Here is a 113,347-nt window from a genome sequence, read left to right on the forward strand (position 1 = left end):
CGCCGGCAGCACGACCTGCTCGCCGCGGCACTGGCCCAGGGCAGCGTCGGCTTCATCGACGTCCAGGGCCAGGTGCATCGGGTCGAGGCGCGCCCGCGCGGCGCCGCCGGCCTGGGCTGGATGTTCTGGCTGCTGTCGACGCTGGCCCTGCTGCTGTACCAGGTGACGATGGTGGTGGTGCTGGCCCGGCCCGAGCCCCGCAATCTGCTGTATGCGGTGATGGCGCTGGGACAGGTCGGCAACCTGCTGTTCATCGCCGCCCTGTCCACGCCGACCCTGGGTTGGCCGGCGGGCTTCATGGGATGGGAGCATGGCCTGCGCACGGCATTCGACCTGTCCACCGCGGCAGCGCTGGTCCACGTGGCCAACCTGCATCCGCGACGCGTGCCGGGAGCGCGCTGGCGCAACCCGCTCGCGTGGACCGTGGCTGCCGTCATCACCTATGGGGTCTGGACCGGCACGGCGCTGTCAGGATGGTGGTGCACGCAGGGTGCCGCCATCGTGGCGGCCGCGGTGGCGATCGGGCAGCTGGCCTGGATGCAGCGCCATGCGCCGCACCCCGTGGCGCTGCAGCTGCTGCGCTTCTGCTCGATCGCCGCGGCCACCCTGGTCCTGTTGACCGCCACCGTGGCCGCCCTGGGGCCGGCGCTCGATGCGCGCGGCCAGGCCGCGTCGATCGGATCGACCGTGTGGGTGGTGTTCTTCGCCACGATGCTGCTGCTGCTGCCCTTCCTGGCGCGCACGCAGCAGCTGATGCGCGAGTTCTCGCTCGTGGCGGGCGTGAGCACCGTGGCCACCGCGCTCGACCTGCTCTTCGTGGCGGTCTTCTCCTTCGGCAACTTCGCGTCGCTGACGCTGGCGCTGTTCATCTCGCTGGCCGTGTATGCCGGTGCGCGGCAGTGGCTGCTGTCGCAGGTGATGTCGCGCCAGCGCCTGACCACGGAGAGGATGTTCGAGCACCTCTACCGCATGGCCCGCGAAGTGCAGGCCCAGCCCGGCAGTGCCGCGGATCCGCTGGCCCGCCTGCTGCGCGAGCTGTTCGCGCCGCTCGACCTGCAGCGCACCGACCGACCGACCCGCAAGTCGCGCGTGGTCAGCGACGGCGCCAACCTCGTGGTGCCGGTGCCCCAGCTCGTCGCGCCGGCGGACGGCACGGTGCCGCCGCCCGCGTCGCTGGTGCTCGGCTTCGCCGAGCGGGGACGCCGGCTCTTCACCGAGGACGATGCGCGGCTCGCGGATCGCATCGTCGACCTGGTGTCCCGTGCGGTGGCCTTCGACCAGGCGGTCGAGCGCGGCCGCAGCGAGGAGCGCGTGCGCATCGCCCAGGACCTTCACGACGACATCGGCGCGCGCCTGCTCACGCTCATGTACCAGGCACCCACCGTCGAGATGGAGGACTACCTCCGCCACACGCTGAAGGACCTGAAGACGCTGACGCGCGGCCTCGCGGCGCCGGGGCACCGCTTCTCCCACGCCGTGGCCGAATGGAAGGCGGACATCGCGCAGCGCGCCGAGGCCGCCGACTGCGACCTGGGCTGGAACTTCACGTTCGACGCGGACTTCGAACTCAGCGTCGTGCAGTGGTCGGCCGTGACACGCGTGCTGCGCGAGCTGGTCAGCAACGCGCTCAGCCACGCGCAGGCCACCCGCATCGACATCGCGGGCCGCATCGAGGGCGACACGTTGACGCTGACCGTGGCCGACAACGGCATCGGCCGGGCTCCACAGGATTGGTCGCACGGCCTCGGCCTGGGCGGCGTGCGCAAGCGCGTCAAGCAGCTGGGCGGCCGTGTCCGCTGGTTCGAGAACGACGGCAGCGGCATCGTCTGCGAAGTGGTCGCCCCGACCTTTGCGCCGGCCGGCCCCGACGCCTAGGGCGCCCGAAGGGGCCGCGCGCTGCTTCGGCGACCCGTCAGCGCGCCGGCGCGTTCGCGGCAGGGCCGAAACCCAGCACCCGCGCCTCGTCCTCGCTGAGCACGCATTCGAAGAGGCGTTCGCCCTCGTAGCCGCCCAGCGGCCCGCGCGCATTGATGCGCATGGCGTAGACCCGCGAAGCGATCAGCTCCTGGTGCACGCGAAGCGCGCGCGCTCCCTGGTATCGCACGGAACCGATGGTGACGCTGGCGGGGTCGGCAAACGTGCTGGGCGCCCTGGCGTGGGCCTCGCACAGGGCCGCGCCCTTGGGCGATCCGGCCGTCGCAGGCGCCGTTGCGGGCGCCGATGCTGCAGCTCGGGCCGCAGCCGCGGCGGTACCGTCGACGCGACGCCCTTCGGGGCAGGGAGCCTGCTGGAACACGACGCGACCGCCGACGTCGCACCGATAGGCCTGCGCGTGGGCGGCCGGGCTTAGAACCAGCGCCGCAGCGCCTGCAGTCAGCCAGCGCAGAACGGTTCCGCCGGCCACCGCGAAGCGTCGCCTATTCGACGCTCTGGCAGCTGGGGGCGCACACCATCTCGGTGCGGCCCAGAAGGCGCTTGGAACGCAGTTGCGCGGCCTGCCTATGCTTGCCGCAGAGGAAGCACGAACGCGTGGTTCCCGTGCCCACGAAGGGCGAGCCTGGCGGCTTGGCCCCGTAGCGAAGACCATCCGCGGACAACTTGGTCGTGACGACTTTTGATGACATGGGTCCCGTTCTTCGCAGAGTCCGTACCGTGCAGGACACCGGGCTCGGTGACCTTCGGGTACGCGGGTGAGCTCCGAGATGGAGCTCACCCGTTGACTGAATTGGTCGGGGTGGCGGGATTCGAACTCGCGACCCCTTGCACCCCATGCAAGTGCGCTACCAGGCTGCGCTACACCCCGACGAAGCTCGGAATTATACCGGGTGAGTGCGACCTGCTCGCTCAGGGCTCGAGAAGCTCGCGCAACGCGAGCAGCTCGGCGCGCAGTTGCAGCGTGGACAGCTCGGCCACCTCGGGCAGCGGCATCGGTTCGTCGATCGGTGGGTCGAAGTCGGCGTCCGCTGTGTCGACGCCGTTGCCCTGCGCGGCCACGGCATCGCCGAGCCGGTTGCGCGCGCCGCTGATGGTGAAGCCCTGCTCGTAGAGCAGGTCGCGGATGCGGCGGATCAGCAGCACCTCGTGGTGCTGGTAGTAGCGGCGGTTGCCGCGCCGCTTCATCGGTTTGAGCTGGGTGAACTCCTGCTCCCAGTAGCGCAGCACATAAGGCTTGACGCCACACAGCTCGCTCACCTCACCGATGGTGAAGTAGCGTTTGGCTGGAATCGGCGGGAGCGCTTTCTCCATTGAAATCAAAGGCTTTCAGCGGGAAAGCTCAGAATCTACTCGAACTCGTCTCCCGTGGAGATGTCGCCTTGCACGAGGCCCTTCAATTTGTGGCTGGCGTGAAATGTGACCACGTTGCGCGCCTTGATCGGGATGGCCTCGCCGGTGCGCGGATTTCGGCCCGGCCGCGGCGCCTTGCGGCGGATGTTGAAGTTGCCGAAGCCCGACAGCTTCACGTCCTCGCCCTTGACCAGGGCGCCGTGCAGGATGTCGAAGAAGGCCTCGACCATGTCCTTGGACTCACGCTTGTTCAAGCCCAGGTGGTCGAACAGCATCTCGGCCAGTTCCGCCTTGGTGAGCGTGGGGGTCTCCAGCGACGGGATCATCACGCTGGACTTGGGTGCCGACGGCTCGGACGCGCTCATCGATCGGGTTCCTTCCGGTCAGGTACGAAGACGGGCACCCACGGCACGGCGGGCCCGCTCCAGGGCGGCGTCCAGTGCGGCGCCGATGCGCTCCTCGGTGAGCGTGGTCGCGTCGTCGCGCAGTTCGATGCGCACCGCGAGGCTGCGCTCGCCCTCGGCCCAGCCCTCGGTGCCGGCCTTGGGGCGATAAACGTCGAACAGGGTCGCGCCGCGGACCAACCCGGCGGCGTCGTCGGTCAGGGCGGTCATCAGTGCGTCGTGCGTCACGCCCTCGCCCACCACCAGCGCGAGGTCGCGCAGGGCCGACTGCTGGCGCGGCGGCGTCGTCGCCACCGGCACGGGCCGGGCCAGCACGGCCGCCAGGTCGAGTTCGAACAGCACGGGGGGCTGGGCGATCTCGTACGCCTGGCACCACTGCGGATGCAGTTCGCCGAGCCAGCCGATGACCTGGCCTGCGACGGAGACGGTCGCGCATCGACCCGGGTGCAGGGCCGGATGCACGCCGGCCGCGAACACCGGCTGCAGCGGTTGAAGCAGCGCCTGCACGTCGCCCTTGACGTCGAAGAAGTCGACGCCGCGCTCGGCCACGCCCCACTGCGTGCCCTGGGCCGGGCCCCAGGCGAGACCGCCCACGCGCAGCGGCTGGTCGATGCCGGCGACCGTGGTGTCGCCGTCGGTGACCGCGGCGTCACGGCGATAGGTACGGCCGATCTCGAACACGCGCACGCGCGGCGCGCGGCGCGACAGGTTGTGGCGCAGCGTGGCCACCAGGCTGCCCATCAGGCTCGATCGCATCACCGCCAGCGGCGCGGCGATCGGGTTGAGCACGCGGATCGGGTCCGGGTTGCCGGCCAGTTCGTGTTCCCAGCGCGGCTCGACGAAGCTGAAGGAGATGGTCTCCTGATAGTCCAGCGACGCCAGCAGGTGGCGCGCCGCGTTCGCGCTGCGCTGCGACTCGGGTCGCACGCGCGCTACCACCGGCGCCCGCGGCGGATCCCCCGGGAGCTTGTCGTAGCCGATCACGCGGATGACCTCCTCGATCAGGTCCTCCTCGATCGTCAGGTCGAAGCGCCAGCTCGGCGGCGTCACGGTGATCGTGCCGTCGCCCTGGCGGCAGGGCAGCCCCAGGCGGCCCATCACGTCCGCGCACTGCGCCTGGGTCAGCGGCAGGCCGATCACCTTGGCCGCGCGGGCCACGCGCAGCGTCACATCGCGACGCTCGGGCATGGCCGGCTGCAGATCGGTCACCGGGCCGGCCTGGCCGCCGCACACCGACTGGATCAGCGCCGTGATGCGCTCGATGTGCTCGACGGTGTGGGCGGGGTCCACACCGCGCTCGAAGCGATGCCCCGCGTCGGTGGAGAAGGCGTAGCGGCGCGACCGGCCCTGGATCGCCTCAGGCCACCAGAAGGCCGCCTCGACATACACGTTGCGCGTGTCGTCACCCACCGCCGTGGCGTCGCCGCCCATGATGCCGGCCAGCGATTCCACCGCCGATGCATCGGCAATCACGCCGACGCTGCCGTCGAGTTCGACCGTGTTGCCGTTGAGCAGCTTGAGCTGCTCGCCGGGCTTCGCCCATCGCACCACCAGTTCGCGGTCGATCTTGTCGAGGTCGAAGATGTGCGACGGCCGGCCGAACTCGAACATCACGTAGTTGGAGATGTCCACCAGCGCGGACACGCTGCGCTGCCCGCAGCGCGCCAGCCGGTCCACCATCCAGGCGGGCGTCGGCGCCTTGGGGTCCACGCCGCGGACGATGCGGCCGCTGAAGCGCCCGCACAGGTCCGCAGCCTCCACGCGCACCGGCAGCGTGTCCGCGTGGGCCGTGGTCACCGGCACGAAGGCGGGTACCTTCAGGGGCGCACCGGTGAGCGCGGACACCTCGCGTGCGATGCCGAACACCGACAGGCAGTGACCGAGATTGGGCGTCAGCTTGAGCGTGAAGACATGGTCGTCCAGCGCCAGCACGGACCGGATGTCCTCGCCCAATGGCGCTTTGGCGTCCAGTTCCAGCAGGCCGCCATGGTCCTCGCTGAGATGCAGCTCGCGGGCCGAGCACAGCATGCCCCGGCTTTCCACGCCGCGCAGCTTGCCCACGCCGATGCGAAAGGGCTTGCCATCGGGCCCGGGCGGCAGTTCGGCGCCGACCAGCGCCAGCGGCACGCGGATGCCGGCACGCGCATTGGGGGCGCCGCAGACGATCTGCAGCGGGCCGTCCTTGGAGTGCACCCCCGCGTCGACGCGGCACACCCGCAGCTTGTCGGCATTGGGATGCGGCTCGGCCTCGACGATCTCGGCCACCACCACCTGCGAGAACGGGGGTGCGACGGGCCGGCACTCCTCGACCTCCATGCCGGACATGGTGAGCAGGTCGGCGAGTTGCTGCGTCGACAGCGCGGGATCGCAGAACTCGCGCAGCCAGCTTTCGGGGAATTGCATCTTGCGTCTACTTGAACTGGGACAGGAAGCGCAGGTCGTTCTCGAAGAACAGGCGCAGGTCATTGACGCCGTAGCGCAGCATGGTCAGGCGGTCGGGCCCCATGCCGAAGGCGAAGCCGATGTAGCGCTCCGGGTCGAGACCGAAGTTGCGCACCACGTTCGGATGCACCTGGCCGGAACCGGCCACCTCGAGCCACCGGCCTTCCAGCGGACCTGAGGAGAAGGCGATGTCGATCTCGGCGCTGGGCTCGGTGAAGGGGAAGAAGCTGGGCCGGAAGCGCAGCGTCAGCGCGTCGGTCTCGAAGAACCGGCGGCAGAAGTCGGTGAAGACCGCCTTGAGGTCCTTAAAGCTCACGTTCTCGCCGATCCACAGACCTTCGCACTGGTGGAACATCGGCGAATGCGTCGCATCGCTGTCCACGCGGTAGGTGCGGCCCGGCGCGATCACGCGGATCTCCGGCATCGGATCCGTGCCCGCATGCCGCCGTGCATGGGCCCGCGCATAGCGCACCTGCATCGGGCTGGTGTGCGGGCGCAGGTTGAGCCAGCGGCCCTGCGCGTCCTTCATGTCGACGTAGAACGTGTCCTGCATCGACCGCGCGGGATGGTTCTCGGGGTTGTTCAGCGCGGTGAAGCTCATCCAGTCGGTCTCGATCTCGGGACCGTCGGCGACGTCGAAGCCCATCGACCCGAAGATCGCCTCGATGCGCTCGATGGTGCGGCTGACCGGATGCAGGCCGCCGCTGCCGCGCTGACGCCCGGGCAGCGTCACGTCGAGCGACTCCGCGCGCAGCTGGGCTTCCAGTTCGCGGCGGGCCAGCGCGTCACGCGCGGCCTCGAGGTCGGCTTCGATCTGCTGCTTGACGGCATTGATCTGCGCGCCGCGGGCGCGCTTGTCCTCGACCGACAGGCTGCCCATCGCCTTGAGCAGTTCGGTCACGCGGCCTGAACGGCCCAGGTAACGCGCCTTGGCGTTCTCGAGCTCGGCGGGCGTGGACGCGGCCGCGAACTCGCCGCGAGCCTGTTGCGCCAGGGAATCCAGATCGCTCATCGTTCGGTGCAATGGAGACAAAAAAAGGCCGCCACCAGGGTGACGGCCTTCGACGCTTCGTTGGGCGCCGCTCGCGCGGCGCTTCGACTCAAGCCAGCTGGGCCTTCACCTTGGCGACGATGCTGCCAAAGGCGGCAGGGTCGTTCACGGCCATGTCGGCCAGCACCTTGCGGTCGATGCCGATCTGTGCCTTCTTCAGGCCTGCCATGAACTTGCTGTAGCTGACCCCCAGCTCACGGCTCGCCGCGTTGATGCGGGCGATCCAGAGTTGGCGGAACACGCGCTTCTTGGTCCGGCGGTCACGGTAGGCGTACTGACCCGCCTTCATCACCGCCTCCTTGGCGATGCGGAAGACGTTCTTGCGGCGGCCGCGGAAACCCTTGGCTAGCGCGAGGACCTTCTTGTGACGAGCACGGGCGGTGACACCACGTTTGACGCGAGGCATTTCTTTTCTCCTTCAGAAGCGGTTCAGAGGCCGGCAAAGGGCATCATCTGCGCGATGTGCCCCATGTTGGTCTCATGCACGTTGACGGCACCACGCAGGTGGCGCTTGTTCTTCGTGGACTTCTTGGTGAGGATGTGGCGCTTGTACGCCTGACCGCGCTTGACGGTGCCACCCGGGCGAACGCGAAAACGCTTCTTCGCGCTGCTCTTGGTCTTCATCTTGGGCATTGAATGCTCCTTGCTTTGACACCCCTGCAGGCGACCGCCGTTCGACGGTGCTTGATGGCCTGCAGCGGCTTCTCTTCAGGCAGCCCGGCGACCAGACCCGGCTGCTGAACCCTTGGATTCCTACGACTTCCGTTTCGGCGCCAGCACCATGATCATCTGGCGGCCTTCGAGCTTGGGCATGTGCTCGACGACCGACACGTCCGCGAGTTCGTCGCGAATCCGTTCCAGCAGCCGCATGCCGATTTCCTGGTGCGTGATCTCGCGACCCCGGAAGCGAAGCGTCACCTTGCCCTTGTCGCCGTCCTCGGCGATGAAGCGGCGCAGGTTGCGCATCTTGATGTTGTAGTCCCCCTCGTCGGTGCCGGGGCGGAACTTCACTTCCTTGATCTCGACGACCTTCTGCTTCGCCTTCGCCTCCGCCGCCTTCTTCTGCTCCTGGTACTTGAACTTGCCGTAGTCCATCAGGCGGCACACCGGAGGCACCGCGGTCGACGCGATTTCCACCAGGTCCACGTCGGCTTCGCCGGACAACCGCAGCGCTTCGTGAATGCTCACGATGCCCAGTTGCTCGCCCTCGGGCCCGATCAACCTCACCTCGGGGACCGCGATCTCTCGATTCAGGCGGTGCTTGCGTTCGACGTTGGGAGTACGACGGTCAAGGAAAGTAGCGATGGCGGCAACCTCTACACGAGCACCAAGGCCGGGTGCCCGAACAAAAAACGAAACGCGCCTGGGCTGGTTCAGGCCTTGGTGCGGATGGCTTGCTCGACCTTCTCGACGAAGGCTTCGAGGGGCATCGCACCGAGATCCAGATTGCCCCGGGCGCGCACTGCGACAGTGCCGTTGGCCTTTTCCTTGTCGCCGACGACAAGAATGAACGGCACCTTCTGCAACGAATGCTCGCGGATTTTATACGTGATTTTGTCGTTCCGCAAATCCGCCTGCACTCTAACTCCTTGTTTTTGCAGCGATTTCACCACCTCGCCCACGTATTCGGCCTGGGCGTCGGTGATCGAGGTCACGACCACCTGCAAGGGCGCCAGCCAGACGGGCAAGGCGCCCGCGTGCTGCTCGATCAGGATGCCGATGAAGCGCTCCAGGCTGCCGACGATGGCCCGGTGCAGCATCACCGGCGGGCGGCGCTCGCCGGTTTCGGTTACATATTCGGCGCCCAGGCGCTCGGCCATGGAGAAGTCCACCTGCATCGTGCCGCACTGCCACTGGCGCCCGAGCGCGTCCTTCAGCGTGTACTCGATCTTGGGGCCGTAAAAGGCGCCGTCCCCCGGCGCGATCTCGTAGTCGCAGCCCGACTGGCGCAGGCTGTCCACCAGCGCGTGCTCGGCCTTGTCCCAGACGGCGTCCGAGCCGATGCGCTGCGCCGGGCGCGTGGCCACCTTGTAGATGATGTCGGTGAAGCCGAAGTCGGCGTAGACCTTCTGCAGCAGGGCCGTGTAGGCCAGGCACTCCGGCAGGATCATGTCCTCGGTGCAGAAGATGTGGCCGTCGTCCTGGGTGAAGGCCCTCACCCGCATGATCCCGTGCAACCCGCCGGTCGGCTCGTTGCGATGGCAGTTGCCGAACTCGCCGTAGCGCAGCGGCAGGTCGCGGTAGCTCTTGATGCCCTGCTTGAAGATCAGGATGTGGCCGGGGCAGTTCATCGGCTTGAGCGCGTAGTCGCGCTTCTCCGACTCGGTGGTGAACATGTTCTCCCGGTACTTGTCCCAGTGCCCGGTCAGCTCCCACAGCGACCGGTCCAGGATCTGAGGGCCCTTGACCTCCTGGTAGCCGTTGTCCCGGTACACCTGGCGCATGTACTGCTCGACCACCTGCCACACCGTCCACCCCTTCGGGTGCCAGAACACCGTGCCGGGGCTGTGCTCGTCCAGGTGGAACAGGTCGAGCTCGCGCCCGAGCTTGCGATGGTCGCGCTTCTCGGCTTCCTCCAGCATGTGCAGGTACTGCTGGAGGTCCTCCTTCGAGGCCCAGGCCGTGCCGTAGATGCGCTGCAGCATCTCGTTGCGATGGTCGCCGCGCCAGTAGGCGCCGGCCACCTTCATCAGCTTGAAGTGCTTCAGGCGCCCGGTGCTGGGCACGTGCGGCCCGCGGCACAGGTCCTCGAAGCCGCCTTCGCGATACAGGGAGACGTCCTCCCCGGCGGGGATGCTGGCGATGATCTCCGCCTTGTAGTGCTCGCCGATGCCCTTGAAGTGCGCCACGGCCTCGTCGCGCGGCAGCACCCGGCGCACCACCGGCTCGTCCTTGCGCGCGAGCTCAGCCATGCGCTGCTCGATGGCCGCCAGATCGTCCGGCGTGAAGGGCCGCTTGTACGAGAAGTCGTAGTAGAAGCCGTTCTCGATCACCGGGCCGATGGTGACCTGGGCTTCGGGGAACAGCTCCTTCACCGCGTAGGCCAGCAGGTGCGCCGTGGAATGGCGGATCAGCTCCAGCCCGTCGGCGGACTTGTCGGTCACGATGGCCAGTTGCACGTCGCGGTCGATGCGATGGGACAGATCGACCAGGCGACCGTCGACCTTGCCGCCCAGGGCCGCCTTGGCCAGGCCGGCACCGATCGACGCGGCGACCTCGGCCACGGTCACCGGGCCGGGGAATTCACGGCGGGACCCGTCGGGAAGTTGCACAGAGATCATGGAAGCGCTCCGGAAAAGAAAAAAGCGCGGACAGTGCCGCGCTTCGAGGGGAGAAGGAGATGAGCGGTGGACGCGCGCGAGCGACTACACCGCCTCGGCGGTGCAAAAAGTTCGCGGTGTCATAACCGTCATGCCTTTCTCGCCCTTGTGATCCTGGGAGCGGCGATTCTAGTTCACAGCCGGTAGAGCTGCGAACCTTCGATGCGCACGCGGTCGCCCACGCGCAGCCCGCCGGCGTCACGGAAGTCGAACTTGCGCAGGCCGGCGCCCTCGACCTGGACCGACACCCGCACGCCGCCGCCGTCGCGGCGGGCGTTCTTCTCCATCTCGTTGCCGATGATCGCGCCGCCGACGGCGCCGACCACGGTGCCGGCGTTCTTGCCGCTGCTGCTGTCGCCGAACTGGCGACCGAAGATGGCGCCGACGATGCCGCCGACGATCGCACCGGCACCCTGGGGCTGGTCCGACGGGATGCCGATCGGGTCGATGCTCGTCACGCGACCGTACTGCACGGACGCCGTGGCATCCGGTCGGCCGTTTCCGCCATAGACCGGCGCACCCTTGGGCGCGGGGCTGGCGCAGGCGGCCAGCAGGCTGACGAGCGCCGCAGTGGCGGCGAGACGGGCGGCATGGTGCATCGGGGGGTCTCCTGATCGTGGGGCGGACTCCGTCCGCGGTGCCCCTGCAACGCTCGCACCGCCTTTCCGGTTGATTGCTGGATTGCAAAGCTGGCGGCGGCCGGCAGCCCCCGCCCTGCCGGGCCGACCGCCCGCGGGGCCTCCGTACCTGACGCCGGGCTTGCCGGGACGGCCCGACGGGCGCGGCACAATCCGGGGCTCGCATCGCCACAACGACCCCGGACGCGCCATGCCCACCACGATCCGCCGCGAAGACCTCGTCGAGTCCATCGCCGCCGCCCTGCAGTACATCAGCTTCTACCACCCGGCCGACTTCATCGCCCACCTCGCGCGGGCCTACGAGCGCGAGCAGGGGCCGGCCGCCCGCGACGCCATCGCGCAGATCCTGACCAATTCGAAGATGTGCGCCGAGGGCCGGCGCCCGATCTGCCAGGACACCGGCATCGTCAACGTGTTCCTCGACGTGGGCATGGACGTGCGCTGGGAAGGCTTCGCCGCCGGCAGCTCGCTTCAGGAGGCGGCCGACGAGGGCGTGCGTCGCGCCTACCTGAACCCGGACAACCCGCTGCGCGGCTCGGTGCTGGCCGACCCGCTGTTCAGCCGCAAGAACACCAAGGACAACACGCCGGCCGTGGTCCACATGCGCGTCGTGCCGGGCGACAAGGTCGACGTGACCGTGGCCGCCAAGGGCGGCGGCAGCGAGAACAAGAGCAAGTTCGTCATGCTCAACCCGAGCGACAGCGTGGTCGACTGGGTGCTCAAGACCGTGCCCACGATGGGCGCCGGCTGGTGCCCGCCCGGCATGCTGGGCCTCGGCGTGGGCGGCACCGCCGAAAAGGCCATGCTGATGGCCAAGGAAGTGCTCATGGAGCCGATCGACATGTTCGAGCTGCTCGCGCGCGGGCCGCAGAACAAGACCGAGGAACTGCGCATCGAGCTGTACGAGAAGATCAACGCGCTGGGCATCGGCGCCCAGGGCCTGGGCGGCCTGACCACGGTGCTCGACGTGAAGATCGCCACCTTCCCCACCCATGCCGCCAGCCTGCCGGTGGCGATGATCCCGAACTGCGCCGCCACGCGCCATGCGCATGTCACGCTGGACGGCTCCGGCCCCGCCTACATGGACCCGCCCAGCCTCGACCTCTGGCCCGACGTGAACTGGCAGCCCGACTACAACCGCAGCAAGCGCGTCAACCTCGACACGCTGACCAAGGCGGAAGTCGCCAGCTGGAAGCCCGGCGACACGCTGCTGCTGTCGGGCAAGATGCTCACCGGCCGCGACGCGGCGCACAAGCGCATCCAGGACATGCTGGCCAAGGGCGAGCCGCTGCCAGTGGACTTCACCAACCGCGTCATCTACTACGTCGGCCCGGTCGACCCGGTGCGCGACGAGGTCGTCGGCCCGGCCGGCCCCACCACCGCCACGCGGATGGACAAGTTCACCGAGATGATGCTGGCGCGCACCGGTCTCATCGCCATGATCGGCAAGGCCGAGCGCGGCCCGGTGGCCGTCGAGGCCATCCGCAAGCACCAGAGCGCCTACCTGATGGCCGTCGGCGGTGCCGCCTACCTGGTGTCCAAGGCGATCAAGGGGGCCCGCGTGGTGGGCTTCGGCGACCTCGGCATGGAGGCGATCTACGAGTTCGAGATCCAGGACATGCCGGTGACGGTGGCCGTCAGCGCCGACGGCACCAGCGTCCACGAGACCGGCCCCAAGACCTGGCAGGCCAAGATCGGCAAGATTCCCGTCACGGTGGCCTGAGCGGCCGCGCACAAGAGTTCCCATGCCCGCCCACATCCTTCAGAACCTTCCCGCCGGCGAACGCGTCGGCATCGCCTTCTCGGGCGGCCTGGACACCAGCGCTGCCGTGCTCTGGATGCGCAAGAAGGGCGCCGTGCCCTGCACCTACACCGCGCACCTGGGCCAGCCCGACGAGAGCGACTACGACGACATCCCGCGCCGCGCCAAGGCCTACGGCGCCGAGATCGCGCGCCTGGTGGACTGCCGCCCGCAGCTGGTGGCCGAGGGCATCGCCGCCATCCAGAGCGGCGCCTTCCACATCAGCACCGGCGGGGCAACCTACTTCAACACCACGCCGCTGGGCCGCGCGGTCACCGGCACCGCGCTGGTGATCGCCATGCGCGAGGACGGCGTCAACATCTGGGGCGACGGCAGCACCTACAAGGGCAACGACATCGAGCGCTTCTACCGCTACGGGCTGCTGGCCAACCCGAAGCTGCGCATCTACAAGCCCTGGCTCGACCAGACCTTCATCGACGAGCTGGGCGGCCGCAAGGAAATGAGCGAGTTCCTCATCGCCAACGGCTTCGACTACAAGATGAGCGTCGAGAAGGCCTACAGCACCGACAGCAACATGCTCGGCGCCACCCACGAGGCCAAGGACCTGGAGTTCCTCGACAAGGGCATCCGCATCGTCAACCCGATCATGGGCGTGGCCTTCTGGCGCGAGGACGTCGCGGTCAAGGCCGAGGAGGTGTCGGTGCGCTTCGAGGAAGGCGTGCCGGTGGCGATCAACGGCCGCAGCTTCGCCAGCGCGGTGGAGCTGTTCGAGGAGGCCAACCGCATCGGCGGCCGCCACGGCCTGGGCATGTGCGACCAGATCGAGAACCGCATCATCGAGGCGAAGAGCCGCGGCATCTATGAGGCGCCGGGGATGGCGCTGCTGCACATCGCCTACGAGCGCCTGGTCACCGGCATCCACAACGAGGACACGATCGAGCAGTACCGCGCCAACGGCCGCCGCCTGGGCAAGCTGCTCTATCACGGGCGCTGGTTCGACCCGCAGGCGCTGATGCTGCGCGAGACCGCGCAGCGCTGGGTGGCGCGCGCCGTCACCGGCGAGGTGGCGCTCGAGCTGCGCCGGGGCAACGACTACTCGCTGCTCGACACCAGGAGCCCCAACCTGACCTACCACCCCGAGCGGCTGACGATGGAAAAGGGCGAAGGCGCGTTCAGTGCCGCCGACCGCATCGGCCAGCTGTCGATGCGCAACCTGGACATCGACGACACGCGCGACAAGCTCGGCGTCTACAGCCGCGCCGGCCTGCTGGGCCAGGACAGCGGCAACGACATCCCGCTGCTGTCGAAGGACTGAGCCCCGGGGCGCGGGCCCGTCGCGGTTGCGGGGCGGAGCGTAGAACAGGCGCTTCGTCGCAGGAATGCGCAATTCGTCGCTGCGCGCTGGGCACCGCGTGCGCGGGTTCACAGAATCCGCCCCCATGCCGTCGCCTGCCAGCGTCTCCGTCGCCGTCCACCGGGGCCCCACCCTGCGCGCCGGTGGCGTCCGCCACGGCCTCCTGCAGGCGGTGCCGCCCCGGGCTGCCCCTGCTGCGCCGGACCAGGCCGGGCGGCACAATCGGGCGCCCGAACTGCCCCGGCAGCGACCCGTGTTCTCGTTCGCGCGCACCAAGATCCAGCCGCCGCGCGCCCGTGCCGGCGCGCTGCTGGTGCGTGCCTCGCTGCAGCGGCGTCTCGTCGATGCGATGCTCTCGCGCACGCTTGTGCTGCTGCAGGCCGCCGCCGGCTTCGGCAAGACCACCGCGCTGACGCAGGCCATCGACGCCCTTCCCTCGGGCACTGCCGTGGCCTGGGTGGCCTGTGACGAGGGCGACACGCCGCTGCAGCTGTTCAGCTGCCTCGTGGCGGCGCTCGAGCCCTACGACCTGCCGTGGCGCACGGCACCCGACGCCCTGCTGGCTTCCGCTCTGGCGGGCGGCGACGACCCCGCTCGTCAGCAGAAGGCGCTGCGGCACATGGCCACCGAGCTGATCAATGCGCTCGACGCCGCGGACGTGCCGCACGGCGTGATCGCGGTCGACGACCTGCACCGGATCGACAACCCGGCCGTGTTCCGCTTCCTCGACCTGCTGTGCGAGCGCTTCACGCCGCGCTGGACCCTGGCCATCGCCACCCGCATCGAGCCACCAATTGCGTTGCACCGCCTTCGCGCCCGCGGCGAACTCGCGGACTTCCAGTTCCACGACCTGCGCTTCGACGAACTGCAGGCTCGCGAGATCGTCAGCCTGGCGGGCCTGGACGCCGAAGCCGCCGACGCCCTGTTCGCTCGCACCGAAGGCTGGCCCGCCGGACTGCAGCTGGCGGTCAGCGTGCTCGGCGGCGCTCCCAGTGCCACGCTGTCGGGCACGGCCACGGTGATCGACCGGCAGATGTTCGACTTCCTGGCCACCGAGGTGCTGGACCGGCTCGACGCGGGCCTGCGCGAGTTCCTGCTGTCCACGTCGGTGCTGCCGGAACTCACGGCTGCGCGCTGCGCGGCGCTCACGGGCGATCGCCACGCTGCGACCCACCTGGAGACGATCGAGCGCGCGGGCCTGTTCGTGACCTCGCTGCCCGAGCCCGAACCCACCCTGCGCCTGCACGACCTGTTCCGTGACGCGCTCGAGCACCGTCTCGCGCGCGAGCGCCCGCAGGACCTGCCGGGCCTGCTCGAACGCGCGGCACGCAGCGAGCCCGACGACACGCGCCGCCTGGGCTACTGGATCCGGGGTCGGCACTGGGACGAAGCGGCCAGGGAACTGCTGCGCCAGACCTACGAGCTGCTGACGGCGAGCCAGTCGGCGGCCGTCGAGCGCTGGCTGGCTCAGTTTCCGGAGGCCCTGCAGGGCAGCCAGCCCGACCTGCTGACCGTCCGCGCGCTGCTGGGCTGGATGCACTGGCGCTGGGCCGACATGGTCAACGCTGCACTGGCAGCCGAGTCGGCCTACGAAAGCGCCGGGCGTCACCTGGAAGCGATCACCGCCCGTGCGTATGCGGTGCTCGCCCTGCGGGGCGGCGGCCAGCGCGACCACAGCGAGTCCCGCGCGCAGCGTCTGGAGGCCGAGGTGGACGCCCTGCTGGCCAGCCGCGCCGGCGACATGCGGGCCGGCCGCCGTTGGGACGGCCATGAGCCCGGCATCACGGCGGCCCTGCTGGGCCGCGAGTGCGTGGTGTGGGCTGCGTTCGACGACGCCCGGCTGGACGACCTGGCCGCGCCCACCCAGCGCTCGATCGAACTGCTGGACCATGCCGACGGCCTCGGCCCGCTGTTCCAGATGCTGCCACTGCCGGCCTATGTCGGCCTGGTCGGCATGAAGCCGGCCTTGCTGCGCTACGTGGCCAAGGCGCGCGCGCGGCTGCCGGACGACGATGCCCACCTGGGCACCCTGGTGCGGGCGCTCGAAGGCAGCGTGCACCTGTGGGCCGGCGACGTGGCGCGCGGCGAAGCGCTGCTGCGCGAAGCCGCGGCCGAGGTCCGCTGGCACGACTTCCCGCTGCGCAGCACGGACCACGTCTACCCGTTCCTCTGCGTGGCCGACGTGCTCATGGGTGACACCGAGGCCCTGCGCCGCGACGCCGCGGCCCTGGAACACGTGCTGTTGCGCGCGTCGGAACTGCCCGACATCGGCCAGCGGGTGCAGGCCGAACTGATGTTCACCGGTCGATGGCTCCTGGCTGGCGGTTGCGGCGACGCCGCGCTGCGCCTGTGGCGCCACATCGAGCGCTGGCACGACCCGCGCACCCGTCCGTTGTGGAACGTGCAGTGCAGCACCCTGCCGGCCTACGTGGCGCTGGCCGAGGGCAGGCTGGGGGACGCCGAGGCCGGCTTCAGCCAGGCCATCGCCCAGCATGGGCGCCAGCTCGACCTGCAGGGCCACCTGAGCGAGCTGCGCCTCCGGACCGCCGCCCTGCGCCTGGGCGCCGGGCGGACGGGGGAGGCGGCTGACGTCCTGCGGCCGCTGTTCGACCGCCACGCGGACGACCAGGACATCGCCCCGGTGTGGCTGGCCGGACCGACCCTGCTGCGAGACCTCGCGGGCGCCCCTTGGCAGGGCGCACTGACGCCGGCCCAGGCATCGACCCTGGAGCGCTGGGCGCGTGACGCCGCGGCGCTGCGTGTCCGATCCGCGGCGCAGCCGCCTGCCGCACCGCGGCCAGCCGGCGCCTTGGCGGACGCGCCCCCGGCCAGCCCGGCCGCCGCCGCGCTGCTGTCCCAACGTGAACTCGAAGTGCTGGAACGCATCGCCGCGGGCGACAGCAACAAGCTCATCGCCCGGGCCTTCGACCTGTCGCCACACACGGTCAAGCGGCATGTCGCCAACATCCTGGACAAGCTCGACCTGAGGTCGCGTGGCCAGGCGGCCGCCTGGTTCCACGAGCACGGCGCGGCGCACTGACGCGTCCCGTACTGAGCCCTTCGGGCCATAGCCCGAACCCCGGCCGATGGCCCGTCCGGTCGATGCGGCGCCTCGGAGACGTCGCGAGACTGCCGGCATGCCTCGGAGCATCCCGCTCCGCAGCCCGCCCCAGGAGACCGACATGCAGACCACCGCCCCCGAACGCGCCGCCGGCGCCGCCACGACCCGCCCTGGCGCCGCCACGCCGCGCCGGGACCTGTACAGCCACATCCACAAGGCGCTGCGCCTGTTCATGACGGACACGCTGACGCGCGTGGGCCGCCTGGACACGGGCGACGCCGGCGAAGTCGCCGCCGTGCTGGCCCAGACCCGCGAGTTGCTCGGCCTGTGCCGGTCGCACCTCTCGCACGAGAACGAGTTCGTCCACAGCGCGCTGGAAGCGCGCCGCCCGGGCGCGAGCAACCGGATCGCCGGCGAGCATGTCGAGCATCTGGGGGCCATCGCCGCGCTGGAGGCCGATGTCGCCGCCCTGGCCGCGTGGCCCGGCGACGCCGCGGCCCAGCGCCTGTACCGGCATCTGGCCCGCTTTCTGGCCCACAACCTCGAGCACATGCACGTGGAGGAGACGGCGCACAACGCCGCACTGTGGTCGCTCTACACGGACGCCGAGCTGGCCGACGTGGAGCAGCGCCTGGTGTCCTGCATCGGCGCGGCCGAGATGTCGCTGACGCTGCGCTGGATGGTGCCAGCCCTGTCGCCTGCCGAACGTGCCGCGTTCCTCGGCGAGATGCAGCGACAGATGCCGCCGGAAGCCCTGCGCGGCGTGCTCGACATCGTCCGCCCCGTGCTCGACGACACGGCCTGGGGCAAGCTGGCGCGCGCGCTGAACGTGCCCATCGCGCCCGGCCTCGTGCAACGCTGAGCCGGCGCATGAAGACCGCCCTGATGCCGGTGCTCGCCACGATGACCGTGCTGTTCGGCGGCGTCGCGCTGCGCGCCGGCGACGACCCCGCCGCGGGCCGCGCGGGCGCGGCCCCCTCGACTTGCCGTCCTGCCGACGGCCCCGTCTCCGCACGCCCGCAGGAGACCGCTGAAGACCCGTGCCGGCACGGGCCGGAGAACCCATGAACCCCTGGTTGAAACGGGGCGCCCTCGCGCTCGTCATCGTGATCCTGATCGCCGCCACCCTCGTGGCGACGGGCCTGTGGCGCGCCGGCCAACGCGGCGAGCGCCGCTTCGACATCGCCGTCAAGGAGGTCGCCGTGCCGGCGGCGCCGGCCGCATTGGAGCGGGGCCGCTACCTCTTCGGCTCGCGCGGATGCGCCGACTGCCATGGCGCGAACGGCGGCGGCCGCGTGTTCGTGCAGCAGGGCGACAGCCTTCGCCTGGCCGGCCCCAACATCACCCGCGGCCCCGGCAGCGCCGTCCTCGCCTACGGCACGGCCGACTGGGTGCGGACGATCCGGCACGGCGTCGCGCCCGGCGGCCGGCCGCTGCGGGTGATGCCCAGCGAGGACTACAACCGGCTGACCGATGCCGACCTGGGCGCCCTGATCGCCCACGTGCAGTCGCTGCCGCCCGTGTCCGGCGGTGCGGCGCAGATCGTCCTGCCCCTGCCCGCACGCGTGATGTACGGCTTCGGCGCGATCCCCGATGCGGCGGACAAGATCGACCATGCCCTGCCGCCGGCGCCGCCGGTGCCCGAGGCCCTGACCGTCGAACATGGCCGCTACGTGGCCAACATGTGTCTGGGCTGCCACGGCCCGCGCCTCGAGGGCGGTCGCATCGCAGGCGGTCCGCCGGACTGGCCCGCCGCGGCCCGCCTCGTGCCGGGCGAAGGCAACGTGATGCGCTCGCACTACGCTTCGGCCGACGCCTTCGTCGCCATGCTGCGCAGCGGGCGCAGCCCCGACGGCCGCGAGTTGAAGGTGATGCCGTTCGAAGCGCTCAGGCAGCTGAGCGATGTCGACGCGCGGGCGCTGCACCTCTACCTGGTCAGCCTGGGCACGCGCTGATCAGGCCCCGAGTTGCCGCACCACGCGCTGCGGGTAGGGTATCTCCACGCCGGCGTCGGCCAGCGTGCGCAGGATCGCCAGGTTGACGTCGCTGCGCACGTTGCCCTGGCCGTTCTCCGGGTCGGCGATCCAGAACGCCACGTGCAGGTCGAGCCCGTCGGCGCCGAAGGCCGCCAGCTGGACCGCCGGCGCCGGGTCGGCGATCACGCGCGGCACGGCGCCGACGGCCTGCACCAGGCGCGGCATCAGGGCGTCGAGGTCAGTGCCGTAGGCCACCTGGACGTTGCTGCCCAGGCTCACCTTCGAGTCGGCCAGCGACGAGTTCTCCACGCGCTGCGTGATCAGCATCTCGTTGGGCACGATCGACTCGCGCCCGTTGGCGGCCCGCACCACGGTGTAGCGCGTGGTGATGTCGGAGACCCGGCCCTCGAAGCCGTCCACCTTGACCATGTCGCCGATGCGCAGGCTGCGCTCGGCCAGGATCACGAAGCCGCTGACGTAGTTGGCGGCCAGCTTCTGCAGGCCCAGGCCGATGCCCACGCCGAGCGCGCCGCTCATCACGCCCAGCGCGCCGATCGGGATGCCGGCCGCCGACAGGGCCAGCAGCACGCCCACCAGCAGCAGCAGCGCGCGAACCGTGTTGGCCGCGATCTTGCGCACCGACAGGTTGTCCGTCGCGCCGGCCAGCAGGCGCGACTCGATGGCGGCCGACACCCACAGCGCCGCCACCATCACCACCAGCGCCGACAGCGCGCCTTCGAGCAGGCTGCGCAGCGTGACGTCGGCGCCGCCGACCTTCCAGCGCACGGACTCCAGCTCCTGCAGCACCAGCGGCAGCAGCCCCGTGACCCACAGCACGAGGCCCAGCCACACCAGCCACGACAGGGTGCGCTCGATCACGCGCACCACTTGCGACGCGGGAAAGGCCACCCGCAGCACCCGCACGGCCACGCGGATCATCAGCAGCGACGCCAGGATCGGCACCGCGATGCGCATCACCGCGAGCCCCTCGACCCAGCCCGTGCGGGCGAGCATCCAGCGCGCCGCCACGGCCAGCGCGAGCGCCACCACCGGGAACAGCACGCCGTCGAAGATGCGCCGGCCGAACCAGATGCTGGCGGGGTTCTCGACGCTGCCGCGGGCCAGCCGCACCAGCGCCCAGGCCAGCAGCACGCAGGCCGCCAGCACGCCACCCTCGATCGCCGCGCTGGGGCCGTGCAGGCCGGCCAGCATGGCCGCGAAATCCTTCTCCACGACGCCCGCGGCGTCGGCGGCCACCGAAGTGCTCATCCGTCCAGGTCTCCCAGCACGCGCAGGTGCGCCGCCACGCTGCGGGCCAGCGCGCCGAGGTGGTAGCCGCCCTCCAGGCACGACACGATGCGGCCGCCCGCGTGGCGCCGCGCCACGGCCACCAGCTGGCGCGTGATCCAGGCGTAGTCGGCCTCGACCAGGCCGAGCTGCCCGAGGTCGTCCTCGCGGTGGGCGTCAAAGCCGGCGGAGATGAAAATCATCTCGGGCCGGAACTCGTCCAGCCGCGGCAGCCACATCTGCTCGATCGCCTCGCGCACCTGCTGGCCTCGCCCATACGGCGGGATCGGCACGTTGACCATGTTCGTGCCCTTGGGCACCGCGCCGCTGTACGGGTACAGCGGATGCTGGAAGAAGCTCGCCATCAGGATGCGCTCGTCGCCGGCCACGATGTCCTCGGTGCCGTTGCCGTGGTGCACGTCGAAGTCGATCACCGCCACCCGCGACAGGCCGCGCACGTCCAGCGCATGGCGCGCCGCCACCGCCACGTTGTTGAAGAAGCAGAAGCCCATGGCCTGGTCGCGCGTGGCGTGGTGGCCCGGCGGCCGCACGGCGCAGAACGCCGCCGAGGCGCTGCCGTCGATCACCGCGTCGGTGGCGGCCACGGCGGCCCCCGCCGCGCGCAGCGCGGCGCGCCAGCTGCCCGGGCCGGCGCTGGTGTCGGGGTCGATCTGGCAGTGCTCGCCCGACTGCTGCAGCGGCTCCATCGCGCTGCGCATCTCGCTCACGTGGGCCTGGGCATGGGCGCGGGCGAGCTGCTGCTCGTCCGCCAGGGGGGCTTCGCGCAGGTCCAGGGCGTCGAGCAGACCGGTGGCCAGAAGGTGGTCGTTGATCGCGTCCAGGCGCTCCGGACATTCCGGGTGGCCGCGACCCATGAAATGCGCACGGCAATCGGCGTGGCTGTAGAGGGCGAGGGTCATGGGTTTTCGGTTAACTTCAGGTGCATGGACATGAAGCACGGGGCCGAGGCCGCGCTGGCGGCGCAGCTGGCACGCCTGACGGATCAGATTAGCACGGTCATCGTGGGCAAGCGCCCGCAGATCGAGGACTGCATCGCCTGCCTGCTGGCCGGCGGGCACCTGCTGATCGAGGACGTGCCCGGGGTCGGCAAGACCACCCTGGCCCACGCCCTGGCGGTCAGCCTGGGGCTGCAGTTCCGGCGCGTCCAGTTCACGGCCGACATGATGCCCAGCGACCTGGTCGGTGTGTCGGTGTTCGAGCGCAGCCGAGAGCAGTTCGTGTTCCACCCCGGCCCGGTGTTCGCACAGGTGCTGCTGGCCGACGAGATCAACCGCGCCGGGCCCAAGACCCAGGGCGCGCTGCTGGAGGCGATGGAGGAGCACCAGGTCACGGTCGAGAACGAGACCCGTGCCCTGCCCTCGCCCTTCTTTGTCATCGCCACGCAGAACCCGACCGACCAGCTCGGCACCTACCCGCTGCCGGAAAGCCAGCTCGACCGCTTCCTGATGTGCATCACGCTCGGCTATCCGGACCGCGCCAGCGAGCGCGCCCTGCTGGCCGGCGCCGACCGGCGCAGCGTGGTCGAGCGGCTGGCCCCGGTGATGACCCCGGCCGAGCTGCAGGTGGCGCAGCAGGCGGTGCTCGCCGTGCATGCCGGCGACCCGCTGCTGGACTACCTGCAGTCGCTCATCGCCGCCACCCGCAGCGGCCAGTGGTTCACCGAAGGCCTGAGCCCACGCGCCGGGATCGCGATCCTGCGCGCGGCCAAGGCCCATGCCCTGATGGATCGGCGCGACTACGTGGCGCCGGACGACGTGCAGGCGGTGCTGGTGCAGACCGCGGCGCACCGCCTGGTGCCGGTGCCCGGCGCCGGTCGCGGGGCCGCCGAGCAGGTGACGGCGATGGTGCAGTCCGTCGCTGCGCCCTGACGCGGGCCGCGCCATGCTCCGCGTGCTCGGCCGCGCGTCGTCGATCAACGTGCGCAAGGTGCTGTGGACCTGCGCCGAGATCGGCCTGCCGCACCGGCGCGAGGACTGGGCCACGGACGAGCACCCGACCAGCGACCCGGCCTTCGCCGCGCTCAATCCGCACCGCCTGGTGCCGGTGGTCGTGGCCGCGGGGGCGTCGGGCGGGCCCGACTTCGTGCTGTGGGAGTCCAACACCATCTGCCGCTGGCTGGCGGCCGAGCACGGGCGCGACGACCTGCTGCCGGCCGCCCCCCGCGATCGCGCGCTGGTCGAGCGCTGGATGGACTGGCAGGCCACCGAGCTGAACGCGTCGTGGCGCCACGCCTTCATGGCCCTGGTGCGGCGCCACCCGGACTTCCGGGCCGACGCCGCAGCCACCACGGCCGGCGTCGCCGCCTGGAACCGGCAGATGGGCGTGCTCGACGCCTGGCTGGCCCGTGGCGGGCCCTGGGTGGCCGGGGACCGATTCACCCTCGCCGACGTGGTGCTGGGGCTGTCGGTGCAGCGCTGGCGCCGCACGCCGATGGCGCACGCCGAGCTGCCGGCGGTGCAGGCCTACTTCGACCGCGTCGCCGCGCGGCCCGCCTTCGCGGCGGCCGGCGGCGCCGACCACCCGTGACCGGCCGCCTGCGTCGCCGGCTGCGCGCCTGGTTCGAGGCGCGCCTGCCGCGCAGCGACACCTGGACGCTGACCCAGCGCAACATCTACATCGTGCCCACGCGGGCCGGGCTGATGTTCGCGATGGTGCTGATGGTGATGCTGGTCGCGTCGATCAACTACCAGCTCAGCCTGGGCTACGTGCTCACCTTCCTGCTGGCGGGCGCGGGTTTCGTGTCCATGCACCTGACCCACAACACGCTGCGCGGCGTGACGCTGCACCTGCGTCCGCCGGCATCGGGCTTTGCCGGCCTGCCGATGGCGCTCGAGGTGCAGCTGTCGAGCCCCGCCCGCACGCAGTACGGGCTGGGCCTGGGCTTCGAACAGGTGGACGACCGCTCGCAGGACGTCTTCGTCGACGTGCCCGCCGGCGGCATGGCCGTGGCGCACCTGGCCTTCGTGCCGCCGCAGCGCGGCCTGCACGCTCTGCCGACGCTGCATGTCGAGACCCGCTATCCGCTGGGCCTGTTCCGGGCCTGGACGGTGTGGCGGCCGGCGTCGAAGGCGCTGGCCTGGCCGCGGCCCGAGGTGCCGCTGGCGCCCTGGCCCGCCAGCCCCTCGTCGGCTGGCGAGTCGGCGGCCCTGTCGTCCATCGCGGGCGGCGAGTTCGACGGCGTGCGCACCTACCGGCGCGGCGACCCGCTCAAGTCCGTCGTGTGGAAGAAGGCCGCCAAGGGCGGTGACCTGGTCAGCCGCGACAGCGCCAGCGCCCAGCAGCGCGAGCTGTGGCTCGACTGGCAGCAGGCCCAGCTGGCTGGCGTCGAGCCGCGGCTGTCGCGGCTGGCGGCCTGGGTGGTGGCCGCCGACGCGGCGGGGCTGCCTCACGGGCTTCGCCTGCCCGGCGTGGAGATCGCCCCGTCCCAGGGCGCGGCGCACCGCCGCGCCAGCCTCGACGCCCTGGGGTCTTGGCAGGGATGAGCCTGCTGCCGCGCTGGCCCGGCTGGTCGCACCTGCCCCGCGACGCCCGCGACGGCCTGTTCCTGCTCGGCGTGATCGCCTGGACCATCGCCCCGCATGCGGCCCACCTGCCGGCGTGGTGCCTTGGCGTCACGGCCGCCGTGGTGCTGTGGCGGGCGCGCCTGGCGGTGGCCAACGCCCCGCTGCCCGGGCGCTGGCCGCTGATCGCGGTGCTGCTGCTGGCGCTCGGCCTCACCTGGTGGAGCCATCGCACCCTGCTCGGCAAGGACGCCGGCGTCACGCTGCTGGTGGTGCTGATGGCGCTGAAGACGCTGGAACTGCGCGCCCGGCGCGACGCGCTGGTGGTGTTCTTTCTCGGCTTCTTCATCGTGCTGACCAACTTCCTCTACGCGCAGACGCTGCTCGTGGCGGCGGCCATGGTGGTGTCGGTGTGGGGGCTGCTGACGGCCCTGGTGCTGGCCCACATGCCGGTGGGCCGGCCGCCGATCGCGCGTGCCGGCGCCGTGGCGGCCAAGGCCGCCGTGCTCGGTGCGCCGATCATGCTGGTGCTGTTCCTGCTGTTTCCGCGCATGGCGCCGCTGTGGGCCGTGCCGCAGGACACGCAGGCGCGCACCGGCCTGTCGGGCAGCCTGCGACTGGGCGGCGTGGCCGAGCTGGCGGGCGACGACACCATCGCGCTGCGTGCACGTTTCGACGGGACCCCGCCGCCCACCGACCGGCTGTACTGGCGCGGCCCGGTGCTGTCGCGCTTCGACGGCCGCGAATGGACGCGCGCCGATGAGCCGCGGCGCCTGGGACATGGCGCCGGCCTGGTGCTGCGGGGCGCTCCGCTGGCCTACGAGATGACGCTGGAACCGCACCGGCTGCCGATGCTGCCGCTGCTGGAAGCCACACCCGACACGCCGGCGCAGGCGCCGCAGATCGAAGGCATGCGCTCGGCGATGCGCTCGGACCTGCAGTGGGTGACCGAGCGCCCGGTCACGGAGCGCCTGCGCCTTCGCGCCCAGGCCTGGCTCGACCATGCCCACGGCCCGCAGCGTGCGGACCTGCTGCTGCGCGCCGATGTCGAGCTGCCGCCCGGCTACAACCCGCGCACGCTCGCCTGGGCCGACGCCTGGGCGCGCCGGCCCGAGCTGTCTGCGGCCGACACGCAGACCAAGGTGCGCAGCGTGCTCGACCACATCCGCAGCGCCGGCTACAGCTACACGCTGACCCCCGGCACCTATGGCGGCGAGGACGGCCGGCACGCGGTCGACGAGTTCTGGCTCGACCGTCGCGAGGGCTTCTGCGAGCACTTCAGCGCCGCGTTCGTGGTGGTGATGCGGGCGATGGACGTGCCGGCCCGCATCGTCACCGGCTACCAGGGCGCCGACCCGCAGCTGCAGGATGGCTGGCTCGTCGTGCGCAACAGCCATGCCCATGCCTGGGCCGAGGTGTGGATCGAAGGGCGCGGCTGGGTCCGGGTGGACCCGACCGCCGCCGTGGCGCCGGACCGCATCCAGCAGGCCCGTTCGCTGCGCCCGCGCCCGGGCCTCGTGGCCGGTGCCGTGCAGTCGATCCATCCGGCGCTCGTGGCGCAGCTGCGCGGCGCCTGGGAGCGCGTCAACAACCGCTGGAACCAGTGGGTGCTCCAGTACTCGCGCAACGAGCAGTTCGACCTGCTGCGGCGCCTGGGCTGGCAGTCGCCCCAGTGGGCGGACCTCGCCAATCTGCTGGTGCTGCTGCTGTCCTGCAGCGCCCTGGCCGGCGCCGGGTGGGCCTGGTGGGACCGCCACCGGCGCGACCCGTGGCAGCGGCTGGCGCAGCGCGTGTCCAAGGCGCTGGCCACGCTGGAGGTGCCCGCCCCCGCGCACGAGGGCACGCGCGGCTGGGCGCGCCGGGTGCGGCAGCAGCTCGGCGCGCGCGGCGAACCGCTGGCCCGGACCCTGGAGGACCTGGACGCCATGCGCCATGGCCGTGCGGCGCTCGCGCGCCCGCGGCCCGGCTGGTGGGCCGCCTTCCAGGGGCAGGTGGCCCAGCTGCGTGCCCTGGCGGCGTCGCGATAATCGGCGCATGCGGTTCCTGACTGCGCGCCGCGCGATCGGCACGTCCACCCTGGCGCTGGCCTGCGGTCTGGCCCTCGGGCTGGCGGGTGCGCCAGCGGCCGCGCAGACCCCGCCGCGTCCCGAGCCGCCCGCCTACGGGGCGCGCGACGACGTGATGCGCTTCGCCGACGACATGGCGTCGCGCCATCCGTCGCTCGACCCGGCCTGGGTGCGGGCCCAGCTCCAGCGGGCCCGGCGCATCGACCGGGTGCAGCAGCTGATCATGCCGGCGCCGACGGGCACGGCGAAGAACTGGGCCGCCTACCGCGCGCGCTTCGTCGAGCGCGACCGCATCGCCGCCGGCGTGGCGTTCTGGCGCGCCCATGCGCGCTGGCTGGCACAGGCCGAGCAGCGCTGGGGCGTGCCGGCCCAGCTGATCGTCGGGGTGATCGGCGTCGAAACCTACTACGGCCGGCACACCGGCGGCTTTCGCGTCATCGACGCGCTGGCCACGCTGAGCTTCGACTTCCCGACCGGGCGCCGCGACCGCACGCCCTTCTTCCGCGGCGAGCTCGAGCAGTACCTGCTGTGGTGCGCCCGCGAGCGCTGCGACACGACGCAGGTGCTGGGTTCGTTCGCGGGCGCCATGGGTCTGCCGCAATTCATGCCGGGCAGCCTGAACCGCTGGGCGGTGGACTTCGACGGCGACGGCCACGTCAACCTGGCCACCAGCCCCGCCGACGCGATCGGCAGCGTGGCGCACTACCTGAACCACTTCGGCTGGCAACGCGGCCTGCCGACGCACTTCGAGGTGACGCCCCCGCAGGACCCGGCGCAGCGCGCGGTGCTGCTGGGGCCCGACATCCTGCCGCTGTTCTCGGCCGAGGAGTTCGAGCAGCGGGGTGCCGCGCTGTCGCCTGAAGGCCGGGCCCACGACGGCCCGCTCGCGCTGGTGGAACTGCACAACGGCGACGCGGCGCCGAGCCACGTGGCCGGCACGCGCAACTTCTGGGCCGTGACGCGCTACAACTGGTCGAGCTACTACGCGATGGCGGTGATCGACCTCGGCACCGCAGTGGCCGAGCGCATGGCGCAGGGTGTCGCGGACGCCCGGCGCCGCTGAAGCGGCCGGCGGCCGGCGCGACTACTTGCCGTCGCGGATCGCGCCGGGCTGGGCGCCCGTGATCGGCCCGCCCGAGCGGCGCAGGTCCTCGCCCGAGATGCTGTAGAGCGCATTCGGGTTGCCGGACTCCGGCTTGCGGCACAGGTGCGACCCCGTGACCTTGACGCACTCCTTGGTCTCCCGGCTCTCCTGTTGGTTGTCCGCCACCTTCACGGCGGGGTCGGAGGCACAGGCAGTCAGCAGGGCCACCAGGACGATGGCAAGCGGCCGGGCAATACGGAACATGGTCGGATTCCTTGTGGGAACGTTTCAGGAGCGGTGGGCGGACTATATCTGCCCAAGGCCCGGTCAGGTGACCAGCGCGCGCATCCAGTCCGGTAACGGCACCGACTTCTTCGCCTTGAAATCCACCCACACCGTGGTGCTGCCGCCTTCGGCGTAGATCACCCCGGGCTCGTCGGCCCGCTCCAGCGTCACGAAGGTGTCGAAGCTCGTGCGGCCCGGGTTGGCCACGTAGTGGCGAGCGAGCACATCGCCGGGGAACTCGAGCTGGCGGATGAAGTTGCAGAACGCGTTGACGATCAGCGGGCCCGTGCCCTGCGGGTCGGGCGGACCGCCGACGCGGAACAGCCAGTCCAGCCGTGCGATCTCGATGTAGCGGAAGTAGATCGTGTTGTTGACATGGCCCATCGCGTCCATGTCGCCCCAGCGCAGCGGGATCACCATCTCGTGCGTGAGCTTCTTGTCCTGCGGGATCTCGATGCGCATCGCGTCGTCACTCCAGCCCCAGTTCACGGCTCAGGCGCTGCACCTGGGCCTCCAGCGCTTCCACGCGGCCGGCCAGCCGCGCCTGCTCGGCCTTGAGCGCCACCCACTCACCGGCCGAGACGGCCTGGCCGTCGCCAGGGTCGACGGCCGCCGGCGCCGCAACCACTTCGCCGCACAGCAGATGGGCCCAGCGCGCCTCGCGGGCGCCCGGCGCGCGCGCCAGCCGCACCACGCGCGGCGGGTCCTTGGAGGCCATCTCGTCGAGGAAACCCTCCACCGAGGAGATGTCGGCAAAGCGGTGCAGCCGCTCGCTGTTGACGCGCAGCTCGGCGGTCGTCTGCGGGCCGCGCAGCATCAGCGTGGCCAGCAGCGCCACCGACTGGCCGGGCAGGCCCAGCACGCGCGGCGCGTTGTGCTCGAACTTCACGACGCGGCTGCCGCTGCCCTCGAACACGAGCGACAGGTGCTTGAGCCCGTCCACCGCGGCCAGCACCTCGGCGTCGGTGGCGGCCATCACCGGGTCGCGCGCGGTCTTCTGGTTGCAGCCCGCCACCAGTGCATTCAGCGACAGCGGATAGGTGTCCGGCACGGTGGCCTGCTTCTCCACCAGCACGCCGAGCACGCGCGCCTCCAGCGGCGTCAGCGCGCGCATCAGACGCCGAAGCCGTCGTCCGCGGCGATCACCGCGCCATTGACGAAGTGGCTCTCGTTGGCGCAGAGCATCAGCAGCGTGGAGTCCAGGTCCTGCGGCTTGCCCAGGCGGCGCCGCGGCAGCATCTGCACCAGCTTCTGCCCCGCCTCGGTGGACCAGTGGTGGTGGTTGATCTCGGTGTCGATGTAGCCGGGGCAGATGGCATTGACGTTGATGCCGTGGCGCCCCCATTCCAGCGCCATCGCGCGGGTCATGTGCACCACGGCCGCCTTGCTCATCGCGTAGACGCCGATCTGGCTCAGCACGCGCAGCCCGGCCATCGAGGCGATGTTGACGATGCGCCCGCCGGTGAAGGTACCCGGCGCGGCACCTTTGCTGCGCGCGATCATGCGTTTGGCCACCTCCTGGGCGACGAAGAAGGCGCCGCGGGTGTTGGTGGCCATCACCTGGTCGTAGTCGGCGGGCGTCACGTCGGTCAGCTTGCCGGCGATGCTGATGCCGGAGTTGTTGACCAGGATGTCGATCGTGCCCATCTCGGTCTCGGCATGCGCGACCGCGGCGCGGATGCTGTCGATGTCGGTCACGTCCATGCCCACCACGTGGGCATCGCCGTCGGCGGCCTCGATCTCGGCACGCAGGGTCTTGAGGCGCTCGACGCGGCGCGCCGCCAGCACCACGCCGGCGCCGGCTCCCGCCAGCGCCCGGGCGAACTGCGCGCCCAGACCGCTGGACGCGCCGGTGACGAGCGCCACGCGCCCGGACAGATCGATGCTGTACGCCATGAGGATGCTCCTCTACAAAACCTCATTTCACGATAGCACGTGAATCTAGAATCTTTTCCATGAACGCCAAAGAACTTGTCGCCCAGTTCGGCCCGCGCGAGGCCATGGAATACGACGTCGTCGTCGTCGGCGGCGGCCCCGCCGGACTCGCCTGCGCGATCCGCTGCAAGCAGCTCGCGCAGCTCGACGGCAAGGAGATCTCGGTGGTCGTGCTCGAGAAGGGCAGCGAGCCGGGCGCGCACATCCTCTCCGGTGCCGTGATGGACCCCCGCGCCATCACCGAGCTGTTCCCGGACTGGAAGTCGATGGGCGCGCCGCTGAACCAGCGCGTCATGAACGACGAGGTTCTGTTCCTCAGCGAGCACGAGTCGCGCCGCACGCCCAACTGGCTGATCCCGGACTGCCTGCACAACGGCGGCAACTACATCGTCAGCCTGGGCGCCGTGACCAAGTGGCTCGGCGAGCAGGCCGAGGCGCTCGGCGTCGAGATCTTCCCCGGCTTCGCGGCGGCCGAGGTGCTGTTCGCCGACGACGGCACCGTGCTCGGCGTGGCCACGGGCAACATGGGTATCGGCAAGGACGGCCAGCCGCACGACGGGTTCCAGCTCGGCATGGAACTGCGTGCCCGCTACACCGTGTTCGCCGAAGGCGCGCGCGGCCACCTCGGCAAGCAGGTGATCAACCGCCACCGCCTCGACGGCGGCCGCGATCCGCAGAGCTACGCCATCGGCGTGAAGGAGCTGTGGGAAGTGCCCGCCGACAAGGCGCGGCCCGGGCTCGTGGTGCACACCGCCGGCTGGCCGATGGACGACGCCACCTACGGCGGCGGCTTCCTCTATCACCTGGAAGGCAACCGCGTGACGCTGGGCTTCGTCACCGGCCTGGACTACGCCAACCCGTGGCTCAGCCCGTTCGAGGAGATGCAGCGCTGGAAGACGCACCCCGCCATCCGCGCCCACCTCGAAGGCGGCAAGCGCATCGGCTACGGCGCGCGCGCGATCACCGCCGGCGGCCTGCTGTCGCTGCCCAGGCTGGTGTTCCCCGGCGGCGCCCTGGTGGGTTGCGACGCCGGCACGCTCAACGCCGCGCGCATCAAGGGCAGCCATGCGGCCATCAAGAGCGGCATGCTGTGCGCTGAGGCGATCTGCGAGGCGGTGTTCAAGGACGACCGCCGCCACGACGAGCTCAAGGCCTACCCCGAGGCCTTCGAGAAGAGCTGGCTGCACGACGAACTGCATCAGTCGCGCAACTTCAAGCAGTGGTTCAAGAAGGGCAACCGCGTCGGCATGCTGATGACCGGCATCGAGCAGTGGCTGCTGCCGCGCCTGGGCATCAAGTCGCCACCGTGGACCGTGCACCGCACCCAGCCCGACCACGTGCGCCTGAAGCCCGCGGCCGAGTGCCCGCGCATCGACTACCCCAAGCCCGACGGCGTGCTCACCTTCGACCGGCTGTCCTCGGTGTTCATCAGCAACACCAACCACGAGGAGAACCAGCCCGCGCACCTCACCCTGGTCGACGCCAAGGTGCCCGTGGGCATCAACCTCGCGCGCTACGCCGGCCCCGAGAGCCGCTACTGCCCTGCCGGCGTCTACGAGTTCGTCAAGACCGAGGACGGCGGCGACCGCCTGCAGATCAACGCGCAGAACTGCGTGCACTGCAAGACCTGCGACATCAAGGACCCGACGCAGAACATCGTCTGGGTCACGCCCGAGGGCGGCGGCGGCCCCAACTACGCCGGCATGTAGCGGCCAAACCCGTGCCTCAGAGCACGCGGGCCAGCAGGCGCACTGCGGGGTCGCGCCAGATGTCGTCGGGGCTGATGTAGTTGTCGCGCCGCGCGAAGCGCACGCCGGCGGCGCGGTAGCACTCGTCGACCAGTTCCGAGCAGATGAACTTGCGGTCCTGCGTGCGCCGGCCGACGCGAAACGCGATGCGCGCGGCGATGCGTAGGATCTCGACGTTGTCGTAGGGCCTGGTCAACAGGTCCATGCCGAAGCTCACCGCGGCGCGCGCCTGCGCCTCGTCGGGCGCGGGCTCGACCCGGCCGACCACGATCTGCCCACGGTACGGCCTGCGCCGGCCGTGGTAGTCGCGCAGGTACTTGGAGATCGGCACCAGGCGCACGCCGATGCCGGTCTCGCTTTCCAGGATGAACAGGCGCCCGAGCTGGTCGTCGCGGTGGACGATGCCGACATGGCTCCAGACCGAGCGCGTGAAGCGCTGGATCATCCCGGAGAACAGGTACGACCCGGAGCAGAACACGAGATCGCCGGAGCGCAGGTCCTGGCGCACGTCCTCGTACCGGCGCACCGGCAGGCGGGCGATGTCCCGCTTGGCGATCGCATCGGCCATGGCCTCCCCCGTCGGTGTCGTCGCGTCGCGGGCACTGTATCGCGAGGGCGCTGCCCGCTGCTACACTGACCGCGCCAGGAGAGAGCCCGCTTGCGCGGGCCGCCGACGGCGCAGGGGGCAACCCCGAACGCTCAGGCAAAAGGACTGGCAAGCGCCGGCTTCAAGCCGGCGTCACCTCACTGGAGAGAGGCCGCCCTGCAGCATCGGGCGGCCCACCGAAGGGGCAAGCGCTTGCGGGCTTTCAGGGCCCCGGGCGCCAATCTCTCAGGTAAAGCGGACAGCGGGGGTCTGGAGCGTGCACCGGCGAAGGCCGGGCACCGTGTCTCAGCCCTCGGAGCCCTTGCCATGACCGCCTCGACCCCTTCCCTGCTTCGCACGCCGCTGCACGACCTGCACGTCGAGCTCGGTGCCCGCATGGTGCCGTTCGCCGGCTACGAGATGCCGGTCAGCTACCCCGGCGGCATCGTCGCCGAGCACCGCCACTGCCGCGAGCAGGCGGCGCTGTTCGACGTGTCGCATATGGGCCAGCTGCGCCTGGTGGGGGCCGACGCCGCCGCCGCGCTCGAGACCCTGGTGCCGGTGGACGTGGTCGACCTGGCCGTGGGCCGGCAGCGCTACGCCCTCTTCACCAATGCCAGTGGCGGGATCCTCGACGACCTGATGATCGCGCGCCGCGAGGACGATCTGTTCGTGGTGGTCAACGCGTCCCGCAAGGACGCCGACACGCGACACCTGCTCACCCACATCGGTCACCGCTGCCAGGTGGTACCGATGCCCGAGCGCGCGCTGCTGGCGCTACAGGGGCAGCATGCGGTGGACGCGCTGCAACGCCTGGCCCCGGGCGTGGAGAAGCTGGTGTTCATGACCGGTGGCCGCTTCACGCTCGCCGGAGCCGACTGCTTCGTCACGCGCTCGGGCTACACCGGCGAGGACGGCTTCGAGATCTCGGTGCCTGCGGACGCCGCCGTGCGCCTGGCGCGAGAACTGCTGGCGCAGCCGGAGGTCAAGCCGGCCGGCCTGGGCGCGCGCGACACGCTGCGCCTCGAAGCCGGGCTGTGCCTGTACGGCCACGACATCGACGAGACCACCACGCCGGTCGAGGCCGTCCTCACCTGGGCGATCCAGAAGGTGCGCCGCCCGGGCGGCGCGCGTGCCGGCGGCTATCCCGGCGCAGACCGCATCGCCGGTCAGCTCGCCCACGGCGCGGAGATCAAGCGCGTGGGCCTGACCGGCCTGGAGCGCGTGCCGGTGCGCGAAGGCGCCGTGCTCACCGACGCCCAGGGCCACAAGCTCGGCCGCGTCACCAGCGGCACGCTGGCCCCGACCGTGGCGCAGCCCATCGCGATGGCCTACCTGGCCGCCAACCATGCCATCGCCAACCACGAGGTCTATGCGGACGTGCGCGGCAAGCGCCAGCCGATGCGCGTGACCGCCCTGCCCTTCGTGCCGCCCGGCTACCACCGCGGCTGAAACGGCTTCAGCCCCTGCCTCCCTCAACCCGACCGTCACCGACCCAGGAGATCCGACCCATGACGACCATGTTCACCCCCGACCACGAGTGGATCAACATCGAGGATCACGAGGCCGCCGTGGTCGGCATCACGCTGCATGCGCAGGACGCGCTGGGCGACGTGGTGTTCGTCGACCTGCCCCAGGTGGGCAAGACCTACAAGAAGGGCGAGGTCGCCGGCGTGGTCGAGTCGGTCAAGGCCGCCGCCGACCTGTACATGCCCGTCGAGGGCGAGGTGGTCGAGGTCAACGAGGCGCTGCGCGCCGATCCGTCTCTGGCCAACAGCGACCCGATGGGCGAAGGCTGGTTCTTCAAGGTCCACGTCACGCACATGGAGCAGTTCGACGAGCTGATGGACCCGCCGTCCTACGACAAGCTGCTCAAGTCGCTCTGACCGGCTCGCTCCGACCGAGCTCCCCCCGACCCCGGCCCCGCGCCGATCCCCACGCTGCCGCGCCCCGACCCATGCTCAAGCCCGCCACCCAGCCGCTGCCCGCGCTCGAACTCGCCGCCGAGTTCCGCGCCCGCCACATCGGTCCGGACGACCGCGACGAACCGCACATGCTGTCGGTCATCGGCGCCGCGTCGCGCCGCGCCCTGATCGACGCGGTGATGCCGCGCTCGATCGCCCGCACCCGGGCGATGGCGCTGCCCGCCCCCGTCACCGAGGCCCGGGCGCTGGACGAGCTGCGCGCGATCGCCTCGCGCAACAAGGTGCTGCGCAGCTACATCGGCCAGGGCTACCACGACACGCACACGCCCGGCGTCATCCTGCGCAACATCCTCGAGAACCCCGCCTGGTACACGGCCTACACGCCCTACCAGGCCGAGATCTCGCAGGGCCGCCTCGAGGCGCTGGTGAACTTCCAGACCATGGTGTGCGACCTCACGGGCATGGCGATCGCCAATGCGTCGATGCTCGACGAGGCCACGGCCGCGGCGGAAGCCATGACGCTGGCGCGGCGCAGCGTGCGCAACCCGAGCAACGTGTTCATCGTGGCCGGCGACTGCCACCCGCAGACGATCGAGGTCGTGCGCACGCGCGCCGAGCCGCTGGGCATCGACGTGCGCGTGGGCGTCGCGCCGCAGCTGATGGACGAGCTGGACTACTTCGGCGTGCTGGCGCAGTACCCGTCCACGTCCGGCCTGATCCACGACCTGAAGCCGTACGTCGACAAGGCCCATGCGAAGTCGGCGGCCTTCATCGTCGCCGCCGACCTGCTGGCGCTGACGCTGCTGGTGCCGCCGGGCGAGTTCGGCGCCGACATCGTGGTGGGCAACTCGCAGCGCTTCGGCGTGCCCATGGGCGGCGGCGGCCCGCATGCCGCCTTCCTGGCCTGCCGCGACGAGTTCAAGCGCTCGATGCCGGGCCGTCTGGTCGGCGTCAGCGTCGACGCGCACGGCGACCCGGCCTACCGCCTGGCGCTGCAGACGCGCGAGCAGCACATCCGGCGCGAGAAGGCCACCTCCAACATCTGCACCGCGCAGGTGCTGCTGGCGGTGATCGCCAGCATGTACGCCGTCTACCACGGCCCGCAGGGCCTGACGCGCATCGCGCAGCGCGTGGCCAGCTACACCGCGATGCTGGCCGACGGCCTGCAGTCGCTCGGGCTGCAGGTCGTCACGCCGCACGCCTTCGACACCATCACCGTGGCCACCGGCGCGCGCACCGACGAGGTCATCGGCCGCGCGCTGGCCGCCGGCGCCAACCTGCGGCGCCTGTCGCCGCAGCACGTGTCGGTGGCGCTGGACGAGACCACCACGCGCGCCGACGTCGAGGCCCTGTGGTCCTGGTTCGCCCCGCAAGGCGCCCCGCTGCCGAAGGCCGCCGCCTACGAGGCCGGCATCGAGCCGCTGATCCCGCTGGCGCTGCGCCGCACCAGCGCCTTCCTGACGCATCCGGTGTTCAATGCGCACCACAGCGAGACCGAGATGCTGCGCTACCTGCGGCGGCTGGCCGACAAGGACCTCGCCCTCGACCGCACGATGATCCCGCTCGGCTCGTGCACGATGAAGCTCAACGCCACGTCCGAGATGATCCCGGTGACCTGGCCCGAGTTCGCGCGCATCCACCCGTTCGCGCCGGCGGACCAGCGCCAGGGCTTCGCCCTGCTCGACGAGCAGCTGCGTGCGTGGCTGTGCCAGGCCACCGGCTACGCCGGCATCAGCCTGCAGCCCAATGCCGGCTCGCAGGGCGAGTACGCCGGCCTGCTGGCGATCCGGGGCTGGCAGGCCGCCCGCGGCCAGGGCCAGCGCACCGTGTGCCTGATCCCCGAGTCGGCGCACGGCACCAACCCGGCGTCGGCGCAGATGGTGGGCATGAGCGTCGTGGTGGTGAAGTGCGACGCGCTGGGCAACGTGGACATGGCCGACCTGCGCGCCAAGTGCGAGGCCCATTCGGACGCGCTGGCCGCGATCATGATCACCTACCCCTCCACCTACGGCGTGTTCGACCCGCAGGTGCGCGAGCTGTGCGCGCTGGTGCATTTGCATGGCGGCCGGGTCTATGTCGACGGCGCCAACATGAACGCGCTGGTCGGCCTGGCCGCGCCCGGCGAGTTCGGCGGCGACGTGAGCCACCTCAACCTGCACAAGACCTTCTGCATCCCGCACGGCGGCGGCGGTCCCGGCGTGGGCCCGGTGTGCGTGGTCGACGACCTCGTGCCCTACCTGCCCGGCCACGCCACCGGCAGCGGGCAGGCCAGCCCGGTGGGCGCGGTGTCGGCCGCGCCGCTGGGCAATGCCGGCGTGCTGCCGATCTCGTGGATGTACGTGCGCATGATGGGCACCGAAGGGCTGACCGCCGCCACCGAGGCGGCGATCCTGTCGGCCAACTACGTGGCCGCCCGCCTGGCCGACCACTACGAGATCCGCTTCAGCAGCGAGGTGCCCGGCCTCAAGGGCGGCGGCGTGGCGCACGAGTGCATCCTCGACCTGCGCCCGCTGAAGGACAGCTCCGGCGTCACCGCCGAGGACGTGGCCAAGCGCCTGATCGACTACGGCTTCCACGCGCCCACGCTGTCGTTCCCGGTGCCCGGCACGCTGATGGTCGAGCCCACCGAAAGCGAGCCGCGTGCCGAGCTGGACCGCTTCTGCGACGCGATGATCGCCATCCGCGAGGAGATCCGTGCCGTCGAGCAGGGCCGCTGGCCGCAGGACGACAACCCGCTGAAGAACGCGCCGCACACCGCCGCGTCGCTGCTGGTGACCGAGTGGTCGCATCCGTACAGCCGCGAGGAGGCCGCGTACCCGGTGCCGGCGCTGCGCGGGCAGAAGTACTGGAGCCCGGTCGGCCGCGTCGACAACGTGCACGGCGACCGCAACCTGTTCTGCAGCTGCATCCCGGTGTCCGACTACGCCTGATCCGCAGGCAGGCGTGTTAAGACGCCGTTAAGGCGTTAAGCTGCGGAGCCATGAACGCCCCGTCGCTGCTGCTGGCCGAGGACGACGCCGTGTTGGCCGACGCGCTGTGCACGCAGCTCGCGCTGGCCGGCTTCCGGGTCGAGCACGCGCCCAACGGCGCGGTGGCCGAGTTCCTGCTGCTGCGCCAGCCCTTCGACGCGGCCGTGCTCGACCTCGGCCTGCCGCTGGTCGACGGCCTGTCGGTGCTCAAGCGCGTGCGCGTGGCCAAGCCGGCGCTGCCGGTGCTGATCCTCACCGCGCAGGACGGCCTGGACAGCCGTGTGGCCGGCTTCCAGGCCGGGGCCGACGACTACCTGACCAAGCCCTTCGACTTCCCCGAGCTGGAGCTGCGCCTGCGCGCGCTGCTGCGCCGCAGCCGGCCGTCGGACAGCGCCGGCAGCCAGTTGGGCGGCCTGGTGCTCGACCATGACGCGCGGCGCGCTTCGGTGCACGGCGTGCCGGTGGAGCTGAGCCCGCGCGAGTGGCTGCTGCTGGAGCTGCTGCTGGCGCAGCAGGGCAAGGTGGTGGGCAAGGAGCGCATCGCCCAGGCCTGGAGCGTGGAAGCCGGCGACGCCGGGTCCACCGAGGTGTACATCCACCGGCTGCGGCGCAAGCTCGAGGGCTCGGGCCTGGCGATCCGCACCGTGCGCGGCCTGGGCTACCTGCTCGAGCCCGGCAGCCCCTGAGGGCCCGGCGGTGCCCGCGTCCGCGCTGCAACGCTGGATCGGCCGGCTGCCGGCCGTGGTGCCGGGCGCGCGCTCGCTGCACCGCCAGCTGCTGCTGTGGCTGCTGCTGCCGCAGCTGGTGCTGTGGATCGTCGGCGCCTTCGTCACCTTCCATGTCGCCCAGCGCTACGCCGACCGCGCGGTGGACGCGAGCCTGTCGCAGGCCACGCGAGCGCTGGCGCGCCAGGTCAAGCCGGTGGGCAGCGGCCTGTTCATCGACTTCCCGCGCGCCGCGCAGGACGTGCTCGAGGCCGACCCGCGCGACCCGTTCTACTACATGGTGAGCACGCCGCCGGGCCAGTTCATCCTCGGCTACCGGCAGATGCCGCCGCCACCGGCGCCGGTGGCGCTGCGGCTGGACGAGACCGTGTTCTACGACGCCACGATGGACAGTGCCGACGGCGGCACGCCGCTGCGCGTGCGGGTGGCCGCCCTGCTGCTGGGCTACGGCGACGACGACGCGCCGCGCCAGACGATGCTGGTGCAGGTGGCGCGCAGCTCGGCCAACCGCGAGGAGCTGGCGCGCCGCATCCTGGTCGACACCGTGCTGCCGCTGTCGGCGCTGATCCTGCTGATGACGATGATCGTCTGGGCCGGCATCCGCGCCGGGCTGGCGCCGCTGGCCCGCCTGCGCCTGCTGGTGGAAGGCCGCGCGCCGAACGACCTGGCGCCGATCCGCCTCGACGAGGCGCCACCGGAGGTGCGCGCGCTGGCGCGCGCGATCAACGAACTGCTGGCCGCGGTGCAGCACAGCCTGGTGGCGCAGCGCCGCTTCATCAACGACGCGGCGCACCAGCTGCGCACGCCGCTGGCCGGCCTGAAGAGCCAGACCGAGCTGGCACTGGCCGACGCCACCGACGCCGCGCAGCGCGCCCGGCTGCAGCGCGTGCACGACAGCGCCACGCGTAGTGCGCACCTGGTGTCGCAGTTGCTGGTGCTGGCGCGCGCCGAGCCCGAGTCCGGTTCGGCGCTGGGCCGAGCGCGCTTCGACCTGCGCCGGCTCGCGCGCGAGCTCAGCGCCGAGTGGGTGCCGCGCGCGCTGGCTGCCGGCGTCGACCTCGGCTTCGACGACGGGGCCGACGCCGACCCCTGCTTCGTCGACGGCACCGAGCTGCTGCTGCGCGAGGCGCTGGCCAACCTGGTGGACAACGCGATCCGCTACGCGGGCCGCGGCGCCAGCGTCACGGTGCGGGTGACGGCCGCGCCGGCCGAGCGCGTGCGCGTGGAGGTCGAGGACAACGGTCCCGGCGTGCCGGAGGCCGAGCGCGAGCGCGTCTTCGAGCGCTTCGTGCGCGGCGAGACCCATGCCGCGGCAGGCAGCGGCGACGGTTGCGGCCTCGGGCTGGCCATCGTGCGCGAGGTGGTGCAGCGCCACGGCGGCGCGGTCTGGCTGGAGCCGGTGGTGCCGCGGGGCACGCGGGCCTGCCTGGAGCTGCCGCGGGCGCCGGCGCAGGGTTAACACCGAGTTCTCAATTCTTTAACGAAAGTTTAAAGTTTCGCGGTCGCAGCGGTTCAGGTTTCTTGACGCCGCCTGAAGCGACCGTCACGAACACGCACAGGAGACCGTCGATGAACCCGATCCGTCCGAGCATCAAGCCTCTCGTCCTGGCCCTGGCCCTCGGGGGCCTGATGGGCGCCGCCCAGGCTGGCGAAGTGGAAGTCCTGCACTGGTGGACCAGCGGTGGCGAGGCCAAGGCCGCCGCCGCGCTGAAGGCCAGCATGCAGGCCAAGGGCCACACCTGGAAGGACTTCGCCGTCGCCGGTGGCGGCGGCGACGCCGCGATGACCGTGCTGAAGAGCCGCGTCGTCGCGGGCAACGCGCCGGCCGCGGCCCAGATCAAGGGCCCCTCGCTGCAGGAGTGGGCCAAGGAAGGCGTGCTGGCCAACCTCGACGCCACCGCCAAGGCCGAGAAGTGGGACGAACTCCTGCCCAAGGTGGTCGCCGACGTGATGAAGCACAAGGGCAGCTACATCGCCGTGCCGGTGAATGTGCACCGCGTGAACTGGCTGTGGGCCAACCCGGCGGCGTTCCAGAAGGCCGGCGCCAAGGTGCCCACCAACTGGGACGAGTTCTTCACCGCCGCCGAGGCGCTGAAGAAGGCCGGCATCACCCCGGTGGCGCACGGCGGCCAGAACTGGCAGGACTTCACCACCTTCGAGGCCGTGGCGCTCGGCGTGGGCGGGGCCGACTTCTACAAGAAGGCGCTGGTGCAGCTCGACCCGGCCAGCGTGTCGAGCCCGACGATGGAGAGGGTGCTCACCACCTTCAAGCGCATCAAGGGCTACACCGACAAGAATGCCCCCGGCCGCGACTGGAACCTGGCCACCGCCATGGTCATCAAGGGCGAGGCCGGCATGCAGATCATGGGCGACTGGGCCAAGGGCGAGTTCCTCGCCGCGGGCAAGGTGCCGGGCAAGGACTTCACCTGCGTGGCCACGCCGGGCAGCGCCAACGCCTACACCTTCAACGTCGACTCGTTCGCGATGTTCAAGCTCAAGAACGACGCCAACACCAAGGCGCAGAACGACCTCGCCGCGGCCATCATGGGCACCGAGTTCCAGGAGGTGTTCAACCTCAACAAGGGCTCGATCCCGGTGCGGCTGAACATGAAGATGGACAAGTTCGACGACTGCGCCAAGACCTCCAGCAAGGACTTCGTGGCCACCGCCAAGTCCGGCGCGCTGGTGCCGTCCATCGCGCACGGCATGGCCGTGCCGTCGGCCACCGAAGGCGCGATCAAGGACGTCGTCAGCCAATTCTGGAACGACGACAAGATGGACGCCAAGGCCGCGATGGCCAAGCTGGCGACCGCGGCCCGGACGAAGTAAGCGCGAGGCCGGGGCAGCCATGCAACGCAACGCCTGGCTGCCCAAGCTGGTGGTCGCGCCGAGCTTCGTGCTCGGCCTGGCCTTCGTCTACGGCCTGATGGCGTGGAACGGATACCTCTCGGTGTCCGCTTCCCGCCTGCTGCCGAACTACGAGTTCGTCGGCCTCGAGCAGTACGTGCGGCTGTGGGAGAGCGAGCGCTTCCGCGTCGCGCTGTCCAACATGGCCGTGTTCGGCGGCCTGTTCATCGGCGGCGCGATGGGCATCGGGCTGCTGCTGGCGGTGCTGCTGGACCAGAAGATCCGCGCCGAGGGCGCGCTGCGCACGATCTACCTCTACCCGATGGCGCTGAGCTTCATCGTCACCGGTACGGCGTGGAAGTGGATCCTCAACCCCGGCCTCGGTCTCGAGAACGTGATGCGGCGCTGGGGCTTCGAGTCCTTCACCTTCGACTGGCTGGTCAACCCGGACCGCGCCATCTACTGCGTGGCCATCGCCGGCATCTGGCAGAGCGCGGGCTTCGTGATGGCCCTGTTCCTGGCCGGCCTGCGCGGCGTGGACGACTCCATCATCAAGGCCGCGCAGGTCGACGGCGCGAGCCTGCCGCGCATCTACTGGCGCATCGTGCTGCCCTGCCTGCGGCCGGTGTTCTTCTCCACGCTGATGATCGTCAGCCATCTGGCCATCAAGAGCTTCGACCTCGTGATGGCGCTGACGGCCGGTGGCCCGGGCTTCTCGACCGACCTGCCGGCCACCTACATGTACGCGATGGCGTTCACCCGCGGCCAGATCGGCCAGGGCGCGGCGGCGGCCACGGTGATGCTGGCCACGATCGCGGCCATCGTCGTGCCCTACCTCTACAGCGAGCTGAGGACGAAGAAGTGAGCCGCTTCGCCTGGCACCGTGCGCTGCTGTGGGCCGTGCTGCTGCTGTTCGCGGCGTGGTTCCTGCTGCCGCTGTACGTGATGGTGGCCACGTCGCTGAAGGACATGGAACAGGTGCGATCGGGCCACCTGCTGTCGCTGCCCACCTCGCCCAGCTTCGACGCCTGGGCCAAGGCCTGGAGCACGGCCTGCACCGGCGTGGACTGCGGCGGCCTGCGGCCCTTCTTCATGAACTCGGTGCTGATGGTGGTGCCGGCGGTGCTGGTGTCCACCGCCATCGGTGCGCTCAACGGCTACGTGCTGTCGAAGTGGCGCTTCCGCGGCAGCGAGACGCTGTTCGCGCTGCTGCTGTTCGGCGTCTTCATGCCGATGCAGGTGGTGCTGCTGCCGATGAGCCAGGTGCTGGGCTGGCTGGGCATCGCCAGCTCGATCTGGGGCCTGATCCTGGTGCACGTGATCGCCGGGCTGCCGTCGACCACCCTGTTCTTCCGCAACTACTACGTTGGCGTGCCCGACGAGCTGGTGCGGGCGGCCACGATCGACGGCGCGGGCTTCTGGCAGATCTTCTGGCGCATCGTGCTGCCGCTGTCCACGCCGATCATGATGGTCACGCTGATCTGGCAGTTCACCAACATCTGGAACGACTTCCTCTACGGCGTGGTGTTCTCCGGCGCCGACAGCAAGCCGGTGACCGTGGGCCTGAACAACCTGGCCAACACCTCCAGCTCGGTCAAGGAATACAACGTCGACATGGCCGCGGCGATGATCGCCGGGCTGCCCACGCTGCTGGTCTACGTGCTGGCAGGCAAGTACTTCGTGCGCGGCCTGACCGCGGGAGCCGTCAAGGGATGAGTGCGCTGAACATCCGGAACGTGCGCAAGGTGTTCGGCAAGACCACCGTGCTCGACGACATCCACCTGCAGGCCACGGCCGGCGAATTCATCATCCTGGTGGGTGCGTCGGGCTGCGGCAAGTCCACGCTGCTGAACATGATCGCCGGCCTGGACGTGCCTACCTCGGGCAGCATCCACATCGGCGACCGCGACGTGACGCACCTGCCCAGCAAGGACCGCGACATCGCGATGGTGTTCCAGAGCTACGCGCTCTACCCCACGATGACGGTGGCCGGCAACATCGCCTTCGGCCTGGAGATGCGCAAGGTGCCCAAGCCCGAGCGCGACAAGGCGATCGCCCGCGTGGCGAAGATGCTGCAGATCGAGCACCTGCTCGACCGCAAGCCGGCGCAGCTGTCCGGCGGCCAGCGCCAGCGCGTGGCCATGGGGCGTGCGCTGGCGCGCGACCCGAAGCTGTTCCTGTTCGACGAGCCGCTGTCCAACCTGGACGCCAAGCTGCGCGTGGAGATGCGCGCCGAGATCAAGCTGCTGCACCAGCGCACCCGCACCAGCACGGTGTACGTCACGCACGACCAGGTCGAGGCCATGACGCTGGGCGACCGCATCGCCGTGATGCGTGCCGGCCGCATCGAGCAGTTCGACACCCCGGAAGCCATCTACGGCCGCCCGGCCACGCGCTTCGTGGCCGAGTTCATCGGCTCGCCGGCGATGAACTTCATCCCGGTCGAGCGCCGCGACGGCGCCCTGTGCAGCGCCTCGGTGGTGCTGGCGATGACGGAGGCGCAGCGCGTGTCGCTCGACGCCTGCCGGGCCGACAAGCTGCTCTACGGCATCCGGCCGGAGGCGCTGTCGCTGTCGGGCCATGGCCTGCCCGGGTCGGTGCGCATGGTCGAGCCCACGGGCCCGGACACCTACATGCTGATCGACACCGAGCTGGGCGTGCTCACGGCCCGGCTGCCGGGCACCCCGACGCACCGCGTCGGCGACCATGTGCTGGTGTCCTGGGCGGCGGCGCAGTCGCACCTGTTCGACGCGGCCACCGAGCGCCGCGTCGGCTGAGGCCTCAGCGCAGCGAGTAGGCCACGGCCGCCTTCATGCCCGACAGCGGCTCGATCAGCGACATCAGCGGCTCGAGCTCGCGGTAGCGCGTGGCCACGCGGGTGGCATAGGCGAAGAAGCGCGGCAGGTCGGTGGCGTACTTCGGCTTGCCGTCGCGGTGCTTCAGCCGGCAGAAGATGCCCAGCACCTTGAGGTGGCGCTGCAGGCCGATCCACTCGATGTCGCGCCAGAAGGCGCCGAAGTCGTCGCCCACCGGCAGCCCGGCGCGGCGCGCCTGCTCCCAGTAGCGCACTGCCCAGTCGATCTCGCGCTCCTCGTCCCAGCTCCAGAACGCGTCGCGCAGCAGCGAGGCCACGTCGTAGGCGATCGGCCCGCAGGCAGCGTCCTGGAAGTCGAGGATGGCCGGGTTGGGGTCGGCCACCATCAGGTTGCGCGGCATCCAGTCGCGGTGCACCGCCACCCGCGGCTGGGCCAGCGCTGCGGCCACCAGCGCGTCGCTCACGCGCTGCCAGGTGCGGCGCTCGCCCTCGCCCCAGGTCACGCCGTGCTCGCGCACGACGCACCAGTCGGGAAACAGCTGCAGCTCGGCGCGCAGCTTGGCCTCGTCGTAGGGCGGCAGCGCGTCGCCCGGCACGTGCAGCTGCCAGCGCACCAGCGCGGCGATGGCGTCGCGCATCAGCCCGTCGGCCTGCCTCGGCGTGGCATCGGCGAACGCGTCGAGAAAGAGCGTGCGCCCGAGGTCGGTGAGCAGCAGGAAGCCCTGGGCCTCGTCCGCGGCCAGGATCTGCGGGCCGTGCAGGCCGGCCTGCTGCATCAGGCCGGCCACGTGCACGAAGGGGCGCACGTCCTCCTGGGGCGGCGGCGCGTCCATCACGATCAGGCTGCCGTGCGCCGCGCTGTCCAGCCGCAGATAGCGGCGAAAGCTCGCGTCGGCCGACGCGGGACGCAGCGTCGCCGGCGACAAACCATGTGCGGCGATCAGGGGCGCTAGCCAGAGTTCGAAGGCGTCGCGGCGCTGCGGATCGGTCCAGGCGACCGGGGCGTTCGGCGGGGTGGAGGCTGTCATGGATAATTTTCATTCTACAAATCGATCTTCGGCGACACGGCCGAGCTCGCTCCGCCCTTGAAGCCGAAACGTCATCCCCTGGCGCTGGCCGCCGCGATGCTCGTGGTGCCGGCGGCCGCCTTCGGGCAGGCTGCGGGCAGCGCCGCGGCAGCGGACGACCGCCATGCCCCGCTCGTGCTGGAAGCGGGCGAGCTGCGCGGCCGCCCCGACATCGACTTCGAGGCCTCGGGCGGCGTGCGGCTGCAGCGCGGCCGCCTGCAGCTGGCCACCGACCAGCTTCGCTACGACCAGGTGGCCGACCGCGTCCATGCGCGCGGGCGCGTGCGCATCGACACCGTGGGGGGCGACTGGTTCTCCGGGCCCGAGCTGTCGCTGACGCTCGGCCGCTTCGAGGGCTGGTTCCTCCAGCCCGAGTACCACTTCGCCCGCACCCAGGCCGGCGGGCGCGCCCAGCGCATCGACTTCCTCGGCTCGGACCGCGCCCAGCTCACCGGGGCCGACTACACCAGCTGCTCGCGCGACGGCGACGGCGTGCCGGCGTGGCTGATGACCACCGACCGCGTGCGGCTCGACTTCGAGGCCAACGAGGGCGTCGCCGAGGGCGCGGTGCTGCGCTTCATGGGCGTGCCGATCCTGGCTGCGCCGGTGCTGAGCTTCCCGCTCAACGACGAGCGCAAGTCGGGCTGGCTGCCACCGTCGATCAACATCGACAACAAGAGCGGCCTGGAACTGGCCGTGCCCTGGTACTGGAACATCGCGCCGCAGCGCGACGCAACGCTGACGCCGATCGTCTACTCGCGGCGCGGCTTCGGCGGCGACACCGAGTTCCGCTACCTCGCGCCGGCCCACCGCGGCGACGTGCAGTGGCACTGGCTGCCGTTCGACCGCGTCACCGGGGACGCGCGACATGGCCTCCAATGGCGCCAGCAGGGCACGCTGGGCGGCACGGGCGACGGCGGACTGCGCTGGCGCCACGAGGGCCAGCGCGCCTCGGACGACGCCTACTGGAAGGATTTTCCGCGCGCCCTGCGCTCGGTGACGCCGCGCCTGCTGCCGCTGGCCGGCGAACTGGAACGAGACCTCGCACTGGGCGCCTTCGCCACCACGCTGTACGGCCGCGTGCAGTCCTGGCAGGTGCTGCAGGACACCGATCCCCAGGCCGGCATCCAGGCGCCCTACCACCGGGCGCCGCAACTGGGCTGGCGCGGCCAGGGCCGGCCGTCGGGCTGGGGCCTGGGCGACGGCTTCGAACTTGGCTTCCAGGCCGAGGTCAACCGCTTCGAGCTGACCTCGTCCACCACCGGACCGGCACGGCCCGAAGGACTGCGCGCCCACCTGCTGGCCAGCGTGAGCCAGAGCTGGCGCACGCCCGGCGCCTGGCTGACCCCCCGGCTCTCGCTGAACCTGGCGCATTACCGCACCGACACGCCGATGAGCGACGGGCGCCGCAGCGCGTCGCGCACGATCCCCAGCTTCAGCCTCGACAGCGGCCTGCTGTTCGAGCGCCCCGCGCGCTTCGGCGCGCGGGCGTTCACGCAGACCCTGGAGCCGCGCATGCTGTACGTGCGCACGCCCTACCGCGCGCAGGACTCGCTGCCGCTGTTCGACACGGCCGCCAAGGACTTCAATCCGATCTCGGTCTTCACGGACAACGCGTTCTCCGGTGTCGACCGCGTCTCCGACGCGCACCAGATCACGGCCGGCGTCACCACCCGGATGATCGACCGCGACACCGGCGCCGAGGCGCTGCGGCTGGGCGTGGCGCAGCGCTACCTGCTGCGCGACCAGCGCATCACGCCCGACGGCGTGCCGCTGACGCAGCGCTTCTCGGACATCCTGCTGGTGGGCAGCGCCCACCTGTCGCCGCGCTGGACCTTCGACGCCGGCGTGCAGTACAGCCCGCAGATCGACCGCACGACGCGCTCGCTGCTCGGCGCGCGCTTCTCGCCCGGCCCCTTCCGCACGCTGTCGGCCACCTACCGCCTGACCCGCGGCTCGAGCGAGCAACTCGACCTGGGCTGGCAGTGGCCGGTCTATCGCGGCGCGCCCAGCGCCTCGGGCAGCGGCGCCTGCCGCGGCACGCTCTACGGCGTGGGCCGGATCAACTACTCGATGAAGGACAGCCGGATCACCGATTCGCTGGCCGGATTCGAGTACGACGCGGGCTGCTGGATCGCCCGCGCGGTGGCCGAGCGCGTGTCCACCGGCCGCACCGAGGCCACCACGCGGCTGCTGCTCCAGCTCGAGCTGGTGGGCCTGTCGCGGCTGGGTTCCAACCCGCTCGCGGTCTTGAAGGACAATATCCCCGGTTACACCCTGCTGCGAGAAGACAGCAGCGACCCGCCCTTGCGAACCTACGTGAGTGACGGCGCAAGCGCCGGACCCGCCCGATGAATCACCTCGTCCGAATCCTTGCCGCCCTGGCTGCCGGCCTGGCCAGCGTCGTCGCCGCGGCCCAGACCAGCCCGCCCACCCCGGCCCCGCTGCGTCCGGGCGACCACATCGTCGCCGTCATCAACCAGGAGCTGGTCACCGCCTTCGAGCTGAGTCAGCGCATGACGCTGGCGCGCGAGGACGCCCGGCGGCGCAACCAGCGGCTGCCGCCAGCCGCCGAGTTCCGCGCCATGATCCTCGAGTCGCTGATCGAGGAACGCGCGATCCTCAGCCACGCCCGTGACAGCGGCGTGCGGGTCGATGACAGCGAGGTCGACCGGGCCGTGGCCGTCATCGCGGCGCAGAACCAGCTCACGCTGGCCCAGTTGCGTACCCGGTTGATCCAGGACGGACAGGATCTCGCGCGCTTTCGCGCCAACCTGCGCGACCAGTTGCTGATCGAGCGCGTGCGCGAGCGCGAGGTGGCGCAGCGCATCCGCATCACCGACGGCGAGATCGACACGTTCATCGAGCAACAGCGCGGCGCCGCTGCCGGCGAGGTGCGCTACAACATCGCGCAGATCCTGATCAAGCTGCCGGACAACCCGAGCGAGGCCACCGTCGCCGAGCGCCGCACGCGGGCGGAACTGGCCGCGGCCCGCATCAAGGCGGGCGAGGACTTCGCCGCCGTCGCCAGGCAGGTGTCGGAGGACGACAACCGCGAGCGCGGCGGCGAGATCGGCCTGCTGCCGGCCGACCGCCTGCCCGACATCTTCCTGGAGACGGTGCGTCCCCTCAAGGACGGCCAGGTCGCGCCCACGCTGCTGCGCACCGGCGCCGGCTTTCACCTGCTCAAGCTTGTCGAGCGCGCCGAAGGCGGCGCGCTGCGCGTGACGCAGACGCGGGCGCGCCACATCCTGCTGCGCCCGTCGGAGCAGCTGCCTGAGGCCGCGGTGAAGCAGCGTCTGGCCGGCTTCAAGACACAGATCGTCGCCGGCACGCGCCGATTCGAGGACCTCGCCCGCGAGCATTCGCTGGACGGCTCGGCACCGCAGGGCGGCGACCTGGGCTGGGCCTCGCCGGGGCAGTTCGTGCCCGAGTTCGAGGCCGGCATGAACCCGCTGCCGATCGGCGGCGTGTCCGACCCGGTGACCACTCGCTTCGGCGTGCATCTGATCCAGGTGCTGGAGCGCCGCGTGGTCGCGCCGGACACCAAGCAGTTGCGCGACCAGGCCCGCGCAGCGCTGCGCGAGCGCAAGTTCGAGGACGCCTACCTCGACTGGCTGCGCGAGGTGCGCGGCCGCGCCTACGTCGAGTTCCGCGAAGCGCCGCAGTGACCCTGCGGGCGGTCGCTTGAGCAGACACCAGCCGAGAAAGCGCTTCGGCCAGCACTTCCTGGTCGACACCGGGGTGCTCGACGCGATCGTCTCCGCGATCGACCCGCGTCCCGGCCAGCCCCTGGTGGAGATCGGCCCCGGCCTGGGTGCGCTGACGCGCCCCCTGCTGGAACGCTGCGAACGGCTGACCGTGGTGGAGCTCGACCGCGACCTCGCGGCCCGGCTGCGCCGCAATCCGGCGCTGGACGTGATCGAGGCCGACGTGCTGACGGTCGACTTCGGGGCCCTGGCCGACGCGCGCGGCGCCCGGCTGCGGGTCGTCGGCAACCTGCCCTACAACATCTCCACGCCGATCCTGTTCCACCTGCTCGCCGCCGCCTCGCGCATCGAGGACCAGCACTTCATGCTGCAGAAGGAAGTGGTGGACCGCATGGCCGCGGCGCCCGGCAACAAGGACTACGGCCGCCTGTCGGTGATGCTGCAGTGGCGCTACCACGTCGAGCCGCTGTTCGAAGTGCCGCCCGAGGCCTTCGACCCGCCGCCGCGGGTCGACTCGGCCGTGGTGCGGATGGTGCCCTGGCCGGCGCAGGCGGACGTGGCGCCCGACCGGCTGGAAGCGCTGGTGGCCAGCGCCTTCTCGCAGCGCCGCAAGCTGCTGCGCCACAGCCTCGGCCGCTGGCTCGAGGCCCAGGGCTACACCGGCAGTTTCGATCTGCAGCGGCGCGCTGAGGAGGTGCCTGTGCAGGAATACCTGGCGCTGGCCCGCGACCTGCCTCCGGAGCGAATTGGCGGCCTCTAGGCGCCCTGTTCCAGCGATCCTGTGCGCCCGGTCGGGCCAAACTGGTGCGGCGACCGTTGATCCGGTCCGGCCTGGCCATGAGGAACCGCGACGTGAACACTCTGCTGCAACTGCTGATGGCACCCGGTGTGCTGCTGATGCGCCGGTGGCGCCTGGGCGCCAAACTCGCGCTGCTGGTCGCGACCGCCCTGGTGCCGACACTGTGGCTCGGCTGGAAGCCCCAGGGCTGGACCGGCGCGGCCGTCGGCGTCGGCCTGTTCGTCTACCTCACCCTGGCGTTCCATCGGGCCAGCACCGGCTCGATGCGTGCCGTGGGCCGCAGCCTGGCGGTGCTGGCGGACGGCAATCTGTCCACTGAAGTCAATGTCCGCGGACGCGACGAGTTCGCGGACATGGGCCGCGAACTCGAACGCATGACCCGGTCGCTGTCGGCCATGGTGGCGGCGGTACGCAACGATGCCAGCCTCGTGGGCACGGCCGGCGAGCGGCTCGCCAGCGCCAACCGCGGCCTGGCCGACCGCACCGTCGAGCAGGCCTCCAGCCTGAAGCAGACCACGGTCACCGTGCGCGACGTGCGCGACACGGTGTCGCGCAACGCCGAGGCGGCACGCGAGGCCGACGCCCTGATGGCCGACCTGCGGCGTGTGGCCGAGTCCGGCGGCGGCGCGATGACGGCGGCCGTGGACACCATGTCCCGCATCGAGTCCGGCGCGGGCAAGGTGGCCGACATCGTGGCCACCATCGACGCGATCGCCTTCCAGACCAACCTGCTGGCGCTGAACGCCGCGGTGGAAGCCGCACGCGCCGGCGACCAGGGCAAGGGCTTCGCCGTGGTGGCCGGCGAGGTGCGCCTGCTCGCCCAGCGCGCGGCGTCGTCGGCGGGCGAGATCCGCTCGCTGATCGCCCAGTCGCGCGAGGAAGCCGGCGAAGGCGCACGCCGCGTGCGTGCGATCGAAAAGGAAATGACGCGCCTGTTGACGGGCGTGCGCGAGGTCGGCGACCGGCTGCGCGGCATCGCCCAGGCCAGCCTGCAGCAGACCAGCAGCCTGACGCAGGTGACCGAGGCCGTGGGCAGCCTGGACCAGATCACGCAGGGCAACACCAGCGCCGTGGAGTCGGCCAATGCCACCGCGCAGAGCCTGCTGCACCGCTCGCGCAGCCTGGCCTCGGCCGTGTCGCACATGAAGCTGCGCCAGGGCACGGCAGACGAGGCGCGCCACCTGGTCGAGGAGGCGGCGGCCCTGGTCAAGCGCACCGGCTGGGCCCAGGCGCTGATCGAGCTGCACGACGAGGGCAACCCCTACTCCGACCGCGACCTGTACGTGTTCGCGTTCGACCGTCAGGGCGTCTACCGCGCCTTCAGCTCCAACACCGGCAAGATCGGCCAGCCGCTGGCCAGCGTGCCGGGACTGGACGCCGCCAAGCTGGTGGCGGATGCCTGGGCGGCGGTGGACCGCGACGGCGACGGCTGGGTCGACTACGACATCGTCAACCCGACCACCGGCGCCGTGACGCCGAAGACGTCCTACGTCAAGGGCCTGAACCGCGACCTGCTGCTGGGCTGCGGCGTCTACCGCAACGTCGGCGCCGCCCCGGCGGCAGCCCCGGCCCCGCGACCGGTGGCCCTGCAGCCGGCCTGAAGCCGGCCCGTCGTCCCGGGCGACCTCCTAGGCCGCCATGGGCACCAGGAAGTCGCGGCTGATGCCCACGCCCAGGTCGCCGACACGATCGAGGAACTGCGTCAGGTAGGCGTGCAGCCCGGTGGCGAGGATCTCGTCGATGCGGCCGTACTGCAGGTCGCTCTGAAGCCGGCCGGCGCGGCGCAAGGTCTCGCCGCTCTGCGCATTGGCCACGTACTGAAGGTTGGTCATCAACGCGTTCATGCAGGCCGCCAGCGAGCGCGGCATGTCCGGCCGCAGGATCAGCAGCTCGGCCACCTTGTCGGGCCGGATCACGTTGCGGTAGACCTTGCGGTAGACCTCGAAGCCGGACACCGAGCGCAGCACGGCGCTCCAGTGATAGAAGTCCACCTCGTGGGTCTCGCGGCCCTGGCCCTGCGCCTGGCCGGCGCCGTGGCCGAAGTAGTCGCCGGCCAGGCTCTGGAACTTCACGTCGAGCAGGCGCGCCGTGTTGTCGGCCCGTTCGAGGAAGGTGCCCAGGCGCAGGAAGTGCAGCGCCTCGTCCTGCAGCATCGTGCCGACGGTGACGCCGCGTGACAGGTGGGAGCGGAACTTCACCCACTCGAACAGTGCGCTCGGGTCGCGGTGGAAGTCGTTGCGCGCGAGCAGCCGGTTGAACTCGAGCCAGGTCTGGTTGGTCGTCTCCCACACCTCGGTGGTGAGCGCGCCGCGCACGGCCCGCGCGTTCTCGCGCGCCGCCGACAGGCAGCACACGATCGACGACAGGTTGTTCGCGTCGCGGACCATGAAGTCCATGACGTTGCGCGCGTCGCAGGCCGGATAGCGCTCGTTGAACAGGCCGGTGAGCTCGGAGATGCCGAGCACGCCGCGCCAGCCCTGCTCCGCTTCCTCGGCCGACTGCGGCAGCAGCGACATCTGGTAGTTGACGTCGAGCATGCGCGCGGTGTTCTCGGCGCGCTCCATGTAGCGCGCCATCCAGAAGAGGTGGTCGGCAGTACGCGACAGCATGTCAGTTCTCCAGAACCCAGGTGTCCTTGGTCCCGCCGCCCTGCGACGAGTTGACCACCAGCGAACCCTCCTTCAGCGCCACGCGCGTCAGGCCGCCGGGCACCGTCTGCACCGAGCGGCCGGACAGCACGTAGGGCCGCAGGTCGATGTGGCGCGGCGCGATGCCCGACTCGACGAAGGTCGGGCAGGTGGACAGCGACAGCGTCGGCTGCGCGATGTAGTTGTCCGGCCGCGCGCGCACCACGGCGCGGAACTCGTCGACCTCGGCCCGCGTCGCGGCCGGGCCCACCAGCATGCCGTAGCCGCCGGCGCCGTGGACCTCCTTGACCACCAGCTCGTGCATGTAGTCCAGCACGTACTTCAGGTCGTCCGGCTCGCGGCACAGGTAGGTCGGCACGTTGGCCAGCAGCGGCTTCTCGCCGAGGTAGAACTCGATCATCTTCGGCACGTACGGATAGATGCTCTTGTCGTCGGCGATCCCGGTGCCGATGGCGTTGGCCAGCGTCACGTTGCCGGCGCGATAGACGTCGAGCAGCCCGGCGCAGCCCAGCGTGCTGTCGGGTCGGAAGGCCCGCGGGTCGAGGAAGTCGTCGTCGACGCGGCGGTAGATCACGTCCACCCGGCGCGGGCCCTGGGTCGTGCGCATGAAGACGAAGCCGTCGCGCTCGAACAGGTCCTTGCCCTCGACCAGTTCCACGCCCATCTGCTGCGCCAGGAAGGCGTGCTCGAAGTAGGCGCTGTTGTACATGCCGGGCGTCAGCACGCAGACCACCGGGTCGTTGGCCGAGGCCGGCGCCACCTGGCGCAGCGTGTCGAGCAGCAGGTCCGGGTAGTGCGCCACCGGCGCGACGCGCTGCTGCGCGAACAGCTCCGGGAACAGGCGCATCGTCATCTTGCGGTTCTCGAGCATGTAGCTCACGCCGCTGGGCACGCGAAGGTTGTCCTCCAGCACGTAGTAGGTGCCGCTGCCGTCGGGATTGCCGGCGCGCACGATGTCGATGCCGGAGATATGCGAGTACACGCCGCCGGGCACGTCCAGACCCGCCATCTCGGGGCGGAACTGGGCGTTGCGCAGCACCTGCTCGGCGGGCACCACGCCGGCCTTGAGGATCTCCTGCCCGTGGTAGACGTCGTGGATGAAGCGGTTGAGCGCGGTGACGCGCTGCACCAGGCCCTGCTTGAGGTCACGCCACTCCTGCGCCGGGATCACGCGGGGGATCAGGTCGAAGGGGATCAGCCGCTCGGTGCCCGCGCCGTCCTCGTCCTTGGCACCGTACACGGCGAAGGTGATGCCCACGCGGCGGAAGATCAGCTCGGCCTCCTCGCGGCGCGAGCGCATCACGTCCACGGGCTGCGCCGCCAGCCAGCGGGCGTAGGCGGCATAGTGCTCGCGCACCACGCCGGGTGCGCTGTACATCTCGTCGAAGATCGGGGCGGGCATCGATGTCGTCTCCTCGCAATTCCTTTGCCACCCGGCCTCAGGCCAGCCGCGACGTGCGCACGTGCACCGACAGCCGGTGCTCGCCGCCGCCCCGGATCACGCCGCGCAGCGGGGTCACGTCGCCGTAGTCGCGGCCGACCGCCAGCCGCACATGGCCGATGGAGGGCAGCACGTTGTTGGTGGGGTCCAGTTCGAGCCACGCGGGCTCGGCATCGGGGGCCGCCGCAGGGCACCACAGCGCCACCCAGGCGTGCGACGCGTCCGCGCCCAGCCATGGTGCGTCGGCCGCACCAGCCTGGAGCGCGTCCTCGGGGGGCGCGGTCAGCAGGTAGCCGCTGACATAGCGCGCCGCCAGCCCGTAGGCACGCAGCGCACCGATCAGCAGGTGTGCGAAGTCCTGGCACACGCCTTCGCGCCGCGCCAGCACGTCGGCCAGCGGCGTGTCCACGTCGGTGCTGGCGCTGCGGTAGGCGAACTCGGCGTGCAGCCGGGCCATCAGCGCGAGCCCCACCTCGGCCACCGGACGGCCGGGCGCAAAGGCCGGCGCCGCCCATTGGCGCAGCCCCGGCACCGGCGGCACGAAGGGCGACTGGTAGACGAACTCGCTGGCCGGCTCGTAGGCACGGCCCTTGGCATAGCGAAGCCGCTCGCGCACCTGCTCCCAGGGCGCGGTGGCCGACGGCGGCGTCGCGGGCGCGGTGCGCACCCGCACCCGGCTGCGCGCATGCACCTCCAGTTCGCGGTGCGGCGCGTCGACCGTGAAGCAGCTGCGGCAGTTGCCCAGCCGGTCGACGTCGTCGACGCGGACCATCGGCACCGGCACGACCGTCAGGTCGTGGTCGATCAGGTCCTGGCCGTCGCAGGGCAGCGGCTTCAGGTAGGCGAGGTGGTGCGCCAGTTCCACCGGCGCCGCGTAGCGGTAGTGCGTCACGTGCTCGACCTCGAGCACGGCCTGGGCGGCGGCCACGCGCAGGGGGGACACCGGGGCGGTCGTGCTCATACCCGCTGCAGGTCCCCCGTGCCGGCATGCGCGAAATAGCGCTGGCCGATGCGGTCCGACAGGTCGCCGGCCCCCAGCGCCAGCCGGCCGGCGAGCGCCGCCACCTGGGCCTGGACGGCGGCCGGCGAGACGCCGCGCAGGCTGTCCAGCGTGAGCCCGGCGCCCTGCTCCGGCAACAACGCCAGCAACTCGTCGCGCCAGGCCGGCGATCCGGGCAGCTTGCCCACCTCGGTGCGCAGCCGGCGCAGGGTGCCTGCGAAGGCGCGCGGGTTGGTGTCGTCGAGCACCAGCAGGTCCACCAGCGCGAGCAGGTCCTCGTGGCGCTGGTAACGGGCGCGGAAGGTGATGGTGCTGTCGAACAGTTCGAGCAGCAGTTCGGTGGCCACGGCCGAGCCGCCGCGCGGGTCGATCGCGCCGATCAGGCGCGACATCGCGCCGGCCATGCCGGCCAGGCGCTCGACCAGCCGGCCCACCGACAGCAGGCGCCAGCCGTGGTCGCGCGTCATGCGGTCGGTCTGCGCGCCGGTGACCGCGGCCAGCTGCTCGGCCAGGCGCTGCAGCAGCGGCATCGCCTGGGCCGTGGACGGCAGCGTCACCGCGCCGGCCGGGCCGATGCGGGCCTGGAACTCGTCGCCCAGCCGCCGCACCAGGCCGAACTGCTCGGGCGAGAGGCGGTCGCGCAGCGCGCCGGCCACGCGCGCCATCGCGTCGAGGTTGAAGCCCACCGACGCGCCGCGGTCGCGCAGCGCCGCGAGCAGGCTGCGCTCGAACACGGGCGGCGAACGCTCCGCGCCGGGCGTGCCGGGCGGCACCAGGCCGGCGAAGGCGCACAGCGCCGACAGCGCGGCCAGCAGGGGCTGCGGCACCTCGTCGTCGCCGTCGACGAGGCCCAGGGCGGCCTGGGCGAGGCGCACGCCCTGCTCCGCACGCTCGGTATAGCGGCCGAGCCAGAACAGGTTCTCGCCGGTGCGGCTGGCCACCGGTGCCCGCCGCGCGGCCAGATCGTCGACGGTCAGCCGCTGCGGCAGCATCGAGAAGCTGTCCACGGCGGCGCTGGAGACGACCCAGGTGTCGAGACTGGTACCGCCCTGCTGCATCGACACCGACAGCGGCGCGCGCGTGGCCACCCGCGTCAGGCCGCCGGCCAGCACGTGCCAGCGGTCCGGAGCGTCGGCGATGGCGTAGACGCGCAGCACCGCCGGACGCGCGGCCAGCGCGCCGTCGTGCAGCGGCAGCGGCGCGCGCGACGGCGGCAGGTGCCCCTGCACCGTGAACGCGTCCGGGTCCTCGTCGACCGCGGCCTGCCAGTGGGCGGTCTCGCCGTCACCGACGCGGCGGGCGCCACCCTGCGTGAGCGCCGCGCCGCCGGCGAAGGCCGGTCGCAGCACCTGCCCGGCGAGACGGTCGCGCACCGACTGCCAGGCCGCCTGCTCGCCACACCACCAGGTGGGCAGCGACGGCAGCGCCAGCGGCTCGCCCAGCAGGGCCTGGCTGATGGCCGGCAGGAAGCCCTGCACCGCGCTCGACTCCAGGAAGCCGCTGCCCAGCGCATTGGCCAGCACCACGTTGCGCGCGCGGCTGACCTGCACCAGGCCGGCGACGCCGAGCGCGGAGTCGGGACGCAGCTCGAGCGGGTCGCAGTAGTCGTCGTCGAGGCGCCGGATCAGGCCGTGCACCGGCTCCAGGCCTTCCACCGTGCGCAGGAACAGGCGCTCGCCGCGCACCGTGAGGTCCGCGCCCTCGACCAGCGGCAGGCCGAGGTAGCGCGCCAGGTAGGCGTGCTCGAAATAGGTCTCGCTGTAGGGGCCGGGCGTCAGCAGCGCGATGCGCGGCAGGTGGCCGTCGCCCAGGCGTGCGGCGATCTCCCCGGCCTGCTGCTGCACGGTGTCGAGCAGGCGCCGGTAGCTCGACGCGATGTGCTGGATGCGCAGCTCGCGGAAGGCCTCGGGGTACAGGCGCGAGACGATCAGCCGGTTGTGCAGCACGTAGCCCAGGCCCGACGGCGACTGCGTGCGCTGCGACACCACCCACCAGCGCCCATCGACGCCGCGCGCCACGTCGAACGCGGCGATGTGCAGCGGCATGTCGCCCACCGCGCGCACGCCGTGCAGCGGACGCAGGTAGCCGCTGTGGCGGAACACCAGCGCGGCCGGCAGCAGCGCGTCGTGCAGCAGGCGCTGCGGGCCGTACAGGTCGGCCAGCATGCGCGACAGCAGGCGCGCGCGCTGCGTCACGCCCTGCTCGATGCGGGCCCAGTCGGCGGGCTCGACGATCAGCGGCAGCGCCTCCAGCGACCACGGCCGCGCAGCCAGGCCCCCGCCGTCGCCCACGTGCAGGTTGTGCGTGACGCCGTCGGCGCGGATCTGCTGCGCGATCGCGGCGCGATGGCGCACGAAGGCCGCGGCCGGGTCGGTCTGCAGCGCCGGCGCGGCGGCGAAGAAGCGCTGCCACGACGGGCGCAGCGCGCCGCCGGGCTCGCGCAGCTCGTCCCAGCTGTCGTCGGGACGCTCCTCGAGCGCGAACGCGAGCGGCGGCAGGCCAGGCGTGGGCTCGGGCAGGCGGGACAAGTCGGCGCTCAGGGCTGGGTCGCGATGCAGGCCACCTTAGCCGAGCCTCAGGTCGAACGTGAACGGGAATTCCCGGCTCGGCGTGCTGGGCGCCACCACCAGGCGTCCCGGCGTGTGGCCCAGCGGCTCGAAGCGCGCCAGGCGGCGGCTCTCGGCCTCGTAGGCGTTGACGGGGAAGGTGTCGTAGTTGCGCCCGCCCGGATGCGCCACGTGGTAGCGGCAGCCGCCGATCGAGCGTTCGGACCAGCGGTCCACCACGTCGAAGGTCAGCGGCGCATGCACGCCGATCGTCGGGTGCAGCGCGGCGGCGGGCTGCCAGGCGCGGTAGCGCACGCCGCAGACGAACTCGCCGACGCGCCCGGTGGGCTGCAGCGGCAGCGCGCGGCCGTTCACCGTGATCGCATGGCGGTTGCCGTTCAGGCCCGTGGCCTTGACCTCCAGCCGCTCCAGCGACGAGTCCACATAGCGCACGGTGCCGCCCGGCGCGCCCTCCTCGCCCATCACGTGCCAGGGTTCGAGCGCGCCGCGCAGCGCCACCTCGATGCCCATCGAGCGAACCTCGCCGATGCGCGGGAAACGGAACTCGAAGTGCGGGTCGAACCAGGCACTGTCGAAGGCGAAGCCGGCACGGCGCAGGTCGGCGATGACGTCGTCGAAGTCCATCCGCACGAAGCTCGGCAGCAGGAATCGGTCGTGCACCCCGGTGCCCCAGCGCGTCAGGCGCAGGTCGCCGCCGCCCTGGTAGGGCGTGCGCCAGAACCAGGCCACCAGCGCGCGCATCAGCAGCTGCTGCGCCAGGCTCATGCGCGCATGCGGCGGCATCTCGAACGCGCGCAGCTCCAGCAGGCCCAGGCGTCCGGTGGCGCTGTCGGGCGAATAGAGCTTGTCGATGCAGAACTCGGCGCGGTGCGTGTTGCCGGTGGCGTCCACCAGCAGGTTGCGCAGCGTGCGGTCCACCAGCCACGGCGGCACCTGCTTCCACAGCGCAAGCTGGCGCTCGATCTCCTGCAGCGCGACCTCGACCTCGTAGACCTGGTCGTCGCGCGCCTCGTCGATGCGCGGATGCTGGCTCGTCGGGCCGATGAACAGGCCCGAGAACAGGTACGACAGGCTGGGGTGGTTGTGCCAGTAGGTGATCAGGCTGGCCAGCAGGTCAGGCCGGCGCAGGAACGGGCTGTCGGCCGGCGTGGCGCCGCCCAGCACGAAGTGGTTGCCGCCGCCGGTGCCGGTGTGGCGGCCGTCGACCATGAACTTCTCGGTGCCCAGGCGCGTCTGGTGCGCCGCCTCGTAGAGGAACTCGGTGTGGTCGACCAGCTCGGCCCAGTCGTGCGCCGGGTGGATGTTGACCTCGATCACGCCCGGGTCCGGCGTCACGGCCAGCGTCTTCAGGCGCGGGTCGCGCGGCGGCGGATAGCCTTCCAGCACCACCGGGATGCGCAACTCGGCCGCGGTGGCTTCCACCGCGGCCACCAGCTCGAGATAGTCGTCCAGCGCCACCAGCGGCGGCATGAACACGTACATCACGCCGCGCTTGTCGGCAGCGCCCAGCTCGGCCTTGGCGCCGTTGGCGCGCGACGGGTCGCGCACCTCCACGCACAGCGCGGTGCGCACCACGCCCGGGTCGCTGACGAAGCGCTGCGGCAGGCGCGCGCCGGGGGTGGCATCGTCGCGGCCACCGGCCCCGGCGGTCCCCCCCGCGGCCTGCCTGGCGGTCGGACCAGCAGCACCGGCCCCACCCGACGCGACGGTCCCGGTGCCCGAGGCCGTGCCCGACGGCATCGTCGTATCGCCCGCGCCCATCTGCCGCCGCAGCGCCGCCGCCGCCGGCAGCGGCGCGCGCGGCGCAAACGGGTCCTGTTCCACCACGTAGGGGTAGTCGCTCGACTTGACCCAGGGCAGCGAGTCCAGCGGCAGCCGGTAGCCCATCGGCGAATCGCCGGGCAGCAGGTGCAGCCGGTCGTCGCGCACGAGCCAGGGCCCGCTGACCCAGCGCGGGCCGTCCAGCGCCTCGCTGCGCGCCAGCGGCAGCAGGTAGCCCACCACGTGCTTGAGCCCCTGGTCGAACACCCGCTTCAGGCGCGCGCGTTCCATCTCGTCGTCCAGGCGCGAGTCGAACGGGTCGACGTTGACCGGCAGGCGCCGCTCGCGCCAGAGGTAGTAGTACACGTCCTCGAACGCGGGCTGCACATGCTTGCGGGCCAGCCCGAGCCGCGCGGTCAGCGACTCGATGAAGCGGCGCGCGTCCTCGCTGGTGTGGTACTGCGGCACGCGCTCGTCGGCGAACCATGCCGGGTCGGCCCAGCAGGGCTGGCCGTCGCGGCGCCAGGCCACCGTGAGCGCCCAGCGCGGCAGCTGCTCGCCCGGATACCACTTGCCCTGCCCGAAGTGCAGGAAGCCGCCGGCGCCATAACGCTCGCGCAGCTTGAGCGTGAGCCCCATGGCCAGGCCGCGCTTGGTGGGGCCCAGCGCGTCGGTGTTCCACTCGGCGCCCTCGCGGTCGTCGACCGACACGAAGGTCGGCTCGCCGCCCATCGTCAGCCGCACGTCGCCGTCCTTCAGCTCGCGGTCCACCGCATGCCCCAGCGTGACGATCGACGCCCACTGGTCGTCGGTGTAGGGCAGCGTGACCCGCGGCGACTCGTGGATGCGCGTCACCGCCATGTGATGCGAGAACTCGACCTCACTCTCGTCGACCGCGCCGGTCACCGGCGCGGCGCTGCCGGGCTCGGGCGTGCAGGCCACCGGGATGTGGCCCTCGCCGGCCATCAGCCCGGAGGTCGGGTCCAGGCCGATCCAGCCGGCCCCCGGCAGGTAGACCTCGCACCACGCATGCAGGTCGGTGAAGTCGGACTCGGCGCCGCTCGGGCCGTCGAGCGACTTCACGTCGGGCTTGAGCTGGATCAGGTAGCCGGAGACGAAGCGCGCCGCCAGGCCGCAGTGGCGCAGCAACTGCACCAGCAGCCAGCCGGTGTCGCGGCACGAACCCGAGCCGTTGGTCAGCGTGACCTCGGGCGTCTGCACGCCGGGCTCCATGCGGATCAGGTAGCGGATGTCGCGCTGCAGGCGCTGGTTGAGCCCGACCAGGAAGTCGATCGTGCGCTGCTCCTTGCGGTCGATGCTGTCCAGCAGCGCCTTGAAGCGCGGCGTCAGCGCGCCCTTGACGAGGTAGGGCGCGAGGTCGTGCTCGACGCCGGGCGCGTACCGGAACGGGAACTTCTCGGCTTCGGGCTCGAGGAAGAAGTCGAACGGGTTGTAGACCGCCATCTCGGCGACGAGGTCCACCGTGATCTTGAACTCGGTGGTCTTGTCCGGGAACACCAGGCGCGCGAGGTAGTTGCCGAAGGGGTCCTGCTGCCAGTTGATGAAGTGCTGGGCGGGTTCCACCCGCAGCGTGTACGACAGGATCGGCGTGCGGCAGTGCGGCGCCGGGCGCAGGCGCACCACCTGCGGCGACAGGGCCACGCGCCGGTCGTAGCGGTAATGCGTGACGTGGTTCAGCGCGACGTGGATCGCCAAGGTGCCGTCTCCTGGGGTGGTGCCTTGCCCCCGTCGGGAGCAACTTCCAGGCCATCATGCCAGTAACGTCGGCGCGCCTGCCTTTCGCAGCGGGCGCCGCCGCCGCTGTCGGCCGTCCAGGCGCCACAAGCGGGCGTGGTCAGCAGCGGGATGCCGCGCTGCGCGTAGCGCGCCACCACCTCGGGCGCCGGGTGGCCGAAGCGGTTGCGATGGCCGGCCTGCACCAGCCCCACGCCGGGCGCCACCGCGTCCAGGAAGGCCGGCGACGACGAGGTGCGGCTGCCGTGGTGCGGCACCAGCAGGATGTCGCTGCGCAGCGCGGCGGCGCCGGCGCGCTCGACCAGCCGGGCCTCCTGCGCCGCCTCCAGGTCGCCCGTGAGCAACAGGCGCCGGCCGGCTGCGTCGGTGACCGACAGCACGCAGCTCAGGCTGTTGGGCGCGGCATCGGGGCGCAGGTAGTCCTGCGCCGTGGGGTGCAGCACCTCGAACGCCACGCCGTCCCAGCGCCACGCCTGGCCGGCCTCGCAGCGCCGGTGGGGCAGGCTGCCCGTGCGCAGCGCATGCCCGGGCTCGAGCGACGACGACAGTGCCCGCACCTCGTGCGCCTTCAGCAGCGCCGCGGCACCGCCGACATGGTCGATGTCGCGATGACTCAGCATCAGCAGGTCGAGCGCCGGCACGCCGGTGGCGCGCAGCAGCGGCAGCAGCACGCGCGAGCCGGCGTCGCTGTGACGCGCGTACTGCGGCCCGGCGTCGTGCAGCAGCGCGTGGTGCCGGGTGCGCACGAGCACCGCGCTGCCCTGCCCCACGTCGGCCACCAGCACCTGGAACCGCCCCTCCGCCGGCCGCGCCACCGGGGGCGCGAACAGCGGCAGCATCAGCGGCAGCGCCAGCAGGCGCAGTCGCCACGGCGCTGGCATCACGGCCAGCGCGCCGCCGGCCAGCGCGGCGGCCTGCACCCACGCTGGCGCGGCGGCCGCCGTCCAGACGGCCGCGGGCCAGGACGTCAGCACGCCGAGGGCCGTCCCGAGGCCCTGCACCAGCGCGGCGCCCAGGGCCCACAGCGGCGGGGCCAGCACGCCCAGCAATGCCAGGGGCGTGACCAGCAGGGTCACCAGCGGAATGGCCAGCAGGTTGGCGACGAAGCCCACCACCGACACCTGCTGGAAGAACAGCAGCGTCAGCGGCGCCAGCCCGACCGTGGCGACAGCCTGCGAGCGCAGGCCCTGCCGCGCCGCCGCCAGCAGCGCGGCGCCGCGCCCGGCAGGGGCCGCCGCGGCCTCGCAGTCGGCCGGCTCCGACGCCAGCAGCAGGCCCACCGCCACGAACGACAGCCAGAATCCGGGCTGCAGCAGCGCCCAGGGGTCGAGGGCCGACACCACCACCGACGCCATCAGCAGGACGAGGCTCCAGGGCCAGCGCCGACCGCACTGCGCCAGCAAGGCCGCCGCGGCGAGCATCCACACCGTGCGCTGCGCCGGCACGCCCCAGCCCGCGAGCACGGCATACGCGGTGGCCGCGGCCAGGCCGCCCCAGCGCGCCACCACCGGCGCCGGCAGCCACAGCACGCTGCGGCGCCCGAGCCGCCACACGCGCCCGAGCGCCCCACCGGCGAGCCAGGCGAACATCGTGACGTGCAGGCCGCTGATGCTCATCAGGTGCGCGATGCCCGAGTCGCGGTACAGGTCCCAGTCGGCGCGGTCGATGGCGGCCTGGTCGCCGATGGCCAGCGCCGCCAGCACGCCGGCGCTGCGCTCGTCGGCCACCCGCGCGTCGATCGCGTCGCGCACGCGCTGGCGCCAGCGCTCGACCGCCGCGCCCTGCCCGTCGGCCAGGAGCGTGGCCGTCGCCGCCGGCGTGGCGCGCACGGTGCCCGAGGCCCGCAGGCCGCGCTCCCAGAACCACAGCTCCTGGTCGAAGCCGTGCGGGTTGAAGCTGCCGCGCGGCGGGCGCAGGCGCACCGGCAGCCGCCAGCGCTGACCGGCTTCCAGGCGCGACAGCGGCGACGCCACCGGCACGCCCTCGAGCCAGCCGCCGTACCAGGCCAGCCACACGCGCGCCGGTACGCCCACCGGCGCGCCGTCGAGCGTGGCCCGCTCGACCGCCAGCTCGAACTGCGCGCCCTGGTCGTTGCGCCGGGGCAGCGAGACCACGCGGCCTACCAGCACGAGGTCGCGGCCTTCGAGGCGGGGGTCGAGCGCGTCGTCGAGCCGCCACTGCGCCCGCACCGTCGTGAGCGCGAAGGCGCACAGCGCCAGCCCGGACAGCAGGGCCACGGTGGCCAGGCCGACGGCGACGGGCCCGCCGCCTGCCGCCGCGCAGCGGCGCCGCCCGGCCAGCAGCAGGGCGGCGCCCAGCGCCAGCAGCGCACCGCTCTCGGCCGGCGGCGCCAGCGCCGGCTGCTGCAGCTGGACCGCCGTGCCGGCCAGCCACGCCAGCCCGACGAGGGCCAGGAACAGGCCCGTCGGGCCGGCGCGGGGCCGTCGGGCCGCTGTCATCGGGCCAGTGTAGGATCGCGCCCCTCCGCCCCCGCCTCCAGCCACGAGTGACGCGATGAGCCGACCCGCCGACCGCCTGCAAGCCATGGGCATCACGCTGCCGCCGGTGGCCGTGCCCGCCGCCGCCTACCTGCCCTTCGTGCGCAGCGGCAACCTGGTGTTCCTGTCCGGGCACATCGCCAAGCGCGACGGCAAGCCCTGGGTCGGCCAGCTCGGCCTGACCATGACCACCGAGGAAGGCCAGGCCGCGGCCCGGGCCGTCGCGGTGGACCTGATGGGCACCCTGGCCGCCGCGCTCGACGGCGACCTGGGCCGCGTGCAGCGCATCGTCAAGGTGATGAGCCTGGTCAACAGCACCGCCACCTTCACCGAGCAGCACCTGGTGACCAACGGCTGCTCGCAGCTGCTCGTCGACGTGTTCGGCAGCGAGACCGGCGCCCATGCGCGCAGTGCCTTCGGCGTGGCCCAGATCCCGCTGGGCGCCTGCGTCGAGATCGAGCTGGTGGCCGAGGTCCGGTGACGCCGCGGGCCCCGCTGTCGCGCAACGCGACCCTGCTGGGGATCGCCCTGGTCTGCCTGGGCGCTGTCGGCATCGCGCTCGTGTCGCAGCATGTCTACGACATGCAGCCCTGCCCCTGGTGCGCCCTGCAGCGCCTGATCTTCGTGGCGATCGCCGCGGTGGCGCTGCTGGGGCTGGCCTGGCGCTCGGCCGCCGGCCGCCGCACCGTGGCCCTGCTGATGCTGCTGCTGTGCGGCACCGGCATCGCCGCCGCGCTGTGGCAGCACTTCGTGGCCGCCGCCTCGTCGTCGTGCAACCTCACGCTGGCCGACCGCGTGCTGTCGGCCACGATGCTGGACTCGCTGCTGCCGGAGATCTTCCAGCCGCGCGCCAGCTGCGCCGACGCGGCCGTCGACCTGCTGGGCGTGCCCTACGAGTTCTGGAGCCTGGCCCTGTACGCGGCCATCGAATCGGCCGTGGTGTGGATGCTGGTGCGCGGCCGCGCCGCGCTCGACCATCCGGGCGGCTGACGGCCCCCGCGCCGCACCTCAGCGCAAGGCGGCGTTGAGCCGCGCAAGGGCGCCCTCGCCCGGACACAGCGCCGCTTCGTCCAACCGGTTCAGCGGTGCCCGGCTGGTGCCCAGTGCCTCGTGCAGCGCCGTCGCGTCGGGGTCGACGTAGATCAGGCCGGTGGCCACCTCGCCCTCGGCGGCGAGCTGCTGCACGAGGCCCATCGCGGCGAGGCGGTTCGTCGGGTCGTGGCCCTGGTGCAGCTTGCGCAGGCGCATCACGCGGCCGTCGGGCTGCGGCAGGTCGATCGCCTCGCCCGGGGCCGGCGAGGCCTCGGTGGGCTGGGCCAGGTCGATGAAGTCGATGCGCGACACCGCCTCGTTGTGCTGCCGCACGTAGTCGTAGCTCTTGGTGCTGCCTTCGTGGTTGTTGAAGGCCACGCAGGGGCTGACCACGTCGATGAAGGCCGCGCCACCGTGCCGGATGGCGCCCTCGATCAGCGGCACCAACTGCGCCTTGTCGCCGGAGAAGCCGCGCGCGACGTAGGTGGCGCCGAGCTGCAGCGCCAGCGCCACCAGGTCGATCGGGTTGTCGGCGTTGACCACGCCCTTCTTGCTCTTGCTGCCGCGGTCGGCGGTGGCGCTGAACTGACCCTTGGTCAGGCCGTAGACGCCGTTGTTCTCGACGATGTAGACCATGCGCACGCCGCGCCGCATCGCATGCGCGAACTGGCCCAGGCCGATCGAGGCCGAGTCGCCGTCGCCGCTGATGCCCAGGTACAGCAGCTCGCGGTTGGCGAGATAGGCGCCGGTGAGCACGCTGGGCATGCGGCCGTGCACGGTGTTGAAGCCGTGGCTGGCACCCAGGAAGTAGTCCGGCGTCTTGCTGCTGCAGCCGATGCCCGACAGCTTGGCCACGCGGTGCGGCTCGATGTCCATCTGCCAGCAGGCCTGCACGATGGCCGCGGAGATGGAGTCGTGGCCGCAGCCGGCGCACAGCGTGCTGATCTTGCCCTCGTAGTCGCGCCGCGTGTAGCCGACCTTGTTGGTCTCCAGCGTCGGGTGGTGCAGCCGGGGCTTGGCGATGTAGGTCACTTGACGGTCTCCTTGCGGCCGTTCTTGGGCGCGACGATCTCGGCGTGCACGTGGCGCGTGATCGCGTTGGCGATGGTGCGCGCGGTGATCGGCGTGCCGTCGTAGTGCAGGATCGGCACCAGCTTGTGCGGGTCGACGTTGAGCTCGTTCATCAGCAGCGTGCGCATCTGGCCGTCGCGGTTCTGTTCCACCACGAACACCTCCTCGTGCGCGTCGATGAATTCGGCCACCTCGTCGGGGAACGGGAACGCGCGCAGCCGCATCGCGTCGAGCGGGATGCCGCCGACGGCCAGCAGGTCCAGCGCCTCGTCCATGGCCGGGCTGGTGGAGCCGAAGTAGATGGCGCCCAGCCGCGTCTTGCGGCTCGCCCGGCGCTGCACCGGCGCGGGCACCAGCGAGCGCGCGGTGTCGAACTTCTGCAGCAGCCGCTTGACGTTGTAGACGTAGTCGGGACCGGCCTCCGAATAGCGTGCCTGCGGGTCGCGCGTGGTGCCGCGGGTGAAGTACGCGCCCTTGCTCTCGTGCGTGGCCGGCAGCGTGCGCCAGGGGATGCCGTCGCCGTCCACGTCCTTGTAGCGCGCGAACTCGCGCCCGGCCTCCAGGTCGGCGGCGGTCATCACCTTGCCGCGGTCGTAGCGCCGGTCGTCCTTCCACTCGAAGGGCTCGCACAGGCGCTGGTTCATGCCGATGTCCAGGTCGGTCATCAGGAACACCGGCGTCTGCAACCGGTCGGCCAGGTCGAGCGCCGCGGCGGCGAAGTCGAAGCACTCCTTCGGGTCCTCGGGCAACAGCATCACGTGCTTGGTGTCGCCGTGCGACGCGTAGGCGCAGGACAGCAGGTCGGCCTGCTGCGTGCGCGTGGGCATGCCGGTGGACGGCCCGCCGCGCTGCACGTTGATGATCGTCACCGGGATCTCGGCGAAGTAGGCCAGGCCGATGAACTCGGTCATCAGGCTCACGCCGGGGCCCGACGTGGCGGTGAAGGCGCGCGCCCCGTTCCACCCCGCCCCCGTGACCATGCCGATCGAGGCGATCTCGTCCTCGGCCTGCACGATGGCGTAGTTCGCCTCGCCGGTGGCCGGGTCGTGGCGGAACTTGCGGCAGTAGCTCGTGAAGGCCTCGGCCACCGACGAGCTGGGCGTGATCGGGTACCACGCGCACACGGTGGCGCCGCCGTACACCGCGCCCAGGGCCGCGGCCGAGTTGCCGTCGACGAAGATGCGCTGGCCGACGCGGTCGCGCCGCACCACCTTCAGTCCCACCGGCTGCGCCGCGAGGTGCTCGCGCGCGAAGTCCAGCCCCAGGTGCAGCGCCTGCACGTTGGACGCGAGCAGCTTCTCCTTGCCCTTGTACTGCTCGGAGAACAGGGTCTCGATCACCGCCGGCTCGATGCCCAGCAGCTGCGCCAGCGCGCCCACATAGAGGATGTTCTTGAACAGCTGGCGCTGGCGCGGGTCGGTGTAGGTGGCGTTGCAGATCGCCGTCAGCGGCATGCCGATCGTGTTGATGTCGGTGCGGAAGGCGCTGTCGGGCAGCGGCCGCGTGCTGTCGTAGAACAGGTAGCCGCCGGCCTCGAGCTCGCGCACGTCGGCGTCCCAGGTCTGCGGGTTCATCGCGACCATCATGTCGATGCCGGCGCGCCGGCCGAGCCAGCCGCGTTCGGACACCCGCACCTCGTACCAGGTGGGCAGGCCCTGGATGTTGCTTGGGAAGATGTTGCGCGGGCTCACCGGCACGCCCATGCGCAGGATCGCCTTGGCGAACAGCTCGTTGGCCGACGCCGAGCCGGAGCCGTTGACGTTGGCGAACTTGATGACGAAGTCGTTGGTGCCTTCGAGCTTCTTCATTTCGGCGCCACCTCCATGCGAACCTCCAGCGAATGCGGGCGCTCCGGCGTGGCCGGCCCGGCGTGGGCCATCTGCACCAGGAACTTCTGCATGTCCCAGGCGCCGGTGGGGCAGCGCTCGGCGCACAGGCCGCAGTGCAGGCACACGTCCTCGTCCTTGACCATGACCCGCGCCGTCTTCAGCGGGCCGCTCACGTACAGGCCCTGGGCCAGGTTGCGCGCCGGCGCCTTCAGCCGCGTGCGCAGCTCGGCCTCGGGGCCGGGCTCGGTGAAGCTGATGCAGTCCATCGGACAGATGTCGACGCAGGCGTCGCACTCGATGCACAGCTTGTCGGCAAACACCGTCTGCACGTCGCAGTTCAGGCAGCGCTGTGTCTCCTTGTAGGCGGTGGCGGCGTCGAAGCCCAGTTCGGCCTCGACGCGGATGCTGCGCAGCGCCTCCTCGGCCTTGGTCCAGCGCGTCTTGTGGCGCAGGTCGGCCGACACCGCGTTGTCGTAGCTCCACTCGTGGATGCCCATCTTCTGCGACATCACGTTCAGGTGCGGCGCCGGGCGCTGCGACGGGTCCTCGCCGCGCAGCAGGCGGTCGATCGACACCGCGGCCTCATGGCCCTGCGCCACGGCGGTGATGATGTTCTTCGGCCCGAAGGCCGCGTCGCCGCCGAAGAACACCTTCGGGTGGGTCGAGCGCATCGTGCGCTCGTCCAGGCGCGGCAGCCCCCAGTCATGGAACTCGATGCCGATGTCGCGCTCGATCCAGGGAAACGCGTTCTCCTGGCCGATGGCCACCAGCACCTCGTCGCACTCGATGTCGACGTCGGGCTCGCCGGTCGGGCGCAGCGTGCGCCGGCCCTTGTCGTCGTAGACGCTGCGCACGATCTCGAAGCGCATCGCGCGGATGCGGCCGTCGGCGTCGTGCAGCACCGCCTTGGGCACGTGGCAGGGCAGGATCGGGATGCCCTCGTGCATCGCGTCCTCCTTCTCCCAGGGCGAGGCCTTCATGTCCTCGAAGGTGGAGCGCACCACCACCTTCACGTCGTCGGCGCCGAGGCGGCGCGCGCTGCGGCAGCAGTCCATCGCGGTGTTGCCGCCGCCCAGCACGATGACGCGCCGGCCGACGCTCTTGACGTGGCCGAAGTACACCGACGCCAGCCAGTCCAGGCCGAGGTGGATGTGCGCCGCGGCCTCCTTGCGGCCAGGGACGTCCAGATCGCGCCCGCGCGGCGCGCCGCTGCCGACGAACACCGCGTCCCAGCCGGGCCCGCCCGCATCGTCGAGCAGCGCCTTCATCGATTCGATGCGCGTGCCGCCGACGAAGCGGACGTTGTCGCGCACGATGTAGCCCACCTCCTCGTCGATCACGTGCTCGGGCAGGCGAAAGCGCGGCACCTGGGTGCGCATGAAGCCGCCGGCCTTGGGGTCGGCGTCGAACACGGTCACCTCGTAGCCCAGCGGCGCGAGGTCGCGCGCGACGGTCAGCGACGACGGGCCGGCGCCGATGCAGGCCACGCGCCGGCCGTTGGCGGGCCGCGCCGCCGGCAGCCGGGCGGTGATGTCCTCCTTGTGGTCGGCCGCCACCCGCTTCAGGCGGCAGATCGCCACCGGCTCGGGCTTCTCGGCATTGGCCTCCTCGACCCGTCCGCGCCGGCACGCCGGCTCGCAGGGGCGGTCGCAGGTGCGTCCGAGGATGCCGGGGAACACGTTCGACACCCAGTTCACCATGTAGGCGTCGCCGTAGCGGCCCTGGGCGATCAGGCGGATGTACTCGGGCACCGGCGTGTGGGCCGGACAGGCCCACTGGCAATCGACGACCTTGTGGAAGTAATCCCCGAGCTGCGCCGGGGCCGACTGGGTGGGCTGGAGCAAGGTCGCCGTCTCCTCGCGGAGTCAGGCGCCCCGCTCGAAGTGGCAGTCTAGGCCGGTCGGCAGGCCCGGGGATGCGGGCAAGCCACTATGCCGGCCCCCGGCTTGCGCTGCCTCAGGTCAGCCGAAGGTGAGCTTCTGCGCCAGGACCAGGTCGGTCCAGCGGCGGGCCTCGGCGGCCATGAAGGCGTCGAACTCGGTCGGCGTCGAGCCGATCCATTCCAGGCCCTGCTGCGCCAGCTGCGCCTTGACCGCCGGCTGCGACAGCGCCTGCGTGACCGCGCCGTGCAGCGCCTGCTGGCGGTCGGCGCCGATGCGGGCCGGCGCCAGCGCGCCGATCCAGGTGGAGACGTCGAAGTCCTTCACGCCCGCTTCCTGCAGCGTGGGCAGCTCGGGCGCCACCGAATAGCGCTTCGCGGACGTGACGCCCAGCACCTTGACGCGGCCGCTCTTGACGTGCGGGCCGATCGCGACCCAGGAGCCCATGAACAGCTGCACCTCGTCGTTCATGACCGCCTGCAGCGCCGGCACCCCGCCGCGGTAGGGGATGTGCACGATGTGCGTGCCGGTGCGCATCTTGAACAGCTCGGCCGCCAGGTGGTTGAGCGTGCCCAGGCCGGCGGAGGACACGTTCAGCGCGCCCGGTTTCGCCTTGGCCAGCGCGATGAACTCCTGCACGCTGTTGGCCGGCAGCGAGGCCGGCACCGCGAACACGAGCGGGAAGCTCAGCAGGCGCGAGATCGGCGTGAAGTCGCGCAGCGTGTAGGTGAGGTTGTTGTAGACCAGCGGATTGGTCACGTGCGAGTCGAACACCAGCATCATGGTGTTGGGGTCGCCCGCCGCCCGGGCCACGCCGGCGGCAGCGATCGAGCCCGACGCGCCGGGCTGGTTCTGCACCACCACGTTCTGGCGCAGCGACTTGGGCAGGTGCTCGCCGAGCAGGCGCGCGGTCAGGTCCACCGAGCCGCCGGGCGGCACGGGCACCACCAGGTTCAGGTTCGGCGCCGCCGGCGCAGCGGTCTGCGCACCGGCCATCAGGGGCACGGTGGCCAGCCCACCGAGCAGCAACTTCCTGCGATCCATGCTGTCAATCTCCTGTGACGTCAGGCGGGAGTGTGCCCGACGAACATGTCATTGCGAAGTCATCCCGGCGTCACGCGGTGCACGTCCTTGAACCCCGCCACCTTGTGGCCCTTGCGGGCGCGCCTGCCCTCGTGGGCCGCCAGCGCGGCGCCGCGCAGCAGCTCGTCCTTGGCCTTGCCGCGGTTGACGCCGGTGACGACCAGCGCATCGCCGCAGGCCGCCACCGACACCAGCGGGTCCTTGGCGTCGACGTCCATCAGCGTCAGGCCGCGCCCGCCGTTGGCCTGGCGCTTGAGGTCGGCCAGCGGGAACACCAGCAGCCGCCCGCTGCGCGCCAGGCCGGCCACCCGGGCATGGCCCGGCAGCACCACGCAGGGCGGCAGCACCACCTCGCCCGGCTCGAGCGACAGGAAGGTCTTGCCGCCGCGCTGGCGGCTCTGCAGGTCGCCGGCCTGGGCCAGCAGGCCGAAGCCGCCGGTGTGTGACAGCAGCAGCAGCGTGTCCGGCGCGCCGGCGAAGTAGTGGGCCGGCTGCGTGCCGGCCTCCAGGTCGACCAGCGTGGTGATCGGCGTGCCGTCGCCGCGCCCGCCGGGCAGCGCCGACACGGCCACGCTGTAGGCGCGGCCGTTGCTGCCCAGCACGGCCAGGGTGTCCACGCTGCGGCAGGCGAAGGCGCCGTACAGCGCGTCGCCGGCCTTGAAGGTCTGCTGCGCCGGGTCGATCTCGTGGCCCTTGAGCGCGCGCACCCAACCCTTGAGGCTGACCACCACGGTGACCGGCTCGTCCACCACCTTCACCTCGGCCACCGCCCGCTTGTCGGCCTGCAGCACGGTGCGGCGATCGTCGCCGTGCGCCTTGGCGTCGGCCTCGATCTCGCGCACCACGGTGCGGCGCAGCGCCGCCGGGCTGCCGAGGATCTCCTCCAGCTTCGCCTGCTCGGCGCGCAGTTCGGCCAGCTCCTGCTCGATGCGGATCGCCTCCATGCGCGCCAGCTGGCGCAGCCGGATCTCGAGGATGTCCTCGGCCTGGCGGTCGCTCAGCGCGAAGCGCGCCTGCAGCGCCGGCTTGGGCTCGTCGGCGTTGCGGATGATCCGGATCACCTCATCGATGTTGAGCAGCACGAGCTGCCGCCCCTCCAGCACGTGGATGCGGTCCTGCACGCGCCCGAGCCGGTGCCGCGTGCGCCGCGCGACGGTGGCCTGGCGGAACTCGAGCCACTCCAGCAGCACCTGGCGCAGGCTCTTGCCGGTGGGCCGGCCGTCCAGGCCCACCATCGTCAGGTTGAGCGGGGCACTGCTCTCGAGGCTGGTGTGCGCCAGCAGCGTGGTCACCAGCTCCTGCTGGCTCACGGTGCGCGTCTTGGGCTCGAACACCAGGCGCACCGGCGCGTCCTTGCTCGACTCGTCGCGCACCGCGTCCAGCACCGACAGCACGGTCTGGCGCAGCTGGGTCTGTTCGGCGCTCAGCGACTTCTTGCCCGCCTTGACCTTCGGGTTGGTCAGCTCCTCGATCTCCTCGAGCACCTTCTGCGCGCTGGTGCCCGGCGGCAGCTCGTGCACCACCAGCTGCCACTGGCCGCGTGCCAGGTCCTCGATGGTCCAGCGCGCACGCACCTTCAGGCTGCCGCGGCCGGTGCGGTAGGCCTCGCGGATGTCCTCCGCCGGGCTGATCACCTGGGCGCCGCCCGGGAAGTCGGGCCCCGGCAGCAGCGCGAACAGTTCGTCGTCGGAGAGCTTGTCGTTCTTCAGCAGCGCCACTGCGGCGGCGGCCACCTCGCGCAGGTTGTGGCTCGGCACCTCGGTGGCCAGGCCGACGGCGATGCCCGAGGCGCCGTTGAGCAGCACGAACGGCAGCCGGGCCGGCAGCAGGCGCGGCTCGTCGGTGGAACCGTCGTAGTTGGGCGTGAAGTCGACCGTGCCCTCGTCGATCTCGTCGAGCAGCAGGCGCGCGATCGGCGCCAGCCGCGCCTCGGTGTAGCGCATCGCCGCCGCGCCGTCGCCGTCGCGGCTGCCGAAGTTGCCCTGCCCGTCGATCAGCGGATAGCGCTGCGAGAAGCCCTGCGCCATGCGCACCAGGGCGTCGTAGGCCGCCTGGTCGCTGTGCGGATGGAACTTGCCCAGCACGTCGCCCACCACGCGCGCGCTCTTGACCGGCTTGGCGCCCGAGTTGCCGGCCCACGACAGCCCCATGCGCTGCATCGAGTAGAGGATGCGGCGCTGCACCGGTTTCTGGCCATCGCACACGTCGGGCAGGGCGCGGCCCTTGACCACCGACAGGGCGTATTCGAGATAGGCGCGCTCGGCATAGTCGGCCAGCGCGATCGGGTCATCGGTCGGCGCGGAGAAGAGATCGGTCATCGGTCAAGGCACGGGAAAGCGGGGCAGTTTAGCCAGCCCCGCGGCCGCGCCGGCAGCGCCGAACCGTCATCGCGCTGTCACCGGGTTGACAAGGTCGGCTTCCATGCTGCGGGCAACGCGGCATATCGTCGCGACACCTCGGGATGGAGACCATGATTCAACGCGGATTCTTCTGGACAGCCCTGGCGCTGCTGTGTGCCCTGATCCTGGCCCTGGCCCCGGCAGCGCCGGCGCGCGCCGACGACGGCGCCCGCGCCCAGGGCGTCAAGCGGCCCCTCGTGATCGGGCACCGCGGCGCCAGCGGCTACCTGCCGGAGCACACCCTGGAGGCCTATGCCCTGGCCATCGAGATGGGCGCGGACTACATCGAGCCCGACCTCGTCGCCACCCGCGACGGCGTGCTGATCGCCCGCCACGAGCCCAACATGATCAACACGACCAATGTGCGCGACCTGCCGCAGTTCGCCGACCGGCGCCGCACGAGGGTGGTGGACGGCGTGGCCGAGGACGGCTTCTTCGCCAGCGACTTCACCTATGCGGAGATCAAGCAGATCCGCGCGGTGCAGGCCTTTGGCGACCGCGATGCCGGCTTCAACGGCCTGTATCGCATCCCGACCTTCGACGAGGTGATCGAACTGGCCAAGCGCAAGTCGGCCGAGGAAGGGCGCACGATCGGCGTGTACCCCGAGACCAAGCACCCCACCTTCCACCAGCAGCTCGGCCTGGCGCTGGAAGACCGGCTGCTCGCGGTGCTGCAGCGGCACGGCTGGAACCATCGCGGCGCCCCGGTGTTCATCCAGAGCTTCGAGCAGGCCAACCTGAAGTACCTGCGCAGCCGCACTTCGGTGAAGCTGGTCCAGCTGGTCGACGCCAACGACGTCAACCCCGACGGCACGCTCGACTTCACACCGCCCTACGACCGCCCGTACGACTGGGCGGTGGCCGGCCGCGCCGGGCGCTTCGCCGACCTGCTCACGCCCGCCGGCCTGGCCGAGGTGCGCACCTATGCCGATGGCATCGGCCCCTGGAAGCCCTACCTGATCCCCTCGGCCTGCGTGCGCATCGCCAATGGCGCCTGCGCCGACGTGAACGGCGACGGAGCTGTCAACGACGCCGACCGCCGCCTGCTGGCACCGACGTCGGTCATCGCCGATGCCCACGCGCAGGGCCTGCTGGTGCACCCCTACACCTTCCGCAACGAGCAACGCCGCCTGGCGCGCGACTTCGGTGGCAACCCCGTCAACGAGTACCTGCGCTTCTACGAGGCGGGTGTCGACGGCCTGTTCAGCGACTTCCCGGACACGGCCGTGGCCGCGCGCACGCTGTGGATCCTGAAGAAGGACCCCGAGGCCGCGCGCTGCCTGGTCAGCGGCCGTCACGCCCGCGCCGGCAGCTGCAAGGGCCTGCGCTGGCTGAACGCGAACTGATCCGAGACGGACCGGGCCTGCCGCGGCGACAATGCCGCGATGCAGGCCCCCACGCACGGCGCCGATTCCCGCTACGCCTGGCAGCGACTGGCCTGCACGCTGGCGCTGATGACCATCGGCAGCGGCGCGATGTATGTCATCGCGGTGGTGCTGCCCGCGGTGCAGGCCGAGTTCGGCGTCGCACGGGCCGACGCCTCCCTGCCCTACACGCTGATGATGGTGGGCTTCGGCCTGGGCGGCATCGCGATGGGGCGCCTGGCCGACCGGATGGGCGTGATGCGGGTGGTGCTGCTCGGCTCGGTCGGGTTGGCCTCGGGTTTCGTGCTGGCCGGCCTGTCCGGCAGCCTGCTGGCCTTCGCACTGGTTCACGGCGTGCTGCTCGGGGCCCTCGGCAGCGCCGCCACCTTCGCCCCGCTGGTGGCCGATACCTCGCTGTGGTTCGTGCGGCGGCGCGGCATCGCGGTGGCCATCTGCGCCAGCGGCAACTACGTGGCGGGCGCGATCTGGCCGCCGATCGTGCAGCACTTCGTCGAGACGGCGGGCTGGCGCGCCACCTACGTCGGCCTGGGCGTGTTCTGCCTGGCGACGATGCCGCTGCTGGCGCTGGGCCTGCGCGCGCGGCCGCCGCAGGCGGTGGCGGGCGGCGCCGCCACGCGCGCGACCACGCCGGCGCGCGACCTGGCGCGGCCGTTCGGCTGGAGCCCGGCGCAGGCGCAATGGGTGTTGTGCGTGGCCGGCGTGGCCTGCTGCGTGGCGATGTCGATGCCGCAGGTGCACATCGTGGCCTACTGCAGCGACCTCGGCTACGGCGCCGCGCGCGGCGCGGAGATGCTCAGCCTGATGCTGGCCTGCGGCATCGTCAGCCGGCTCGTGTCGGGTTGGATCTGCGACCGCATCGGCGGTCTGCGCACGCTGCTGCTCGGGTCGGTGCTGCAGGGCCTGGCCCTGCTGCTGTTCATCCCCTTCGACGGCCTGGTGTCGCTGTACGTGATCTCGGCGCTGTTCGGCCTGTTCCAGGGCGGCATCGTGCCCAGCTACGCCATCATCGTGCGCGAGCACTTCGAACCCCGCGAAGCGGGGGCGCGCGTGGGCACGGTGCTGATGGCCACGCTGCTGGGCATGGCGCTGGGCGGCTGGATGTCGGGCAAGGTGTTCGACCTCACCGGCTCGTACCACGCGGCCTTCGTCAACGGCATCGGCTGGAACCTGCTCAATCTGGCGATCGCCCTGCTGCTGCTGCACCGCATGAAGCGGCTGTCGGGCGGTACGCCCGGCGCGGTCGCGGCCTAGGCGTCGAGCACGACCCAGTGGTTGTCCAGCGCCATCGGCTGCGGCCAGCGCAGCATGGCCGGGGGCTGCGCCGGATGCCACCGGGCCACGCCGGCCGCGCAGGCCACGAGCACCGCATCGGCGTCCGGTCCCTGCAGGGCCGATGCCATCGCGGAGGGCTCGTCGGCCTCGACGATGGGCGGTGACTCGCCGGGCCGCGCCGGCCACCACGCGAAGGCCCGCCGCACCTTGTGATGACTGACGGCGAAGCCCCCCGGCGCCAGCGGGGCGATGTCGCCGGCATAGCCGCCGGCGGCGGACGTGGCCGGCACCACGCGCAGCGCGGCGCCGTCCCACAGCGCCAGCACCGGGGCCCGCTCGCGCTGTGCCCGGTCGTCGTGCTCGGCCTGCAGCGCGACGCCCAGCAACGGCCCGTCGCCGTCGACCGGCCGGCTCCACGCCAGGTGGCGCAGGCTCAGCCGTGCGTCGTCCAGCGTCCAGCGCCCGCGCAGTGCGCCGTCGCGGCCGTCCAGCCGCACCAGCGACGAGGCCATGTGGTCGAGATCGCGCTTGCGGCCGTCGGCATGCCGCAGCAGGCCACCGTTGGCCACCATCAGGTCGCCCTGCGGGTGCCGCAGCAGCTGGTGCGGGTCCACCCCATTCGTGGGCCAGCGCGCCTGCGTGCGCAGCGTGGCGGCGTCGCGCACCGCCACCCAGCCGCGGCCGGCGGCGTCGGTCTGCGTGGTGAACAGCCACCGGCCGTCGGCGCTGGCCACGACGTGGCCGTCCAGGCGATGCCGATCCGGCTCGTCGCCCAGATCGAGGCGCCGCACCACGCGGCCGTCGCGGTCGCAGCGCAGCAGCCACGCGCCTGGGCGCATCGCCACGGCCAGCAACGAGCCGTCGGCATCGGCCAGCAGGCCATGCGCCCGCGTCGGCAATACCGCGGCCCAGCGGACCGCGGCGCGGCGCCGCGCGAAGTCCAGGTCGATCACGCCGAGCTGCTGCGGGTCGGACTCGCGCGGGCCGCGCCAGGCCGCGCCCAGGGCCAGGGGCGACCCGGCGCCACCCGCGGCACGCGCGTTCCACGGCGCAGACCACAGCGCCGCCGCGGCCGACATCCATCGTCTCCTGTCCATGCGCACCGTGCTCAGTAGAAGCGGTAGGCCGCGGTGAGCTGGACGCCGCGCCCCTTGCCCGGCACGTAGTGGCCGCGGTAGAGGAAATCGGCGTAGTGCTCGTCGGTGACGTTGGTCAGGCTGAGCTTGTAGCTCAGGTCCTGCTGCACGTACTCGGCCATCAGGTCCGCCGTGACGAACTTCGGCGCGACGATGGCTGAGGTGGCCGCCAGGCCCGCCGGTCGGTCGCTGCTGCGCGCGTTCAGGCCGCCGCCGACGCGCCAGGCCGGCGTGAGCTGGTAGGTGGTCCACAGCGTACCGCTGTGTCGCGGCGTCAGGCCGGGGCGCGAGCCCTCGGCCTCGGTGCCCGCGGCGCCGCTGGACTCGTCGACGCGTGCGCTCGGGATCCACGCGTAGGAGCCGTACACCTCCCACTGCTTCGTCAGGCGCCCGCTCAGGTCGATCTCCAGGCCGGCGGCATGGCGCTTGCCCGACAGCACGTAGTTGCAGGCGTTCACCGACTCCGCGTCGCGGTTGCGCTCGTGGTACTTGGTGGCGTGGAACAGCGCCATGCGCGTGGTGAACCGGCCGCTGGCGCTGTCGATCTTTGCGCCCAGCTCGACGTTGCGGCTCTTTTCCGGCGGCACATCGGCCGTGCCGGCGTCGTACTGGTAGGCGTCGCCCGCGGTGTTGAACGAGGTGCCGTAGGACAGGTGGTAGGACTGCAGCGGCGTGGGCTGGAACAGCACGCCGAAGCGCCGGCTCCACAGCGAGTCGCTGCGCCCGATGGTGGAAGCCGGTGCGACGGCGCAGGCATTGGTGGCGTTGGCCGCGACGGCGATGTTCCGATAGTCGCCGTCCAGCCTGTCCCAGCGCAGTCCGGCCAGCAGCTTCCACATCGGCGCGATCTGCACGAGGTCCTGCACGTAGGCCCCCAGCCCCTTCGCGGTGAAGGTGCGGTTGCGCAGCAGCAGCCGCTGCGACTCGTCGATCCAGGCGCCGTCGTCGGGCGTGCCGACGGTGGTGCGCGGCTTGGCGAGCACCGGGCTGTTGGATGCCAGGCCGAAGTTCTCGAACTTCTCGTGCGCGAGGTCGACGCCGGCCTGCACGCTGTGCGCAAGGCCGCCCCAGGCATGGCGGCCGCTGTAGTCGCTCTGCGCGTAGACCGTGTCCATGTTCATCGTCTTGAGCTGCACGCCGCTGCCGCCGGAGCGCTGCAGCACGGTGGCGTCGCCGAAGGTGTCGGCGGTGACGGCCAGGCCGCCGGGCTGCAGCGAGGCCGCGGCGAAGCGCACCGCGCTGGCACGCTGGTCGCGCGTGTACCCGGCCAGCCGCAGCTGGGTCCGCAGTTCGCGGCCTTCGCCGAACCGGTGCACATGGCTGGCATGCGCCTGCGTGGTGCCGCTGCGCGCCACGTCGCTGGCCATGCCGTAGTAGGCGTCCGGGTCGGTCGGCCAGAGGTGGTTGCCCCCCGACGCGCCCGGCGTCAGCCAGGGCAGCCCGTAATGGATGCCGTTGTCGTTGCGCAGCACGTAGGCGCCGACCTGGAACTCGTCGCGCGTGCCGATGCCCCAGCGCCACGTGGGTGCGATGCCGCGCTTGTCGATGCGCGCGCCGCCGTTGTCGGCCACGTTGACCATGGCATTGATGCGCAGCGCCGCGTCGTCGCCAGTGCGCAGGTTGAAGTCGCCCACGGCGCGCAGGTAGCCGCCGCTGCCCAGCGTGACCGCCACCTCGTGCAGCGTCATGCCAAAGGGCTGCTTGCTCACCTGGTTGGCGGCGCCGCCGGTGGAGCCGCGCCCGAACAGCATCGACGCCGAGCCGCGCAGCAGTTCCAGGCGGTCCCAGTTGAAGGTGTCGCGCTCGTAGAACGCCGGGTCGCGCATGCCGTCGATGAAGATGTCGCCGCTGGCCTGCAGCGAGAAGCCGCGCAGGCGGATGTCCTCCTCGCCGCCTTCGGCGGCCTGGAACGCCACCCCGGCGGTCTGCTTGAGCGTGTCCTTGAGCGTGTCGAGGTTGCGGTCGTCGATCAGCTTCTCGGTCACCACGGTCACCGACTGCGGCACGTCCCGCAGGTCCTGGCGCCCCTTGCCGATGGCGGTGGTGGTCGCGCGCAGCGTGTCCTTGCCGGCCGGCTCGGCCGCGGCGCGGGCCTTGACGGCCGGCAGCACCGGCCCGGCGTCGGCGGGCGGCACCGGATCGGCGCCCTGGGCCGAGGCGGCCGCGCTGGCCAGCGACATCGCAGCGGCCATCGGGGCCAGCGCCGTGAAGCGACGTGCGCGACGTCGGGGGAGATGGGTCGACATGCGGTTTCCTCCTCAGGATTCGAGTTCGAAGACAAGGGGCATCACCACCCAGAACGGCCGGGGCACGCCGTCCTCGGTGTAGGGCTTGAAGCGCGTGGCACGCACGGCGGCCAGCGCCGCCAGGTCGAGCGCGGCGTGGCCGGACGAGCGGATCACCGCGGCCTGGTCGGGGCGCCCGCCCGCGTCCACGCGCACGCGGACGTGGACAGCGCCCTCCTCGCGGCGACGCCGCGCCGCGAGCGGGTACTCGAGGACCGGCGGCGCGAGGTAGGCAACCTCGCTGATCGAGACCTGCCGCTCGGGTGGCGCCGGGCGCGACGGCACGGCCAGCGCGGCGGCCGGCACGGCCACGGTGGCCGCGTTGGCGTCGTCTGGCGGTGCCGGACGCTGGACAGCGGTGGCCCCAACGGGGCCGGCCTGCGGCGGCGCCAGCGCCACGTCGGGCACTGGCATCCAGGGCGCCTGCGGCGCCGTGCGTTCAGGGGTCGGCAGGGCCTGGGGCGGCGGCACCGGCGCGCGCGGGCCGGCGTCCGGCAGCCACTGGACATAGGCCGGGGTGGACGTCGACAGGACCGCGGGCGCCAGCGACTGGATCAGGGCCCACAGCAGGCCCGCGTGGGCCAGGACGATCGGCACCAGAAGCGCCCGACTCGGCCGGGTGTCGCCCGGTCCCGGCCAGGTCAGCGTGGCCCCGACACGGGCCTCGGCCCGCCGCGGCGCAGCAGCACCGACGAGGGCGTCGTCGGGTGCGGCGCGAGTGGCGCGAGTGGCGTGTACGGCGCGTTCGGCGAACGTCGACATGGTCCGGGCCTCCCTGTGGAGCCCGGACTATACCTTATTAAATGCGAATCGTTCGCATTTACATTCGAAATGTTCCAGCCTCTCAGACCGGGTAGCGCATCGCAGCCCGGCGCAGGGTGTCCCCGACCGCGGCCGCCAGCGCCGCGGGCGCCTGCACCGCCACCTGGTCACCGTGGCGCAGGATGTCCATCGCCAGTTCCGTGGCGTCCGTGTAGGGCACGCGCAGCGTCAGCGTGCCGTCGCCATGCACCTTGACCTCCTGCTGCGGATGCCACTGCTCGTGCCGCACCCACTGAGCGGCCTCGGGCGTGAACAGCAGCGTGGCCCACTGCACCCGGGCCCCGCTGAAGGCGCCATAGCCGGCGTCGAGCTCGGCCTCGATCGTCTTCAGGGCCACGTCCCGGGCGCGCTGCTCCACCACGTCGGCCTCGCGGATCGCGTCCAGCGCGAAGCGCCGCAGCGCGTCCGTGGCGTGGCACCAGGCGTCGAGGTACCAGGTGTTGCGCCAGTGCACCAGGCGCTGCGGCGACACCGTGCGCTCGGTCATCTCGCGACGGCTGCGCACCCAGTACTGGAGGTGCACGCGCTGCCGGCGGGTCAGCGCCCCACCGATGGTCTCGAAGTGGCGCGGCGCCACCGGGCGCCGGGCCGGGGCCATCACCTTGACGCGGCGGACCAGGTCGCGCGCCTGCGCGTCGCTGGTGCCGAGCATGCCGTAGAGCTTGTCCAGCAGCGGCTGCAGGTGGCGCGCCAGCACGCCGCCCTCGTCCAGGCCACCGATCAGCTGGTGCATCGTCAGCAGGGCGTGGATCTCGCTTTCCGAGAACCACAGCCCAGGCAGTTCGTGGCGCACCTGGCGCTGGTCGCGGCTGTCGGCGTCGAACCGGTAGCCGTTGGCGAAGCGGTCGTAGACGATCGGTGCGTCGAGCCGCTCGCGCAGGTACTCCAGGTCGCGCTTGAGCGTGGCCCGGCTGACGCCCAGCTCGTCCATCAGGTCGGCGAAGGGCACGCAGCCGCGGGTTCGGATCAGCAGCTCGATCTTGTAGAAGCGCTCGGTACGGTCCATGGTGGCTCACAGGATGAGCCACCATGGTAGCGGCATGGGCGGCACAGGCTCATTCGGTGAGCCCGCCGGCGCGCATTCTGGTGTCGCCGGGGCCGTCCCGGTGCCTGCCCTGCTGAGGAACCACCATGCAAGCCACCAGCGCCGACCTGTTCGCCCCCGCCGACCTGCCCGTGCCGCCCCGGCGTCCGGCCCGCCCCGAACAGGGCGACGCCGCCGCGGGCTTCGAGATCGGCTGGGACTACGCCCACTACCGGCTGACCCCGCCCCCGGAAGCGCTGGCCGACGGCCATCCGGTGCGCCAGGGCTGGCAGGCCGGCGGCGCCACCTTCGGCGCCCGCACACTGAAGCCGACGACGCACGTGCGCAAGTGGCTGCAGCTGCGGCTGTCGGCCTGGCGTCGCGGCCGGGCCTTCGAGGGCACCCAGGTCACCCCCAACTTCCTGGCCCAGATCGACGCGCCGGTGTGCCCCGTCACCCGTGTGGTGCTCACCCACGCCAGCGGTGCCGGCAGCGACGCCTCGGTGGATCGGGTCTGCAACCAGGCCGGCTATGCCGCCGGCAACCTGGCCGTCATCAGCACGCGGGCCAACGCCGCCAAGGCCGACCTCGGCTGCCGCGACGCGCTCACGGTGGTCAAGCAGTTGGAAGCCTCCGGTCTGGACACGCTCGACGGCCTGGATGCGCTGCAATGGTCGCGCCTCGCGGTGCTGATGAGCTTCGTCACGCCGATGGCCCACGACGAGGCCGCCTGTCTGCCGCTGCTGGTGCTGCCGCCCAACCGGCTGCGGTTGATCAACCCGGTGCAGGCGCTGCAGGCGATCGTCACGCTGGCCTTCACCCAGCCGCAGGCCGTGCCGCGGCTGCGCGAACTGATGGCCCAGGTGCCGGCGGCGGCGCGCCACGACTTCCAGGTGTTCGTGCTGACGCTGCAGGCGCGGCGCCTGGCCATCGGCATGCGCACCGAGGGCGCCGCGCTGCGCCACGCGCTGGAAGACCTGTGGACCGACGCCGCGGTCAACCGCCGCTGGCAGCGCTTCGCGCTGCAGATCACCGAGGCCGACTGTGAGCGCCTCGTGCGCATCGCGGCCCGGCGCGGGCTCGGTGGCCGCGGCTGGCAGTGGCTGCCCCAGGCCGACGCCACCGAGGGCTGGGCGCTCGAGCGTGCCGGCGCCGCGCCGTCCGCCGTGCGGCCGCCGGTGAAGCCGGGCCTTACCATGGCACGGTGAGCCTTTCGACCCTGCCGTGCGACGTCCTCGTCATCGGCGCCGGCATCGCCGGTGCGTCGGTGGCGGCGTTCCTGGCACCGCATGTGCGCGTGGCCGTCGTCGAGCGCGAAGCCCATGCGGGGATGCACACCACGGGGCGGTCGGCGGCCATGTTCATGGAAAGCTACGGTCCGCCGCAGGTGCGCGCGCTGACCCGGGCCAGCCGCCACTATCTGGAGCAGGGTCCGTCCTGGCTGTCGCCGCGCGGCGCGCTGTTCGTGGCCCGCGACGACCGGGTGCCCGAGCTCGATGCGCTGCAGGCCCGGCTGCGCGCCGACGGCGCCGACGCCGGCATGCTGCAGCGTCTTGCGCCGGCCAAGGCCCTGGCGCGGGTGCCGGTGCTGCGCGCCGACGCCACCGCAGGCGCGCTGCTCGACACGTCGGCCGCGGACATCGACGTCAACGCGGTGCACCAGCACTTCCTCGGCTGCGTCCGGGCCCTGGGGTCGACGCTGCACCTCGGGGCGGCGCTGACCTCGATCCGGCACGACGGCTCCCGGTGGCAGGTGCAGGCGGCCGACGGACGCACCTGGCAGGCCGGCGTCGTGGTCAACGCCGCCGGCGCCTGGGTCGACGAGGTGGCCGCGCTGGCGGGCGTGGCGCCCATCGGCATCCAGCCGCGCCGACGCAGCGCCTTCACGTTCGCGCCGCCCGCTCAGGTCGACGTGCGCGACTGGCCCGCCGTCGTCGGCATCGACGAGGACTTCTACTTCAAGCCCGACGCCGGCGTGCTGCTCGGGTCACCGGCGAATGCCGATCCGGCGCCGCCGCACGACGTGGTGGCCGAGGAGCTGGATGTCGCCACCGGCATCGCGCGCATCGAGGCAGCCACCTCAATGTCGATCCGCCGTCCGCTGCGCACCTGGGCCGGGCTGCGCAGCTTCGTTGCGTCGGGGCAGCTGGTGGGCGCCTTCGACGCCTCGGCCCCCGGCTTCTTCTGGTGCTGCGGCCAGGGCGGCTACGGCATCCAGACCGCCCCGGCCATGGGGCAGGCCTGCGCGGCGCGCGTCCTGGGCCGGCCGCTGCCGTCGGCGCTGGCCGACCAGGGCCTGAGCTTCGCCCACCTCGATCGCTGAAGTCGCTGTGCCCGCAGCCGGCCGCGTGGCGCGGCCCGGAGCCGGCCTTTCATGCCTCCAGGCCGAGGGCCACCCGCGCGTCGTACTCGCGATCGAGCATCGACATCACGATCAGCGAGTCGTAGCCGTCGCCGGCCCGCACGCTCTCGCGCAGGCGCCCTTCCTCGACGAAGCCCTCACTGGCGTACAGCGCCTGCGCGCGCTGGTTGAGCGACTTCACGTCGAGCCAGAAGCGGTGCACCTTCAGGTCGTGGAAGGCCAGCGCCTTGAGGCGACGCACGCAGGCGCGGCCGATGCCCTGCCCCTTGCGCTGCAGCACGATGCGCTTGAGCTCGACGCTGCGGTTCGGGTTGCGGCAGCCCTGCAGGATCACGAAGCCCACCCGGTCGTCCGAGTCGTGCGCCTCGACGATGAAGTGGCGCGAATCCGGAAAGCGGATCGCGCCCTCGTGCTGCGGGCGCTCCCACGGCGTGATGAACGGCAGGTTGGCGGGGTCCGCCTCCACCGACACGACCCAGTCCAGGTCGGACAGCATCGTCGGACGCAGGCGGATGCGGTTCATCGTGGCACGTCGCTCAGGCGCGGGGCAGGCGCGAGATCGCGAAGCTCGGTCGTTCCAGGCGTTGCACCGTCAGGTAACGAAGCTCCCAGTCGTGCTCGAGGCAGAACTCGTGCACCGCCTCGATCACGCCGTAGCGGAAGCCCTTGACCCAGTTGCCCATCGAGTAGTCATGGCCGGCCATGATGCCGCCCGGCTTGAGCTTGGGGGCATAGGCGCGCAGTTCGGCGGCGGTGACGCCGTAGGCATGACTGCTGTCGATGTAGACCCAGTCCAGGCTGGCGTCGTCGAACCGCGACACGGCCTCGAGCGACAAGCCGCGATGGATGCTGACCTGCCCGGCCGCGATCTGCGTGGCGAAGCGGTCCTGCACGCGCTGCGCCTTGTCGTCGTTGTAGCGCTTGGTGGCCCAGCTGTCGACGAGAAACAGTCGCCTGGGCTGCGCCACGCGCAGGATGGTCTCGGTGAAGTCGCCCTGGTCGACTCCCAGTTCGGCGCCGACCCCGCCCGGCGGCAGTTCGGCCAGCAAGGCCTCCCGGTCGAGCAGCATGCGGCAGCGCGCCACGTGCTCGGGCCTGAGCTGCGCCTTGGGCAGGCGGTCCTCGACGCGCTGCCGTTTCAGCTCCTGGTCGTGCCGGATCATCGGCTTGAGCAGGAAAGTCACCGGGCTGAACCACCTCATGCCGCTCCTCCGTGGCTGTCATCGCCGCTGTGCGGCAGGGAGATCACACGTCCACTTCGACGGCGTCGCCGTGAAGTTCCATCAGTTCGCGGCGCGCCGCGGCCTCGCCCTTGCCCATCAGCCGCGTCAGCGACGCGGCGGTCGCCTCGAGCCCCAGGCCGCCGTAGCTCACCTGCAGCAGCCGGCGCGTGTCCGGGTTGAGCGTGGTCTCCCACAGCTGCTCGGCGCTCATCTCGCCCAGGCCCTTGAAGCGGCTGATCGACCACGAGCCTTCGCGCGCGCCTTCCTTGCGCAGCTTGTCGAGCGTGGCCTCGAGCTCGCCGTCGTCCAGCGCATAGAGCTTGGCGGCAGGCTTCTTGCCGCGTGCCGGCGCATCGACGCGATACAGCGGCGGCTTGGCCACGTATACGTGACCGCGTTCGATGAGCTTCGGGAAGTGGCGGAAGAACAGGGTCAACAGCAGCACCTGGATGTGCGAGCCGTCGACGTCGGCGTCCGACAGGATGCACACCTTGCCGTAGCGCAGGCCGGACAGGTCGGGCTCGTCGGCCGCGCCGTGCGGGTCGACGCCGATGGCCACCGCGATGTCGTGGATCTCGTTGTTCTTGAACAGCAGGTCGCGGTCGACCTCCCAGGCATTGAGCACCTTGCCGCGCAACGGCAGCACCGCCTGCGTCTCCTTGTTGCGGCCCATCTTGGCGCTGCCGCCGGCGGAGTCGCCCTCCACCAGGAACACCTCGTTGAAGGCGATGTCGCGGCTTTCGCAGTCGGTCAGCTTGCCGGGCAGCACCGCCACGCCGGAGCCCTTCTTCTTCTCGACCTTCTGGCTCGCCCGCTGGCGCGTCTGCGCCTGGCGGATCACCAGCTCGGCCAGCTTGCGGCCGTGCTCGACATGCTGGTTGAGCCACAGCTCGAGCGCGGGCCGGGTGTAGTTCGACACCAGGCGCAGCGCGTCGCGCGAGTTCAGGCGCTCCTTGGTCTGGCCCTGGAACTGCGGATCCAGCACCTTGGCCGACAGCACGAAGCTGGCCCGCGAGAACACGTCCTCGGGCATCAGCTTCACGCCCTTGGGCAGCAGCGCATGCAGGTCGATGAAGCCCTTGATCGCGGCGAACAGGCCGTCCTTGAGCCCGGACTCGTGGGTGCCGCCCGCCACCGTGGGGATCAGGTTGACGTAGCTCTCGCGCAGCGTGGGCCCGTCCTCGGTGAAGGCCACGCACCACGCCGCGCCCTCGCCCTCGGCGTTGTCGTCGGCCTCGGCGCCGTCGGCGTAGTGCTCGCCCTCGAACAGCGGGATCAGCGGGTCGGCCGGCAGGCTCTGCTGGAGGTAGTCGGCCAGGCCGCCCTTGTACTGCCAGGTCTGTGTCTCGCGCGACTTCTCGTGCGTCAGCGACACCACCACGCCCGGCATCAGCACGGCCTTGCTGCGCAGCAGGTGCGTAAGCTCGTGACGCGGCAGCTCCGCGCTGTCGAAGTACTTCGGGTCCGGCCAGACGCGCACCGTGGTGCCCTGGCGCCGGTCGCCGGCACCGGCCTTGCGCAGCGCCAGCGGCTCCACCACGTCACCGCCCGAGAAGGCGATGCTGGCGACCTGGCCTTCGCGCCACACCGTGACGGCCAGCCGCTTCGCCAGCGCATTGGTGACGCTCACGCCCACGCCGTGCAGGCCGCCCGAGAAGCTGTAGGCGCCGCCCGAGCCCTTGTCGAACTTGCCGCCCGCGTGCAGCCGGGTGTAGACGATCTCCACCACCGGCACCTGCTCCTCCGGGTGCAGCCCGAAGGGAATGCCGCGGCCGTCGTCCTCGACGCTGACCGAGCCGTCCGCGTGCAGCGTCAGCGCGATGCGCCTTCCGAAGCCGGCGAGCGCCTCGTCCGCCGCGTTGTCGATCACCTCCTGGATCACGTGCAGCGGGCTCTCGGTGCGCGTGTACATGCCCGGACGCTGCTTCACGGGCTCGAGCCCCTTCAGGACCCGGATCGACTCCTCGGCGTACTTCGCCGGCTGCTTGACGGATGGCATGGCGCGGCATTCTAGGCAGCCGTCGCGGCCCGCCGCGCCTGCCGCTAAAGTCCGGGCATGACACAGCCCGCCGCCGCCAGGCTCTCCATGACGCAGGTGCTGCTGTGCGGCGCGGCGATCGTCACGCTGTCGATGGGCATCCGCCACGGCTTCGGGCTTTGGCTGCAGCCGATCACGATGGACCGCGGGTGGACGCGGGAGACGTTCGCGTTCGCCATCGCCGTGCAGAACCTCGCGTGGGGTGCGGCGGGGCCGGTGGCGGGCGCCCTGGCCGACCGGTTCGGCGCCTTCCGCGTCATCGTCGCGGGGGCCGTGCTCTACGCGGCCGGCCTGGTGCTGATGGCGATGTCCACGTCGGGCCTGGCCTTCATGGGCAGCGCCGGGCTCATGCTGGGGCTGGCGCAGTCGGGCACGACCTATGCGGTCATCTACGGCGTGATCGGCCGCAACGTCGACGCCTCGCGGCGGTCCTGGGCCATGGGCGTGACCGCGGCCGCGGGGTCGTTCGGCCAGTTCCTGATGGTGCCGGTGGAGAACTGGCTGATCACCGCCTGGGACTGGCGCACCGCGCTGTTCATGCTGGGCTGCCTGGCCCTGCTGATGGCACCGCTGGCCCTGGGCCTGAAGGAGCCGAGGGCCGCGGCGCCCGCGCCCGGGACGCATCAGCAGAGCATCGGTGCCGCGCTGCGGGAGGCGTTCGCGTATCCGAGCTTCCGCCTGCTGATGGCGGGTTACTTCGTCTGCGGCTTCCAGGTGGTGTTCATCGGCGTGCACATGCCGAGCTACCTGAAGGACCAGGGCCTGACGCCGGACGTGGCCACCACCGCGCTGGCGCTGATCGGCCTGTTCAACGTGTTCGGCACCTACGGGGCCGGCGTGATCGGCCAGCGCTGGCCCAAGCGCTATCTGCTGTCGTCGATCTACATCCTGCGTTCGGTGGCCATCGTGGCCTTCTTGGCCCTGCCGCTCACGCCCTGGAGCGTGTACGTGTTCGCGTCGGTCATGGGGCTGCTGTGGCTGTCCACCGTGCCGCCCACCAACGCGGTGGTGGCGCAGATCTTCGGCGTGCAGTACCTGTCGATGCTCGGCGGCTTCGTGTTCCTGAGCCATCAGGTCGGATCGTTCCTCGGCGTCTGGCTCGGCGGCAAGCTCTACGACCTGACGGGCAGCTACGACGTCGTGTGGTGGATCGCGGTGGCGCTGGGCGTGTTCGCAGCGCTGGTCAATCTGCCGGTGCGCGAGGGCCCGATCGCCCGGCCTGCCGTGCCGACGGGAGCCGCGGCATGACCCGTCCGCCGGTGCCGGCGCGCTGGCTGTGGCGGGCTGCAGCCGCGCTGGCCCTGGCCCTGGTGTTCGCGTCGTACTTCCAGCCCAGCCTCGTGCTGGACCTCGCCAACCAGCTCTGGAACTGCTTCTGAACCCGCATGCCTCGGTCGAGGCGTCGCCCTGGCTGCGGCGCTGGACCCACCTGATCCGTCCCGCGGGGCGCGTGCTGGACGTGGCCTGCGGTCACGGGCGCCACGTGCGCTGGTTCGCGACGCAGGGCTTCGGCGTTACCGGCGTCGACCGTGACGCGGCCGCCCTGGCCGCGCTCGGCGGGCTGGGGCGCATGCTGCAGGCCGACCTGGAGCAGGGCCCCTGGCCGCTGCCCGGCGAGACCTTCGACGCGGTGGTCGTCACGAACTACCTGTGGCGCCCGCTGTGGCCCGCGTTGCGCGCCAGCCTGGCCCCGGGCGGGGTGCTGCTGTACGAGACCTTCGGCGTCGGCAACGAGGCCTTCGGCAAGCCGTCGAACCCGGACTTCCTGCTGCAGCCGGGCGAACTGATCGAGTCCTGCCGGGGCCTGCGCATCGTGGCCTACGAGGAAGGCCGGCTCACCTCGCCCGACCGCTGCATGCAGCGCGTGGCCGCCCGGGCAGACACGAACCCGGGCGAGATGGCCGCGCCGCTAGAATCCGGGCTCGTTTCGCCCACCCCCCGACCATGAGACCGATCTCCGGCAGCATCGTTGCGCTGACCACTCCGATGCACGAGGACGGCAGCGTCGACTACGCGACGCTGCGCCGCCTGATCGACTGGCACATAGCCGAGGGCACGGCCTGCATCGGCGTGGTCGGCACCACGGGCGAGTCGCCCACGGTCACGGTGGACGAGCACTGCGAGATCATCCGCGTGTCGGTCGAGCATGCCGCGGGCCGGGTGCCGATCATGGCGGGCGCCGGCGCCAATTCCACCGCCGAGGCGCTGGAGCTGACGCGCTTCGCCAAGAAGGTCGGCGCCGACTGCTCGCTGCAGGTGGTGCCCTATTACAACAAGCCGACGCAGGAAGGCATCTACCGACACTTCCGGGCCATCGCCGAAGGCGTGGACCTGCCGGTGGTGCTGTACAACGTGCCCGGCCGCACCGTGGCGGACATGCAGCACGACACGGTGCTGCGGCTGGCGCAGGTGCCGGGCATCGTCGGCATCAAGGAAGCCAGCGGCAACATCGACCGTGCGGCGTGGCTGATCAAGCAGGCCCCGCGAGGCTTCTCCATCTACTCCGGCGACGACCAGACGGCCATCGGCCTGATGCTGCTCGGCGGCCATGGCAACGTCAGCGTCACGGCCAACGTGGCCCCGCGCGCAATGGCCGACCTGTGCCGCGCCGCCATCGCCGGCGACGCCCGCCGGGCCACCGAGATCCACATGCGTCTGCTGGCCCTGCACCGGCAGCTGTTCACCGAAGCCAACCCGATCCCGGTCAAGTGGGCGATGGCCCGCATGGGGCTGGCCGGCCCTGCCCTGCGCCTGCCGCTGGTACCGCACAGCGAAGCCCATCATGCAGCCCTCGAAGCCGCGATGCGCGAAGCCGGCCTGCTGTGAAGCGCGGGCTCGGCACCGACAACCTTTCCTGGTCCGCCAGCGTTCCGTCACCTACTCCCCTGTCGACGCGCCCCGCGCGCGCCCCTGCACGATGCAAGCTCCGAATTCCATGAACCCTGGTTCCGCCCGGCTGCGTGCAGCGGCCTCGCTGCTGGCTGCAGCCGCCCTGGCCGGCTGCAGCACGGTCGAAGGCTTCCTTGCCGGCGAGAAGGTCGACTACCGCAGCCAGTCGGTCAAGACGGCACCGCTGGAAGTGCCGCCCGACCTGACGCAGCTTCAGCGTGATGGCCGCTTCGCCGCCGGCGGCGGCGCCGTCAGCGCCAGCACCTACCAGGCCGGAGCGGCTGCCACCCCCGCGGCGGCGTCCACCGCCGGCGTGGCGCCGGCCTCCCTCGGCGACGTGCGCATGGTGCGCGAGGGCAACCAGCGCTGGCTGGTGGTGCCGGTGCCCGCGGAGCAGCTCTGGCCGCAACTGCGCGAGTTCTGGACCGAGCGAGGCTTCAACCTCGTCATCGACAACGCCCAGGCCGGCGTGATGGAAACCGACTGGGCCGAGAACCGCGCCAGGATCCCGCAGGACATCATCCGCCGCACCGTGGGCCGGGTGTTCGACAGCCTGTATGACACCGGCGAGCGCGACCGCTTCCGCACCCGTGTCGAACGCAACGGGCAGGTCACCGAGGTGTACATCAGCCATCGCGGCATGATCGAAGTGCTCACCGGCGACCGCAAGGAAAGCACGGCGTGGCAGTCGCGCCCGACCGATCCGGGGCTGGAGGCCGAGTTCCTGACGCGCCTGCTGGTGAAGCTGGGCACCAAGGAGACGGCAGCCCGCGACATCGTGGCCCGCCCGGTGCAGGCTGCGGCGCCACGGGCCCGTGCGGTGGCCGGTCAGTCGGCCTTGACGGTGGACGAGGGCTTCGACCGCGCCTGGCGTCGTGTCGGCCTCGCGCTCGACCGTGGCGGCTTCACGGTCGAAGACCGCGACCGCGCCGGCGGCCTCTACTTCGTGCGCTACGTCGACCCGAAGAAGGCCGCCACCAACGCGGATCCGGGCTTCTTCGCCCGGCTGCTGAACTTCGGCAAGAGCGACGACGCCGCCGCGCCGGTGCGGTACCGGATCGCCGTCAAGGGCGAAGGCGAGCGCACCACCGTGTCGGTGCAGAACAGCCAGGGCGCGCCGGAGACGACCGACGTCGGGCAGCGCATCGTCTCGCTGCTGGTCGACGACCTGAAGTAGGCGCCGCGTCGCGGCCGGCATGCTGCGTTTCTGCCTGCTGGCCAGCGGCAGCAGCGGCAATGCGACGCTGGTCGAGGCTTGGTCGGCCGAGCATGAAGCGCCGACCCGGCTGCTGATCGACTGCGGCATCGGCCCGCGCCGGCTGGCGCAGGCGCTGGCCGGCCGAGGCTGCTCGCCCGTCGACATCGATGCGGTGTTCGTGACCCACGAGCACAGCGACCATGTCGGTGGTGTCATGGCCTTGCACCGGCGCGTGGGCACCACGGTCTGGGCCAGCGAGGGCACCTGGGCCGCCGCCACCGCCCGCATCGACGCGCCGCCACCGGCGGCCGTCGCCCGTCACGGCGAGGCGATCCGCGTCGGCGGCCTGACGCTGCAGCCGTTCTCGGTGCCACACGACTCGGCCGAGCCGTTGCAGCTGGTCGTGACCGACGGGCGCCACCGGCTCGGTGTGCTCACCGACCTGGGCGAGCCCACCGCAGACGTGGCCCGAGCCCTGCAAGGCTGCGACGCCCTCGTGCTGGAGTGCAACCACGACCGACGCCTGCTGGCCGACGGGCCCTACCCGGCCTGGCTCAAGCGACGCATCGGCGGGCATCTCGGCCACCTGTCCAACGACCAGTCGGCCTGCATGCTCGATGCATGCCGCCACGACGCCTTGCGCCACGTGGTCGCCGCCCACCTGAGCCAGCAGAACAACGAACCGGCCCTGGCCTTGCAGGCCCTGCGAGACGCCCTGGGGCAAGGGCTGCCCTTCGGCTCGCCCGAGCTTCACGTCGCCGACGCGGCAAACGGTTGCACCTGGATACAACTGGACTGAGCGCCCACGCCCCAGCGCTCGCCGTCCGCAGCCCGAAAAGCAAAAAGCCGCCCGAAGGCGGCCTCTTGCCGTAGCAGACGAAGACTCTGCTTACTTCTTGGCGCCTTCGGCGGCCTTGGCGGCAGCGTCCTTGGCAGCGTCGACGGCCTTGCCAGCAGCGTCCTTGGCAGCGTCGGCGGTGGCCGAAGCGGCACCAGCGACGGCCGAGGCCGCGGCAGCGGCGCCCGAGGCGGCGGCCGAGGCGGCGACAGCGACGGCGGCCGAAGCGGCGGCGGCCACGGGGGCAGCGGCCGGGGCGGGCGCGGGCGCCGGGGCTTCTTCCTTCTTGCCGCAAGCAGCCAGAGCGACGGAGGCCACCAGAGAGGCCAGGAGGAGCGACTTGTTCATGAGCGTGATTCCTTGTTCAGAGAGTCGAACGATTACCGGTAGTTGTTGGATTCGGCTGAATCCGCATCCATCAAGGACAAGAAATGCTCGAGCCGTTCTTGTGCCTAGCCCGCGAGTATAGCCCGACTACGGACATTCCCTAGAGGCCCAGTGTGTTCGCGGCGAACGCGGGCTGTGATCGTTGCAACAACGCGTCAACGACCTCGCGCCAATCGGCCACTTCCTTGTCGGAGCTCAAGGCATGGCCGCGCCAGCGCAGTCGGTCGGCCAGCAGGACGCTGGCCGGGCCTGCAAGCACGAGCGTGGGCACCTGCGAGGACTCGACCTCCGTCTCGTGCGCGTCCACGACATGGGCCCAGGTGCCTCGCCACTGCGTGAAGCGCGGAAACCGGCGCGGCACGAGCGCGAAGTTGCAGCCCACGAGGATCATCCGGCGCAACGGCAGGCGGCCCCAAGCGGCGAGCGAGGCGAGGAACTCGGCGTCGTCGAGCGGCCAGATCTCGAAGTCCGGGTCGACGAGGCAGATCTCCCGCTCGCCGGCCATCACGGCCTGTGCCATCGCCTGGCGCAGTGCCACCGTGAACGCGCTGCGTCCGTCGATCGGCACGGAGCCCTGCTGTCGTGGGCGTGACTCATCGGCCATCGACGTCTCCTTCGGGATGCAACCAGCCCGCCCGCAGCCATTCCGCCACGAGCGCTTTCGCGGATGCGCCCAGACGCCACCACTGCGCGGCATCGAGCGCCCGCCGGTCGGCGAGATGGCGCAGCACCTCGGCATCGCGGCCGGCGTAGCGATACGACTCGCCATTGATGAAGAAGCTCGACGCGTCGTAGGCCATCCGGGTGCGACGGTCGGCCCGCACGCCCGCGCGGACCTCCACGTCGCGGTCCGCCGCGTCGAACCAGACCTGCGGCTTGGGTTCGGTCAGCCACTCGCCGAGCGCCTGGTCCACGAGCCCCGGGCGCGCCAGGGCCTGCCGGACCGACTCGCGGGCAAAGCCCTGCAGCGAGGCCGGCACCTCGCCCGGATGCAGGGTCGCACGTTGCCCCGCGTCCCGGTACCGGCGCGGCTTCACGGTGGCCTCTTCCGCCAGCCGGGCCAGCAGCACCTGCGCCAGTTCGTCGGCCGCCGGCGCACGGAATCCGATCGACGCGGTCATGCAGTCCCCACCGACGGCCACGCCGTCGTGGGCCCAGTGCGGCGGCAGGTACAGCATGTCGCCGGGGTCGAGCACCCAGTCGTGCTCGACCTCGAACCCGTCGAGCATCTTCAAGGGCACGTCGTCGCGCCAGACGGGGCGCGCGCAACGGCCGATGCGCCAGCGGCGACGGCCACCGACCTGCAGCAGGAACACGTCGTAGGAGTCGGTGTGGGGCCCGACGCCACCACCGTCGCTGGCGTAGGACACCATCAGGTCGTCCAGCCGCGCCTCCGGCACGAAACGGAAGCGGCCGAGCAGGGCATGGGCTTCGTCGACGTGCAGGTCCAGGCCCTGCACCAGCAAGGTCCAGCCCGGGCGTGCCAGCGAGGGCATCGATCGTCGAGGCACCGGGCCGCGCCGCAGCGTCCAGCGATCGCCCTGGCGCACGACGAGCCGCGACTCGACGTCGTCCCGCCCCGCCAGCGCGAACAGCCCGGGCCGGTCCAGCGGCGGGCGCACGCCGGGTATGGCCTGGCGCACCAGCAGCGGGGCGCGATGCCAGTGGCGCCGCATGAAGCTTGACGGGGACAGCCCCCCCAGCAGGGGCGTCGGCGCATCGACGTCGATCATGGGCCGATTGTCACCGTGTGCGATCATCGCCGGGATGATCATCCACAAACCCTGCGTCGTGGCGCTGACCTGGCAACTGTCCGATGCGCAGGGCGCCGAGATCGACCAGCTCGACGAGCCGGTCGAGTTCTTCTTCGGCGGCGACGACCTGTTGGCCAAGGTCGAGGAAGCCCTCGACGGCAAGGAAGCCGGCTACGAGGCGCACCTGCATCTGGAGCCCGAGCACGCCTTCGGCGAGTACCGCAGCGAACTCGTCTGCTTCGAGGCGCGCGAGATCTTCCCCGCCGAGCTCGAGCCCGGCATGCGTTTCGAAGGCCTGCCGGCCGGTGCCGTCAGCACGGGCATGCCGGCCGACGCCATCTACACCGTCACCGAGGTCTATCCGTCGCACGTGGTGCTGGACGGCAACCATCCGCTGGCGGGCATCGCGCTGCGACTGCACCTGAAGGTGGGCGCGGTGCGCGAAGCCACGCCGGACGAGGTGGAGGCCGGCACCGTCGGCGCGGGCGCGCTCGACCTGTCGCTGGCCGTGCCGGCGCCGGACCGGATGCAATAACCGTCGCGGCGAGGCCGCAGGCCGCGGCTAGCGCTTGCCGGTCGAGCCGAATCCGCCCTCGCCGCGGGCCGTGGCGACGAACTCGTCGACGCGCCGGAAGCCGGCCTGTACCACCGGCACGATCACCATCTGCGCGATGCGCTCCATCGGCTCGATGGTGAAGGCGGCGGACCCGCGGTTCCAGCAGCTCACCATCAGCGGCCCCTGGTAGTCGCTGTCGATCAGGCCGACCAGGTTGCCCAGCACGATGCCGTGCTTGTGACCGAGCCCCGAACGGGGCAGCAGCATCGCCGCCAGCCCCGGGTCGCCGATGTGGATCGACAGGCCGGTCGGCACGAGATGCGTCTGGCCGGGCGCCAGCACCACCGGCGCGTCGAGGCAGGCCCGCAGGTCCAGCCCCGCGCTGCCCGGCGTGGCATAGGCCGGGAGATGCTCGGCCATGCGCGGGTCGAGCACCCGCACGTCGATCACGGTCATGGGCCAGGCGCTCCGGCGCTGCGGCGGGCGATCTCGGCTACGAGCTGGCGCGCCAGGGTGAGCTTGTCGGCCGCCGGCAGCGCGCGCGACTGCGTCGCGTCCACCAGCAGCAGGGCGTTGTCGTCGCGGCCGAAGGTCGCCGGGCCGAGGTTGCCCACGATCAGCGGCACCTTCTTGCGCTCGAGCTTGGCCTTGGCATGCGCTTCGACATCGTGGCTCTCGGCGGCGAAGCCGACGCAGAAAGGGCGCGCGTCCATCGCAGCCACTTCGGCCAGGATGTCCGGGTTCTCGACCATCGCGATGGCCGGTGCGCCCTGCCCGGCCGCCTTCTTGATCTTCTGCGTGGCCACGTCCTGCGGGCGCCAGTCGGCCACGGCCGCGGTGGCCACGAACACGTCGCTCGTGCGGGCCCGCGGCAGCACCGCGTCGCGCATCTCGCGCGCACTGCGCACGTCGACACGGGTCACGCCCCAGGGCGTGGGCAGCGACACCGGCCCCGCCACCAGCGTGACCGTCGCACCCGCTTCCGCGGCCGCGCGCGCCACCGCGAAGCCCATCTTGCCGGACGACAGGTTCGTGATGCCGCGCACCGGGTCGATCGCCTCGTAGGTGGGCCCGGCCGTCACCAGAACGCAACGGCCCTGCAGCACCTTGGGCTGGAAGTGCGCGATCAGCGCATCGCGCAGTTCGGCCGGCTCGAGCATGCGGCCGTCGCCGACCTCGCCGCAGGCCTGATCGCCGGCAGCCGGGCCGAGCAGCGCGGCGCCATCGGCCACCACCTGGGCCACGTTGCGCCGGGTGGCCGGATGCGCCCACATCTCGCGGTTCATCGCCGGGGCCAGCAGCAGCGCGCAGCGGTCGATCGGCCGGGCCACGCACAGCAGCGACAGCAACTCGTCGGCGCGTCCCTGCGCCAGCTTGGCGATGAAGTCGGCACTGGCCGGCGCCACCAGCACCACGTCGCTGTCGCGGCCGAGGTTGATGTGCGCCATGTTGTTGTCGGCCCGCGCGTCCCACTGGCTGGTGAACACCGGGCGGCCGGACAGCGCCTGCATCGTCACCGCGCCGATGAATTGTTCGGCGGCCTCGGTCATGACGACCTGCACCTCGGCGCCGGCCTTGACCAGTTCGCGCGTCAGCTCGGCGGCCTTGTAGCAGGCGATGCCCCCGGTAAGCCCCAGCAGCACGCGGCGGCCGGCCAAGTCGCGCCGCTCGGGCACGGTGACGGCGGTGTCGTTCATGGGGCGCGACTCTAGCAGCGGCTCAGGCCAGCGCCGGCGGGTTCGGATGCAGCCGGGCCATGCAAAGTGCGTCGACGTACACGCCCCGGCGCAGCGCGTAGGCGCGGTGCGTGCCCTCGGTCACGAAGCCGAAACGTCGATAAAGCGCGATCGCCGGCTCGTTGTCGGTGTAGACGGTCAGCTCCAGCCGCAGCAGCTGGGCCCAGTGGTCGGCCCAGTCGACCAGGGCCGCCATCAAGGCCGTGCCGACGCCCTGGTGCTGGGCGTCGCGGGCCACCGCGATGCCCAGGCTGGCGGCATGACGCCGACGCACGTGCTGCACCGGGTGCACCCCGGCATTGCCGACAACGCGCCCGCCGACTTCGGCCACCAGGAACAGCTCGCCCGTGGCGGGTCCCACGGGCATGTCGAGGATGCGCTTGCGCCACATCTCCTCGGTGGGATGGGGCAGCTGCAGCAGCCCGGCCAGGATGTCCGGGTCGCCCATCGTGGCCGTGATCGCCGCCGCGTCCTCCGGACGCGGGCGGCGCACCAGCACCGGCGAGCTAGGCGCGTTCACCGACCCACGCCGCCACCGAGGCCAGCGCCTTCGGCAGGGCCGCAGCGTCGGTGCCGCCGGCCATCGCCATGTCGGCCTTGCCGCCGCCCTTGCCGCCCACCTGCTGGGCCACGAAACTGACCAGCTCGCCGGCCTTGATGCGCGCGGTGCTGTCGGCGGTGACGCCGGCAGCCAGCTGCACCTTGCCGCCGTCGACCGCCGCCAGCACGATGGCCGCGGTGTGCAGCTTGTCCTTGAGCTTGTCCATCGTCTCGCGCAGCGCCTTGGCGTCGGCACCGTCGAGCATGGCGGCCAGCACCTTGACGCCCTTCACGTCGACGGCCCGGGACAGCAGGTCGTCGCCCTGCGACGACGCCAGCCGGCCCTTGAGCTGCGCCACTTCCTTCTCGAGGGCGCGCAGCTGGTCCAGCAAGGCCGACACCCGCGACGCCGCCTCGGCCGGCGTGGCCTTCAGGGCCGCGGCCACGCCATCCACCGTGTGTTCGAGCTGCTGCGCGTAGGCCAGCGCGTTGTCGCCGGTGACGGCCTCGATGCGGCGCACGCCGGCGGCGACGCCGCCCTCGGCCACCACCTTGAACAGCCCGATGTCGCCGGTGCGCTGCACGTGCGTGCCGCCGCAAAGCTCGCGGCTCGAACCGATGTCGAGCACGCGCACGGTGTCGCCGTACTTCTCACCGAACAGCATCATCGCGCCCAGCTTCTGGGCGTCGTCGATCGCCATCACGCGCGCCTGGGTGGCGGCATTGGCCAGCACCTCGGCATTCACCAGCGCCTCGATGCGGGTCACCTGCTCGGGCGTCACCGGCGCGTTGTGGCTGAAGTCGAAGCGCGTGCGCTCGGCATTGACCAGCGAGCCCTTCTGCTGCACGTGCGTGCCCAGCACCTCGCGCAGGGCCTTGTGCATCAGGTGGGTGGCGCTGTGGTTGCGCACCGTGCGCGCGCGTTGCTCCGCGTTGACCCGGGCGGCGACCGTGTCGCCCACCGCGAGTTCGCCCTCGACGACGCGGCCCTGGTGGCCGTGCACCGCGGCCTGGATCTTGGTGGTGTCCTCGACCAGCACGCGGGTGCGGGCGTTGCGCAGCTCGCCGGCGTCGCCGACCTGGCCGCCGGACTCGGCATAGAACGGCGTGCGGTCGAGCACGACCACCACGTCGTCGCCGGCGCGCGCGCGCGGCACCGAAGCACCGTCCACGTACAGCGCCGTCACGCGCGCGGCATCGACGGCCAGGTGCTCGTAGCCGTCGAAGGCAGTGTCGGCGCCCGAGTACGCCAGCCCCTGCGCCATCTTGAACTTGCCGGCTGCGCGCGCCTGGTCGCGCTGGCGCTGCATGGCGGCATTGAAGCCCGCCTCGTCGACGGACACACCACGCTCGCGGCACACGTCGGCCGTCAGGTCGAGCGGGAAGCCGAAGGTGTCGTGCAGCTTGAAGGCCAGATCGCCGTCGATCTGGCGCGCTCCGCCGGCCAGCGCCCCTTCCAGGATCTCCATGCCGTTGGCGATGGTCTGGAAGAAGCGTTCCTCCTCCTGTCGCAGCACGTCGGTCACGCGCGCGGCGTCGCGACGGATCTCCGGGTAGGCGTCGCCCATCTCCGCGGCCAGCGTGGCCACGATGGCGTGGAAGAACGGCCGCCGCGCGCCGAGCTTGTAGCCATGGCGGATGGCGCGGCGCGCGATGCGGCGCAGCACGTAGCCGCGGCCCTCGTTGCCGGGGATCACGCCGTCGGCCACGGTGAAGGCGCACGATCGGATGTGATCGGCGATCACCTTCAGCGACGGCGAGCCGGCATCGCAGGAGCCCGCGCCCGCCGCGTCCACCGCCGCCTTGGCCGCGCCGATCAGCGTCTGGAACAGGTCGATCGAGAAGACGCTGTGCACGCCCTGCAGCACGCTGGACAGGCGCTCCAGGCCCATGCCGGTGTCCACGCTCGGCTTGGGCAGCGGATGCATCACACCGTCGTCGGTGCGGTTGAACTGCATGAAGACGTTGTTCCAGATCTCCACGTAGCGGTCGCCGTCCTGCTCGGGCGATCCCGGCGGGCCGCCGGCCACCGACGGGCCGTAGTCGTAGAAGATCTCGCTGCACGGGCCGCAGGGCCCGGTGTCGCCCATCATCCAGAAGTTGTCGGACATGTAGCGGGCGCCCTTGTTGTCGCCGATGCGCACGATGCGCTCGGCGGGCATCCCGATGACCTTGAGCCAGATGTCGTAGGCCTCGTCGTCCTCGGCGTAGACGGTGGCCCACAGCCGCTCCTTCGGCAGCTTGAAGTGCTCGGTGAGCAGTTCCCAGGCGAACACGATCGCATCGCGCTTGAAGTAGTCGCCGAAGCTGAAGTTGCCCAGCATCTCGAAGAACGTCAGGTGGCGCGCGGTGTAGCCCACGTTCTCGAGGTCGTTGTGCTTGCCGCCGGCGCGGATGCATTTCTGCGCCGTGGCTGCGCGCGAGTAGCTGCGCTTGTCGAAGCCGAGGAACACGTCCTTGAACTGGTTCATCCCGGCGTTGGTGAACAGCAGCGTCGGGTCGTCGCCGGGCACCACAGGCGAGGAGGCCACGACGGCGTGACCCTTCGACTCGAAGAACGACAGGAACGTGGAGCGGATGTCGGCGGCTTTCATCGGGCGCAAGTGCTTGATTCTTCGGGCCTTTCGGCGTTGACGGAATTATGGCAGCCCGGCTTCGCGGGCGCCGCGCGCTGCGCTCAGGGCGCGTCGTTGGCCGCGTTGGCCGGGCCGCGCTCGACCCGGTTGGCGAAGCCGTCGCGGCCCACCGACGCCAGCCCCGACGCCTGCCCGACCGACCGGCGCAGCAGCGCGTCGGCCGTCTTGCCGTGCTCGGGGTACAGCGCCAGGCCAGCACTCACCGACACCGCCACGTCGCTGCCCGCCACCGAGAACGGCTGGCGCAGCGACTGGCCGAGCTTGGCCGCCACGCGCTCGCCGTCGCCGGGCGAGTCGATCCAGGCCAGCAGCACGACGAACGCGTCGTTGCCGATCGAGGCCACGACGTCGCTGGCGCGCAGCGACGCCCGCAGGCGCACCGCCACCTTGCGCCGCAGCACGTTGGCCGACTCGGCGCCGAGCGAGGCCTGCACCGTGGCCAGGCCCTCGATGCGCAGCGCGATGACCGCCATCGGTGCCGGCTCGCGCTCGCGCAGCGCGAGCAGGTGCGTCATGTGCTCCAGCAACTGCGTGTGATTCGGCAAGCCCGTGGCCAGGTCGGTGGCGAAGGCCTTGCGCGCGACGCGGTCGAGCGCCTTGCGCTGCACGGCGATCTCCATGCGCCGCTTCATGGCCTCGGCCGGAGCCTCGCCGTTGACGACGATGTCCTGCACGCCACGCTCGAGCAACTGCAACTGCACGCCGTCGTCCGGCGGCTCCGGCAGCACGGCCACCAGCGCCGTGTCGAGCACCGCATGCGACAGGGCCGCCCAGGACAGCAGTTCCGACGCCGGCACGGCGGCCAGCACCACCTCGTAGTTCACCTCCCGCAAGCGGGCTGCGGCCTCGTCGAGCGTGGCGCAGCAGGTGGCACCCGGAACGTCGATGCCGATGCTCAGCAGTGTCGCGGTGGGCTTGGTCGCGACAGAGCGGCTCATCGTGGGCGGGTGGAAGGCAAGTCGGGGATCCGTGGAGCGGGTGAAGGGAATCGAACCCTCGTATGAAGTCGGGTAGGAAGGGCACCTCGCGGCGACCCCTCCCCCCTAAGAACCGGACGTGCAAGTTTCCTCGCATCCGGCTCAAGCAGCCTGAAGTCACCCGCCATTTCTGGCAATGGTAACCGCTGCAAAGTTTTCGGGGCCTTCGGTCGTGCCCCTGACTCACTCGTTGACGTGGTGTTGCCGATGACAGTTCGGATGGAGCAGTTGAAGATTGCTCATCTGTTCCGACCCGCCTTCCGATCGCTTGATGACGTGGTGGATGTGCCACCCCGTCTCCTTCGTGATCTTCTGGTTGCAGCACGGACACAGTCCTTCCTGCCAGTACCACAACCACGCCAGCTTCCGGCGGCCCTTCAAGTCCGACTCCATCTTGCGCGCGAGGCGCGCGTCGAAGTAGTCCTCGTCTTCCGGGCTGTACGGATTTCGGCTGCCGTCGATTTTGGTGTGGGGCTTCTTGCGGAAGCTCACCAGCGTCAACAGCACCTTGTCCTTCTCCGCGAACCGCCAATCGCGACCCTTGATGCGCCGGAAATACCGGGCCTTGGTCCACCGCTCCCCTTTGTTGGGGTGGCGACGGCGAGCCCAGCGCCACAGCGCCTGCCAGATCAAATGGTCGGTCTTCGCGAACGTGCGCGTCGCCATCTGGCTTCGGTGATAGGTGGCCCAGCCCCGTATGACCGGGTTGAGCTTGTCGATCACCTCTTCCTGTCTGGCTGTGCGCATCTGCCGCAGCGTCCCGCGAATCTTCTCCAAGAAGTTCTTGACGTTCTTCCTGGCTGGTTTCGTCAACAACATGCCGCCTTGCCAGCGGGCCGTCCATCCCAGAAAGTCGAAGCCGTCGTCCACGTGGGTGATCAACGTCTTCTTCTCTGAAAGTTCGAGCCCGCGCTCGCGCATGAACTCCTGCACGAGGGGTTTGATCTTCTCTTCCAACAGCTCTCGCGAACTGCTGGTGATGATGAAGTCATCGGCGTAGCGCACGAAGTTGACCTTGGCCGCCCTGGCATCGCGCACCGTGCGGAAGAGTCCCGCCAGCTTGCTTTGCAGACCGTCCAGTGCCAAGTTCGCTAGAACTGGCGAGATGATCCCGCCCTGCGGTGTCCCGCTCTCTGTCGGGAAGAGGGCATTGCCCTCGAAGTACCCGGCTTTCAGCCACTTGCGCAACACGCCTTTGTCCATGGGGACGTGGGCGAGCAGCCACTCGTGACTGATGTTGTCGAAACACCCTTTGATGTCTCCCTCCAGCACCCATTTCGGCGAGTGCTTTCGTCCAAGCGCGTTGCGCACCTGTTCGATTGCATCTGCCGTCGAGCGCCCACGGCGGAAACCGTAGGAGTGAGTGTCGCCGGTCGTCTCGGCTGTCGGGTCGAGCGCCAACAGGTGCAGCGCTTGCATGGCCCGGTCGCGCATGGTCGGGATGCCCAGTGGGCGTCTGTCGCCATTTGCTTTCGGGATGTAGACCCGTCTCATCGGCTTCGGCTTGTAGCCCTTGTGTTGCAAGGTGCCGACCGCCTGCCACTTGTCGTCCGGAGTACTCCATGTCTGCCGGTCGATTCCCGGGGTCTTGCGACCCTGGTTCTCGGTTACCCGTTTGACCGCCAACGCTTTTGCGCTGATGGAGCGGGTGAGGAGTCTCTGCAAGCGTTTGACATTGCGCCATTCGCCTGCCTTTGCTGCTTTCGCGATTCTTGCCTGCAGCCTCCCGACCACCTGATGCGCGTCCTGCCACGGGATGCCGTGCCAGTGCGTCCAGTTGGTGGAGGCAACATCGCAATTGCTTGCGTCCATATCAACCTCCGTTGACGTGGAGCGGGCGATGGGAATCGAACCCACGCTATCTGCTTGGGAAGCAGAAGTTCTGCCATTGAACTACGCCCGCCCGGTCCCGAAGGATGGACACCTGCCCCGAAGGGCATGTCCCCCTCCGGGATGGGTTGAAGCAGACCTGTCTCGCGACAGGCCACCACACGGAAGTCAGCGCTCTTTCGAGCCGGGGCGATCGTTGCATCCCCTATCCGGACCATTACAGCCCGGCGTTCGCTTTCTCCGCGATCCTCTACCCGCAACAGATACGCCTGATTTTACAACCAGACTTGTCACGCCTCGCGGCGCGACTCTGCTTCGGGCTTACCCTGTTCCGTGCAACGAGCACGAGTCAGGAGGACCCCACCTTTTTGCCGGTGATCGTTTTGCCAGCGTGTCCCCACCAAGCAGGGAGACATCCGATCACGTACCGTTTTGGTCAGAGCCTGTCAGTCGATTTGGCTCGCTCAAGCTTGACGGCATTTACCAGTGGTTCACGTACGTTGGTCCTTTGACCCAGCCTTGCGCCTCATCCGGATTTCGACTTCCAGAATCACGCGATGACCCTCACGGGCACCGCGTACCCGTTGAGGGTGGCTACGTTGTCAGTGCGCTCGGCACAGGGTCGTTACCGACCCCGCACTGCACCTAGGCTACTGGCGGCTGAACGCCAGGTTGCATGCAGGCTTGCGCCTGAGCAACAACTCGTCACACGGCTTGCGCCGCATTCACAACCCGACCTCGGTTTAGCCGAGGCCCACGACCCGAGGGCCGTACTCGATCAGGCTCTCGCCTGACCATGCGATCCGAGGATCGCAACTCTAGGGCTGCATCTCCCACACTTCGAAGCAGTGTGGCCAGTCACAGCTGACTGGACGACTCTCAGGTCGCACGCTTGGGAAGCTGCCGTTCTGCCATTGAACTACACCCGCGCGGGCCGGATTATGTCACTCGGACCTGCTGCCCGGCATGCGGCGGCGCAGCCCTTTGAGACAATGCGCGCCCCGTGAATCCGCCCGCTTCCGATCCGCCCCGTCGCCCCGTGCGCAGCTACGTGCTGCGTGCCGGCCGCATGGGCACGGGCCAGGTGCGCGCCCTCGCCGAACTGGCGCCGCGCTTCGTGCTGCCCTACCGGCCGCAGCCTCTCGATGCGGCAGCCGCGTTCGGCCGCAGGGCGCCGCTGGTGGTCGAGATCGGCTTCGGCATGGGCCAGGCCACCGCCGCCATCGCGGCGGCACGGCAGGACACGGACTTCCTCGGCATCGAGGTCCATGAGCCGGGCGTCGGCGCCCTGCTGCAGCGCATCGACGAACAGCAGCTGGGCAACCTGCGCATCGTGCAGCACGATGCCGTCGAGGTGCTGCAGTCGATGATCGAGCCGGGGTCGCTGGCGGGTGTGCACGTGTACTTCCCCGACCCGTGGCCGAAGAAGCGCCACTGGAAGCGCCGGCTGATCCAGCCGGCCTTCGTGCACCTGCTCGCGTCGCGCCTGGCGCCCGGTGGCGTGCTGCATTGCGCCACCGACTGGCAGCCCTATGCCGAGCAGATGCTCGAAGTGCTGGGCGCCGAGCCCCTGCTGCGCAATACCGCGCCCGGCTTCGCGCCGCGGCCGGCCTACCGGCCCGAGACCAAGTTCGAGCGCCGCGGCCTGGCGCTCGGGCACGGCGTGTGGGACCTGCTGTTCGAGCGCCTCGCGGCGCCGCCGGCTCAGTCGCGCTGACGGCGATAGGGTTCCTCGAAGTCGAGGAAGTCGCGCTCGGCCAGGGCATCATCGACCCAGGCGGCCACGCCGGGGCTCTGCCACACGCGGTCCGCATACGCGCGGGCCGGCGCCGACAGCGGCAGGCCGTAGGTCCGGATGCGGGCCACGACCGGTGCGTAGTAGGCGTCCGCGATGCCGAAGGCGCCGAACAGGAACGGGCCGCCACTGGCCGCGAGCTGGGCTGTCCACATCGCGTCGATGCGCGCCAGGTCGGCGGCCACGGCGGCCTGCTCCTTCAGCACGCGCGCGCCCACCTCGGGCAACTGCGCCTCGATGTTCATCGGGCAGTGGCTGCGCAGCGCGCCGAACCCGGCGTGCATCTCGGCGCACAGGCTGCGCGCCCGGGCGCGCAGCAGGGGATCGACCGGCCAGAGGCCGCGACCGGCCTCGCGGTCGGCCAGGGTCTCGGCGATGGCCAGCGTGTCCCACACGGCAAAGCCATCGATCAGCAGCACCGGCACCCGCCCAGCCGGCGTGTGACGGGCCAGCTCGCGGTAGAACGCCGAGCCGGGCGTGAAGTCGAAGCGCAGCCTGATCTCGTCGAAGGCGATGCCGAAGTGCTTCATCAGCACCCAGGGCCGCATCGACCACGACGAGTAGTTCTTGTTGCCGATCACCAGTTGCAGCATGCGGGCCTCCACGTTCGAGCCGCCGATGCTATCGGCCTTCGGCGCCGCGATCGATGCGCTTGCGTGATGACTGCGATGTTCCGGCCGTCAGGCCTTCCACTCGACCCAGCCGGTCCACGCCGTCAGCAGCACCAGCACGCCGAAGACGATGCGGTACCAGGCGAACACGGTGAAGTCGTGGGTGGAGACGTATCGGATGAGCCAGCGGATGCACAGCAGCGCCGACACGAAGGCGAACACCGTGCCCACGAGGAACATCGGCACGTCGGCCATGGACAGCGCGTGCCGGTCCTTCCAGACCGAATACGCGCCGGCGCCGATCAGGGTCGGGATGGCCAGGTAGAAGCTGAACTCGGTGGCCGCGCGACGGGAGAAGCCGAACACCATCGCGCCGATGATCGTCGCGCCCGAGCGGCTGGTGCCGGGGATCAGGGCCAGGCACTGCACCAGGCCCACCTTGAGCGCGTCGAGCGCGCTCATGTCGTCGACCGTCTCCACGCGCGCCTGGCGCGAGCCCTGCAGGTCCATCGCGCCATAGGCCGCCCGGTGCCGGGCCTCCACCCACAGGATGACCAGGCCGCCGATCACGAAGGCCAGGGCCACCGGCACCGGGTGGAAGAGATGCGCCTTGATCGCGCTGCCCAGCAGCAGGCCGAAGGCCACGGCCGGCGTGAACGCGATCAGCACGTTGCGGGTGAACCGCACCGCCACGGGGTCGCGTGGGCTGGCCAGCAGACCGCCGAAGGTGCCGGCGAGTCGGGCGCGGTACTCCCAGATCACCGCGAGCATCGCGCCGGTCTGGATCGCGACCTCGAACACCTTGACCGCCTGCCCGGTGAAGTTCAGCAGCGACGCGGTGAGGATCAGGTGACCGGTGGACGAGATCGGAAGGAACTCCGTGAGCCCTTCGACGATGCCCATCACCGCGGCCTTCGCCAGCACCCACGCATCCACGTCCGGCTCCCTCGCGCCGCGACGCGCGGCAAAGCCGCGCATGATAGCGGCGCGCGGCTAACGCCCTTCGACGAAGCGCAGTTCGATGCCGCGCGCGGTGACCACGAAGTCGGCGCGCTCCAGGCCGGCCTGGCGCAGGGCCTGGCGGCGCTCGTCCGACAGCCGGTGCAGCACGAAGTCGTCCAGTGCCCGCTCGGCCAGTGCGCCGCTCAGGCGCTCGGCTTGGGCCGAGAACGGGCGCCCGCCCAGGTCCAGCTTGAGGTCCTGCACCTTCACCTGGGCCAGCCGCACCGTGCCGTCCGCGGGCTCGTAGCGCAGCCCGTGGTCCAGCGCGAGGCTGCCCCGCACCGTGCGCCCGGACAGGCGCTCGGTGGCCGTGAGTTCGAGTTCGGTGCCGATGCGGTTGCGATCCGGGTGCAGGCGCACCACGGGCCGCGTCAGGCTCAGGTCGATGACCTCGAGGACACGCCGCTCCTTGGGGAACTGCCGCTCGACGAGGGTCTGCAGGTCCGCCTGCGACAGCACCAGGTTGCGCGGAGCGAAACTGGCGCAGCCGCCCAGGACGGCCCCCAGGGGGGCGGTGGCCAGCAGCCCGGCCAGGGCACGGCGCGTTGCGCAGGTCGAGACAGACCGCATCGGGGCTCCAGGGTCGAAGGTGCGGGTCCAACGCGGCCAGCCGCCGCCGCGATGACCGCCGAGGTGCCCGCCTGTGGGATTGACCCGGCGCAAGTGGGCGCGTTGACCCGGGGCCGGGCCGTGGTCTACATTACTGACCAACCGGTCAGTAACCATGTCCTCGACCCTCTCACCCATCCCCAGCCGCCAGCGCCGCAAGGAAGCGAGGCCCGCCGAACTGCTCGAGGCGGCCCTGGCGCTGTTCGGCGAGAAGGGGTTCGCCGCGACGCGCATCGAGGAGGTCGCCCTGCGCGCCGGCGTGTCGAAGGGCACGCTGTATCTCTACTACCCCAGCAAGGAAGAGCTGTTCAAGGCGGTCATCGAGCACTACCTGTCGGCCAGCATCGCCGACACCGCCCTGCAGGTGGAAGCCTATCGTGGCCAGATGGCCCCGCTGCTGCAGGACCTGCTGGTGCGCTGGTGGCAGCAGGTCTATGCCAGCCCGGCATCGGCCACCTTCAAGATCATCATCTCCGAGTCGCGCAACTTCCCCGAGATCGCCGAGTACTACGTCCACAGCGTGATCGAGCCCGGCTCGGCGCTGATCGGCAGCATCATCCAGCGCGGCGTCGCCACGGGCGAGTTCCGGGCCGTCGACGTCGAGAGCATCGTGCATTCGCTGGTCCTGCCGATGGTGATGCTGTGCGCGCACAAGCACGGCCTGGGCGCCTGTTCGCATCAGCAGATCGACGGCCACGGCTTCATCGCGGCGCATGTCGCGCTGGTGGTGCGCGGCCTGACGCCGGCCCCGGCTCCCTAGAATCCCCGTCGTCGCCGCCGCTGCGGCCTTTCCCACTGCACACCGCCCCGTCCCCATGAATCTCGAACAAGCCCGCTTCAACATGATCGAGCAGCAGATCCGCCCCTGGGAGGTGCTCGACCAGAACGTGCTGTCCCTGCTGGCCGCGGTGCGGCGCGAGGAATTCGTGCCGCCCGCGTACCGCTCTCTGGCCTTCGTCGACACCGAAGTGCCGCTGCCCGAAGGCCAGTGCATGCTCGCGCCCAAGGTCGAGGCGCGGCTGCTGCAGGAACTGAAACTCGCCGGGCACGAGCGGGTGCTCGAGGTGGGCACCGGCTCGGGCTTCATGGCCGCCCTGCTGGCGCACCAGGCCCAGCAGGTGGTCTCGCTCGAGATCCGCCCCGCCCTGGCCGCCATGGCCCGCGCCAACCTGCAGCGGGCCGGCATCGGCAACGTGCTGGTGGGTCAGGCCGACGGCTCGCAACCGGTGTCCAGCGAAGCGCCCTTCGACGCGATCGTGCTGTCCGGCTCGGTGGCCGAGGTGCCGTCGGCCATGCTGGCCCGGCTCAAGGTGGGTGGCCGGCTGGTGGGCGTTGAGGGCCAGGAGCCGGTGATGCGGGCGGTCCACATCACGCGCGTGGCGGAGCATCAGTGGAAGCGGGTGGAACTGTTCGACACCGTCGCGCCACGGCTGTCGGGCTTCGGCGAGCCCTCCCGCTTCAGCTTCTAGCGTTTGCAGTTCGCCGCCCCGAACACGCATCTCGTCGCAGCGCGCTCGCCGCGTCCGGCCCCCCCAGGCTACAACCCGCGCTGACCCGCGAGCCGCAACAGACACCCCGGAGGATCTCCCCCCATGCCCCGCCCCCTGAACCTGCTCCTGGCCGCACTGGCCACCAGCCTGATCGCCGCCGCGCCGGCGCGCGCCCAGAGCCTGCAGGAGCTGTACGAAGCCGCTCGTGCCTACGACGCCACCTACCTGGCGGCGCGGGCGCTGGCCGACTCGGCGCAGTACCGGCTCGAGCAGTCGCGCGCGCTGCAGCGGCCCAGCGCCAACCTCACCGGCAGCCTGACGCGGGCCGAGACCGACCCCCCGCCGTCGACCGCCAACCCGTCCGGCTCGAGCTTCGGCACCACCACCACCGCGGTCACCGTGACCGGCCGGCAGCCGCTGTTCAACAAGTCCAACCTGGCGACCGTGTCGCAGGCCGAGCGCACGTTCGAGATCGCCCGCGCCGACCTGCAGACCGCCGAGCAGGACCTGATCATCCGGGTGGCCCAGGCCTACTTCGACGTGCTGGTGGCCAAGGACGCGCTGGCCGCGACGCAGGCCAACAAGCAGGCGGCCGGCGAGCAGCTCGCGTCGGCCCGACGCAACTTCGAGGTCGGCACCGCCACCATCACCGACACGCGCGAGGCGCAGGCCCGCTTCGACATCGGCGCGGCGCAGGAGATCGCCGCCGACAACGACCTGCGCGCCAAGCGCATCGCGCTGGACGTGCTGGTGGGCCGCACCAACGTGGAACCGCGCCCGCTGGCCGTGCCGGTGGCGCTGCCCGCGGTGGCGCCGGCCAACGTGGAAGACTGGGTGACGCAGTCGCAGGCGGGCCACCCTTCGATCCGCCGTGCGCAGCTGGGCATGGAGATCGCCCGCCTGGAAACCGACAAGGCGCGTGCCGGCCATCTGCCCACCGTGGACGCCGTGGGCAGCCTGGGCTCCAGCCGCGCCAGCGTTTCCGGCGGCAGCAGCGGCACCACCTCCACCGGCTCGATCGGGGTGCAGGTCAACGTCCCGCTGTTCTCCGGCTATTCGGTGCAGAACCGGATCAAGGAGACGCTGGTGCTGGAGGAGAAGTCGCGCAACGACCTGGAAGCCGCCCGCCGCTCGGTGGCCCAGGGCACGCGCGTGGCCTACTTCGGCGTGCAGTCCGGCCAGGCGCAGGCCAAGGCGCTCGAAGCCGCCGAGGCCTCAGGCAAGCTGGCCCTCGAGGCCACGCAGCTCGGCTACCGCGTCGGCGTGCGCGTCAACCTCGACGTGCTCAATGCCCAGCGCGACCTCTACAACACGCAGCGCGACCTGTCCAAGGCCCGCTACGACTCGCTGCTGGCCAGCCTGCGCCTGCGCCAGGCGGCGGGCACACTGCAGCCGGCCGACGTGACGTCGGTGAACTCGCTGCTTGCCAAGTAGCACCGGCCCGAGCGTAAAGCTCGGTAAACGGCGCCGTTCGCTTCAACGCACGGCGCCGTTTTGCCGTTAGCCTCGCGACCGCAACGAGGAACCGGCCATGAGCAGCCCCGCTTTGCAGGCGGCGATCGCCGCCCACCGCTTCGGCCTTGGCGAGGCCCGCATCGACACCGCCGTGCAGGGCGACCCGCGCGGCTGGCTGGCGTCGCAGATCGGCCCGGCCGATGCGCAGACCGCACCGGCCGGACACACCCTGGCCGACGCCGCCACCGGCCTGCGCCGCATGGCGGAATTCGTCCAGCAGCGCCGGCAGCGCCCCGAGCCCCAGCCGTCCATCACGGGCGGCGCGGCGATGGCCGACACGCGCTCGGGCGAACAGCAGTTCGGCGATCACTTCCGTGCCCTGGTGCAGGCCGACACGCGGGCGCGCCTGGGCACGGCCGCCACGACGACGCGGCCGTTCGCCGAGCGGCTGGCGCTGTTCTGGTGCAATCACTTCACGGTGTCGATGGCCAAGGCCAGCGCGCGCGGCCTGGCCGGCGCGTTCGAGCGCGAAGCCGTGCGCCCGCACATCGGCGGCCGCTTCGAGGACCTGCTGCGCGCCGCGGCCCTGCACCCGGGCATGCTGCGCTACCTCGACAACGACCAGTCGGCCGGCCCGAACTCCGTCGTGGCCCGCCGGCGCACGCGGGCGCAGCGCAACGACGACGGCAGCCTGCCGCGCGCCTTCGGCCTGAACGAGAACCTGGCGCGCGAGATCCTCGAGTTGCACACGCTCGGCGCCGAAGCGGCCCGTGCAGGCCACTACACGCAGGCCGACGTGACGGCGTTCGCGGCCGTGCTCACCGGCTGGCGCACGCCCGCCTACGTGTACGCGCCGGACATGGCGCCGCCGCGCCGGGCGAACGCCGCCGACATCGCGCCGATGGGCACCGCGAGCCCGACCCGCTTCGAACCCGACTGGCACGAGCCGGGCGACAAGCGGCTGCTCGGCCGCACCTACGGCGCGGGCGCCGACGCGCTGCCGCGCGCGCTTTCCGATCTGGCGCGGCACCCGGCCACGGCCCGATTCATCGCCACCAAGCTGGCGCGCCACTTCGTGGCCGACGTGCCGCCGCCGGCCCTGGTCGACCGGCTCGAGCGCAGCTTCCTGCGCAGCGACGGCGACCTGCCCACGCTGTACCGCACGCTGATCGAGGCGCCCGAGGCCTGGCAGCCCGAGCCGGCCAAGCTGAAGTCGCCCGAGGAGATGGTGGTCTCGTCGGTGCGGTTGCTGCAGCTGGGCGCACGCGCCTTCGAGCGCCAGCCCGACGCCGGCATCTCGATGCTCGGGCAACGCGTCCAGGCCGCGCCGTCACCCGCCGGCTGGCCCGACGCCGCCGACGAGTGGCTGGGGCCGGACGCGGTCTGGAAGCGCGTGGAGTGGGTGACGCGGCTGGCCGACCGCGCCGGCGCCCAGGTCGACGCGCGCGCCCTGGCGCAGTCCAGCCTCGGCCCGCTGCTGTCCGCCGCCACCGCGCGCCAGATCGCGCGGGCCGCCGACGGTCCCCAGGCCCTGGCCCTGCTGCTGCTCGCCCCCGAGTTCCAGCGCCGTTGAACGGAGCCCGACCATGACGTCCCGACGCCGACTCCTCTCCGCCGCCGGCCTGTTGGCCGCCCTGCCTGTCCAGGGCGTGCTGGCCCAGACATCGCAGGCTTCGGCGCCGGACGATCCTCGCTTCGTGTTCGTGCTGCTGCGTGGCGGCATGGACGGCCTGTCGGCCGTGCCCGCCACGGGCGACCCGGACTTCGCCTCGGCGCGCGGCGCGCTGGCCGACTTCGGCGGCGCCCCCCTGCCGCTGGGCGACACGCCGTTCGCGCTGCATCCGCATCTGTCCTCGATGCACGCGATGTACCGGCAGGGCGAGCTGGCCGTGCTGCACGCCGTGGGCCTGGCCTATCGCGAGCGATCCCACTTCGACGCCCAGCAAGTGCTCGAGTCCGGTGGCAGCCGTCCCTACGAGCTGGCCACGGGCTGGCTCGGTCGTACGCTGGCAGCGCAGGGGCAGGCGCCCCGCTTCACCGGCCTGGCCCTGACGACGGCCGTGCCGCTGGTGCTGCGCGGCAGTGACCAGGTCGACACCTGGGCCCCCTCGGTGCTGCCCGAGCCCACGCCCGACCTCGTGGCCCGGCTCGAGATGCTCTATGCCGGCGACCCGGCCCTGCGCGAAGCGCTCGCGCGGGCGCGTGGCCTGCGCGAGCAGCCGGGCATGGCGGCAGGGATCGGCAACCCGCAGGGCCGGCAGGCGGTGCAGGCGCTGGCGCGCAAGGCGGGCGAGATGCTCGCGGCGGCCCGCGGCCCGCGCGTGGCCGTGCTCGAACTCGGCGGCTGGGACACCCATGCCAACCAGGCCAACCCCAATGGCGCCCTGGCGGGCAACCTGCGCAGTCTGGACGCCGGGCTCGCGTCGCTGCGCGACGCGCTGGGCACGGCCTGGGCCCGCACCGTGGTGCTGGTGGCCACCGAGTTCGGCCGCGAAGTGGCGATCAACGGCACCCTCGGCACCGACCACGGCACCGGCGGTGCGGCCTTCGTGGCCGGCGGCGCCGTGCGCGGCGGCCGCGTGCTGGCCGACTGGCCGGGCCTGGCCCGCGCCCAGCGCCATGAAGGCCGCGACCTGCGGGTGACGACCGACCTTCGGGCCGTGGTCAAGGGCGTGCTGGCCGATCACCTGCGGGTGCCGACCGCCGCGATCGGGCGGTCGATCCTGCCCGGCAGCGACGGCCTGCGCGCCGTGCCGGTGCTGGCCTGACCCCGGCCTTCAGGGGCGCTGGTCCAGGCCGGTGAGCAGCAGCGCGATGCGTTGCGCCATGCGCTCGTTGGCGCCGCGGTGCGACTGCGCGAAGGCCAGCGCCTGCTCGACCCATTCGTTGCGGCGCGGATCGTGCACCAGGGCCGCGGCGCGGCGCACGGCGCTGCCGACGTCCTTCATGCGGGCGGCCGCGCCCGACTCGATCGCCAGCTGCGCCGCTTCCTCGAAGTTGAAGGTGTGCGGGCCCATCAGCAGCGGGCATCCGCAGGCGGCGGCCTCGATCAGGTTCTGCCCGCCCAGCGGCGCGAAGCTGCCGCCCAGCAGGGCCACGTCCGAGACCGCGTAGTAGACGGGCATCTCGCCCATCGAGTCGCCGATCCACACATCGGCCTGGAAGGCCGCTTCGTGCGGCCGGTCCTCCCAGCTGCTGCGCCGCGCCACCGTGAAGCCCACGCTCTGCGCCAGGGCCGCCACCTCGTCGAAGCGCTGGGGATGGCGCGGCACCACGACGAGCAGGGGCCGCGGCTCGTGCAGGCCGCGCCAGGCGTGGAACAGGCCCTCCTCCTCGCCCTCGCGGCTCGAGGCCATCAGCACCACGCTGCGCGTCAGGCTCTGCCGCCACTCGTGGCCGCGGGCGAGCATCTTGGCCGGCGGCGTCACGTCAAACTTGGTGTTGCCGCAGACCTCGACCGAGCGCGCGCCGAGCTCGCGCAGGCGCTGCGCGTCGCGGGCAGTCTGGGCCAGGATGCGCGTGAAGCTGGTCAGCGCCGGCACCAGCAGCCGGGCCAGCCGCCGGCCCTTGCGCTGGCTGCGCGCGGACAGCCGCGCATTGGCCAGCACCATCGGGATCTGCCGCTCGCGCGCGAGGTGCATCATGTTCGGCCACACCTCGGTTTCCATGATCACGCCCACCGCGGGCCGGTAGCGCTTGAGGAAGCGCTTCACCGCCCCGGGCGTGTCGTAGGGAAACCAGGCCTGGTCGTCCTCGGGCCGCAGCAGGTCCAGGCCGGCCTGCACGCCGGTGGCGGTGCTGCAGGTCAGCAGCAGCCGCATCCCGGGCAACTCGCGCCGCAGGGCTTCCACCAGCGGGGCGGCCGCGCGGGTCTCGCCGAACGACACGGCGTGGATCCACACCACGCCGCCCTTGCCGCGCCGCGGCGGCAGCGCATACAGGCCCAGGCGCTCGCCGATGCGCTTGCGGTACACCGGCTCGCGCTGCCCGCGCCACCACAGGCGTGCCAGGTACGCCGGCGTCAGCAGGCGCAGCAGTTGGGAGTAGATCCAGCGGATCAGGACGGTTCCCGCCTGGGGGTTTGGCGCGTCAGTGCGCCGCGGCCGCCACCTTGGCGTCGGGCTTGACGCTGCGCAGGGCTGCCATCATCGTGTCCTCGATGCGGTGCAGGGCCTGCGCCGTGTGGCCCTCGAAGCGCAGCACCAGCACCGGCGTGGTGTTGCTGCCGCGGATCAGGCCGAAGCCGTCCGGCCAGTCCACGCGCAGGCCATCGATGGTGCTGATCTCCGCGCCGGGGAAGGCCAGCCGGCCGTCGGCCACGCGCGCCTGCAACTCGGTCACCAGACGGTGATGCTCGCCCTCGGCGCAGGGCACGTTGAGCTCGGGCGTGTTGAAGCTGGTGGGCAGCGCGTTGAGCACCGCGCTCGGGTCCTTCGAGCGGGACAGGATCTCCAGCACGCGGGCGGCGCAGTAGGTGGCGTCGTCGAAGCCGTACCAGCGCTCGCCGAAGAAGATGTGGCCGCTCATCTCGCCGGCCAGCGGCGCCTTGATCTCCGCCATGCGGGCCTTGATCAGCGAGTGGCCGGTCTTGTAGATCATCGGCACGCCGCCGGCGGCGCGAATCGCCGGGCCCAGGCGCTGGCTGCACTTGACGTCGTAGATGATCGTGGCGCCCGGCACGCGCGTCAGCACGTCGGTGGCCAGCAGCATCAGCTGGCGGTCGGGGTAGATGATCTGGCCGTCCTTGGTGACGAGGCCGAGCCGGTCGCCGTCGCCGTCGAAGGCGATGCCCAGCTCGGCGTCGGTGCTCTGCACGCGGCGGATCAGGTCGGCCAGGTTCTCGGGCTTGCTCGGGTCCGGGTGGTGGTTCGGGAAGTCGCCGTCGACCTTGGAATACAGCTCGTCGACCTGGCAACCGAGGGCGCGCAGCACCTGCGGCGACGTGGCGCCGGGGATGCCGTTGCCGGAATCGACCACGATCTTCATCGGCCGCGCCAGCTTCGCGTCGCCGGCGATGCGGGCGGTGTACTCGGCAGTGATGTCCATGCGCCCGATGCGGCCCTTGCCCTTCGTATAGCGCTCCTGCTCGATGCGCTGGCGCAGCGCCTGGATCTCCGCGCCGAAGATGGCACGCCCGGCCATCACCATCTTGAAGCCGTTGTAGTCCTTCGGGTTGTGGCTGCCGGTGACCTGGATGCCCGAGCGGCAGCCGTGCCGGCCGCGCGTGGCCGCCACGTAGTACAGCATCGGCGTCGTCACGGCGCCGAGGTCCACCACGTCCAGCCCGGTGGAGGCCAGGCCGCGCATCAGGGCGGCCACCAGGCCCGGGCCGGACAGGCGCCCGTCGCGGCCCACGGCCACCGCCTTCTCGCCGGCCGCCACCGCCTCGGAGCCGAAGGCGCGCCCGAGGTGCTCGGCGAAGGTCTCGTCGATGGTCCTGCCGACGATGCCCCGGATGTCGTAGGCCTTGAAGATGGTGGCGTCGGCTTGCATGGGACACGGGCTCCTGACTGGGATGCGGACCATTTTAGGCAGCGCCCCGGTGTCGACTTGCGATTCGTCGCGCCGGCTGTCGATCCGTCGCCGGTGGGGGGCGTGGCCTGTGGTGGCCTGCCTACACTGATTGGCATGCAAGTCGAACGCTCCCTCCTCAAGGCCTCGATCCGTTCCTGGTACGGCAGCGAATTGCCGGTGGCGGGCCCTGGATGGCTGCAGTGGGTCTGGACCCTGCTGTTCAGCGCCGGCGTGGGGTTCGGTTTCTTCGTGCTCGGGCTGTCCATGCGCCTGATGCGCGGCGGCTCCCTGCCCAGCGCGGAAGGCCTGTGGTACTGGTTCCTGATCAATCAGGTGGTGGCGCTGACCATCGGCGTC

96 protein-coding genes, 2 tRNA genes and 2 riboswitches (2 of these 100 cut by a window edge) are annotated in these 113,347 nt (G+C 71.4%); of the genes, 46 read left to right on the top strand and 52 right to left on the bottom strand.

What is annotated here, in order from left to right; all coding sequences use genetic code 11:
- On the top strand, window positions 1–1,875 hold the 3' portion of the coding sequence (locus AC2EAQ_RS03120) for a sensor histidine kinase (RefSeq protein WP_484640273.1). It extends 390 nt beyond the left edge of the window; the window shows 1,875 of its 2,265 coding nt (coding positions 391–2,265); its start codon lies off the left edge, out of view; it ends in the stop codon at window positions 1,873–1,875.
- Window positions 1,876–1,912: 37 nt separating this feature from the next.
- On the opposite strand, the gene AC2EAQ_RS03125 is transcribed toward AC2EAQ_RS03120, so the two are convergent.
- The 11 genes from AC2EAQ_RS03125 to AC2EAQ_RS03175 form a co-directional block, all read right to left on the bottom strand.
- A complete protein-coding gene (locus AC2EAQ_RS03125) occupies window positions 1,913–2,404 on the bottom strand; it encodes a DUF4124 domain-containing protein (RefSeq protein ID WP_484640274.1) in 492 nt (163 codons plus the stop codon).
- Between the two features lie 322 nt (window positions 2,405–2,726).
- Window positions 2,727–2,803: transfer RNA gene (locus AC2EAQ_RS03130), tRNA-Pro, on the bottom strand.
- A gap of 41 nt (window positions 2,804–2,844) precedes the next feature.
- Complete coding sequence (locus AC2EAQ_RS03135; protein WP_484640275.1) at window positions 2,845–3,246, bottom strand: MerR family transcriptional regulator; 402 nt, start codon at window positions 3,244–3,246, stop codon at window positions 2,845–2,847.
- A 35-nt stretch (window positions 3,247–3,281) separates the two neighbouring features.
- A complete protein-coding gene (locus AC2EAQ_RS03140) occupies window positions 3,282–3,650 on the bottom strand; it encodes an integration host factor subunit alpha (protein ID WP_484640276.1) in 369 nt (122 codons plus the stop codon).
- An 18-nt stretch (window positions 3,651–3,668) separates the two neighbouring features.
- Window positions 3,669–6,092: a phenylalanine--tRNA ligase subunit beta gene (gene pheT, locus AC2EAQ_RS03145; RefSeq protein WP_484640277.1), complete on the bottom strand. Its 2,424-nt coding sequence runs from the start codon at window positions 6,090–6,092 to the stop codon at window positions 3,669–3,671.
- Window positions 6,093–6,099: 7 nt separating this feature from the next.
- Window positions 6,100–7,143 (bottom strand): phenylalanine--tRNA ligase subunit alpha, encoded by a 1,044-nt coding sequence (pheS, locus tag AC2EAQ_RS03150; protein WP_484640278.1) that lies wholly within the window; start codon window positions 7,141–7,143, stop codon window positions 6,100–6,102.
- An 88-nt stretch (window positions 7,144–7,231) separates the two neighbouring features.
- Complete coding sequence (gene rplT / locus AC2EAQ_RS03155; RefSeq protein ID WP_484640279.1) at window positions 7,232–7,588, bottom strand: 50S ribosomal protein L20; 357 nt, start codon at window positions 7,586–7,588, stop codon at window positions 7,232–7,234.
- Between the two features lie 23 nt (window positions 7,589–7,611).
- Window positions 7,612–7,815: a 50S ribosomal protein L35 gene (gene rpmI / locus AC2EAQ_RS03160; RefSeq protein WP_484640280.1), complete on the bottom strand. Its 204-nt coding sequence runs from the start codon at window positions 7,813–7,815 to the stop codon at window positions 7,612–7,614.
- Between the two features lie 120 nt (window positions 7,816–7,935).
- Window positions 7,936–8,487, bottom strand: coding sequence for a translation initiation factor IF-3 (gene infC, locus AC2EAQ_RS03165; protein ID WP_484641143.1), 552 nt, complete (start codon window positions 8,485–8,487; stop codon window positions 7,936–7,938).
- Window positions 8,488–8,555: 68 nt separating this feature from the next.
- A complete protein-coding gene (thrS, locus tag AC2EAQ_RS03170; protein WP_484640281.1) occupies window positions 8,556–10,463 on the bottom strand; it encodes a threonine--tRNA ligase in 1,908 nt (635 codons plus the stop codon).
- Between the two features lie 173 nt (window positions 10,464–10,636).
- Window positions 10,637–11,101 carry an outer membrane lipoprotein gene (locus AC2EAQ_RS03175; protein ID WP_484640283.1) on the bottom strand — a complete coding sequence of 155 codons (465 nt, stop codon included), beginning with the start codon at window positions 11,099–11,101 and terminating at the stop codon, window positions 10,637–10,639.
- A 229-nt stretch (window positions 11,102–11,330) separates the two neighbouring features.
- On the opposite strand from AC2EAQ_RS03175, the gene AC2EAQ_RS03180 reads away from it, so the two are divergent.
- From AC2EAQ_RS03180 to AC2EAQ_RS03205, 6 genes are all read left to right on the top strand, one after another.
- A complete protein-coding gene (locus AC2EAQ_RS03180) occupies window positions 11,331–12,863 on the top strand; it encodes a fumarate hydratase (protein ID WP_484640284.1) in 1,533 nt (510 codons plus the stop codon).
- Window positions 12,864–12,885: 22 nt separating this feature from the next.
- Window positions 12,886–14,217: an argininosuccinate synthase gene (argG, locus tag AC2EAQ_RS03185; RefSeq protein WP_484640285.1), complete on the top strand. Its 1,332-nt coding sequence runs from the start codon at window positions 12,886–12,888 to the stop codon at window positions 14,215–14,217.
- A gap of 292 nt (window positions 14,218–14,509) precedes the next feature.
- On the top strand, window positions 14,510–17,296 hold the full coding sequence (locus AC2EAQ_RS03190) for a winged helix-turn-helix domain-containing protein (protein WP_484640287.1): 2,787 nt from the start codon (window positions 14,510–14,512) through the stop codon (window positions 17,294–17,296).
- Between the two features lie 142 nt (window positions 17,297–17,438).
- The gene (locus tag AC2EAQ_RS03195) at window positions 17,439–18,179 is read left to right on the top strand and encodes a hemerythrin domain-containing protein (RefSeq protein ID WP_484640290.1); all 741 of its coding nucleotides are present in this window, start codon (window positions 17,439–17,441) and stop codon (window positions 18,177–18,179) included.
- Between the two features lie 8 nt (window positions 18,180–18,187).
- Window positions 18,188–18,385, top strand: a complete 198-nt coding sequence (locus AC2EAQ_RS03200; protein WP_484640291.1) for a hypothetical protein — start codon at window positions 18,188–18,190, stop codon at window positions 18,383–18,385.
- Window positions 18,382–19,272, top strand: a complete 891-nt coding sequence (locus AC2EAQ_RS03205; RefSeq protein WP_484640292.1) for a c-type cytochrome — start codon at window positions 18,382–18,384, stop codon at window positions 19,270–19,272. The genes AC2EAQ_RS03200 and AC2EAQ_RS03205 overlap by 4 nt, the downstream gene beginning before the upstream one ends.
- On the opposite strand, the gene AC2EAQ_RS03210 is transcribed toward AC2EAQ_RS03205, so the two are convergent.
- Entirely contained in the window at window positions 19,273–20,562 is a 1,290-nt protein-coding gene (locus tag AC2EAQ_RS03210; RefSeq protein WP_484640293.1) for a mechanosensitive ion channel family protein, read from the bottom strand.
- On the bottom strand, window positions 20,559–21,500 hold the full coding sequence (locus AC2EAQ_RS03215) for a histone deacetylase family protein (RefSeq protein ID WP_484640294.1): 942 nt from the start codon (window positions 21,498–21,500) through the stop codon (window positions 20,559–20,561). Before AC2EAQ_RS03215 ends, AC2EAQ_RS03210 begins: the two co-directional genes overlap by 4 nt.
- Before the next feature lie 30 nt (window positions 21,501–21,530).
- Here AC2EAQ_RS03215 and AC2EAQ_RS03220 point away from each other — a divergent pair, with 30 nt between their 5' ends.
- Genes AC2EAQ_RS03220 through mltB form a run of 5 tightly spaced genes read left to right on the top strand, consistent with a single transcriptional unit; the run spans window position 21,531 to window position 27,230 of the window.
- Window positions 21,531–22,469: an AAA family ATPase gene (locus AC2EAQ_RS03220; RefSeq protein ID WP_484640295.1), complete on the top strand. Its 939-nt coding sequence runs from the start codon at window positions 21,531–21,533 to the stop codon at window positions 22,467–22,469.
- A gap of 13 nt (window positions 22,470–22,482) precedes the next feature.
- Window positions 22,483–23,127 (top strand): glutathione S-transferase family protein, encoded by a 645-nt coding sequence (locus AC2EAQ_RS03225; RefSeq protein WP_484640296.1) that lies wholly within the window; start codon window positions 22,483–22,485, stop codon window positions 23,125–23,127.
- Complete coding sequence (locus tag AC2EAQ_RS03230) at window positions 23,124–24,083, top strand: DUF58 domain-containing protein (protein WP_484640298.1); 960 nt, start codon at window positions 23,124–23,126, stop codon at window positions 24,081–24,083. The genes AC2EAQ_RS03225 and AC2EAQ_RS03230 overlap by 4 nt, the downstream gene beginning before the upstream one ends.
- Window positions 24,080–26,128 carry a transglutaminase TgpA family protein gene (locus AC2EAQ_RS03235; protein WP_484640299.1) on the top strand — a complete coding sequence of 683 codons (2,049 nt, stop codon included), beginning with the start codon at window positions 24,080–24,082 and terminating at the stop codon, window positions 26,126–26,128. The genes AC2EAQ_RS03230 and AC2EAQ_RS03235 overlap by 4 nt, the downstream gene beginning before the upstream one ends.
- Before the next feature lie 7 nt (window positions 26,129–26,135).
- Window positions 26,136–27,230, top strand: a complete 1,095-nt coding sequence (mltB, locus tag AC2EAQ_RS03240; protein WP_484640301.1) for a lytic murein transglycosylase B — start codon at window positions 26,136–26,138, stop codon at window positions 27,228–27,230.
- 21 nt (window positions 27,231–27,251) lie between these two features.
- Here the strand turns inward: mltB and AC2EAQ_RS03245 are convergent, their stop codons facing one another.
- The 4 genes from AC2EAQ_RS03245 to AC2EAQ_RS03260 all read right to left on the bottom strand — a co-directional run bounded on the left by AC2EAQ_RS03245 (window position 27,252) and on the right by AC2EAQ_RS03260 (window position 29,432).
- Window positions 27,252–27,515: a hypothetical protein gene (locus AC2EAQ_RS03245; protein WP_484640303.1), complete on the bottom strand. Its 264-nt coding sequence runs from the start codon at window positions 27,513–27,515 to the stop codon at window positions 27,252–27,254.
- A gap of 63 nt (window positions 27,516–27,578) precedes the next feature.
- On the bottom strand, window positions 27,579–27,998 hold the full coding sequence (locus AC2EAQ_RS03250) for an acyl-CoA thioesterase (protein ID WP_484640304.1): 420 nt from the start codon (window positions 27,996–27,998) through the stop codon (window positions 27,579–27,581).
- A 7-nt stretch (window positions 27,999–28,005) separates the two neighbouring features.
- Window positions 28,006–28,650, bottom strand: coding sequence for a YceH family protein (locus tag AC2EAQ_RS03255; RefSeq protein WP_484640305.1), 645 nt, complete (start codon window positions 28,648–28,650; stop codon window positions 28,006–28,008).
- Window positions 28,650–29,432 carry an SDR family oxidoreductase gene (locus AC2EAQ_RS03260; protein ID WP_484640306.1) on the bottom strand — a complete coding sequence of 261 codons (783 nt, stop codon included), beginning with the start codon at window positions 29,430–29,432 and terminating at the stop codon, window positions 28,650–28,652. The genes AC2EAQ_RS03255 and AC2EAQ_RS03260 overlap by 1 nt, the downstream gene beginning before the upstream one ends.
- 59 nt (window positions 29,433–29,491) lie before the next feature.
- Here AC2EAQ_RS03260 and AC2EAQ_RS03265 point away from each other — a divergent pair, with 59 nt between their 5' ends.
- Window positions 29,492–31,180: an electron transfer flavoprotein-ubiquinone oxidoreductase gene (locus AC2EAQ_RS03265; protein WP_484640307.1), complete on the top strand. Its 1,689-nt coding sequence runs from the start codon at window positions 29,492–29,494 to the stop codon at window positions 31,178–31,180.
- Between the two features lie 16 nt (window positions 31,181–31,196).
- On the opposite strand, the gene AC2EAQ_RS03270 is transcribed toward AC2EAQ_RS03265, so the two are convergent.
- Window positions 31,197–31,787, bottom strand: coding sequence for a YiiX/YebB-like N1pC/P60 family cysteine hydrolase (locus AC2EAQ_RS03270; RefSeq protein WP_484640308.1), 591 nt, complete (start codon window positions 31,785–31,787; stop codon window positions 31,197–31,199).
- A 65-nt stretch (window positions 31,788–31,852) separates the two neighbouring features.
- Window positions 31,853–31,944, top strand: a riboswitch (glycine riboswitch).
- 12 nt (window positions 31,945–31,956) lie between these two features.
- Window positions 31,957–32,078, top strand: a riboswitch (glycine riboswitch).
- 54 nt (window positions 32,079–32,132) lie between these two features.
- Here AC2EAQ_RS03270 and gcvT point away from each other — a divergent pair.
- The 9 genes from gcvT (at window position 32,133) to AC2EAQ_RS03315 (ending at window position 43,048) form a co-directional block, all read left to right on the top strand.
- The gene (gcvT, locus tag AC2EAQ_RS03275; RefSeq protein WP_484640310.1) at window positions 32,133–33,257 is read left to right on the top strand and encodes a glycine cleavage system aminomethyltransferase GcvT; all 1,125 of its coding nucleotides are present in this window, start codon (window positions 32,133–32,135) and stop codon (window positions 33,255–33,257) included.
- A 59-nt stretch (window positions 33,258–33,316) separates the two neighbouring features.
- On the top strand, window positions 33,317–33,691 hold the full coding sequence (gene gcvH, locus AC2EAQ_RS03280) for a glycine cleavage system protein GcvH (protein ID WP_484640312.1): 375 nt from the start codon (window positions 33,317–33,319) through the stop codon (window positions 33,689–33,691).
- 71 nt (window positions 33,692–33,762) lie between these two features.
- Window positions 33,763–36,660: an aminomethyl-transferring glycine dehydrogenase gene (gcvP, locus tag AC2EAQ_RS03285; protein ID WP_484640313.1), complete on the top strand. Its 2,898-nt coding sequence runs from the start codon at window positions 33,763–33,765 to the stop codon at window positions 36,658–36,660.
- A 50-nt stretch (window positions 36,661–36,710) separates the two neighbouring features.
- Window positions 36,711–37,385, top strand: a complete 675-nt coding sequence (locus AC2EAQ_RS03290) for a response regulator transcription factor (RefSeq protein WP_484640315.1) — start codon at window positions 36,711–36,713, stop codon at window positions 37,383–37,385.
- 10 nt (window positions 37,386–37,395) lie between these two features.
- Window positions 37,396–38,883: a sensor histidine kinase gene (locus AC2EAQ_RS03295; RefSeq protein ID WP_484640318.1), complete on the top strand. Its 1,488-nt coding sequence runs from the start codon at window positions 37,396–37,398 to the stop codon at window positions 38,881–38,883.
- Window positions 38,884–39,053: 170 nt separating this feature from the next.
- Window positions 39,054–40,253, top strand: coding sequence for an ABC transporter substrate-binding protein (locus AC2EAQ_RS03300; protein ID WP_484641144.1), 1,200 nt, complete (start codon window positions 39,054–39,056; stop codon window positions 40,251–40,253).
- A 19-nt stretch (window positions 40,254–40,272) separates the two neighbouring features.
- Complete coding sequence (locus AC2EAQ_RS03305; protein WP_484640319.1) at window positions 40,273–41,136, top strand: carbohydrate ABC transporter permease; 864 nt, start codon at window positions 40,273–40,275, stop codon at window positions 41,134–41,136.
- Window positions 41,133–41,987, top strand: coding sequence for a carbohydrate ABC transporter permease (locus tag AC2EAQ_RS03310; protein WP_484640322.1), 855 nt, complete (start codon window positions 41,133–41,135; stop codon window positions 41,985–41,987). The genes AC2EAQ_RS03305 and AC2EAQ_RS03310 overlap by 4 nt, the downstream gene beginning before the upstream one ends.
- Window positions 41,984–43,048 (top strand): ABC transporter ATP-binding protein, encoded by a 1,065-nt coding sequence (locus tag AC2EAQ_RS03315; RefSeq protein WP_484640323.1) that lies wholly within the window; start codon window positions 41,984–41,986, stop codon window positions 43,046–43,048. Before AC2EAQ_RS03310 ends, AC2EAQ_RS03315 begins: the two co-directional genes overlap by 4 nt.
- Window positions 43,049–43,052: 4 nt before the next feature.
- Here the strand turns inward: AC2EAQ_RS03315 and AC2EAQ_RS03320 are convergent, their stop codons facing one another.
- Window positions 43,053–44,114, bottom strand: a complete 1,062-nt coding sequence (locus tag AC2EAQ_RS03320; protein ID WP_484640324.1) for an aminoglycoside phosphotransferase family protein — start codon at window positions 44,112–44,114, stop codon at window positions 43,053–43,055.
- 57 nt (window positions 44,115–44,171) lie between these two features.
- Here AC2EAQ_RS03320 and AC2EAQ_RS03325 point away from each other — a divergent pair, with 57 nt between their 5' ends.
- From AC2EAQ_RS03325 to AC2EAQ_RS03340, 4 genes are all read left to right on the top strand, one after another.
- Complete coding sequence (locus tag AC2EAQ_RS03325) at window positions 44,172–46,508, top strand: LPS-assembly protein LptD (RefSeq protein ID WP_484640325.1); 2,337 nt, start codon at window positions 44,172–44,174, stop codon at window positions 46,506–46,508.
- Complete coding sequence (locus AC2EAQ_RS03330; protein ID WP_484640326.1) at window positions 46,505–47,824, top strand: peptidylprolyl isomerase; 1,320 nt, start codon at window positions 46,505–46,507, stop codon at window positions 47,822–47,824. The genes AC2EAQ_RS03325 and AC2EAQ_RS03330 overlap by 4 nt, the downstream gene beginning before the upstream one ends.
- Window positions 47,825–47,840: 16 nt before the next feature.
- Window positions 47,841–48,623 (top strand): 16S rRNA (adenine(1518)-N(6)/adenine(1519)-N(6))-dimethyltransferase RsmA, encoded by a 783-nt coding sequence (rsmA, locus tag AC2EAQ_RS03335; RefSeq protein WP_484640328.1) that lies wholly within the window; start codon window positions 47,841–47,843, stop codon window positions 48,621–48,623.
- Between the two features lie 92 nt (window positions 48,624–48,715).
- Window positions 48,716–50,263: a methyl-accepting chemotaxis protein gene (locus tag AC2EAQ_RS03340; protein ID WP_484640329.1), complete on the top strand. Its 1,548-nt coding sequence runs from the start codon at window positions 48,716–48,718 to the stop codon at window positions 50,261–50,263.
- A 27-nt stretch (window positions 50,264–50,290) separates the two neighbouring features.
- Here the strand turns inward: AC2EAQ_RS03340 and AC2EAQ_RS03345 are convergent, their stop codons facing one another.
- Genes AC2EAQ_RS03345 through AC2EAQ_RS03370 form a run of 6 tightly spaced genes read right to left on the bottom strand, consistent with a single transcriptional unit; the run spans window position 50,291 to window position 62,293 of the window.
- Window positions 50,291–51,271, bottom strand: a complete 981-nt coding sequence (locus AC2EAQ_RS03345) for an alpha-E domain-containing protein (RefSeq protein WP_484640331.1) — start codon at window positions 51,269–51,271, stop codon at window positions 50,291–50,293.
- 1 nt (window position 51,272) lies between these two features.
- Window positions 51,273–52,712 carry a circularly permuted type 2 ATP-grasp protein gene (locus AC2EAQ_RS03350; protein WP_484640332.1) on the bottom strand — a complete coding sequence of 480 codons (1,440 nt, stop codon included), beginning with the start codon at window positions 52,710–52,712 and terminating at the stop codon, window positions 51,273–51,275.
- A 37-nt stretch (window positions 52,713–52,749) separates the two neighbouring features.
- On the bottom strand, window positions 52,750–53,712 hold the full coding sequence (locus tag AC2EAQ_RS03355; protein ID WP_484640333.1) for a transglutaminase family protein: 963 nt from the start codon (window positions 53,710–53,712) through the stop codon (window positions 52,750–52,752).
- Entirely contained in the window at window positions 53,709–56,279 is a 2,571-nt protein-coding gene (locus tag AC2EAQ_RS03360) for a circularly permuted type 2 ATP-grasp protein (protein WP_484640334.1), read from the bottom strand. Before AC2EAQ_RS03360 ends, AC2EAQ_RS03355 begins: the two co-directional genes overlap by 4 nt.
- A 36-nt stretch (window positions 56,280–56,315) precedes the next feature.
- Window positions 56,316–59,795, bottom strand: a complete 3,480-nt coding sequence (locus AC2EAQ_RS03365; protein WP_484640335.1) for a transglutaminase family protein — start codon at window positions 59,793–59,795, stop codon at window positions 56,316–56,318.
- Entirely contained in the window at window positions 59,774–62,293 is a 2,520-nt protein-coding gene (locus AC2EAQ_RS03370) for a DNA internalization-related competence protein ComEC/Rec2 (protein WP_484640336.1), read from the bottom strand. Before AC2EAQ_RS03370 ends, AC2EAQ_RS03365 begins: the two co-directional genes overlap by 22 nt.
- Before the next feature lie 55 nt (window positions 62,294–62,348).
- On the opposite strand from AC2EAQ_RS03370, the gene AC2EAQ_RS03375 reads away from it, so the two are divergent.
- Entirely contained in the window at window positions 62,349–62,813 is a 465-nt protein-coding gene (locus tag AC2EAQ_RS03375; protein ID WP_484640337.1) for a RidA family protein, read from the top strand.
- Complete coding sequence (locus AC2EAQ_RS03380; protein ID WP_484640338.1) at window positions 62,810–63,322, top strand: disulfide bond formation protein B; 513 nt, start codon at window positions 62,810–62,812, stop codon at window positions 63,320–63,322. The genes AC2EAQ_RS03375 and AC2EAQ_RS03380 overlap by 4 nt, the downstream gene beginning before the upstream one ends.
- A gap of 18 nt (window positions 63,323–63,340) precedes the next feature.
- Here the strand turns inward: AC2EAQ_RS03380 and AC2EAQ_RS03385 are convergent, their stop codons facing one another.
- From AC2EAQ_RS03385 to parC, 5 genes are all read right to left on the bottom strand, one after another.
- Window positions 63,341–64,396 carry a 2-oxoacid:ferredoxin oxidoreductase subunit beta gene (locus AC2EAQ_RS03385; protein WP_484640339.1) on the bottom strand — a complete coding sequence of 352 codons (1,056 nt, stop codon included), beginning with the start codon at window positions 64,394–64,396 and terminating at the stop codon, window positions 63,341–63,343.
- The gene (locus AC2EAQ_RS03390; RefSeq protein ID WP_484640340.1) at window positions 64,393–66,243 is read right to left on the bottom strand and encodes a 2-oxoacid:acceptor oxidoreductase subunit alpha; all 1,851 of its coding nucleotides are present in this window, start codon (window positions 66,241–66,243) and stop codon (window positions 64,393–64,395) included. Before AC2EAQ_RS03390 ends, AC2EAQ_RS03385 begins: the two co-directional genes overlap by 4 nt.
- Window positions 66,240–68,108, bottom strand: coding sequence for an FAD-dependent oxidoreductase (locus tag AC2EAQ_RS03395; protein ID WP_484640341.1), 1,869 nt, complete (start codon window positions 68,106–68,108; stop codon window positions 66,240–66,242). The genes AC2EAQ_RS03390 and AC2EAQ_RS03395 overlap by 4 nt, the downstream gene beginning before the upstream one ends.
- A gap of 117 nt (window positions 68,109–68,225) precedes the next feature.
- Window positions 68,226–69,188 (bottom strand): tripartite tricarboxylate transporter substrate-binding protein, encoded by a 963-nt coding sequence (locus AC2EAQ_RS03400; RefSeq protein ID WP_484640342.1) that lies wholly within the window; start codon window positions 69,186–69,188, stop codon window positions 68,226–68,228.
- A 59-nt stretch (window positions 69,189–69,247) separates the two neighbouring features.
- A complete protein-coding gene (gene parC, locus AC2EAQ_RS03405; protein WP_484640343.1) occupies window positions 69,248–71,545 on the bottom strand; it encodes a DNA topoisomerase IV subunit A in 2,298 nt (765 codons plus the stop codon).
- 152 nt (window positions 71,546–71,697) lie between these two features.
- Here parC and AC2EAQ_RS03410 point away from each other — a divergent pair, with 152 nt between their 5' ends.
- Together AC2EAQ_RS03410 and AC2EAQ_RS03415 are read left to right on the top strand one after the other, a co-directional pair.
- Window positions 71,698–72,972: a glycerophosphodiester phosphodiesterase gene (locus AC2EAQ_RS03410; RefSeq protein WP_484640344.1), complete on the top strand. Its 1,275-nt coding sequence runs from the start codon at window positions 71,698–71,700 to the stop codon at window positions 72,970–72,972.
- 39 nt (window positions 72,973–73,011) lie between these two features.
- The gene (locus AC2EAQ_RS03415) at window positions 73,012–74,262 is read left to right on the top strand and encodes an MFS transporter (protein WP_484640345.1); all 1,251 of its coding nucleotides are present in this window, start codon (window positions 73,012–73,014) and stop codon (window positions 74,260–74,262) included.
- Here the strand turns inward: AC2EAQ_RS03415 and AC2EAQ_RS03420 are convergent.
- The 4 genes from AC2EAQ_RS03420 to AC2EAQ_RS03435 form a co-directional block, all read right to left on the bottom strand.
- The gene (locus AC2EAQ_RS03420; protein ID WP_484640346.1) at window positions 74,259–75,362 is read right to left on the bottom strand and encodes a DUF1513 domain-containing protein; all 1,104 of its coding nucleotides are present in this window, start codon (window positions 75,360–75,362) and stop codon (window positions 74,259–74,261) included. The two genes, AC2EAQ_RS03415 and AC2EAQ_RS03420, sit on opposite strands and share 4 nt — an antisense overlap.
- Window positions 75,363–75,391: 29 nt before the next feature.
- Window positions 75,392–77,665, bottom strand: a complete 2,274-nt coding sequence (locus AC2EAQ_RS03425; RefSeq protein WP_484640347.1) for a TonB-dependent receptor — start codon at window positions 77,663–77,665, stop codon at window positions 75,392–75,394.
- A 12-nt stretch (window positions 77,666–77,677) separates the two neighbouring features.
- A complete protein-coding gene (locus AC2EAQ_RS03430; protein ID WP_484640348.1) occupies window positions 77,678–78,301 on the bottom strand; it encodes an energy transducer TonB in 624 nt (207 codons plus the stop codon).
- A 247-nt stretch (window positions 78,302–78,548) separates the two neighbouring features.
- A complete protein-coding gene (locus tag AC2EAQ_RS03435; protein WP_484640349.1) occupies window positions 78,549–79,532 on the bottom strand; it encodes a helix-turn-helix transcriptional regulator in 984 nt (327 codons plus the stop codon).
- Between the two features lie 125 nt (window positions 79,533–79,657).
- Here AC2EAQ_RS03435 and AC2EAQ_RS03440 point away from each other — a divergent pair, with 125 nt between their 5' ends.
- Entirely contained in the window at window positions 79,658–80,758 is a 1,101-nt protein-coding gene (locus AC2EAQ_RS03440) for a hypothetical protein (protein ID WP_484640350.1), read from the top strand.
- Complete coding sequence (locus tag AC2EAQ_RS03445) at window positions 80,755–81,873, top strand: NAD(P)/FAD-dependent oxidoreductase (RefSeq protein ID WP_484640351.1); 1,119 nt, start codon at window positions 80,755–80,757, stop codon at window positions 81,871–81,873. The genes AC2EAQ_RS03440 and AC2EAQ_RS03445 overlap by 4 nt, the downstream gene beginning before the upstream one ends.
- 49 nt (window positions 81,874–81,922) lie before the next feature.
- On the opposite strand, the gene AC2EAQ_RS03450 is transcribed toward AC2EAQ_RS03445, so the two are convergent.
- From AC2EAQ_RS03450 to AC2EAQ_RS03460, 3 genes are read right to left on the bottom strand one after another with little or no spacing between them, the layout of a single operon-like run.
- On the bottom strand, window positions 81,923–82,435 hold the full coding sequence (locus AC2EAQ_RS03450; protein WP_484640352.1) for a GNAT family N-acetyltransferase: 513 nt from the start codon (window positions 82,433–82,435) through the stop codon (window positions 81,923–81,925).
- Window positions 82,436–82,448: 13 nt separating this feature from the next.
- On the bottom strand, window positions 82,449–83,114 hold the full coding sequence (locus AC2EAQ_RS03455; protein ID WP_484640353.1) for a class I SAM-dependent methyltransferase: 666 nt from the start codon (window positions 83,112–83,114) through the stop codon (window positions 82,449–82,451).
- Window positions 83,115–83,157: 43 nt separating this feature from the next.
- Window positions 83,158–85,134 carry a DNA topoisomerase IV subunit B gene (locus AC2EAQ_RS03460; protein ID WP_484640354.1) on the bottom strand — a complete coding sequence of 659 codons (1,977 nt, stop codon included), beginning with the start codon at window positions 85,132–85,134 and terminating at the stop codon, window positions 83,158–83,160.
- A 57-nt stretch (window positions 85,135–85,191) separates the two neighbouring features.
- On the opposite strand from AC2EAQ_RS03460, the gene AC2EAQ_RS03465 reads away from it, so the two are divergent.
- From AC2EAQ_RS03465 to AC2EAQ_RS03490, 6 genes are all read left to right on the top strand, one after another.
- A complete protein-coding gene (locus tag AC2EAQ_RS03465; protein ID WP_484640355.1) occupies window positions 85,192–86,421 on the top strand; it encodes an MFS transporter in 1,230 nt (409 codons plus the stop codon).
- Window positions 86,418–86,552 (top strand): hypothetical protein, encoded by a 135-nt coding sequence (locus AC2EAQ_RS03470; protein WP_484640356.1) that lies wholly within the window; start codon window positions 86,418–86,420, stop codon window positions 86,550–86,552. The genes AC2EAQ_RS03465 and AC2EAQ_RS03470 overlap by 4 nt, the downstream gene beginning before the upstream one ends.
- The gene (locus AC2EAQ_RS03475) at window positions 86,537–87,121 is read left to right on the top strand and encodes a class I SAM-dependent methyltransferase (protein WP_484641145.1); all 585 of its coding nucleotides are present in this window, start codon (window positions 86,537–86,539) and stop codon (window positions 87,119–87,121) included. Before AC2EAQ_RS03470 ends, AC2EAQ_RS03475 begins: the two co-directional genes overlap by 16 nt.
- Window positions 87,118–87,999, top strand: coding sequence for a 4-hydroxy-tetrahydrodipicolinate synthase (dapA, locus tag AC2EAQ_RS03480; RefSeq protein WP_484640357.1), 882 nt, complete (start codon window positions 87,118–87,120; stop codon window positions 87,997–87,999). The genes AC2EAQ_RS03475 and dapA overlap by 4 nt, the downstream gene beginning before the upstream one ends.
- A gap of 109 nt (window positions 88,000–88,108) precedes the next feature.
- Window positions 88,109–89,239 (top strand): NlpB/DapX family lipoprotein, encoded by a 1,131-nt coding sequence (bamC, locus tag AC2EAQ_RS03485; RefSeq protein ID WP_484640359.1) that lies wholly within the window; start codon window positions 88,109–88,111, stop codon window positions 89,237–89,239.
- A 19-nt stretch (window positions 89,240–89,258) separates the two neighbouring features.
- The gene (locus AC2EAQ_RS03490; protein ID WP_484640360.1) at window positions 89,259–90,059 is read left to right on the top strand and encodes an MBL fold metallo-hydrolase; all 801 of its coding nucleotides are present in this window, start codon (window positions 89,259–89,261) and stop codon (window positions 90,057–90,059) included.
- A 90-nt stretch (window positions 90,060–90,149) separates the two neighbouring features.
- On the opposite strand, the gene AC2EAQ_RS03495 is transcribed toward AC2EAQ_RS03490, so the two are convergent.
- The 3 genes from AC2EAQ_RS03495 to AC2EAQ_RS03505 all read right to left on the bottom strand — a co-directional run bounded on the left by AC2EAQ_RS03495 (window position 90,150) and on the right by AC2EAQ_RS03505 (window position 92,218).
- Window positions 90,150–90,446: a hypothetical protein gene (locus AC2EAQ_RS03495; RefSeq protein ID WP_484640361.1), complete on the bottom strand. Its 297-nt coding sequence runs from the start codon at window positions 90,444–90,446 to the stop codon at window positions 90,150–90,152.
- 139 nt (window positions 90,447–90,585) lie between these two features.
- Window positions 90,586–91,089, bottom strand: a complete 504-nt coding sequence (locus AC2EAQ_RS03500) for a hypothetical protein (RefSeq protein WP_484640362.1) — start codon at window positions 91,087–91,089, stop codon at window positions 90,586–90,588.
- A complete protein-coding gene (locus tag AC2EAQ_RS03505) occupies window positions 91,079–92,218 on the bottom strand; it encodes a JmjC domain-containing protein (protein ID WP_484640364.1) in 1,140 nt (379 codons plus the stop codon). The genes AC2EAQ_RS03500 and AC2EAQ_RS03505 overlap by 11 nt, the downstream gene beginning before the upstream one ends.
- 34 nt (window positions 92,219–92,252) lie before the next feature.
- On the opposite strand from AC2EAQ_RS03505, the gene AC2EAQ_RS03510 reads away from it, so the two are divergent.
- The gene (locus AC2EAQ_RS03510) at window positions 92,253–92,774 is read left to right on the top strand and encodes an FKBP-type peptidyl-prolyl cis-trans isomerase (protein WP_484640365.1); all 522 of its coding nucleotides are present in this window, start codon (window positions 92,253–92,255) and stop codon (window positions 92,772–92,774) included.
- A 27-nt stretch (window positions 92,775–92,801) separates the two neighbouring features.
- On the opposite strand, the gene dut is transcribed toward AC2EAQ_RS03510, so the two are convergent.
- The 7 genes from dut to AC2EAQ_RS03545 all read right to left on the bottom strand — a co-directional run bounded on the left by dut (window position 92,802) and on the right by AC2EAQ_RS03545 (window position 100,587).
- Window positions 92,802–93,251 carry a dUTP diphosphatase gene (gene dut / locus AC2EAQ_RS03515; RefSeq protein ID WP_484640367.1) on the bottom strand — a complete coding sequence of 150 codons (450 nt, stop codon included), beginning with the start codon at window positions 93,249–93,251 and terminating at the stop codon, window positions 92,802–92,804.
- The gene (coaBC, locus tag AC2EAQ_RS03520) at window positions 93,248–94,492 is read right to left on the bottom strand and encodes a bifunctional phosphopantothenoylcysteine decarboxylase/phosphopantothenate--cysteine ligase CoaBC (protein WP_484640369.1); all 1,245 of its coding nucleotides are present in this window, start codon (window positions 94,490–94,492) and stop codon (window positions 93,248–93,250) included. Before coaBC ends, dut begins: the two co-directional genes overlap by 4 nt.
- A gap of 22 nt (window positions 94,493–94,514) precedes the next feature.
- Window positions 94,515–95,051, bottom strand: coding sequence for a GNAT family N-acetyltransferase (locus AC2EAQ_RS03525; protein WP_484640371.1), 537 nt, complete (start codon window positions 95,049–95,051; stop codon window positions 94,515–94,517).
- On the bottom strand, window positions 95,038–97,665 hold the full coding sequence (alaS, locus tag AC2EAQ_RS03530; protein ID WP_484640372.1) for an alanine--tRNA ligase: 2,628 nt from the start codon (window positions 97,663–97,665) through the stop codon (window positions 95,038–95,040). The genes AC2EAQ_RS03525 and alaS overlap by 14 nt, the downstream gene beginning before the upstream one ends.
- Before the next feature lie 83 nt (window positions 97,666–97,748).
- The gene (locus tag AC2EAQ_RS03535) at window positions 97,749–98,645 is read right to left on the bottom strand and encodes a diguanylate cyclase domain-containing protein (RefSeq protein ID WP_484640373.1); all 897 of its coding nucleotides are present in this window, start codon (window positions 98,643–98,645) and stop codon (window positions 97,749–97,751) included.
- 222 nt (window positions 98,646–98,867) lie between these two features.
- A complete protein-coding gene (gene ltrA, locus AC2EAQ_RS03540) occupies window positions 98,868–100,496 on the bottom strand; it encodes a group II intron reverse transcriptase/maturase (RefSeq protein ID WP_484640375.1) in 1,629 nt (542 codons plus the stop codon).
- 17 nt (window positions 100,497–100,513) lie between these two features.
- Window positions 100,514–100,587: transfer RNA gene (locus tag AC2EAQ_RS03545), tRNA-Gly, on the bottom strand.
- Between the two features lie 996 nt (window positions 100,588–101,583).
- Here AC2EAQ_RS03545 and trmB point away from each other — a divergent pair.
- Window positions 101,584–102,231: a tRNA (guanosine(46)-N7)-methyltransferase TrmB gene (gene trmB, locus AC2EAQ_RS03550; protein WP_484641146.1), complete on the top strand. Its 648-nt coding sequence runs from the start codon at window positions 101,584–101,586 to the stop codon at window positions 102,229–102,231.
- Here the strand turns inward: trmB and AC2EAQ_RS03555 are convergent.
- The 3 genes from AC2EAQ_RS03555 to AC2EAQ_RS03565 form a co-directional block, all read right to left on the bottom strand.
- Complete coding sequence (locus AC2EAQ_RS03555; protein ID WP_484640376.1) at window positions 102,219–102,902, bottom strand: glutathione S-transferase family protein; 684 nt, start codon at window positions 102,900–102,902, stop codon at window positions 102,219–102,221. The genes trmB and AC2EAQ_RS03555 overlap by 13 nt on opposite strands.
- Before the next feature lie 87 nt (window positions 102,903–102,989).
- Window positions 102,990–103,856, bottom strand: coding sequence for an undecaprenyl-diphosphate phosphatase (locus AC2EAQ_RS03560; protein WP_484640377.1), 867 nt, complete (start codon window positions 103,854–103,856; stop codon window positions 102,990–102,992).
- Between the two features lie 57 nt (window positions 103,857–103,913).
- Window positions 103,914–104,492 (bottom strand): hypothetical protein, encoded by a 579-nt coding sequence (locus tag AC2EAQ_RS03565; protein ID WP_484640378.1) that lies wholly within the window; start codon window positions 104,490–104,492, stop codon window positions 103,914–103,916.
- Window positions 104,493–104,646: 154 nt separating this feature from the next.
- On the opposite strand from AC2EAQ_RS03565, the gene AC2EAQ_RS03570 reads away from it, so the two are divergent.
- From AC2EAQ_RS03570 to AC2EAQ_RS03590, 5 genes are all read left to right on the top strand, one after another.
- Window positions 104,647–105,291 (top strand): TetR/AcrR family transcriptional regulator, encoded by a 645-nt coding sequence (locus tag AC2EAQ_RS03570; RefSeq protein WP_484640379.1) that lies wholly within the window; start codon window positions 104,647–104,649, stop codon window positions 105,289–105,291.
- Window positions 105,292–105,346: 55 nt separating this feature from the next.
- Window positions 105,347–106,000, top strand: coding sequence for a protein-L-isoaspartate O-methyltransferase family protein (locus tag AC2EAQ_RS03575; protein ID WP_484640380.1), 654 nt, complete (start codon window positions 105,347–105,349; stop codon window positions 105,998–106,000).
- Between the two features lie 123 nt (window positions 106,001–106,123).
- The gene (locus tag AC2EAQ_RS03580) at window positions 106,124–107,455 is read left to right on the top strand and encodes a TolC family outer membrane protein (RefSeq protein WP_484640382.1); all 1,332 of its coding nucleotides are present in this window, start codon (window positions 106,124–106,126) and stop codon (window positions 107,453–107,455) included.
- 97 nt (window positions 107,456–107,552) lie between these two features.
- On the top strand, window positions 107,553–109,049 hold the full coding sequence (locus AC2EAQ_RS03585) for a DUF1800 domain-containing protein (RefSeq protein ID WP_484640383.1): 1,497 nt from the start codon (window positions 107,553–107,555) through the stop codon (window positions 109,047–109,049).
- A 13-nt stretch (window positions 109,050–109,062) separates the two neighbouring features.
- Window positions 109,063–110,244: a DUF1501 domain-containing protein gene (locus AC2EAQ_RS03590; RefSeq protein ID WP_484640384.1), complete on the top strand. Its 1,182-nt coding sequence runs from the start codon at window positions 109,063–109,065 to the stop codon at window positions 110,242–110,244.
- A 9-nt stretch (window positions 110,245–110,253) separates the two neighbouring features.
- On the opposite strand, the gene AC2EAQ_RS03595 is transcribed toward AC2EAQ_RS03590, so the two are convergent.
- Together AC2EAQ_RS03595 and AC2EAQ_RS03600 are read right to left on the bottom strand one after the other, a co-directional pair.
- Window positions 110,254–111,450 carry a 3-deoxy-D-manno-octulosonic acid transferase gene (locus tag AC2EAQ_RS03595; RefSeq protein WP_484640385.1) on the bottom strand — a complete coding sequence of 399 codons (1,197 nt, stop codon included), beginning with the start codon at window positions 111,448–111,450 and terminating at the stop codon, window positions 110,254–110,256.
- Between the two features lie 115 nt (window positions 111,451–111,565).
- Window positions 111,566–112,969, bottom strand: a complete 1,404-nt coding sequence (locus tag AC2EAQ_RS03600) for a phosphomannomutase/phosphoglucomutase (protein WP_484640386.1) — start codon at window positions 112,967–112,969, stop codon at window positions 111,566–111,568.
- 135 nt (window positions 112,970–113,104) lie between these two features.
- Here AC2EAQ_RS03600 and AC2EAQ_RS03605 point away from each other — a divergent pair, with 135 nt between their 5' ends.
- Window positions 113,105–113,347: the 5' end (the start) of a sensor histidine kinase gene (locus AC2EAQ_RS03605; protein WP_484640387.1), read on the top strand. The gene runs 891 nt beyond the window's last position; the window shows 243 of its 1,134 coding nt (coding positions 1–243); the start codon lies at window positions 113,105–113,107; its stop codon lies beyond the right edge, outside the window.

It is taken from the genome of Aquabacterium sp. T101 (assembly GCF_057219775.1).

Excerpts from the sequence above, each read along its gene's own strand:
- AC2EAQ_RS03425 (WP_484640347.1), bottom strand. The coding sequence starts at position 77,665 with ATGTCGACCCATCTCCCCCGACGTCGCGCACGTCGCTTCACGGCGCTG.
- AC2EAQ_RS03205 (WP_484640292.1), top strand. The coding sequence starts at position 18,382 with ATGAACCCCTGGTTGAAACGGGGCGCCCTCGCGCTCGTCATCGTGATC.
- AC2EAQ_RS03320 (WP_484640324.1), bottom strand. The coding sequence starts at position 44,114 with ATGACAGCCTCCACCCCGCCGAACGCCCCGGTCGCCTGGACCGATCCG.
- AC2EAQ_RS03355 (WP_484640333.1), bottom strand. The coding sequence starts at position 53,712 with ATGAGCACGACCGCCCCGGTGTCCCCCCTGCGCGTGGCCGCCGCCCAG.
- AC2EAQ_RS03415 (WP_484640345.1), top strand. The coding sequence starts at position 73,012 with ATGCAGGCCCCCACGCACGGCGCCGATTCCCGCTACGCCTGGCAGCGA.
- gcvP (WP_484640313.1), top strand. The coding sequence starts at position 33,763 with ATGCTCAAGCCCGCCACCCAGCCGCTGCCCGCGCTCGAACTCGCCGCC.
- AC2EAQ_RS03215 (WP_484640294.1), bottom strand. The coding sequence starts at position 21,500 with ATGACCCTCGCCCTCTACAGCCACGCCGATTGCCGTGCGCATTTCATG.
- AC2EAQ_RS03260 (WP_484640306.1), bottom strand. The coding sequence starts at position 29,432 with ATGGCGTACAGCATCGATCTGTCCGGGCGCGTGGCGCTCGTCACCGGC.
- AC2EAQ_RS03315 (WP_484640323.1), top strand. The coding sequence starts at position 41,984 with ATGAGTGCGCTGAACATCCGGAACGTGCGCAAGGTGTTCGGCAAGACC.
- AC2EAQ_RS03225 (WP_484640296.1), top strand. The coding sequence starts at position 22,483 with ATGCTCCGCGTGCTCGGCCGCGCGTCGTCGATCAACGTGCGCAAGGTG.
- AC2EAQ_RS03500 (WP_484640362.1), bottom strand. The coding sequence starts at position 91,089 with ATGGCCGATGAGTCACGCCCACGACAGCAGGGCTCCGTGCCGATCGAC.
- AC2EAQ_RS03220 (WP_484640295.1), top strand. The coding sequence starts at position 21,531 with ATGAAGCACGGGGCCGAGGCCGCGCTGGCGGCGCAGCTGGCACGCCTG.
- AC2EAQ_RS03565 (WP_484640378.1), bottom strand. The coding sequence starts at position 104,492 with ATGCGGTCTGTCTCGACCTGCGCAACGCGCCGTGCCCTGGCCGGGCTG.
- AC2EAQ_RS03495 (WP_484640361.1), bottom strand. The coding sequence starts at position 90,446 with ATGAACAAGTCGCTCCTCCTGGCCTCTCTGGTGGCCTCCGTCGCTCTG.
- AC2EAQ_RS03210 (WP_484640293.1), bottom strand. The coding sequence starts at position 20,562 with ATGAGCACTTCGGTGGCCGCCGACGCCGCGGGCGTCGTGGAGAAGGAT.
- AC2EAQ_RS03200 (WP_484640291.1), top strand. The coding sequence starts at position 18,188 with ATGAAGACCGCCCTGATGCCGGTGCTCGCCACGATGACCGTGCTGTTC.
- AC2EAQ_RS03330 (WP_484640326.1), top strand. The coding sequence starts at position 46,505 with ATGAATCACCTCGTCCGAATCCTTGCCGCCCTGGCTGCCGGCCTGGCC.
- AC2EAQ_RS03390 (WP_484640340.1), bottom strand. The coding sequence starts at position 66,243 with ATGAAGAAGCTCGAAGGCACCAACGACTTCGTCATCAAGTTCGCCAAC.
- AC2EAQ_RS03505 (WP_484640364.1), bottom strand. The coding sequence starts at position 92,218 with ATGATCGACGTCGATGCGCCGACGCCCCTGCTGGGGGGGCTGTCCCCG.
- gcvT (WP_484640310.1), top strand. The coding sequence starts at position 32,133 with ATGACCGCCTCGACCCCTTCCCTGCTTCGCACGCCGCTGCACGACCTG.
- AC2EAQ_RS03245 (WP_484640303.1), bottom strand. The coding sequence starts at position 27,515 with ATGTTCCGTATTGCCCGGCCGCTTGCCATCGTCCTGGTGGCCCTGCTG.
- pheT (WP_484640277.1), bottom strand. The coding sequence starts at position 6,092 with ATGCAATTCCCCGAAAGCTGGCTGCGCGAGTTCTGCGATCCCGCGCTG.
- AC2EAQ_RS03235 (WP_484640299.1), top strand. The coding sequence starts at position 24,080 with ATGAGCCTGCTGCCGCGCTGGCCCGGCTGGTCGCACCTGCCCCGCGAC.
- AC2EAQ_RS03590 (WP_484640384.1), top strand. The coding sequence starts at position 109,063 with ATGACGTCCCGACGCCGACTCCTCTCCGCCGCCGGCCTGTTGGCCGCC.
- mltB (WP_484640301.1), top strand. The coding sequence starts at position 26,136 with ATGCGGTTCCTGACTGCGCGCCGCGCGATCGGCACGTCCACCCTGGCG.
- trmB (WP_484641146.1), top strand. The coding sequence starts at position 101,584 with ATGGGCACGGGCCAGGTGCGCGCCCTCGCCGAACTGGCGCCGCGCTTC.
- pheS (WP_484640278.1), bottom strand. The coding sequence starts at position 7,143 with ATGAGCGATCTGGATTCCCTGGCGCAACAGGCTCGCGGCGAGTTCGCG.
- AC2EAQ_RS03470 (WP_484640356.1), top strand. The coding sequence starts at position 86,418 with ATGACCCGTCCGCCGGTGCCGGCGCGCTGGCTGTGGCGGGCTGCAGCC.
- thrS (WP_484640281.1), bottom strand. The coding sequence starts at position 10,463 with ATGATCTCTGTGCAACTTCCCGACGGGTCCCGCCGTGAATTCCCCGGC.
- AC2EAQ_RS03290 (WP_484640315.1), top strand. The coding sequence starts at position 36,711 with ATGAACGCCCCGTCGCTGCTGCTGGCCGAGGACGACGCCGTGTTGGCC.
- dapA (WP_484640357.1), top strand. The coding sequence starts at position 87,118 with ATGAGACCGATCTCCGGCAGCATCGTTGCGCTGACCACTCCGATGCAC.
- ltrA (WP_484640375.1), bottom strand. The coding sequence starts at position 100,496 with ATGGACGCAAGCAATTGCGATGTTGCCTCCACCAACTGGACGCACTGG.
- rplT (WP_484640279.1), bottom strand. The coding sequence starts at position 7,588 with ATGCCTCGCGTCAAACGTGGTGTCACCGCCCGTGCTCGTCACAAGAAG.
- coaBC (WP_484640369.1), bottom strand. The coding sequence starts at position 94,492 with ATGAACGACACCGCCGTCACCGTGCCCGAGCGGCGCGACTTGGCCGGC.
- bamC (WP_484640359.1), top strand. The coding sequence starts at position 88,109 with ATGAACCCTGGTTCCGCCCGGCTGCGTGCAGCGGCCTCGCTGCTGGCT.
- AC2EAQ_RS03460 (WP_484640354.1), bottom strand. The coding sequence starts at position 85,134 with ATGCCATCCGTCAAGCAGCCGGCGAAGTACGCCGAGGAGTCGATCCGG.
- AC2EAQ_RS03555 (WP_484640376.1), bottom strand. The coding sequence starts at position 102,902 with ATGCTGCAACTGGTGATCGGCAACAAGAACTACTCGTCGTGGTCGATG.
- AC2EAQ_RS03465 (WP_484640355.1), top strand. The coding sequence starts at position 85,192 with ATGACACAGCCCGCCGCCGCCAGGCTCTCCATGACGCAGGTGCTGCTG.
- AC2EAQ_RS03600 (WP_484640386.1), bottom strand. The coding sequence starts at position 112,969 with ATGCAAGCCGACGCCACCATCTTCAAGGCCTACGACATCCGGGGCATC.
- AC2EAQ_RS03135 (WP_484640275.1), bottom strand. The coding sequence starts at position 3,246 with ATGGAGAAAGCGCTCCCGCCGATTCCAGCCAAACGCTACTTCACCATC.
- gcvH (WP_484640312.1), top strand. The coding sequence starts at position 33,317 with ATGACGACCATGTTCACCCCCGACCACGAGTGGATCAACATCGAGGAT.
- AC2EAQ_RS03175 (WP_484640283.1), bottom strand. The coding sequence starts at position 11,101 with ATGCACCATGCCGCCCGTCTCGCCGCCACTGCGGCGCTCGTCAGCCTG.
- AC2EAQ_RS03440 (WP_484640350.1), top strand. The coding sequence starts at position 79,658 with ATGCAAGCCACCAGCGCCGACCTGTTCGCCCCCGCCGACCTGCCCGTG.
- AC2EAQ_RS03255 (WP_484640305.1), bottom strand. The coding sequence starts at position 28,650 with ATGCGCGCGCTGACGCCGCTGGAGGCGCGCGTGCTCGGCGTGCTGGTG.
- dut (WP_484640367.1), bottom strand. The coding sequence starts at position 93,251 with ATGACCGTGATCGACGTGCGGGTGCTCGACCCGCGCATGGCCGAGCAT.
- AC2EAQ_RS03370 (WP_484640336.1), bottom strand. The coding sequence starts at position 62,293 with ATGACAGCGGCCCGACGGCCCCGCGCCGGCCCGACGGGCCTGTTCCTG.
- AC2EAQ_RS03580 (WP_484640382.1), top strand. The coding sequence starts at position 106,124 with ATGCCCCGCCCCCTGAACCTGCTCCTGGCCGCACTGGCCACCAGCCTG.
- AC2EAQ_RS03435 (WP_484640349.1), bottom strand. The coding sequence starts at position 79,532 with ATGGACCGTACCGAGCGCTTCTACAAGATCGAGCTGCTGATCCGAACC.
- AC2EAQ_RS03420 (WP_484640346.1), bottom strand. The coding sequence starts at position 75,362 with ATGTCGGCCGCGGCGGCGCTGTGGTCTGCGCCGTGGAACGCGCGTGCC.
- AC2EAQ_RS03400 (WP_484640342.1), bottom strand. The coding sequence starts at position 69,188 with ATGGATCGCAGGAAGTTGCTGCTCGGTGGGCTGGCCACCGTGCCCCTG.
- rpmI (WP_484640280.1), bottom strand. The coding sequence starts at position 7,815 with ATGCCCAAGATGAAGACCAAGAGCAGCGCGAAGAAGCGTTTTCGCGTT.
- AC2EAQ_RS03350 (WP_484640332.1), bottom strand. The coding sequence starts at position 52,712 with ATGCCCGCCCCGATCTTCGACGAGATGTACAGCGCACCCGGCGTGGTG.
- AC2EAQ_RS03375 (WP_484640337.1), top strand. The coding sequence starts at position 62,349 with ATGAGCCGACCCGCCGACCGCCTGCAAGCCATGGGCATCACGCTGCCG.
- AC2EAQ_RS03410 (WP_484640344.1), top strand. The coding sequence starts at position 71,698 with ATGATTCAACGCGGATTCTTCTGGACAGCCCTGGCGCTGCTGTGTGCC.
- AC2EAQ_RS03455 (WP_484640353.1), bottom strand. The coding sequence starts at position 83,114 with ATGAGGTGGTTCAGCCCGGTGACTTTCCTGCTCAAGCCGATGATCCGG.
- AC2EAQ_RS03585 (WP_484640383.1), top strand. The coding sequence starts at position 107,553 with ATGAGCAGCCCCGCTTTGCAGGCGGCGATCGCCGCCCACCGCTTCGGC.
- AC2EAQ_RS03345 (WP_484640331.1), bottom strand. The coding sequence starts at position 51,271 with ATGCTGTCGCGTACTGCCGACCACCTCTTCTGGATGGCGCGCTACATG.
- AC2EAQ_RS03300 (WP_484641144.1), top strand. The coding sequence starts at position 39,054 with ATGGGCGCCGCCCAGGCTGGCGAAGTGGAAGTCCTGCACTGGTGGACC.
- AC2EAQ_RS03180 (WP_484640284.1), top strand. The coding sequence starts at position 11,331 with ATGCCCACCACGATCCGCCGCGAAGACCTCGTCGAGTCCATCGCCGCC.
- AC2EAQ_RS03570 (WP_484640379.1), top strand. The coding sequence starts at position 104,647 with ATGTCCTCGACCCTCTCACCCATCCCCAGCCGCCAGCGCCGCAAGGAA.
- alaS (WP_484640372.1), bottom strand. The coding sequence starts at position 97,665 with ATGAAAGCCGCCGACATCCGCTCCACGTTCCTGTCGTTCTTCGAGTCG.
- AC2EAQ_RS03265 (WP_484640307.1), top strand. The coding sequence starts at position 29,492 with ATGAACGCCAAAGAACTTGTCGCCCAGTTCGGCCCGCGCGAGGCCATG.
- AC2EAQ_RS03195 (WP_484640290.1), top strand. The coding sequence starts at position 17,439 with ATGCAGACCACCGCCCCCGAACGCGCCGCCGGCGCCGCCACGACCCGC.
- AC2EAQ_RS03510 (WP_484640365.1), top strand. The coding sequence starts at position 92,253 with ATGATCATCCACAAACCCTGCGTCGTGGCGCTGACCTGGCAACTGTCC.
- AC2EAQ_RS03250 (WP_484640304.1), bottom strand. The coding sequence starts at position 27,998 with ATGCGCATCGAGATCCCGCAGGACAAGAAGCTCACGCACGAGATGGTG.
- AC2EAQ_RS03575 (WP_484640380.1), top strand. The coding sequence starts at position 105,347 with ATGAATCTCGAACAAGCCCGCTTCAACATGATCGAGCAGCAGATCCGC.
- AC2EAQ_RS03450 (WP_484640352.1), bottom strand. The coding sequence starts at position 82,435 with ATGAACCGCATCCGCCTGCGTCCGACGATGCTGTCCGACCTGGACTGG.
- AC2EAQ_RS03270 (WP_484640308.1), bottom strand. The coding sequence starts at position 31,787 with ATGGCCGATGCGATCGCCAAGCGGGACATCGCCCGCCTGCCGGTGCGC.
- argG (WP_484640285.1), top strand. The coding sequence starts at position 12,886 with ATGCCCGCCCACATCCTTCAGAACCTTCCCGCCGGCGAACGCGTCGGC.
- parC (WP_484640343.1), bottom strand. The coding sequence starts at position 71,545 with ATGACCGATCTCTTCTCCGCGCCGACCGATGACCCGATCGCGCTGGCC.
- AC2EAQ_RS03305 (WP_484640319.1), top strand. The coding sequence starts at position 40,273 with ATGCAACGCAACGCCTGGCTGCCCAAGCTGGTGGTCGCGCCGAGCTTC.
- AC2EAQ_RS03535 (WP_484640373.1), bottom strand. The coding sequence starts at position 98,645 with ATGAGCCGCTCTGTCGCGACCAAGCCCACCGCGACACTGCTGAGCATC.
- AC2EAQ_RS03140 (WP_484640276.1), bottom strand. The coding sequence starts at position 3,650 with ATGAGCGCGTCCGAGCCGTCGGCACCCAAGTCCAGCGTGATGATCCCG.
- AC2EAQ_RS03490 (WP_484640360.1), top strand. The coding sequence starts at position 89,259 with ATGCTGCGTTTCTGCCTGCTGGCCAGCGGCAGCAGCGGCAATGCGACG.